General features: G+C 69.1%; 107 protein-coding genes and 2 pseudogenes (2 of these 109 only partly in view). 44 read left to right on the top strand and 65 right to left on the bottom strand.

The window, feature by feature from the left end; translation table 11 throughout:
* The 7 genes from DES41_RS32920 to DES41_RS32890 all read left to right on the top strand — a co-directional run.
* Positions 1-219, top strand: the 3' portion of a protein-coding gene (locus DES41_RS32920; protein WP_114471847.1) for a VOC family protein. It extends 411 nt beyond the left edge of the window; only the last 219 of its 630 coding nucleotides appear in the window; its start codon lies off the left edge, out of view; the stop codon is at positions 217-219.
* Between the two features lie 92 nt (positions 220-311).
* The gene (locus DES41_RS32915) at positions 312-812 is read left to right on the top strand and encodes a helix-turn-helix domain-containing protein (protein WP_114471846.1); all 501 of its coding nucleotides are present in this window, start codon (positions 312-314) and stop codon (positions 810-812) included.
* Complete coding sequence (locus DES41_RS32910; RefSeq protein WP_114471845.1) at positions 805-1,509, top strand: nucleotidyl transferase AbiEii/AbiGii toxin family protein; 705 nt, start codon at positions 805-807, stop codon at positions 1,507-1,509. Before DES41_RS32915 ends, DES41_RS32910 begins: the two co-directional genes overlap by 8 nt.
* Positions 1,510-1,540: 31 nt before the next feature.
* Positions 1,541-1,798, top strand: a complete 258-nt coding sequence (locus tag DES41_RS32905; protein WP_114471844.1) for a DUF3297 family protein — start codon at positions 1,541-1,543, stop codon at positions 1,796-1,798.
* Between the two features lie 177 nt (positions 1,799-1,975).
* On the top strand, positions 1,976-2,290 hold the full coding sequence (locus DES41_RS32900; protein WP_170168360.1) for a DUF4148 domain-containing protein: 315 nt from the start codon (positions 1,976-1,978) through the stop codon (positions 2,288-2,290).
* A 308-nt stretch (positions 2,291-2,598) separates the two neighbouring features.
* Positions 2,599-2,913, top strand: a complete 315-nt coding sequence (locus DES41_RS32895) for a DUF4148 domain-containing protein (RefSeq protein WP_114471842.1) — start codon at positions 2,599-2,601, stop codon at positions 2,911-2,913.
* Positions 2,914-3,094: 181 nt separating this feature from the next.
* A complete protein-coding gene (locus tag DES41_RS32890) occupies positions 3,095-3,529 on the top strand; it encodes a DUF4148 domain-containing protein (RefSeq protein WP_170168359.1) in 435 nt (144 codons plus the stop codon).
* A gap of 70 nt (positions 3,530-3,599) precedes the next feature.
* On the opposite strand, the gene DES41_RS32885 is transcribed toward DES41_RS32890, so the two are convergent.
* Both DES41_RS32885 and gshA read right to left on the bottom strand, forming a co-directional pair.
* Positions 3,600-5,468, bottom strand: coding sequence for a potassium transporter Kup (locus tag DES41_RS32885; RefSeq protein WP_114471840.1), 1,869 nt, complete (start codon positions 5,466-5,468; stop codon positions 3,600-3,602).
* Positions 5,469-5,596: 128 nt separating this feature from the next.
* A complete protein-coding gene (gene gshA / locus DES41_RS32880; protein ID WP_114471839.1) occupies positions 5,597-6,889 on the bottom strand; it encodes a glutamate--cysteine ligase in 1,293 nt (430 codons plus the stop codon).
* Between the two features lie 116 nt (positions 6,890-7,005).
* Here gshA and DES41_RS32875 point away from each other — a divergent pair, with 116 nt between their 5' ends.
* The 3 genes from DES41_RS32875 (at position 7,006) to DES41_RS32870 (ending at position 9,193) form a co-directional block, all read left to right on the top strand.
* On the top strand, positions 7,006-7,593 hold the full coding sequence (locus tag DES41_RS32875) for a TetR/AcrR family transcriptional regulator (RefSeq protein WP_245965973.1): 588 nt from the start codon (positions 7,006-7,008) through the stop codon (positions 7,591-7,593).
* 77 nt (positions 7,594-7,670) lie between these two features.
* Positions 7,671-7,817, top strand: coding sequence for a hypothetical protein (locus tag DES41_RS38590; protein ID WP_170168358.1), 147 nt, complete (start codon positions 7,671-7,673; stop codon positions 7,815-7,817).
* Between the two features lie 2 nt (positions 7,818-7,819).
* A complete protein-coding gene (locus DES41_RS32870; RefSeq protein ID WP_114471837.1) occupies positions 7,820-9,193 on the top strand; it encodes an MATE family efflux transporter in 1,374 nt (457 codons plus the stop codon).
* A gap of 3 nt (positions 9,194-9,196) precedes the next feature.
* On the opposite strand, the gene DES41_RS32865 is transcribed toward DES41_RS32870, so the two are convergent.
* The 6 genes and pseudogenes from DES41_RS32865 to rocD all read right to left on the bottom strand — a co-directional run.
* Positions 9,197-10,663: a TrkH family potassium uptake protein gene (locus tag DES41_RS32865; RefSeq protein WP_114471836.1), complete on the bottom strand. Its 1,467-nt coding sequence runs from the start codon at positions 10,661-10,663 to the stop codon at positions 9,197-9,199.
* Positions 10,664-10,672: 9 nt separating this feature from the next.
* Positions 10,673-12,157 (bottom strand): Trk system potassium transporter TrkA, encoded by a 1,485-nt coding sequence (gene trkA / locus DES41_RS32860; RefSeq protein WP_114471835.1) that lies wholly within the window; start codon positions 12,155-12,157, stop codon positions 10,673-10,675.
* Positions 12,158-12,179: 22 nt separating this feature from the next.
* Positions 12,180-13,460 carry a glutamate-5-semialdehyde dehydrogenase gene (locus DES41_RS32855; protein ID WP_114471834.1) on the bottom strand — a complete coding sequence of 427 codons (1,281 nt, stop codon included), beginning with the start codon at positions 13,458-13,460 and terminating at the stop codon, positions 12,180-12,182.
* A gap of 49 nt (positions 13,461-13,509) precedes the next feature.
* Complete coding sequence (gene holA, locus DES41_RS32850) at positions 13,510-14,571, bottom strand: DNA polymerase III subunit delta (RefSeq protein WP_114471833.1); 1,062 nt, start codon at positions 14,569-14,571, stop codon at positions 13,510-13,512.
* A gap of 9 nt (positions 14,572-14,580) precedes the next feature.
* Positions 14,581-15,351: a dimethylarginine dimethylaminohydrolase family protein gene (locus DES41_RS39950; RefSeq protein WP_425466414.1), complete on the bottom strand. Its 771-nt coding sequence runs from the start codon at positions 15,349-15,351 to the stop codon at positions 14,581-14,583.
* A 123-nt stretch (positions 15,352-15,474) separates the two neighbouring features.
* Positions 15,475-16,707: pseudogene (gene rocD, locus DES41_RS39945) on the bottom strand (ornithine--oxo-acid transaminase); the annotation flags it as partial.
* A 226-nt stretch (positions 16,708-16,933) separates the two neighbouring features.
* Here rocD and DES41_RS38930 point away from each other — a divergent pair.
* Positions 16,934-17,329 carry a YXWGXW repeat-containing protein gene (locus DES41_RS38930; RefSeq protein ID WP_114471831.1) on the top strand — a complete coding sequence of 132 codons (396 nt, stop codon included), beginning with the start codon at positions 16,934-16,936 and terminating at the stop codon, positions 17,327-17,329.
* A gap of 3 nt (positions 17,330-17,332) precedes the next feature.
* Here the strand turns inward: DES41_RS38930 and DES41_RS32835 are convergent, their stop codons facing one another.
* The 7 genes from DES41_RS32835 to DES41_RS32805 form a co-directional block, all read right to left on the bottom strand.
* Positions 17,333-17,797 carry an Lrp/AsnC family transcriptional regulator gene (locus tag DES41_RS32835; RefSeq protein ID WP_114471830.1) on the bottom strand — a complete coding sequence of 155 codons (465 nt, stop codon included), beginning with the start codon at positions 17,795-17,797 and terminating at the stop codon, positions 17,333-17,335.
* Between the two features lie 15 nt (positions 17,798-17,812).
* The gene (locus DES41_RS32830) at positions 17,813-18,325 is read right to left on the bottom strand and encodes an LPS-assembly lipoprotein LptE (protein WP_114471829.1); all 513 of its coding nucleotides are present in this window, start codon (positions 18,323-18,325) and stop codon (positions 17,813-17,815) included.
* Entirely contained in the window at positions 18,325-21,033 is a 2,709-nt protein-coding gene (gene leuS / locus DES41_RS32825) for a leucine--tRNA ligase (protein ID WP_114471828.1), read from the bottom strand. Before leuS ends, DES41_RS32830 begins: the two co-directional genes overlap by 1 nt.
* A gap of 90 nt (positions 21,034-21,123) precedes the next feature.
* Positions 21,124-21,546: an ExbD/TolR family protein gene (locus tag DES41_RS32820; RefSeq protein WP_056655598.1), complete on the bottom strand. Its 423-nt coding sequence runs from the start codon at positions 21,544-21,546 to the stop codon at positions 21,124-21,126.
* A 4-nt stretch (positions 21,547-21,550) separates the two neighbouring features.
* Positions 21,551-22,192, bottom strand: coding sequence for a MotA/TolQ/ExbB proton channel family protein (locus tag DES41_RS32815; protein WP_245965972.1), 642 nt, complete (start codon positions 22,190-22,192; stop codon positions 21,551-21,553).
* A 14-nt stretch (positions 22,193-22,206) separates the two neighbouring features.
* A complete protein-coding gene (gene dapB / locus DES41_RS32810; protein ID WP_114471827.1) occupies positions 22,207-23,040 on the bottom strand; it encodes a 4-hydroxy-tetrahydrodipicolinate reductase in 834 nt (277 codons plus the stop codon).
* 46 nt (positions 23,041-23,086) lie between these two features.
* Positions 23,087-23,635 carry an outer membrane protein assembly factor BamE gene (locus DES41_RS32805; RefSeq protein ID WP_114471826.1) on the bottom strand — a complete coding sequence of 183 codons (549 nt, stop codon included), beginning with the start codon at positions 23,633-23,635 and terminating at the stop codon, positions 23,087-23,089.
* Between the two features lie 108 nt (positions 23,636-23,743).
* Here DES41_RS32805 and fur point away from each other — a divergent pair, with 108 nt between their 5' ends.
* A complete protein-coding gene (gene fur, locus DES41_RS32800) occupies positions 23,744-24,172 on the top strand; it encodes a ferric iron uptake transcriptional regulator (protein ID WP_114471825.1) in 429 nt (142 codons plus the stop codon).
* Positions 24,173-24,182: 10 nt separating this feature from the next.
* Here the strand turns inward: fur and hprK are convergent, their stop codons facing one another.
* From hprK to hpf, 3 genes are all read right to left on the bottom strand, one after another.
* Positions 24,183-25,130: an HPr(Ser) kinase/phosphatase gene (gene hprK, locus DES41_RS32795; RefSeq protein ID WP_114471824.1), complete on the bottom strand. Its 948-nt coding sequence runs from the start codon at positions 25,128-25,130 to the stop codon at positions 24,183-24,185.
* A 28-nt stretch (positions 25,131-25,158) separates the two neighbouring features.
* Positions 25,159-25,626 (bottom strand): PTS sugar transporter subunit IIA, encoded by a 468-nt coding sequence (locus tag DES41_RS32790; protein ID WP_114471823.1) that lies wholly within the window; start codon positions 25,624-25,626, stop codon positions 25,159-25,161.
* Positions 25,627-25,744: 118 nt separating this feature from the next.
* Positions 25,745-26,074 (bottom strand): ribosome hibernation-promoting factor, HPF/YfiA family, encoded by a 330-nt coding sequence (gene hpf / locus DES41_RS32785; RefSeq protein WP_056655574.1) that lies wholly within the window; start codon positions 26,072-26,074, stop codon positions 25,745-25,747.
* Positions 26,075-26,316: 242 nt separating this feature from the next.
* On the opposite strand from hpf, the gene corA reads away from it, so the two are divergent.
* Entirely contained in the window at positions 26,317-27,303 is a 987-nt protein-coding gene (gene corA, locus DES41_RS32780; RefSeq protein ID WP_114471822.1) for a magnesium/cobalt transporter CorA, read from the top strand.
* On the opposite strand, the gene DES41_RS32775 is transcribed toward corA, so the two are convergent.
* The 4 genes from DES41_RS32775 to DES41_RS32760 are packed head-to-tail and all read right to left on the bottom strand — an operon-like array spanning position 27,296 to position 32,744.
* Positions 27,296-27,994, bottom strand: a complete 699-nt coding sequence (locus tag DES41_RS32775) for a 5'-methylthioadenosine/adenosylhomocysteine nucleosidase (protein WP_114471821.1) — start codon at positions 27,992-27,994, stop codon at positions 27,296-27,298. The genes corA and DES41_RS32775 overlap by 8 nt on opposite strands.
* Entirely contained in the window at positions 27,991-29,670 is a 1,680-nt protein-coding gene (locus DES41_RS32770) for a long-chain-fatty-acid--CoA ligase (RefSeq protein ID WP_114471820.1), read from the bottom strand. The genes DES41_RS32775 and DES41_RS32770 overlap by 4 nt, the downstream gene beginning before the upstream one ends.
* A 21-nt stretch (positions 29,671-29,691) precedes the next feature.
* A complete protein-coding gene (pntB, locus tag DES41_RS32765; protein ID WP_114471819.1) occupies positions 29,692-31,107 on the bottom strand; it encodes a Re/Si-specific NAD(P)(+) transhydrogenase subunit beta in 1,416 nt (471 codons plus the stop codon).
* A 26-nt stretch (positions 31,108-31,133) separates the two neighbouring features.
* Positions 31,134-32,744, bottom strand: a complete 1,611-nt coding sequence (locus DES41_RS32760) for a Re/Si-specific NAD(P)(+) transhydrogenase subunit alpha (RefSeq protein ID WP_114471818.1) — start codon at positions 32,742-32,744, stop codon at positions 31,134-31,136.
* A 504-nt stretch (positions 32,745-33,248) separates the two neighbouring features.
* Between DES41_RS32760 and DES41_RS32755 the strand changes: the two genes are divergently transcribed.
* Together DES41_RS32755 and mnmA are read left to right on the top strand one after the other, a co-directional pair.
* Positions 33,249-33,728 (top strand): NUDIX hydrolase, encoded by a 480-nt coding sequence (locus DES41_RS32755; protein WP_114471880.1) that lies wholly within the window; start codon positions 33,249-33,251, stop codon positions 33,726-33,728.
* A gap of 67 nt (positions 33,729-33,795) precedes the next feature.
* The gene (gene mnmA, locus DES41_RS32750) at positions 33,796-34,902 is read left to right on the top strand and encodes a tRNA 2-thiouridine(34) synthase MnmA (RefSeq protein ID WP_114471817.1); all 1,107 of its coding nucleotides are present in this window, start codon (positions 33,796-33,798) and stop codon (positions 34,900-34,902) included.
* A gap of 265 nt (positions 34,903-35,167) precedes the next feature.
* Here the strand turns inward: mnmA and ssb are convergent, their stop codons facing one another.
* Positions 35,168-35,668: a single-stranded DNA-binding protein gene (gene ssb, locus DES41_RS32745; protein ID WP_114471816.1), complete on the bottom strand. Its 501-nt coding sequence runs from the start codon at positions 35,666-35,668 to the stop codon at positions 35,168-35,170.
* A gap of 125 nt (positions 35,669-35,793) precedes the next feature.
* On the opposite strand from ssb, the gene uvrA reads away from it, so the two are divergent.
* On the top strand, positions 35,794-38,760 hold the full coding sequence (gene uvrA, locus DES41_RS32740) for an excinuclease ABC subunit UvrA (RefSeq protein ID WP_170168357.1): 2,967 nt from the start codon (positions 35,794-35,796) through the stop codon (positions 38,758-38,760).
* A 1-nt stretch (position 38,761) separates the two neighbouring features.
* Here the strand turns inward: uvrA and DES41_RS32735 are convergent, their stop codons facing one another.
* The 10 genes from DES41_RS32735 to sucC form a co-directional block, all read right to left on the bottom strand.
* Positions 38,762-39,097: a YqjK family protein gene (locus tag DES41_RS32735; RefSeq protein ID WP_114471814.1), complete on the bottom strand. Its 336-nt coding sequence runs from the start codon at positions 39,095-39,097 to the stop codon at positions 38,762-38,764.
* Positions 39,072-39,434: a phage holin family protein gene (locus DES41_RS32730; RefSeq protein WP_245965976.1), complete on the bottom strand. Its 363-nt coding sequence runs from the start codon at positions 39,432-39,434 to the stop codon at positions 39,072-39,074. The genes DES41_RS32735 and DES41_RS32730 overlap by 26 nt, the downstream gene beginning before the upstream one ends.
* Before the next feature lie 90 nt (positions 39,435-39,524).
* Entirely contained in the window at positions 39,525-39,845 is a 321-nt protein-coding gene (locus DES41_RS32725) for an ElaB/YgaM/YqjD family protein (RefSeq protein WP_056655507.1), read from the bottom strand.
* A gap of 140 nt (positions 39,846-39,985) precedes the next feature.
* The gene (locus tag DES41_RS38120) at positions 39,986-40,168 is read right to left on the bottom strand and encodes a hypothetical protein (protein WP_147283021.1); all 183 of its coding nucleotides are present in this window, start codon (positions 40,166-40,168) and stop codon (positions 39,986-39,988) included.
* A 25-nt stretch (positions 40,169-40,193) separates the two neighbouring features.
* Complete coding sequence (locus DES41_RS32720; protein ID WP_114471812.1) at positions 40,194-40,988, bottom strand: 3',5'-cyclic-nucleotide phosphodiesterase; 795 nt, start codon at positions 40,986-40,988, stop codon at positions 40,194-40,196.
* 163 nt (positions 40,989-41,151) lie between these two features.
* Positions 41,152-41,826 carry an FHA domain-containing protein gene (locus DES41_RS32715; protein WP_114471811.1) on the bottom strand — a complete coding sequence of 225 codons (675 nt, stop codon included), beginning with the start codon at positions 41,824-41,826 and terminating at the stop codon, positions 41,152-41,154.
* Between the two features lie 41 nt (positions 41,827-41,867).
* Positions 41,868-42,656 carry a Stp1/IreP family PP2C-type Ser/Thr phosphatase gene (locus tag DES41_RS32710; RefSeq protein WP_114471810.1) on the bottom strand — a complete coding sequence of 263 codons (789 nt, stop codon included), beginning with the start codon at positions 42,654-42,656 and terminating at the stop codon, positions 41,868-41,870.
* A 308-nt stretch (positions 42,657-42,964) separates the two neighbouring features.
* A complete protein-coding gene (locus DES41_RS32705; RefSeq protein ID WP_425466412.1) occupies positions 42,965-43,651 on the bottom strand; it encodes a TerC family protein in 687 nt (228 codons plus the stop codon).
* 136 nt (positions 43,652-43,787) lie between these two features.
* Positions 43,788-44,681, bottom strand: a complete 894-nt coding sequence (sucD, locus tag DES41_RS32700; RefSeq protein ID WP_114471809.1) for a succinate--CoA ligase subunit alpha — start codon at positions 44,679-44,681, stop codon at positions 43,788-43,790.
* A 9-nt stretch (positions 44,682-44,690) separates the two neighbouring features.
* Positions 44,691-45,854 (bottom strand): ADP-forming succinate--CoA ligase subunit beta, encoded by a 1,164-nt coding sequence (gene sucC / locus DES41_RS32695; protein WP_114471808.1) that lies wholly within the window; start codon positions 45,852-45,854, stop codon positions 44,691-44,693.
* 167 nt (positions 45,855-46,021) lie between these two features.
* Here sucC and argC point away from each other — a divergent pair, with 167 nt between their 5' ends.
* Complete coding sequence (gene argC, locus DES41_RS32690; protein WP_114471878.1) at positions 46,022-46,945, top strand: N-acetyl-gamma-glutamyl-phosphate reductase; 924 nt, start codon at positions 46,022-46,024, stop codon at positions 46,943-46,945.
* 6 nt (positions 46,946-46,951) lie between these two features.
* On the opposite strand, the gene DES41_RS32685 is transcribed toward argC, so the two are convergent.
* The 3 genes from DES41_RS32685 to recA are packed head-to-tail and all read right to left on the bottom strand — an operon-like array spanning position 46,952 to position 49,671.
* Entirely contained in the window at positions 46,952-48,160 is a 1,209-nt protein-coding gene (locus tag DES41_RS32685; RefSeq protein WP_114471807.1) for an MFS transporter, read from the bottom strand.
* The gene (gene recX / locus DES41_RS32680; protein ID WP_114471806.1) at positions 48,161-48,619 is read right to left on the bottom strand and encodes a recombination regulator RecX; all 459 of its coding nucleotides are present in this window, start codon (positions 48,617-48,619) and stop codon (positions 48,161-48,163) included.
* Entirely contained in the window at positions 48,616-49,671 is a 1,056-nt protein-coding gene (gene recA / locus DES41_RS32675; protein ID WP_114471805.1) for a recombinase RecA, read from the bottom strand. Before recA ends, recX begins: the two co-directional genes overlap by 4 nt.
* A gap of 141 nt (positions 49,672-49,812) precedes the next feature.
* Here recA and DES41_RS32670 point away from each other — a divergent pair, with 141 nt between their 5' ends.
* The 3 genes from DES41_RS32670 to DES41_RS32660 are packed head-to-tail and all read left to right on the top strand — an operon-like array spanning position 49,813 to position 52,435.
* Positions 49,813-50,289, top strand: coding sequence for a MarR family winged helix-turn-helix transcriptional regulator (locus DES41_RS32670; protein WP_114471804.1), 477 nt, complete (start codon positions 49,813-49,815; stop codon positions 50,287-50,289).
* Positions 50,290-50,318: 29 nt separating this feature from the next.
* Complete coding sequence (locus tag DES41_RS32665; RefSeq protein ID WP_114471803.1) at positions 50,319-50,993, top strand: response regulator; 675 nt, start codon at positions 50,319-50,321, stop codon at positions 50,991-50,993.
* Positions 50,990-52,435 carry a sensor histidine kinase gene (locus DES41_RS32660; protein WP_114471802.1) on the top strand — a complete coding sequence of 482 codons (1,446 nt, stop codon included), beginning with the start codon at positions 50,990-50,992 and terminating at the stop codon, positions 52,433-52,435. The genes DES41_RS32665 and DES41_RS32660 overlap by 4 nt, the downstream gene beginning before the upstream one ends.
* A 13-nt stretch (positions 52,436-52,448) precedes the next feature.
* Here the strand turns inward: DES41_RS32660 and DES41_RS32655 are convergent, their stop codons facing one another.
* The 3 genes and pseudogenes from DES41_RS32655 to DES41_RS32645 form a co-directional block, all read right to left on the bottom strand.
* Positions 52,449-53,147 (bottom strand): SPOR domain-containing protein, encoded by a 699-nt coding sequence (locus DES41_RS32655; RefSeq protein WP_342769698.1) that lies wholly within the window; start codon positions 53,145-53,147, stop codon positions 52,449-52,451.
* Positions 53,148-53,149: 2 nt separating this feature from the next.
* Complete coding sequence (locus DES41_RS32650) at positions 53,150-53,911, bottom strand: biotin--[acetyl-CoA-carboxylase] ligase (RefSeq protein WP_114471801.1); 762 nt, start codon at positions 53,909-53,911, stop codon at positions 53,150-53,152.
* Positions 53,912-53,925: 14 nt separating this feature from the next.
* Positions 53,926-54,396: pseudogene (locus DES41_RS32645) on the bottom strand (SET domain-containing protein); the annotation flags it as partial.
* Positions 54,397-54,594: 198 nt separating this feature from the next.
* Here DES41_RS32645 and DES41_RS32640 point away from each other — a divergent pair.
* Positions 54,595-57,555 (top strand): DNA topoisomerase III, encoded by a 2,961-nt coding sequence (locus DES41_RS32640; protein ID WP_114471799.1) that lies wholly within the window; start codon positions 54,595-54,597, stop codon positions 57,553-57,555.
* A 66-nt stretch (positions 57,556-57,621) separates the two neighbouring features.
* Positions 57,622-58,602, top strand: coding sequence for a Bug family tripartite tricarboxylate transporter substrate binding protein (locus DES41_RS32635; protein WP_114471798.1), 981 nt, complete (start codon positions 57,622-57,624; stop codon positions 58,600-58,602).
* 6 nt (positions 58,603-58,608) lie between these two features.
* Here the strand turns inward: DES41_RS32635 and DES41_RS32630 are convergent, their stop codons facing one another.
* The 4 genes from DES41_RS32630 to DES41_RS32615 are packed head-to-tail and all read right to left on the bottom strand — an operon-like array spanning position 58,609 to position 64,057.
* Entirely contained in the window at positions 58,609-61,713 is a 3,105-nt protein-coding gene (locus DES41_RS32630) for a hybrid sensor histidine kinase/response regulator (protein WP_114471797.1), read from the bottom strand.
* Complete coding sequence (locus tag DES41_RS32625) at positions 61,701-62,777, bottom strand: ATP-binding protein (protein WP_114471796.1); 1,077 nt, start codon at positions 62,775-62,777, stop codon at positions 61,701-61,703. Before DES41_RS32625 ends, DES41_RS32630 begins: the two co-directional genes overlap by 13 nt.
* Before the next feature lies 1 nt (position 62,778).
* Positions 62,779-63,144: an STAS domain-containing protein gene (locus tag DES41_RS32620; protein WP_114471795.1), complete on the bottom strand. Its 366-nt coding sequence runs from the start codon at positions 63,142-63,144 to the stop codon at positions 62,779-62,781.
* Between the two features lie 10 nt (positions 63,145-63,154).
* Positions 63,155-64,057: a protoglobin domain-containing protein gene (locus DES41_RS32615; RefSeq protein WP_211333131.1), complete on the bottom strand. Its 903-nt coding sequence runs from the start codon at positions 64,055-64,057 to the stop codon at positions 63,155-63,157.
* A gap of 136 nt (positions 64,058-64,193) precedes the next feature.
* Here DES41_RS32615 and DES41_RS32610 point away from each other — a divergent pair, with 136 nt between their 5' ends.
* Together DES41_RS32610 and DES41_RS32605 are read left to right on the top strand one after the other, a co-directional pair.
* Positions 64,194-65,114 carry a LysR family transcriptional regulator gene (locus DES41_RS32610; protein WP_114471793.1) on the top strand — a complete coding sequence of 307 codons (921 nt, stop codon included), beginning with the start codon at positions 64,194-64,196 and terminating at the stop codon, positions 65,112-65,114.
* Between the two features lie 179 nt (positions 65,115-65,293).
* Positions 65,294-65,746: a DUF2214 family protein gene (locus DES41_RS32605; RefSeq protein WP_114471876.1), complete on the top strand. Its 453-nt coding sequence runs from the start codon at positions 65,294-65,296 to the stop codon at positions 65,744-65,746.
* A gap of 47 nt (positions 65,747-65,793) precedes the next feature.
* Here DES41_RS32605 and DES41_RS32600 read toward each other — a convergent pair whose 3' ends face one another.
* Together DES41_RS32600 and DES41_RS32595 are read right to left on the bottom strand one after the other, a co-directional pair.
* Positions 65,794-66,216, bottom strand: coding sequence for a PsiF family protein (locus tag DES41_RS32600; protein WP_114471792.1), 423 nt, complete (start codon positions 66,214-66,216; stop codon positions 65,794-65,796).
* A 96-nt stretch (positions 66,217-66,312) separates the two neighbouring features.
* Positions 66,313-67,227 carry a LysR family transcriptional regulator gene (locus DES41_RS32595; RefSeq protein WP_170168355.1) on the bottom strand — a complete coding sequence of 305 codons (915 nt, stop codon included), beginning with the start codon at positions 67,225-67,227 and terminating at the stop codon, positions 66,313-66,315.
* Positions 67,228-67,337: 110 nt separating this feature from the next.
* Between DES41_RS32595 and DES41_RS32590 the strand changes: the two genes are divergently transcribed.
* The 16 genes from DES41_RS32590 (at position 67,338) to DES41_RS39435 (ending at position 83,950) form a co-directional block, all read left to right on the top strand.
* Positions 67,338-68,294: a Bug family tripartite tricarboxylate transporter substrate binding protein gene (locus tag DES41_RS32590; RefSeq protein ID WP_114471790.1), complete on the top strand. Its 957-nt coding sequence runs from the start codon at positions 67,338-67,340 to the stop codon at positions 68,292-68,294.
* 9 nt (positions 68,295-68,303) lie between these two features.
* Complete coding sequence (locus DES41_RS32585) at positions 68,304-69,338, top strand: zinc-dependent alcohol dehydrogenase (RefSeq protein WP_114471789.1); 1,035 nt, start codon at positions 68,304-68,306, stop codon at positions 69,336-69,338.
* Positions 69,331-69,900, top strand: coding sequence for a DUF4286 family protein (locus DES41_RS32580; RefSeq protein ID WP_114471788.1), 570 nt, complete (start codon positions 69,331-69,333; stop codon positions 69,898-69,900). Before DES41_RS32585 ends, DES41_RS32580 begins: the two co-directional genes overlap by 8 nt.
* A 50-nt stretch (positions 69,901-69,950) precedes the next feature.
* The gene (gene argS, locus DES41_RS32575; RefSeq protein ID WP_114471787.1) at positions 69,951-71,624 is read left to right on the top strand and encodes an arginine--tRNA ligase; all 1,674 of its coding nucleotides are present in this window, start codon (positions 69,951-69,953) and stop codon (positions 71,622-71,624) included.
* A gap of 7 nt (positions 71,625-71,631) precedes the next feature.
* Positions 71,632-72,348, top strand: a complete 717-nt coding sequence (locus tag DES41_RS32570) for an SPOR domain-containing protein (RefSeq protein WP_114471786.1) — start codon at positions 71,632-71,634, stop codon at positions 72,346-72,348.
* 65 nt (positions 72,349-72,413) lie between these two features.
* Positions 72,414-73,061: a thiol:disulfide interchange protein DsbA/DsbL gene (locus DES41_RS32565; RefSeq protein ID WP_114471785.1), complete on the top strand. Its 648-nt coding sequence runs from the start codon at positions 72,414-72,416 to the stop codon at positions 73,059-73,061.
* 103 nt (positions 73,062-73,164) lie between these two features.
* Positions 73,165-73,782: a lipopolysaccharide transport periplasmic protein LptA gene (gene lptA, locus DES41_RS32560; protein WP_114471784.1), complete on the top strand. Its 618-nt coding sequence runs from the start codon at positions 73,165-73,167 to the stop codon at positions 73,780-73,782.
* Position 73,783: 1 nt separating this feature from the next.
* A complete protein-coding gene (lptB, locus tag DES41_RS32555; protein ID WP_114471783.1) occupies positions 73,784-74,560 on the top strand; it encodes an LPS export ABC transporter ATP-binding protein in 777 nt (258 codons plus the stop codon).
* A gap of 19 nt (positions 74,561-74,579) precedes the next feature.
* Complete coding sequence (locus tag DES41_RS32550; protein ID WP_114471782.1) at positions 74,580-76,163, top strand: RNA polymerase factor sigma-54; 1,584 nt, start codon at positions 74,580-74,582, stop codon at positions 76,161-76,163.
* A 2-nt stretch (positions 76,164-76,165) separates the two neighbouring features.
* On the top strand, positions 76,166-77,416 hold the full coding sequence (locus tag DES41_RS32545) for a THUMP domain-containing class I SAM-dependent RNA methyltransferase (protein ID WP_114471781.1): 1,251 nt from the start codon (positions 76,166-76,168) through the stop codon (positions 77,414-77,416).
* A gap of 13 nt (positions 77,417-77,429) precedes the next feature.
* Complete coding sequence (locus tag DES41_RS32540; protein WP_245965971.1) at positions 77,430-77,900, top strand: putative toxin-antitoxin system toxin component, PIN family; 471 nt, start codon at positions 77,430-77,432, stop codon at positions 77,898-77,900.
* Between the two features lie 105 nt (positions 77,901-78,005).
* The gene (locus DES41_RS32535; RefSeq protein WP_114471779.1) at positions 78,006-78,869 is read left to right on the top strand and encodes a YecA/YgfB family protein; all 864 of its coding nucleotides are present in this window, start codon (positions 78,006-78,008) and stop codon (positions 78,867-78,869) included.
* A gap of 70 nt (positions 78,870-78,939) precedes the next feature.
* Positions 78,940-80,346 carry a class I SAM-dependent methyltransferase gene (locus DES41_RS32530; protein WP_114471778.1) on the top strand — a complete coding sequence of 469 codons (1,407 nt, stop codon included), beginning with the start codon at positions 78,940-78,942 and terminating at the stop codon, positions 80,344-80,346.
* Positions 80,347-80,352: 6 nt separating this feature from the next.
* Positions 80,353-81,795, top strand: coding sequence for a sensor histidine kinase (locus DES41_RS32525; RefSeq protein ID WP_114471777.1), 1,443 nt, complete (start codon positions 80,353-80,355; stop codon positions 81,793-81,795).
* A gap of 14 nt (positions 81,796-81,809) precedes the next feature.
* A complete protein-coding gene (locus DES41_RS32520; RefSeq protein ID WP_245965970.1) occupies positions 81,810-82,976 on the top strand; it encodes a hybrid sensor histidine kinase/response regulator in 1,167 nt (388 codons plus the stop codon).
* Complete coding sequence (locus DES41_RS39435) at positions 82,973-83,950, top strand: response regulator (RefSeq protein WP_114471776.1); 978 nt, start codon at positions 82,973-82,975, stop codon at positions 83,948-83,950. Before DES41_RS32520 ends, DES41_RS39435 begins: the two co-directional genes overlap by 4 nt.
* A 1-nt stretch (position 83,951) precedes the next feature.
* Here DES41_RS39435 and DES41_RS32510 read toward each other — a convergent pair whose 3' ends face one another.
* Both DES41_RS32510 and DES41_RS32505 read right to left on the bottom strand, forming a co-directional pair.
* Positions 83,952-84,530, bottom strand: coding sequence for a flavin reductase family protein (locus tag DES41_RS32510; protein ID WP_114471775.1), 579 nt, complete (start codon positions 84,528-84,530; stop codon positions 83,952-83,954).
* A complete protein-coding gene (locus DES41_RS32505) occupies positions 84,518-85,306 on the bottom strand; it encodes a transporter substrate-binding domain-containing protein (protein ID WP_114471774.1) in 789 nt (262 codons plus the stop codon). Before DES41_RS32505 ends, DES41_RS32510 begins: the two co-directional genes overlap by 13 nt.
* 94 nt (positions 85,307-85,400) lie before the next feature.
* Here DES41_RS32505 and DES41_RS32500 point away from each other — a divergent pair, with 94 nt between their 5' ends.
* Positions 85,401-85,775, top strand: a complete 375-nt coding sequence (locus DES41_RS32500; protein WP_114471773.1) for a lysozyme inhibitor LprI family protein — start codon at positions 85,401-85,403, stop codon at positions 85,773-85,775.
* Here DES41_RS32500 and DES41_RS32495 read toward each other — a convergent pair.
* The gene (locus tag DES41_RS32495; protein WP_114471772.1) at positions 85,772-86,596 is read right to left on the bottom strand and encodes an isocitrate lyase/PEP mutase family protein; all 825 of its coding nucleotides are present in this window, start codon (positions 86,594-86,596) and stop codon (positions 85,772-85,774) included. The genes DES41_RS32500 and DES41_RS32495 overlap by 4 nt on opposite strands.
* Before the next feature lie 118 nt (positions 86,597-86,714).
* Here DES41_RS32495 and DES41_RS32490 point away from each other — a divergent pair, with 118 nt between their 5' ends.
* The gene (locus DES41_RS32490; RefSeq protein ID WP_114471771.1) at positions 86,715-87,269 is read left to right on the top strand and encodes a histidine phosphatase family protein; all 555 of its coding nucleotides are present in this window, start codon (positions 86,715-86,717) and stop codon (positions 87,267-87,269) included.
* 12 nt (positions 87,270-87,281) lie between these two features.
* On the opposite strand, the gene DES41_RS32485 is transcribed toward DES41_RS32490, so the two are convergent.
* Together DES41_RS32485 and DES41_RS32480 are read right to left on the bottom strand one after the other, a co-directional pair.
* Positions 87,282-88,091 (bottom strand): crotonase/enoyl-CoA hydratase family protein, encoded by an 810-nt coding sequence (locus tag DES41_RS32485; RefSeq protein WP_114471770.1) that lies wholly within the window; start codon positions 88,089-88,091, stop codon positions 87,282-87,284.
* A gap of 40 nt (positions 88,092-88,131) precedes the next feature.
* The gene (locus DES41_RS32480; protein ID WP_114471769.1) at positions 88,132-88,986 is read right to left on the bottom strand and encodes a 3-hydroxybutyryl-CoA dehydrogenase; all 855 of its coding nucleotides are present in this window, start codon (positions 88,984-88,986) and stop codon (positions 88,132-88,134) included.
* A gap of 94 nt (positions 88,987-89,080) precedes the next feature.
* Between DES41_RS32480 and DES41_RS32475 the strand changes: the two genes are divergently transcribed.
* Complete coding sequence (locus DES41_RS32475) at positions 89,081-90,094, top strand: GMC oxidoreductase (RefSeq protein ID WP_114471768.1); 1,014 nt, start codon at positions 89,081-89,083, stop codon at positions 90,092-90,094.
* Positions 90,095-90,100: 6 nt separating this feature from the next.
* Here DES41_RS32475 and cueR read toward each other — a convergent pair whose 3' ends face one another.
* Positions 90,101-90,499 carry a Cu(I)-responsive transcriptional regulator gene (gene cueR / locus DES41_RS32470; RefSeq protein ID WP_114471874.1) on the bottom strand — a complete coding sequence of 133 codons (399 nt, stop codon included), beginning with the start codon at positions 90,497-90,499 and terminating at the stop codon, positions 90,101-90,103.
* Positions 90,499-92,940: a heavy metal translocating P-type ATPase gene (locus DES41_RS32465; protein WP_114471767.1), complete on the bottom strand. Its 2,442-nt coding sequence runs from the start codon at positions 92,938-92,940 to the stop codon at positions 90,499-90,501. The genes cueR and DES41_RS32465 overlap by 1 nt, the downstream gene beginning before the upstream one ends.
* Positions 92,941-93,087: 147 nt before the next feature.
* On the opposite strand from DES41_RS32465, the gene DES41_RS32460 reads away from it, so the two are divergent.
* The gene (locus DES41_RS32460) at positions 93,088-93,294 is read left to right on the top strand and encodes a heavy-metal-associated domain-containing protein (protein ID WP_114471766.1); all 207 of its coding nucleotides are present in this window, start codon (positions 93,088-93,090) and stop codon (positions 93,292-93,294) included.
* 6 nt (positions 93,295-93,300) lie between these two features.
* On the opposite strand, the gene DES41_RS32455 is transcribed toward DES41_RS32460, so the two are convergent.
* The 13 genes from DES41_RS32455 to DES41_RS32395 all read right to left on the bottom strand — a co-directional run.
* Positions 93,301-95,637, bottom strand: coding sequence for a serine protease (locus DES41_RS32455; RefSeq protein ID WP_114471765.1), 2,337 nt, complete (start codon positions 95,635-95,637; stop codon positions 93,301-93,303).
* Positions 95,637-97,460: a serine protease gene (locus DES41_RS32450; protein ID WP_114471764.1), complete on the bottom strand. Its 1,824-nt coding sequence runs from the start codon at positions 97,458-97,460 to the stop codon at positions 95,637-95,639. Before DES41_RS32450 ends, DES41_RS32455 begins: the two co-directional genes overlap by 1 nt.
* Positions 97,461-97,633: 173 nt before the next feature.
* The gene (locus DES41_RS32445; protein ID WP_114471763.1) at positions 97,634-98,434 is read right to left on the bottom strand and encodes an ABC transporter permease; all 801 of its coding nucleotides are present in this window, start codon (positions 98,432-98,434) and stop codon (positions 97,634-97,636) included.
* Positions 98,435-98,537: 103 nt separating this feature from the next.
* The gene (locus DES41_RS32440) at positions 98,538-99,485 is read right to left on the bottom strand and encodes an ATP-binding cassette domain-containing protein (protein WP_114471762.1); all 948 of its coding nucleotides are present in this window, start codon (positions 99,483-99,485) and stop codon (positions 98,538-98,540) included.
* An 80-nt stretch (positions 99,486-99,565) separates the two neighbouring features.
* Positions 99,566-100,198 (bottom strand): malectin domain-containing carbohydrate-binding protein, encoded by a 633-nt coding sequence (locus DES41_RS32435; protein ID WP_147283020.1) that lies wholly within the window; start codon positions 100,196-100,198, stop codon positions 99,566-99,568.
* On the bottom strand, positions 100,195-102,330 hold the full coding sequence (locus tag DES41_RS32430) for a glycoside hydrolase family 2 protein (RefSeq protein ID WP_114471760.1): 2,136 nt from the start codon (positions 102,328-102,330) through the stop codon (positions 100,195-100,197). The genes DES41_RS32435 and DES41_RS32430 overlap by 4 nt, the downstream gene beginning before the upstream one ends.
* 122 nt (positions 102,331-102,452) lie before the next feature.
* A complete protein-coding gene (locus DES41_RS32425; RefSeq protein WP_114471759.1) occupies positions 102,453-104,717 on the bottom strand; it encodes a glycoside hydrolase family 3 protein in 2,265 nt (754 codons plus the stop codon).
* Between the two features lie 47 nt (positions 104,718-104,764).
* On the bottom strand, positions 104,765-105,787 hold the full coding sequence (locus DES41_RS32420) for a LacI family DNA-binding transcriptional regulator (RefSeq protein WP_114471758.1): 1,023 nt from the start codon (positions 105,785-105,787) through the stop codon (positions 104,765-104,767).
* Between the two features lie 181 nt (positions 105,788-105,968).
* Complete coding sequence (locus DES41_RS32415; RefSeq protein WP_114471757.1) at positions 105,969-106,979, bottom strand: LacI family DNA-binding transcriptional regulator; 1,011 nt, start codon at positions 106,977-106,979, stop codon at positions 105,969-105,971.
* Positions 106,980-106,990: 11 nt separating this feature from the next.
* The gene (locus tag DES41_RS32410) at positions 106,991-107,776 is read right to left on the bottom strand and encodes a DUF72 domain-containing protein (protein WP_114471756.1); all 786 of its coding nucleotides are present in this window, start codon (positions 107,774-107,776) and stop codon (positions 106,991-106,993) included.
* A gap of 37 nt (positions 107,777-107,813) precedes the next feature.
* The gene (locus DES41_RS32405; protein WP_114471755.1) at positions 107,814-109,229 is read right to left on the bottom strand and encodes an 8-oxoguanine deaminase; all 1,416 of its coding nucleotides are present in this window, start codon (positions 109,227-109,229) and stop codon (positions 107,814-107,816) included.
* Positions 109,226-110,611 carry a nucleobase:cation symporter-2 family protein gene (locus DES41_RS32400; protein ID WP_245965969.1) on the bottom strand — a complete coding sequence of 462 codons (1,386 nt, stop codon included), beginning with the start codon at positions 110,609-110,611 and terminating at the stop codon, positions 109,226-109,228. The genes DES41_RS32405 and DES41_RS32400 overlap by 4 nt, the downstream gene beginning before the upstream one ends.
* Positions 110,612-110,724: 113 nt before the next feature.
* Positions 110,725-110,816: the 3' end of a LysR family transcriptional regulator gene (locus tag DES41_RS32395; RefSeq protein WP_114471753.1), read on the bottom strand. It continues 808 nt past the right edge of the window; only the last 92 of its 900 coding nucleotides appear in the window; the start codon falls outside the window, past its right edge; it ends in the stop codon at positions 110,725-110,727.

The raw sequence follows: 110,816 nt of genomic DNA, 5'->3' as shown, positions 1-110,816 counted from the left end.
CAGTGGGACACGGCAGCGCATCCTGCGGCTGCGCTGGACGACCTGGGCTGCACGCTGGCCGCGCTCGAATTGCAGCACCCGGAACCGGCGCGCGTGCAGGCGCTGCTCGACCGGCTCGGACTGGCGGAGCCCGCGATCACGCTGACGGTGCGCCAGGCACCAACGCCCGGCTTGTTGGCATGGGTGCGCACCCCTGCCGGGCTGCGCACGCTGGGCTGAGACCAAAAAAGCTCGGCCCGCGCAGTCTGAGCTGCGCCTAATATGTTTCTCATGATTGACAAAACCGCAGTTTTGTCAAAAATGAGGAGCACATGCCCAGCTCATCCCCGCCCACATCGGCTTTGTCGAACGAGGCGCTTGCCGCGATCGGTGCATCTGTGCGCGCGCGCCGCAAGGCCTTGGGCATCAGCGCCGTCGCCGCGGCCGAGGCGGCTGGCATCTCGCGGCCCACGCTGCACCGCATCGAGAAGGGCGGTTCCTCCGTCACCATGGGCGCCACCGTGCAAGTGCTCGTGGTGTTGGGGCTCACCGTCACGCTGCGGCCGCAGGAAGACGCTGCGGCCCAGCCTGCCACGGTGTCACGGCGCGGCTGGCTGCCCGCCCGCATCCGCATCACCGACTACCCCTGGCTGAAGCAACTGGCCTGGCAGTTGCACGGCCCGCAGGAGCTGACGCCACGCGAAGCCCTGGGCATCTACGAGCGCAATGCGCGGCACCTCGACACGGCGGCCTTGGCGCAGGACGAGCGGGACCTGGTCGAGGCCCTGCAACAGGCCTTCGGCGACGCGCCAGGCGGCGCCAGCCATGTTTGAGCGCCCGCACCACCGCCGCATCGCCAAACTGCTGGCGTCGCTCGACGGCGCGATGCTGCGCGAACGCCATTGCCTATTCGGCGGCGGCACGGCCATTGCACTGTGCTGCGGCGAGTACCGCGAGTCGGTGGACATCGACTTCCTGGTGTCCGACCTGGACGCCTACCGGCAACTGCGGCAGGCCCTCACCGGTGTGCAGGGGCTGGCGGCCATCGTGCGGCCCGAGGCCGCGCCCCTGGCGCAGGTTGGTGAGCTGCGTGCCGACCAGTACGGCCTTCGCACGCGCGTGCTCGTCGACGACCACGCGATCAAGTTCGAGATCGTCTACGAGGCGCGCATTGGGCTCGAAGCGCCGGGCGTGGCCGACGCGGTGTGCGGCATCGCCACACTGACAAGGCTCGACATGGCGACGAGCAAGCTGCTGGCCAACTCCGACCGGTGGATGGACGACGGCGTGTTCAGCCGCGACCTGATCGACCTGGCGATGCTCCAGCCCCGGTTGCTGCAACTGCGCCAGGCTATCGCCAAGGCCGAGGGCGCCTATGGGGTGTCCATCCGCCGCGACCTGCAGCGCGCCATCGAGCGCATGCGCGAACGCACCGGCTGGCTGGAACGCTGCATGCGCATGATGGCCATGGCTGGCACGCAGGCCCAGGTGTGGCAGAAGGTGCGGGCGCTGCGGCGCGTACTGGTCTAAGGCACGCGCAACTCGCGGTCTAATTGCGCCCATGAACCAAGACGCAAGCACCCGTCCCCCGCTGCCCGACCACCTGTCCGTCGACCCGCGCAGCCCGCACCATGTCGCGGCCGTGTTCCAGCACGACATCGGCATCCGCTTCAACGGCACCGAACGCCACGATGTCGAGGAATACTGCCTTTCCGAAGGCTGGATCAAGGTGGCCGCCGGCAAGACGGTAGACCGCAAAGGCAAGCCCCTGCTGATCAAGCTCAAGGGCGCCGTCGAAGCGTTCTACCGCGACGCCTGAAACCGGTTACTGTTTCGTTTCGAGAAACGATCCATTGCCCGGAGGGCGGTTTTTCTTATCTGGCAGAACTTCTACAGTTCATCCCATCGATGAGCCACACGCAAACGGTTCATCGAAGCGGTCACCCGGAAGTCCTGGTGACCGGATCGAACCAACCGATTTGCAAGGATGAACACCATGAACACGAAGTTTTTTGCCTCCGCCCTGATCGCCGCCGCTGCTTTCGCAGCCGCCCCCGCCTTCGCTGGCGACAACATCAGCGGTGAAGTCGGCTACGTGCCGCAAGTGAGCAGCGCCAAGAGCAGCCTGACCCGCGAAGCCGTGCGTGCCGAGTACCTGCAAGCCGAGCGCAACGGCACGCTGCCGGAAGTGGGCGAGGGCGCTGACACCGGCGCCGTGGCTTCTGCCAAGAGCACGCTGAGCCGCGACGCCGTGCGCGCCGAAGCTGTGTACGCCGTGCGCCATGGCCAACTGGTCGGCGGCGAAGTCTGAGCCTGCCCCCCCGCCCATCGCCTCACGATGGAACAAGGCCCGCGCCGCAAGGCGCGGGCCTTTTGCTTTTGTAGAACTGGCTGCGGCTTGGTGCGCTCGGTGCGATGCGATCAGGGAAAGTCCTAGGGGCGTTCACTGTTGTCGTTTCAGAAACGATGCATTGCCCACTGCACGGTTTTTCTTTGGCTCCAGGGCTTCGACAATTGAGCCATCGATGAGACGCCGACACGACTCGTCGAGACGGGGCAGGACAAAGGGTCCGGCTCCGCAGAACGGGAAATTGTCCTCATCACCCAAAGGAATTCACCATGAACACGAAGTTTTTTGCCTCCGCCCTGATCGCCGCCGCCGCTTTCGCCGCTGCCCCCAGCTTTGCTGGCGACAACATCAGCGGTGAAGTCGGTTACGTGCCGCAAGTGAGCTCGGTCAAGAGCGGCCTGACCCGCGAAGCCGTGCGTGCCGAGTACCTGCAAGCCGAGCGCAACGGCACGCTGCCGGAAGTGGGCGAAGGCGCCGATGTCGGTGCCGTGGCCACTGCCAAGAGCAACCTGACCCGCGATGCCGTGCGCGCCGAAGCCGTGTACGCCGTGCGCCATGGCCTGCTGGGTGGCGGCGAAGTCTGAGCATCCCGGAACGCCTGCCGACCAAGGCCCGCGCCGCAAGGCGCGGGCCTTTTGCATTGGTAGAAGTTCCTGAAGAACTGTTGCTGCAACGGAAACGATGCTTTGCCTTGAAGAGGCTTTCTCTATCGTTTCGAAGTTTTTAAACTTCATTTCATCGTCAATGTCAATGAAGGAAAGCACCATGAACACCAAGATCCTCGCCTCCGCCCTGCTCGCTGCAGCCGGCCTGGTCGCAGCGCCCGCATTCGCTGGCGGCGGTGTCAACGCCAGTGGTGAAGTCGGCTACGTTCCGCCCGTGGCAGCCGCTTCGTCCGGCAGCCTGAGCCGTGAAGCCGTGCGCAATGAACTCGTGCAGGCCCAACGCACCCACCAGCTCGCTGCCACCGGTGAAGTCGGCGACACGGGCTATGTCGCCTCTGCCAAGCCCAGCACTGTGACCCGTGAGCAAGTCCAGGGCGAGTACCTGGCTGCAGCCCAGAACCACCAGCTGGCCCCGGCCGGTGAAGGCGCCGACATCGGCTACCGCCCGTCCAAGAGCCTGCTGTCCCGCGAGGCCGTGCACGCCGAAGCCGTGCGTGCCCTGCGCGCCGGCGACCTGCCTGGCGGCGAAGTCTGATCCTCGCGCTTCGCGCAGGAAGAAAGCAGAAGGCCCGCGCCGCAAGGCGCGGGCCTTTTGCTTTGCACGGTCAGATCTCGACCTTGGAGCCGAGTTCGACGACGGCGTTGCTGGGCAGCTTGAGGAAATCGGCCGCGGCGCTCGCGTTCAGGTGCATCTGCGCGAACAGCTTCTCGCGCCAGGGCGCCATCCCGGTGCCGAGGGTAGGCACCACCATGTCGCGTGAGAGGAAGTAGCTCGTCGTCATGGTTTCCATCTCGCAGCCGCGCCCCCGCATCTGCTCCAGTGCGCGTGGCAGGTCGGGGTCGTTCTTGAAGCCGTAGTGCAGCACCACCTGCCAGCAATCGTGGCCCAGGGCCTCGATCTGCAGGCGCTTGTCCATGCCGATCCACGGCCGTTCGTGGCTGCGCACGGTCACGAACAGATTGGTCTCGTGCAGCACCTTGTTGTGCTTGAGGTTGTGCAGCAGCGCATTGGGCACGCTGCCGGGCTCGGCCGTCAGGAACACGGCCGTGCCTTCCACGCGCGCGGGTGGGCTCACGAACACCGATTCGAGGAAGCTCTTGAGGTCGATGGCGTTGGCGCGCAGGGCCTCGTTGAGCAGGCGCCGGCCTTCGTGCCAGGTCATCATGATCATGAACATCGCCGCGCCGATGAGCAGCGGAAACCAGCCGCCGTCGAACAGCTTCATGAGGTTGGAGGCCCAGAACGCAAAGTCCACGATGAAGAAGAAGCCGGTGGCCAGCACGCACAGCCACAGCGGGTACTTCCAGCCGTAGCGCACGACGAAGAAGGTCAGCACGGTGGTGATCAGCATGTCGGTGCACACGGCGATGCCGTAGGCCGCCGCCAGGTTGCTCGACGACTTGAACATCACCACGGCCAGGACGATGGCCAGGAACAGGCCCCAGTTGATGAAGGGGATGTAGATCTGTCCCGCCGACTTGACGCTGGTGTGCTGGATCTGCAGCCGCGGCAGGTAGCCCAGCTGGATCACCTGCTTGGTGACCGAGAACGCGCCCGTGATCAGCGCCTGCGAGGCAATCACCGCGGCCACCGCGGCCATGCCGACCAGCGGCAGAAGCGCCCACTCGGGCGCCATCATGAAGAACGGGTTCTTGACCGCCTCGGGCTCGCGTAAGAGCAGCGCTCCCTGGCCGAAGTAGTTGAGCGTCAACGCCGGCATCACCACGCTGAACCAGGCCAGACGGATCGGCCGCTTGCCGAAGTGGCCGAGGTCGGCGTAGAGCGCCTCGGCGCCGGTGACCGCCAGCACCACGGCGCCCAGGATGATGAAGCTCGTGCCCGGGTTGTTCCAGATGAAGCGCAGTGCGTGGTGCGGGCTCAGCGCGTGGAGGATCTCGGGGTGGTGCCAGATGTGCGAGACGCCGAGCAGCGCGATGGCGATGAACCAGATCAGCGTCAGCGGGCCGAAGAACTTGCCGATGCCGGCCGTACCCCGCTTCTGCACGACGAACAGGGCGAAGAGGATCACCAGCGTGATCGGGATCACGGCCTTGCGGAAGGCCGGCGACACGACCTCCAGGCCTTCCACGGCCGACAGCACCGAGATCGCCGGGGTGATCACGCCGTCTCCGTAGAACAAACAGGTGCCGAAGATGCCGACCAGGAGCAGCACCTGGCGCAGTTTGGGCTTGTCCTTCACCGACTGCGAGGCCAGCGCCAGCATGGCCACCAGGCCGCCTTCGCCGGCGTTGTCGGCGCGCAGCACCAGCACCACGTACTTGAGCGAGACGATGACGGTCAGCGTCCAGAACAGGATGGACAGCACGCCGTAGACGTTGTCCACCGTGAATGGCACGTGGCCGGAGCCGAAGATCTCTTTGACCGCGTACAGGACGCTGGTGCCGATGTCGCCGTAGACGACACCGATGGCGCCCAGGGTGAGCGCCGCGAGCGGGGTTTTTGCGTGTTGCAAAGGAAAGCCGCTCGGCCATGGGGCCAGCGGCTGGTGTTTCGCGGGACGACTATTGTGCGCTTCGCCCTGCAGCCGGCAAGCCGCCACGCTGCTTATGTTGCACCGCAGCAACTGCGTGGTTCAACGCGTCAGTAGACCTCGGCTTCGGGATCCGTGGCTTCCAGTTCGTAGGCGGCCGCAACCATGGCCAGCCGGCCGATCACGCCGTACATGTAGAAGCGGTTCGGGGCGCTCGCGCCCGGCTTCATGCCATGCTGGGGTAAGTGCGTACTCTCGGCAAAGGCCAATGGCACAAAGCGCGAGCCGGGTGCATTGAGGTTCTCGTCCGGGCCGCGGTCGGCATGCACGCGGTAAAAGCCGCCGACCACGTAGCGGTCCATCATGTAGACCACCGGCTCGGCCATGGCGTCGTGCATGCGCTCGGCGGTCAGCACGCCCTCCTGGATGATCACGTCGTGCACGGGCTGGCCATCCTTGACCACGGCCATCTTGTTGCGCGACTTGCGGTTCAGGCCCTGCAGCTCGGCGGCGTCGTGCACGGTCATGATGCCCATGCCGTAGGTGCCGTTGTCGGCCTTCACGACCACGAAGGGCTTCTCGTTGATGCCGTATTCCTTGTACTTGCGGCGCACCTTGGTCAGCAGCGCATCCACGTTGGTCTGCAGGCAGTCCATGCCCGCGCCCTCGGCGAAGTCGACCTCGCCGCACTTGGCGAACATCGGGTTGATGAGCCAGGGGTCGATGCCCAGCAGCTTGCCGAAGCGCTTGGACACCTCTTCGTAGCTCTGGAAATGCCGGCTCTTGCGCCGCACCGACCAGCCCGCGTGCAGCGGCGGCAGCAGGTACTGCTCGTGCAGGTCTTCCAGGATCCCCGGCGCGCCAGCCGACAGGTCGTTGTTGAGCAGGATGGTGCAGGGGTCGAAGTTTTTCAGCCCCAGGCGGCGCTTGCTGCGCACCACGGGTTCCAGCGTGAGCTCCTCGCCATTGGGCAGCTGGATGGTCTTGGTTTCCTTGATTTCCGGATCGATCGAGCCCACGCGCACGTTCAGGCCGGCCATGTGGAAGATGCGCTGCAGCTGCGCCACGTTCGCCAGGTAGAAGGTGTTGCGGCTGTGGTTCTCCGGGATCAGCAGCAGGTTCTTGGCTTCGGGGCAGATCTTCTCGATGGCCGCCATGGCCGATTGCACGGCCAGCGGCAGCATGGGCTGCGTGAGGTTGTTCCAGCCGCCCGGGAACAGGTTGGTGTCCACCGGCGCGAGCTTGAAGCCGGCGTTGCGGATGTCCACGGAACAGTAGAACGGCGGCGTGTGTTCCATCCACTCCAGCCGGAACCAGCGTTCGATGGCCGGCGTGGAATCGAGGATGCGCTGCTCGAGCTCGTTGATCGGCCCGGTCAGTGCGGTGATGAGGTGGGGAACCATGGAAGGGGCCTTGGGTTGGCAATATTCGAGTGAATTCTAGGGATATGGGGTGACCGTCCCGGGATGCAAGCGCCGCAAATATGATGACCATCATATTTCGTGCTATGTTCGCGGCCATGGACACCGCCCCGGGCCGCAAGCAGCTGACGCACGACCGCATCGTCGAGACGGCCGCCGGTGTGCTGCGCGAGTCCGGCTTCTGGGGTGTGGGTGTGGCCGATGTGATGAAGCGCGCTGGCCTCACGCATGGCGGCTTCTACGCCCATTTCGCCTCGCGCGACGCGCTGTTGTGCGAGGCCATCGCGCATGCCGGGCACGACAGCGCAGCGCGCCTGGCCAAGAGCACGGCGCAGCGCCAGGCGCGCGGCGCCAGCCCCCTGCGTGCCCTGGTCGAGGCTTACCTGTCCGACAGCCACCTGGGCGCGTTCACCCAAGGCTGCCCGGTGGCGGCCCTGGCCTCCGAGATGCCGCGCCAGTCGGCCGAGGTCGCCCAGGCCGCCGCAGAGCGCGTGCGCCGCCTGGTGGCCGCGGTGCAGCGCGCCATGCCCGAGGGGGCCGCCGAGCAGGCCGTTGTGGTCGCGGCCCAATTGGTGGGCGCATTGCAGCTGGCCCGCGCGTTGGGCGACAACGCCGAAGGCCGCGCGCTGCTCGCCGCCACACGCCGCAGCGTGCTGGCGCAGTTCGACGCCGTACCCGCCCGCTGAGCCCGCCCAGCACCGATCGCTTTCACGCCACCCGGAAATATGACGAACGTCATATTGGCCAAGCCAAGGATTCCTCCATGCAGATCGAGAACGCCACCCTGCTCGCCACCTGTGCCGGCCGCGCCGCCGGCGCCAAAGAAATGCTGGCCCACGCTCTCGTGCGCCAGGTGAAGCAGGCGCTTTCGGCCGAGCCCGGCGTCTGCCTCGGCCAGGTCAAGCGCTGAGCATGGCAGCCGTCCTGCCCGCGTCCGCCCAGGCGCCCGACCGAACGCAGCAACTGCTGCATGCACCGCTGCTGCCCACGCTGCTGCGCCTGGCCATGCCGAACGTGATCGGCCTGTTCGCCATGACCATCCAGATCGGCTATGACGGCTTCATCCTCGGCCGTCTCGGGCACGAGGCGCTGGCAGGCGTGGCGCTGGTGCTGCCGCTGTCGATGCTGATGGTGCAGATGTCGGCCGGTGGCATCGGTGGAGCCACCACGGCCGCCGTGGCGCGCGCGCTGGGCGCAGGCCGCACGGCGGATGCCGGGCAGCTGGCGCGGCACGCGCTGCTGGTGGGCTTGGCGATGGCGGCGTTGTTCATGCTGGCGCTGCTGGGCTTCGGCCGCACGGTGTACACGGCGATGGGCGGACGCGGCGGCGCGCTGGACGCGGCGTTGGCGTATTCGAACGCCATGTTCGGCGGCGCGCTGACGATCTGGGCGGTCAACGTGCTGGGTGGCATCGTGCGTGGTGCCGGCAACATGGTGTTGCCGTCCGTGGCCATGCTGGGCGCCACGCTGGCGCACCTGCTGCTGTGCCCGGCGCTGGTGTTCGGCTTGGGTCCGATTCCGGGCTTCGGCGTGGCCGGCGCGGCGCTCAGCACGCTGACCGTCAACGGCGTGTCGGCGCTGGTGCTGGCATGGGCCCTGCTGCGGCCGGGCGGCACGGTGCCGTTGCGGGCCAGGGGCTGGCGCATCGAGCGTTCCGCCTTTGCCGGCATCTTGCGCGTCGGGCTGCCGGCCTCGCTGAGCCCGGTCGTCAGCAACGGCTCGATCGCCGTGGCCACGGCGGTGGTGGGCAGCTACGGCACGGTGGCGCTGGCCGGCTACGGCGTGGCGGCGCGGCTCGAATACATCCTGGTGCCCATTGCCTTCGGCTTCGGCACGGCGTTGACGACGCTGGTGGCCACCAACATGGGCGCGGGCCAGACCGGCCGGGCCCTGCGCGCGGCCTGGCTGGGCGGCGGCTTGGTGGCGGCGATCACCGGCGCCATCGGTCTGGCCGTGGCGGTGGCGCCAGGCCTGTGGATGGACGCCTTCTCGGCCGATCCGCAGGTGCGCGCCCAGGGCGCCGTGTACCTGCGCATCGTCGGTGCGAGCTATGGGCTGTTCGGCCTGGGCCTGGCGTTGTTCTTCGCCTCGCAGGGCGCCGGCCGCATGCTGTGGCCGCTGGTGGGCAGCCTGGCGCGGCTGGCGGTGGTGGCGCTGGGCGGCTGGATCTGCGTGGTCTGGCTGCAAGCGCCGGCCAGTGCGTTCTATGGGGTGGTGGCGGCCAGCCTGGCGCTGTACGCGGCCGTCATCGCAGGGGCGATCCGCTTTGGCGGCTGGGCGCGCTGAGCTTCAGTTCTTCCAGAACGATGGCGTCAGCAGCGCCATGAAGCTCAGCATCTCGAGACGCCCCATCAGCATGGCCAGCGTGCACACCCAGACCTGGAAGTCGTTCAGCACCGCGAACGAGGACGCCGGGCCGACCGCGCCCAGGCCCGGCCCCATGCAGTTGACGCTGGCGATGATGGCGCTGAAGGCGGTCACCGGATCGAGGTCGGTCAGCATCAGCACCATCGACAGCACCACCACCGTGGCGCCATAGACCAGCATGAAGGCCAGCACGGCGAAGATCACGGGCGTGTCGACGACCGCGCGGCCCAGCCGCACCGGCTGCACCGCGCGCGGGTGGGCCAACCGGCGGATCTCACGGCGCGCCTGCTGCAACAGGATCAGCATGCGCACCATCTTGATGCCGCCGCCGGTGGAGCCGGCGCTGGTGGCGATGCCCGACAGCAGCAGCATGAACACCGGCAGGAACACCGGCCAGAGCAGGTAGTCCTGCGTTGAAAAGCCGGTCGTCGTGGCGACCGACACCACATGGAACATGCCGTGGCGCAGCGCGTCCAGCGGCGCATACAGGCCCTTGCTCCACAGCAGCAGCCCGGCGAGCAAGCCGCCGCCCACCAGCACCGACAGCGTGGCGCGCAGCTCGGGATCGGAGAGCGCCACGCTCAGCCGCCCCTTGCGCACGGCCGTGAAGTACAGCGCAAAGTTGCAGCTGGCGAACAGCATGAAGACCACCGCCGTCATCTCCAGCAGCGGCGAATTGAAGTAGCCGAAGCTGGCATCGTGCGAGGACAGGCCGCCCAGGCTAACCGTCGTGAACATGTGCATCACCGCCTCGATGGGCGGCATGCCGCCGGCCCAGTAGGCCAGCGCGCAGGCAGTCGACAGGGTGGCGTAGACGCCCCAGAGCCCCTTGGCGGTCTGCGCCATGCGCGGCGTGAGCTTGTTGTCCTTGATCGGTCCTGCCGCCTCGGCCTTGAACAGCTGGCTGCCGCCCACACCGAGCAGCGGCAGCACCGCCACGGCCAGGATCAGGATGCCCATGCCGCCGACCCACTGCAGGAAGCAGCGCCAGAAGTTCACCGACACCGGCAGGGTGTCGAGCTTGTTCAGCACCGTGCCGCCCGTCGTGGTCAGGCCCGAAACAGCCTCGAAGTACGAGTGCGTGAAGCTCAGCGGCCGGCCGATCTCCATGAACGCCAGCTCCAACGGCAGCGCCGCGAACACGGGCAACAGCAACCAGGCCAGCGAGACGAGCATGACGCCGTGGCGCGGCTGCAGTTCTCGCCGGTGGCGCTGCATGCCGCGCCACAGCAGCACCCCGGCCGCCATGGTGACCAGGAAGGAGGCGATGTAGGCGTCGGCCACGCCGTCCTGCCAGTGCCAGGACACGGCCAGCGGCAGCGCCATGGTCCAGGCCATGAACGTGAGCATCACGCCCAGCACGCGCAGGACCGGAAAGATGTCGCGCATGGCCCGGGACTAGAAAAAAGCCGCGCTGACGCGGAAAGCCTTCTCCACATCGCGGATCAGGCGCTTGTGGGGCACGAACACCACGACATGGTCGTTGCTCTCGATCACCGTGTCGGCGCTCGGGATGATGACCTGCGGCGCCACGGCCGGCGCGGGCGCATCGGTATCCGCCGCGGGCAGCGCCAGCGGATCGGGCAGGCCGCGCACGATCAGGCCGAAATGCGCCTGCTCGGGCAGCTTCAAATCGCGCACGGCCCGGCCGACGATGCGCGAGGTCTTGCGGTCGCCGCGGGCGACGATCTCCAGCCCCTCTGCCACGCCGCGGCGCAAGCTGTGCACGGCCTGCACGTCGCCCTGGCGCACGTGCGCCAGCAGCTCGCCGATCATGGCCTGCGCGGGCGACAGCGCGATGTCGATCTGCGTGCCGTGCATGAGCTCGGCGTAGCTGCGCCGGTTGATCAGCGCCAGCACACGCCTGGCGCCCAGCTGCTTGGCCAGCAGGCTGGACATGATGTTGTTCTCGTCGTCGTTGGTCAGCGCGAGGAACAGGTCGATGGTCTCGATGCCTTCGTCTTCCAGCAGGTTTTCGTCGGTGGCGTCGCCGTGCAGGACCAGCACCTCGTGCGGCAGCTTGCTGGCCAGCTCGATGCAGCGCTCGGCGCCGTGGTCGATCACCTTGACGTGGAAACCCGCGCCGGCCGCGGCCAGCTCCTGCGCCAGGCGCTCGCCCACGCGGCCACCGCCCGCGATCATGATGCGCTGCACGCTGCGCTGGGGCCGGCCCTGGCCGCGGTGTTCGTCGCGGTGCAGTGCGCGCAGCACGCGCGGGATGTCGTCGCGCGCGGCCAGCACGAAGACCTCGTCGCCGGGCTCCACGCGGGTGCCCCCGCTGCAGGCGATGAAGCGGTCGGGCTCGTCTTCGAAGCGGCGGTAGATCGCGACGATGCGCATGGGCACGTCCGGAACGCAGTCGCGCAGCTCGGCGATGTTGTGCGCCACCAGCGGCGCACCGGCCACCGCGCGCACGGAGACCAGGCAGGCCAGGCCGCCAGCGAACTCGCGCACCTGCAACGCTTCGGGGTATTCGATCAGCTTGAAGATGTAGCGCGTCAGCGATTCTTCGGGGCAGATCACGCGGTCGACGGCGAAGCCTTCCTTGTCGACCAGGTCGCTGCCGTGGCGGAAGGCCTGTGAGCGCACGCGTGCGATGCGCGTGGGGATGTTGAAGCGCCGGTGTGCGATCTTGCAGCAGACCAGGTTGGTCTCGTCGAGTGCGGCGCAGGCGATCAGCATGTCGGCGTCGCGCGCGCCGGCTTCTTCCAGCACGTCCGGATCGACGCCGCTGCCGACGAGGCCGCGCAGGTCGTAGCGCTCTTCCAATGCGCGCAGGCGGCGGGCGTCGGTGTCGATGACGGTGATGTCGTTCTTCTCGGACACCAGGCTGTCCACGACGCTCTCGCCGACACGGCCGGCGCCCAGGATGATGATTCTCATGGCCTGCGGGCCGGTGCGGGGATCAGTGCCGCGTCTCGCCGTTGCCCAGCACCACGTACTTGAGCGAGGTCAGGCCAAGCAGGCCGACCGGGCCGCGCGCGTGGAACTTGTCGGTGCTGATGCCGATCTCCGCGCCCAGGCCGTACTCGAAGCCGTCGGCGAAGCGCGTGCTGGTGTTGACCATCACGCTGGCCGAATCGACCTCGCGCAGGAAGCGCTGCGCATGCACGTGGTCGCGCGTGAGGATGGCGTCGGTGTGGTGGCTGCCGTAGCGGTTGATGTGGGCAATAGCCTCGTCCAGGCCTCCAACCACCTTCACGGCGATGACGGGCGCCAGGTACTCCTCGGACCAATCCTGCTCGGTGGCGGGCACGAGCTGTGCGCCGGCGACCCCGGCCAGGATGGCGGCGGCTTCGGCATCGCAGCGCATTTCCACGCCCTTGGCGGCATAGACGGCGCCGATCTTGGGCAGGAACTCAGCGGCCACGCCGCGCGACACGAGCAAGCCTTCTGCCGCGTTGCAGGGGCTGTACTTCTGCGTCTTGGCGTTGTCCGCCACGGTCACGGCCATGGCGATGTCGCAGGGGTCGTCCACGTAGACGTGGCAGTTGCCGTCCAGGTGCTTGATGACGGGGACCTTGGCCTCGCGGCTGATGCGCTCGATCAGGCCCTTGCCGCCGCGCGGGATCACCACGTCCACATGCTCGGGCATGGCAATCAGGTGGCCCACGGCCTCGCGGTCGGTGGTCTGCACGAGCTGCACGGCATCGGCCGGCAGGCCGGCTTCTTCGAGCGCCTGCTGCACCAGCCGGGCCAGCGCCTTGTTCGATTCGATGGCCTCGGAGCCGCCGCGCAGGATGCAGGCGTTGCCGCTCTTGATCGACAGGCTGGCGGCCTCGATGGTCACGTTGGGCCGGCTCTCGAAGATCATCGCGAACACGCCGAGCGGCACGCGCATCTGGCCCACGCGGATGCCGCTGGGCTGTTGCTGCATGCCGCTGATCTCGCCGATCAGGTCGGGCATGGCGGCCAGCTGCTCGCAGCCCAGCGCCACCGTGTCCAGCACCTTGGGCGTGAGCTTCAAGCGGTCCACCATCGGCGCCGAGAGGCCGGCGGCCTCGGCGCGCGCAATGTCCTTGGCGTTGTCGGCCTGCAGCGGCCCGGTCTGCTCGCGCAGCAGCCGCGCAAGCGCGCGCAGTGCCTGGTTCTTGGTGGCGGCGCTGGCGCGCGCCATGGCGGCAGAAGCCTGGCGGGCCTGCACGCCCAGCGTCTGGGCGTATTCGGCGATGTTCAACGCGTTCATGGCGGCGATTGTCGCGCAGATGCCCAGGATGGGCCGGCGGGCGGGGCTCTCAGCGCGCCGGCGCCTGCGCGCACACGCGTGCGAGCGCCAGCGCCAGGCGCTGCAGCGCCTGCCAGCCGTCGGTCGGCCAGTCCGGCACCTTGAGGCCCTTGACGATGCCGTCCACCGCGTGAGCGCCGTGCAGCAGCCGCGCCAGTGCGGCCGGCGACAGGCGTGGCAGCACGCGCTCGAACAGCCGCTCCTTGATGCCCCAGACGCGTTGCTCGCGCAGCGCCATGGGCAGCGGGCGACCGGCGGCCATGGCGTCCTTCACGCGCTTGAGCGCGCGGATGTCCTCGGCCAGCGTGTAGTGCACGAGCACGGCGGCCTCGCCCTCGGCCTGCAGGCCGTCCAGCATGCGCTGCACGCGCAGCACCTGGCCGCCCAGCACGGCCTCGGACAGCTTGAAAACGTCGTAGCGGGCCACGTTGAGCACCGCGCTCTCGACCTGCTCGAAGCTGAGCTCGCCGGGCGGATGCAGCAGGGCCAGCTTGCTGATCTCCTGGTGCGCGGCCAGCAGGTTGCCCTCGACGCGGTCGGCGAAGAACTGCAGCGTGCGCTGGCCTTCCTCGCCGCCCGTCACCTGCTGGCCCTGGGCCTTCAGGCGCTGCGCGATCCAGGCCGGCAGCGTGGCGCGCTCGATCGGGTCGATCTGCACCGTGACGCCATTGGCGTCCAGCGCCGTGAACCAGGCGCCGGTCTTGGTGGTGCGGTCGAGCCGCGGCAGGCTGACCAGCACCAGCGTGCTGTCGTTGCCCTGCGATTGTTCGGCCAGCTGCTGCAGGGCGGCGCTGCCGTCCTTGCCCGGCTTGCCCGAGGGGATGCGGATGTCCAGCAGCTGCTTGTCGGCGAACAGGCTCATGGCGCCGCCCGCGGCCAGCACGCCGGCCCAGTCGAAGTGCGCGCCCTGCACCATGAAAACGCTGCGCTCGGTGTGGCCCTGGGCACGCGCGGCCGCGCGGATGGTGTCGGCCGCCTCCTGCTGCAGGAGCGGCTCGTCGCCATGCAGGGTGTAGAGGGAGCGCAGGCCGCGCTGCAGTTGTTGCGTGAGTTGGGCCGGGGCCAGTTGCATGCCGGCAGTTTACGTGCCGAGTTCCAGCGTCAGGCAGCGCGCGGAACCGCCGGAGCGGCGGAACGCATCCAGCGGCACCACCTGGGCGCGGTAGCCGCGCTCTTGCAGCAACTGGCGCAGCGTGGCACTGCAATGGCCCATGACGAGGTCGCGGCCGATGCAGACGGCGTTGGCGGCCAGCTGCAGTGCGTCCTCCTCGGGCATCTCGACCAGTTGCGTGCCGGCGATGTCCTGCAGCTGTTGCCAGCCCTGCGGCGAGAAGGCCCGCTTGACGGCGAGCAGCTCGCCACCGGAGAGCAGGCTGAGGCAGGTGTCCAGGTGGTAGAAGCGCGGGTCGACCAGTTCCAGGGCCAGCACCGGCCGGCGCGCCACTTCCTGCAGCGTTTCGCTGGCGCGGCGGTCCGAACGCGGCCCGTAGCCCATCCAGCAGATGCCGCGCGTGTTGTCGACCACCGCGTCGCCGTTGCCTTCGAAACAGACGCCTTCGGGCAGCACGTGCAGGCGGTCGACCAGGCGGCGTGCGCGCAGCTGTTCGAACAGCGCGCGGCCGTGGGCTTCTTCGCCCTGGCGTTCGGGGTGGCGAAAACGCGCCAGCAGCACCTGGCGATCGATCACCACGGCCGCGTTGGCGGTGAACACCATGTCGGGCAGGCCGGCCGCCGGCGACATGGTTTCGACCGCGGCGCCCAGGCCTTCGTAAGTGGCGCGCAGGGCGTCCCACCCCGCGCGCGCGTGGCGGCGCAGCGTGGCGTCGTCGGGCCGCCAGAGGTCTGGCTGCATCCAGGGGTTGATGGCGTAGGACACCTCGAAGTGCTCGGGCGCGCTCATGAGCAGGCGTGGGCGCTGCGGTGCCGCAGCAGCCGCAGCGGCAGGCTGCGGCGCCGCGGCGCTGCGCGGCGCGCCGGCGCCCGGCAGGGCGGCCAGCACCTCGGCGAAGCGGTCCACGCCTTCGTCGATGAGCGCGCGCGTGATGGTCAGCGGCGGGGCGAAGCGGATCACGGTCTCGTGCGTTTCTTTGGACAGCACGCCGGCCTGCGCCATGCGCTCCACCACCTCGCGCGCGCTGGCGTGGGCCGGGTCCAGCTCCACGCCGACCCACAGCCCGCGGCCCCGCACGCCGCGCACCAGCGCGGGCCACTGCGTCTGCACACCACGTAGGCGCGCCAGCAGGTGCGTGCCCAGCGCGGCCGAGCGCGCGACCAGTTGCTCGTCCTCCATCACGCGCAGCGCTTCATGCGCCACGGCCGCGGCCAGCGCATTGCCACCGAAGGTGGAGCCATGGCTGCCAGGCGAGAACACCTGCATCAGCCGACGGTCGGCCAGGAAGGCGCTGACCGGCAGCAGGCCGCCGCCCAGCGCCTTGCCCAGGATCAGCGCGTCCGGGCGGATGCCTTCGTGCTCGAACGCGAACCGGCGGCCCGTGCGGCCCAGCCCGGACTGCACTTCGTCGGCGATCAAGAGGATGCGGTTGGCATCGCACCAGGCGCGCAGCGCCGCGAAGAAGCCGGGCGGCGGCAGCACGATGCCGGCCTCGCCCTGGACGGGCTCGACCAGCACGGCGCAGGTGCTGGCCGTGGTGGCGGCGCGCACGCTGACCATGTCGCCGAAGTCGAACCAGCGGAAGCCCGGCGTGAACGGGCCGAAGCCGGCGCGGTAGGAGGGCTCGCTGGACGCGCTGATGACGGTGGTGGTGCGGCCGTGGAAGTTTTGCCGCGCCACCAGGATTTCGGCCGTGCCGTCGGGCAGGCCGCGCACCTGGTGGCCCCAGCGGCGCGCGGCCTTGATGGCGGTTTCCACGGCCTCGGCACCGGTGTTCATGGGCAGCGCCTGCTCGAAGCCCGCCAGCGCGCAAAGCTTCTGGAGGAAGGGCCCCAGCGTGTCGCCGTGGTAGGCGCGCGAGGTCACGGCCACGCGGCCCAGTTGGCGCTGCGCGGCGGCCACGATGCGCGGATGCAGGTGGCCGTGGCTGACGGCGGAGTACGCGCCCATCATGTCCAGGTAGCGTTTGCCGTCGACGTCCCAGACATGGCAATCGAGCGCGCGCTCGATGACCACGGGAATGGGTTGGTAGTTCGGCGCGCAGTGCTGGCGCTCGGCCTCGATCAGCAGTTCGGAGCGGATGGGATGGCGGTCCATGGCGGTTCTCCTTGTTGTCACCGCAACTGTAGGAACAGCCGGCTGCCTGCGGCGCCAACGCAGACCGCGCGCGCTGCTGCATGCGGCACAGTTGAGCCGCCACGGCTTCCGAATCGGAAGCGGTGGCCCCCAGTGCTGCTACAGCTGCAACACGACGGAGCGGCAATGTCACGCGGCGGTGCAGGGCGCTGAAGACGATGGCGCGTCATCACCACCGGAGCCATCCATGCAGGCCGCTGTTTCCTACCTCTCCCGCCGTCGGTTGGCGCTGGCCGCGCTCGTGGCGGGCTGTGCGCTGCTGAGCGCCTGCACCACCGTCGTCCGCGAGCCAGCGCAGCAGCACCATGTGGTGGTGCGCGAAGTGCCGGCGCCGCTGGTGGAAGTCATCCCCGGCCCGCCGGGCCCTGGCCTGCATTGGGTGCCGGGCCATTGGGCGTGGCGCGAGGGCGACTGGCGCTGGTTCGGCGGGCGCTATGTCGCGTCGGCCGTGCCGCCGATGCCTGCGCCGTATGTAGAAATGGTGCCTGCACCGCCGTCGGCCATGCACGTCTGGGTGCGTGGCCACTGGTACTGGAGCGAGCGCGGCTGGGCCTGGGCGCGCGGCACCTGGGTGCGGCGCTGAGCCTCAAGCCAGCGGAAAGCCGCCGAACTCCTTGACCGTCTGCAGTTCGGTGTTGGTCACGATCTTCTCGATCCCCAGCGCGGCGTCTTCCAGCCAGCCATTGGTCAGGCGCTGGTACTGCGCCAGGTCGGTGCACGCCAAACGCACGAGGTAGTCGTAGCGGCCGCTGAGCAGGTAGCAGGCGACCACTTGGGGCGTGGCCAGCATGCGGGCCTCGAACCGGCGTGAGGCGGCCTGGCGCTGGTCTTTGAGCGCGATCTCCGCGAAGAAGGCGATGGCCGGGCCGACAGCCTGGCGGTTGAGCACGGCGCGGTAGCCGGCGATCAGGCCGTGCTGCTCGAGCTTGCGCACGCGGTTGAGCGTGGCACGGGCCGACAGGTGCACCTGTTCGGACAGCGACTGCACGCTGGCGCGGCCGTCGCGCTGCAGCAGGTCCAGCAGGCGCAGGTCGGTGCGGTCGAGCTCCATCGGCCGCCCGCGGCGTCAGATCGCCTTGACGGCGGCCAGGCGCCGCAGGAGCTGCTGCACGATGTCGGACTGCATGCTCCGGTAGAGCAGGGCCTCTTCCGCGTCCTTGGCCAGGATCACGGATTCGTTGAAGCTCAGTTCGCGCTGCTGCAGGATCTCGGTGTCGGGGATCAGCTCCGCGCCCTGCACATTGCGCAGCCGGAAACGGAAGCGCAGGCGCAGCTGCAGCTCGCGCACTTCGCCCGAGGAGGTGCGGCCCACGACCACGCGTTCGCGCTGGTCCATGGTGGGTTCCAGGCGCACGTCGGCCTTCTGGCCGGCCACCGGGTCCGTGATGACCTCGACGCGCCCGGTGCCCGCCAGGTTGCGGCGCAGCTCCAGGCCCATGGGCGAGGACGGCGGCATGGCCACATAGATGGTCTTGAACGCGAACTCGGGCGCTTGGCGCAGCTGAAAGCCACAGCCAGCCAGCGACAGCGCGGCGGCGCTGCCCAGCGCATGGGCGAGGAATCGGCGACGGCTGGCCATCACAGCACCACGTTGACGAGGCGGCCAGGCACCACGATCACCTTCTTGGGTGTCGCGCCTTCGGCGAATTTGGCGTACATCTCGTGCGCCAGCGCGGCGGCCTCGATGGTGGCCTTGTCGGCCCCGGCCGGCACGCGGACCGCGCCGCGCAGCTTGCCGTTGATCTGCAGCATGAGTTCGACCTCGTCTTGCTCCAGTGCGCTGGCGTCGACCTGCGGCCAGGGCGCGTCGAGCAGTTCGCCGAAGCGCTGGTCGTAGCCCAGTTCCGCCCACAGCGCATGCGTGACGTGCGGCGTGGCCGGGTACAGGCAGCGCAACAGGATGCCGAAGCCTTCTGCCAGCGCGATGGGCGCGCCCGCTGCCTCGACGGCCTTGAAGTTCTCCAGCGCGTTGAGCAGCTTCATGGCACCGGACACCACGGTGTTGTACTGCATGCGCTGGTAGTCGTAGTCGACCTGCTTGAGCACGCTGTGCACCTCCAGCCGAAGGGCCTTGGCCTCCTTGCCGAAGGCCACGTCCTGGAGGCTGGTGGCGCCGTGCGCTGCGTCGAGTGCGTTGGAGAAGTCGCTGGCGGCCAGCTTGACGCCGAAGTTCCAGACGCGGCGCAGGAAGCGGTAGCTGCCCTCGACGGCCGCGTCGTTCCACTCCAGCGTGGCCTCGGGCGGCGCGGTGAACATGGTGTAGAGGCGGGCGGTGTCGGCGCCGTACTTTTCGATCAGCTCCTGCGGATCGACGCCGTTGTTCTTGGACTTGGACATGGTGCCCACGCCCTCGTAGTCGATGGCCGTGCCCACGGGCAGCGCACCGACCGCATTCTTGAGCTTGGCGCCGACGATCTTGCCGCCCTCGTCCAGCACATGGTCCACGTCGTGCGGCCAGAAGTACTCCTTGCCACCCTTGTCCGTGCGCCGGCTGTAGATGTGGTTGAGCACCATGCCCTGCGTCAGCAGCTTGGTGAAGGGCTCGTCGATCTTCACGAGGCCCAGGTCGCGCATGACCTTGGTCCAGAAGCGCGCATACAGCAGGTGCAGGATGGCGTGCTCGATGCCGCCGATGTACTGGTCCATGCCGCTGCCGCCGGCGGGCAGGTTCTGGTCGCGCATCCAGTAGGCCGTGCCGTCGCCGACCATGGCTTGGTCCAGCGTCGGATCGCAGTAGCGCATGAAGTACCAGGACGAGTCCACGAAGGTGTCCATGGTGTCGGTCTCCCGGCGCGCGGGTTGGCCGCAGACCGGGCAGGTCACGCCGGCATGGAAGCCGGCGTGCTTGTGCAGCGGGTTGCCCGAGCCGTCCGGCACGCAATCCTGCGGCAGCACCACGGGCAGGTCCTGCTCGGGCACCGGCACGGCGCCGTGCTCGGCGCAGTGGATGATGGGAATCGGCGTGCCCCAGTAGCGCTGGCGGCTCACGCCCCAGTCGCGCAGGCGCCAGGTGGTCTTCTTCTCGCCCAGGCCCTTCTCGGCCAACGCGCGTGCCACAGCGTCTACCGCGTCGCGGTATTCCAGGCCGCTGAAGATGTCGGAGTTGATGGTCACGCCGCGCTGCTTGTCGCCGTACCAGTCGTGCCACTGGTGGTAGTCGTAGTGCTCGCCGTCCACGTGCACGACCTGGGTGATGGCGAGGCCGTACTTGAGCGCGAACGCGAAGTCGCGCTCGTCGTGCGCTGGCACGCCCATCACGGCGCCGTCGCCATAGCCCATCAGCACATAGTTGCCGACCCACAGCGGCACGTCCTTGCCGCTGATCGGGTGCACGACGGACAGGCCAGTGGCCATGCCTTCCTTCTCGCGCAGCGCCAGTTCGGCTTCGGTGGTGCCGCCCTGCTTGCAGCGCTCGATGAAGTCGGCGAGCGCCGGGTTCGTGGCGGCGGCGTGCGCGGCCAGCGGGTGCTCCGGCGCCACCGCGCAGAAGGTCACGCCCATGATGGTGTCGGCACGCGTGGTGAACACGTACATGCGGCCGCCGCCGATCAACTGGCCGTCGGCACCGTGGATGTCGTGCGTGAACGCGAAGCGCACGCCTTCGCTCTTGCCGATCCAGTTCTCCTGCATGAGCTTGACGCGCTCGGGCCAGCCGGGCAGCTTGTTCTGCACGTGGTCCAGCAGCTCTTCGGCGTAGTCGGTGATCTTCAGGTAGTAGCCCGGGATCTCGCGCTTCTCGACCACGGCGCCCGTGCGCCAGCCCTTGCCGTCGATGACCTGCTCGTTGGCCAGCACGGTCTGGTCCACCGGATCCCAGTTGACGACCTGGGTCTTGCGGTAGGCGATGCCCTTCTCGAGCATCTTGAGGAACAGCCACTGGTTCCACTTGTAGTAGCTGGGATCGCAGGTGGCGACCTCGCGCGACCAGTCGATGGCCAGCCCCATCGCCTGCATCTGCTTCTTCATGTAGGCGATGTTGTCGTAAGTCCACTGCGCGGGCGGCACGCCGTTCTTGAGCGCGGCGTTCTCGGCCGGCAGGCCGAAGGCGTCCCACCCCATGGGCATCAGCACGTTGTGGCCGCTCATGCGCAGCTGGCGCGTGAGCATGTCGTTGATCGTGTAGTTGCGCACGTGGCCCATGTGCAGCTTGCCGCTGGGGTAGGGCAGCATGGAGCAGGCGTAGAACTTGGGCTTGCCTGCCTCCTCGCCCACGCGGTAGGCGTCGCGCGCGCGCCAGTGGGCCTGGGCGGCGGGTTCGACTTCGAGATGGTTGTACTTGTCTTGCATGGAAAGCAGCGTTGGGCGTGTCGCGCGACGCGATCACACGAGAAAGGGCAGGAAACAGGCGGCGCGGAGCCGGGCGCCGGGATTTTAGGTTCAGCGCGCGGGCTTGCGTTCGGCCACGAAGCCGATGCGCGACAGGCCGGCTGCCTGCGCCATGTCCATGAGCTCGACCACCTTGCCGTACGGCACCTGGGCATCGGCGCGCAGCTGGACCTCGGTGTCGGGGTCCTGCGTGGCGCGGCGCTCCAGCGTCTGGCGCAACTGCTCGGGCGTGACGGGGCGCTCGTCCAGGTGGATCTGGCCATCCGGCGTCAGTGCCAGGTTGATGGACTCGGCCGGCAGCCCCGGCTCGGCGGATTCGCTGTGCGGCAGGTCCATGCGCAGGCTGCCGGCCATCAGCGGGGCGGTGATGATGAAGATCACCAGCAGCACCAGCATCACGTCCACCAGCGGCGTGACGTTGATGTCGGCCATGGGCTTGGCGCCTTCCTTGCGTTCCAGGCGGCCGAAGGGCATGGGCTCAGGCGTCCGGGGCCATAAGGTCGCGCAGGTCGAAGGCGAAGCCTTCGAGCTCGGCCTCGATGCGCGCGATGCTGCGGCCGAACCAGTTGTAGGCCAGCACGGCCGGAATGGCCACGGCCAGGCCGGCAGCGGTCATCACCAGGGCTTCGCCGACCGGGCCGGCCACCTGTGAGATGGTGATCTGGCCGGCCGATGAAATGCTGGTGAGCGCGTGGTAGATGCCCCAGACCGTGCCGAGGAGACCGACGAAAGGCGCGGTGGAACCCACGGTGGCCAGCAGCACCTGGCCGAATTGCAGGCGCTGTGTGCTTTGGTGGAGTGCTCCGCGCAGCAGCCGCGTGAGTTGCTGGCCGCGCGGGCCGCTGCCGGCCAGCGTGCCGGCCGCTGGCGCCTGGGTGGCGGCCAGCAATGGCCGCAACAGGCCGCCGCGGTCGAAGGCCGCCACGCGCTCGGCCGCACCGTCCAGGGCCGGCGCCTGCCAGAAGGCGGCCGTGCCGCGCAGCACGTCGCGGCCGGCGCGGCGCAGCACCCACAGCTTGTAGAGGATCACGACCCAACTGGCGACCGACATGGACAGCAGCAGCCAGGCGACCAACCTGTGGATGGCGTCGCCAGCGGTCAGTAGATCGAACGCGTTCACGGCAGGGCCGCGGTTCAGTCGTTCAGGCCCAGCACGTCGAACATGCTGTACAGGCCGTTCTTGCGACCGGCCAGGAAGCGCACGGCGCGCAGGCTGCCGATCGCGTAGTTCATGCGGCTGGTGGCCTTGTGGGTGATCTCGATGCGCTCGCCGGTACCAGCGAACAGCACGGTGTGGTCGCCGACCACGTCGCCGCCGCGCAGCGACTGGAAGCCGATCGTGGACGGATCGCGCTCGCCAGTCACGCCTTCGCGGGCGTAGACGGCGCATTCCTTGAGGTCCCGGCCCATGGCCTCGGCCACCACCTCGCCCATCTTCAGCGCAGTGCCCGAGGGCGCGTCGATCTTGTGGCGGTGGTGGGTCTCGACAATCTCGATGTCATAGCCCACGGGCATGGCCTTGGCCGCCAGCTGCAGGAGCTTGAGTGTGACGTTGACGCCCACGCTCATGTTGGGCGCCATGACGATGGCGATGTCGCGCGCGGCGTCCTGTATCTCGGCCTTCTGGGCGTCGGTGAAGCCCGTGGTGCCGATCACCAGGGCCGTGCCTTGGGCGCGGCAGGCCCGCAGATGGGCCAGCGTACCTTCGGGCCGCGTGAAGTCGATCAGCACCTGCGCGCCCAGCAGGCCCTGCGCCAGATCGGCCGTGATCGCCACGCCGGCAGGTTGGCCGAGGAAGGCCGCGGCGTCCTGGCCCAGGCCCGGGCTGGCGGCGACGTCGAGCGCACCGCTCAGGCGGCAGTCGCCCGAGGCCAGCACGGCCTCGATCAGGGTGCGGCCCATGCGGCCGCAAGCGCCCGCGATGGCCACTGAGTGCGTGGTCGGGACAGAAGTCGAAGGTTGCGTCATGGCAATGGCTGGGCAGGGATGCGGATGCCGCCGCAGGCCGGCGCGGTCAGCGCGCCGGGGCTTCCAGCGGCGGGTAGGACGAGGGCAGGGGGGCAGCCGGCTGCGGTGTGGCCTGGGGGGCTGGCTCGCGCGGTGCGAATGGCTTGAGTTTGTCTTCGCTGGCTTCGAGCACCGGAACGGCCTTGGCCTTGCGCTCGGCACCGAGCAGCGCCACGAACTCGGTTTCGCTGGGCATCGGGTCGCCCTCGCTGCGCTCGAGCAGGTCGTCCTTGAAGTACACCGTGAGCTGGCGCGCCTGCGGCTCGGTGCCCTGGCGTTTCATCGTGAACACGTAGTCCCAGCGGTCGGCATGGAACACGCTTTGCAGCAGCGGCGTGCCCAGGACATCACGCACCTGGGCGCGCGACATGCCGGGCTTGAGCGCCTCGACCTGCTCCTTGGAGACGAAGTTGCCCTGCACGATCTCGATCTTGTAGGGCACGATGGCATTGGCCGCGCGGCGGGTGGCGTCTGTCACCGTGCCGCACCCCGCGAGCGCGGCGCAGCAGAGCATCAGCAGGCCGAAGGGCGGGGGCATCGAACGGGGAGCGGGCATGGAGACTCGGCGGCGCTATGATCGAGCGATTGTAGCGGCGGCCCTTTTTGCCCCTGCAGCCCGTCCGGGCGCGGCGGGGGCGCTGCCATCAAGACATCCAGAGCGCGCATGGCCAATATCGACGAACTCAAGAGCACCGGTCTGAAGGCCACCCTGCCCCGGCTGAAGATCATGGAGATCTTCCAGAAGGGCGAGTTGCGCCACATGACGGCCGAAGACGTGTTCCGCGTACTGTTGATGGAGCGCTCGGACATCGGCCTGGCCACGGTCTACCGGGTGCTGACGCAATTCGAGCAGGCCGGCATCCTGTCGCGCAGCCATTTCGAGTCCGGCAAGGCGGTCTACGAGCTCAACGAAGGGCGTCACCACGACCACTTCGTCTGCACGTCCTGCGGCAAGGTCGAGGAGTTCTTCGACGCCGAGATCGAGAAGCGCCAGGCCATCGTGGCCAAGGCCAAGGGCTGGACCGTGCAAGACCACGCCATGTCGCTGTACGGCCTGTGCGCCGAGTGCGGCGGCAAGCAAGCCAAGGCCTGAAGCGCGCGCTTCAGTCGCCTTCCATGGCGCGGCGGTGCCGCTCCACGAATTCCTGGTAAGTGTCGATGCCGCGCAGCTGCAGGATGGTGTTGCGCACCGCGGCCTCCACGAGCACGGCGATGTTGCGTCCAGCCACCACCTGGATGATGACCTTGCGCACGGCCACGCCCAGCACATCCTGGGTGAGCGGCTCATAGGGCAGGCGCTCGTGCTCGCGCTCCATGGTTTCGCGGCGGACCAGGTGCACGATGAGCTTGAGCCGCATCTTGCGGCGCACGGCGGTCTCTCCAAAGATGCCGCGGATGTCCAGTAGGCCGATGCCGCGCACTTCGAGCAGGTTCTGCAGCAGCTCCGGGCAGCGGCCTTCGATCGTGGTCTGGTTGATGCGGTACAAGTCGACCGCGTCGTCGGCCACCAGGCCATTGCCGCGCGAAATCAGTTCCAGGCCGAGCTCGCTCTTGCCCAGGCCCGACTCGCCCGTGATCATGACGCCAAGGCCCAGGATGTCCATGAACACCCCGTGCATGGTGGTGCGGTCGGCGAAGTGCTTGGACAGGTAGGCGCGCAGCACGTCGATGACGAACGCGGATGATTCCTCGGTCGCGAACATCGGGATCTGTGCGCGCTCGCACATGGACAGCAGCGCCTGCGGCGCAGTCTGCCCGTCGGCCAGCACCAGCACCGGCGGCTCCAGCGTGACGATGCGGGCGATGCGCCGTGCGCAGTCCTCGGGCGTGGCGTTGACCAGGTAGGCGATCTCGCGCTCGCCCAGGATCTGCACGCGGTAGGGGTGGATGTAGTTCAGGTAGCCGACGAGGTCCGCGCCCGAGCGCGCAGCGCGCACGGCGACTTCATCGAAACGGCGTTCGGATGCGCCAAGTCCTGCAACCCATTCCCAGCGCAACAGCGCCCGGAACTCCTCGAAGAGGACATCGGCACTGACGACGTTGGGCTTCATGGCCGCGCAGCGTCGCCAGGGCGGGCGGTCACGCCGGCTGGGACGATTGCCAGCCGTCGATCAGCGCATGCAGCGCTGCGGCATCCACCGTGCTCTTCAAGCTTTCGCGCAACGGCGCGTCGCTCAGCAACTCGGCGATTTCCGACAGGATTTCCAGGTGTTTCTGGGTGGCTGCTTCGGGCACCAACAGGAAAATCAGCAACTTGACGGGCTGCTCGTCCGGTGCGTCGAAGCCAATGGGCTGGGCCAGTTGCAGAACCGCCGCCATGGGCGACTTCAGGCCCTTGATGCGGCCGTGCGGGATGGCCACGCCATGGCCCAGGCCGGTCGAACCCAGGCGCTCGCGCGCGAACAGGCTGTCGGTCACCAACGCACGCGACAGCGCGTGCAGGTTCTCGAACAGCAGGCCGGCTTCTTCGAACGCGCGCTTCTTGCTGGTGGCATCGACGCTGACGAGGACCTGCGCTGCAGGCAGGATGGACGCTAGGCGGTTCATACGAAGGGCGGATTATGCACGCCGTTACATTGCGGTGCAGCAACAAAAAGGCCGCCCATTTCGGCGGCCTCGGTTTCTGTCGGTTGCCGGCGACACGCTGGGCGCGCCGCCGAAGACTTCACATCAGGCGCTTGGGGGCCTCGTGGTGGTGTTGCTGGATACGGTCCTTGTGTCGCACAACTTGGCGGTCCAGCTTGTCCACCAGTTCGTCCACGGCCGCATAGAGATCAGCGTGTGCACTCTCCGCAAACATGTCATTGCCCTTCACGTGGATGTTGCACTCGGCGCGTTGCCGATTCTGCTTCTCCTTCTGCTTTTCCACGGTCAACAGGACCTTGACATCGACCACCTGATCGAAATGCCGCGTGATGCGATCGAGCTTGTTGATGACATAGCTGCGCAGTGCGGGAGTCACTTCGAGGTGGTGACCGCTGATCGTCAAATTCATGGAGCCTCCTTCTTGCAGTTCACGGTTGACGGGCGATTCACTATGCGCGCGAACCCCCTGAAATGCAAGGCTGGTTGGACAAGGTTACAGGGAGTTGGCGGTGCCATAATTTCGGGCTTCCCGTACGGAGCCCACCGCGTGGAATCCTGGCGACGGCACTGCGCTCCAGTGCCCGGCGCGAGGTCGCAAAGCACCCCCCATCCGCCTTGGTGCGGGCCCGAGAACACCACAGGGGATTCCCCATGCTGAACATCTTCACCCTGGCCAACGGGCGGCTGGTCCAGGAAGAAATCGATTCGCTCGAAGAACTGTCGCAGTTCCAGCCGATCTGGGTCGACCTGGAGTCGCCCACGCTGGAGGAAAAGCGCTGGGTCAAGCAGTATTACGGCCTGTCCATCCCCGAGGACGTGACGGACGAGGACATCGAGGAATCGGCCCGTTTCTACGAGGAAGACAACGGCGACCTGCATGTGCGCAGCGACTTCCTGATCGCGGACCCGGATGATCCGCGCCACGTGCGTGTGGCCTTCATCCTGAACCAGCACAACGCCGAACTCAAGAGCCGCGGCGTGCTGTTCTCGATCCACGACGAGGACGTGCCGGTGTTCCGGCTGCTGCGCATGCGTGCGCGGCGCGCACCCGGCCTGATCGAAGACGCCAAGGAAGTGCTGCTCAAGCTGTTCGACGCCGACGCAGAGTATTCGGCCGACACGCTGGAAGGCGTGTATGACGAGCTGGAAAAGGCCGGCACGTTGGTCCTCAACGGCAACGTCAGCGACGAGACGGCAGGCGAGGTGCTGGGCCTGATCGCGCGCCAGGAAGACTTGAATGGCCGCATCCGCCGCAATGCCATGGACACGCGCCGCGCGGTCAGCTTCATGATGCGAAGCCGCATGCTCAATGCCGAGCAGTTCGAGGAGGCGCGCCAGATCCTGCGCGACATCGAGTCGCTGGACAGCCACACCGCCTTCCTCTTCGACAAGATCAACTTCCTGATGGATGCGACGGTCGGTTTCATCAACATCAACCAGAACAAGATCATCAAGATCTTCTCGGTGGCCAGCGTGGCCTTGCTGCCGCCGACTTTGATTGCCAGCATCTACGGCATGAACTTCAAGTTCATGCCGGAGCTGGACTGGGCCATGGGCTACCCGTATGCGCTGGGCCTGATGGCGGCCAGCGCACTCGTGCCGATGCTGTACTTCCGCCGGCGCGGCTGGCTCAAGTAGCGGCGAGCAGGGCCTGCACGATGGCCGCCGAGGCCGGGCTGGCCACCGTGCGCACGAACTGCAGAAAGTCGCGGTGCGCGGCCTCGTCGGCGCGGTCCGAGATGGTCCGCACGGCCGCAAACGGCAGATCGAAATCGTGGCACACCTGCGCGAAGGCTGCGCCTTCCATCTCCACGGCCAGCACGTCGGGCAGCGCTGCGCGCAGGGCGCGCACCTCGGCCGAGCTGCTGACGAAGCGGTCGCCGCTGACGATCAATCCCTCGTGCACTTGGGCGTGCGGCAGCGCCTGGCGCGCGGCCTGCACCAGCGCGTCACGCAGCGCAGGGTCGGCCTCGAAACGGCTCATGCCGTAGAGCGGCACCTCGTGCCGCGGGAACAGCGGCGACGCATCCATGTCGTGCTGCAAAAAGGCGTTGGCGACGACCGCGTCGCCCACGCTCACCCCGGAACCGATGCCGCCGGCCACGCCTGTGAAGACGACGCGGTCGACGCGAAAGCGTTCGGCCAGCAGCGTGGCCGTGGTGGCAGCAGCCACTTTGCCGATGCGCGCCAGCACGGCCACCACTTCCTGCCCGTGCAGGTGGCCGACCCAGAAGTCGCGGCCTGCCACGCGCTGGCACTGTTCGTCGGGCAGCAGGGCCAGCACGGCAGCGAGTTCCTCGCGCATGGCGCTGACGATGGCGGTCTTCATGCAGCTTGGTCGCGCAGCTGGCGGCGCAGGATCTTGCCCACCGGCGTCTTGGGCAGTTCGGTGCGGAACTCGATCACGCGCGGCTGCTTGTAGCCGGTCAGGTTTGCGCGGCAATAGGCGCGCACGGCCTCTTCGCTGAGTTCGGGGTTCTTGCGCACCAGCACGAGCTTGACGGCCTCGCCGGTCTTGTCGTCGGGCATGCCCACGCAGGCCACCTCCAGCACGCCGTCGAGCTGGGCCACCACATCCTCGATCTCGTTCGGATAGACATTGAAGCCGCTGACCAGAATCATGTCCTTCTTGCGGTCGATGATGCGGAAGAAGCCGTGCTCGTCCATGGTGCCGATGTCGCCGGTCTTGAAGTAGCCGTCGGCGGTCATGACCTTGGCGGTCTCGTCGGGCCGCTGCCAGTAGCCGGCCATCACCTGCGGGCCCTTGATGGCGATCTCGCCGGGCTGGCCCGGGACGACCTCGTGGCCGTCGTCGTCGAGCAGCTTGAAGAAGGTGCTCGGCAATGGCAGGCCGATGGTGCCGGTGAACTCCTTGTTGGTCGGCGAATTGCAGCTGGCCGATGGCGAGGTCTCGGACAGGCCGTAGCCTTCGCAGATCGGGCAGCCGGTCTTCTCCAGCCACAATTTGGCGACAGCACTCTGCACGGCCATGCCGCCACCGATGGACACCTTGAGGTGGCTCCAGTCGACGGTGTTGAAGTCCGGGTGATTGGCCAGCCCATTGAACAGCGTGTTGACGGCCGGGAAGCTGTGGATCTGGTGCTTGGAGAGTTCCTTGAGCACGGCCGGCAGATCGCGCGGGTTGGGGATCAGCACCAGCTTGCCGCCGGTGCGCATCGTCAGGATCATCCCCACGGTGAACGCGAAGATGTGGTACAGCGGCAGCGCGCAGACGGAGACCGGTTGCACGCCCTGCGGTACCCGATCCATGGCCAGCTGGTTCCATGCTTCGGACTGCAGCGCGTTCGCGATCACGTTGCGGTGCGTCAGCATGGCGCCCTTGCTCACGCCGGTGGTGCCGCCGGTGTACTGCAGCGCGGCCAGGTCCTCCGGGCCGATCTGCGGCTTGGTGAACTGCGCGCGTGCGCCACGGGCAACGGCGTCGTTGAAGCGCACTGCGCCGGGCAGCGAGAACGGCGGCACCAGCTTCTTGACTTTGCGCACCACGTAGTTCACCAGCGCGCCTTTGAGCATGCCCAACTGGTCGCCCATGGCGCAGAGCACCACATGGCGGACCGGCGTGGCCTGGATGCAATGCACGAGCGTCGCGGCGAAGTTCTCGATGATGACGATGGCCTTGGCGCCCGAGTCCTTGAGTTGGTGCTCCAACTCGCGCGGCGTGTACAGCGGATTGATGTTCACCAGCACATAGCCAGCGCGCAGGATGGCTGCCACGGCCACCGGGTACTGCGGCACGTTGGGCATCATCACGGCGATGCGGTCACCGCGTGCCAGTCCCAGGCTCTGGAGATAGGCTGCGAAGCGCCCGCTGAGCTGGTCGGTCTCGGCGTAGCTGACATCGCGGCCCATGAAGCTGTAGGCTGTGCGGTCGGCGAACTTCGAGAAGCTTTCTTCCATGAGGGCGACCAGCGAGGGGTATTCGCCAGGGTCGATGTCGCTGGGCACGCCCGGCGGATAGCTCTGCAGCCAGATGCGCTCGCTCATGCAATCTCCTTCGTTCTGCGTTCAGGCCTTCAATGCGGCCAGCACCTCGTCCAGCATCTTCTTCGCGTCGCCGAACAACATGCGGTTGTTTTCCTTGTAGAACAAGGGGTTATCGACGCCGGCATAGCCCGAGGCCATGGAACGCTTCATCACAACGGAATGCCTGGCCTTCCACACCTCCAGCACCGGCATGCCGGCGATGGGGCTGGTGGGGTCGTCCTGCGCGGCCGGGTTCACGATGTCGTTGGCGCCGATGACCATGGCGACGTCCGTGTCCGGGAAGTCCTCGTTGATCTCGTCCATCTCCATCACGATGTCGTAGGGCACCTTGGCTTCGGCCAGCAGCACGTTCATGTGGCCGGGCATGCGGCCGGCCACGGGGTGGATCGCGAAGCGCACGTTCACGCCCTTGGCGCGCAGGGTGCGGGTGATCTCGTTCACCGTGTGCTGGGCCTGCGCGACGGCCATGCCGTAGCCGGGCACGATGACCACGCTCTTGGCATCGCGCAGCAGTTCAGCGGTGTCGGCCGCCGTGATGGGCGTCACTTCGCCCTGCGGCTCGGCGGCGGCCGCATCGCCGCTCTTCTTGGCCGGAGCGCCGGAGCCGAAGCCGCCCGCGATCACGCTGATGAAGTTGCGGTTCATGGCCTGGCACATGATGTAGGACAGGATGGCACCCGAGGAGCCCACCAGTGCGCCGGTCACGATCAGTAGGTCGTTGCTGAGCATGAAGCCGGTGGCCGCAGCGGCCCAGCCCGAGTAGCTGTTGAGCATCGACACCACCACAGGCATGTCGGCACCGCCGATGGCCATCACCATGTGCACGCCGAACAGCAGCGCGATCACGGTCATCACGAGCAGCGACAGCATGCCGACGCCCACGGTGTCGGCGTGGATGAACTGGCGGCCGAACCACACCACGATCAGCAGTGCAGCCAGGTTGAGCCAATGGCGCCCTGGCAGCAGCAGCGGCTTGCCGCCGATCTTGCCGTTGAGCTTGCCGAACGCGACCAGCGAGCCCGAGAAGGTCACGGCGCCGATCAGGATGCCGACGTAGATCTCCACCTCGTGGATGACCTTCTCGGCGCCCTGGTACTGAATGGAGGTGTCGACGTAGCTGGCGAATCCCACCAGGCAGGCCGCCAGGCCCACCAGGCTGTGCATGAGCGCAACCAGCTCGGGCATCTGCGTCATCTTGACGACCTTGGCCGCGTACAGGCCGATGCCACCGCCGATGACGAGGGCGACCACGATCCAGGCGATGCCGCCGCTGCTCACGCGCGGCCCGAAGACCGCGGCCAGCACGGCCAGCGCCATGCCGACCATGCCGAACAGGTTGCCGCGGCGCGAGGTCTCGGGGTTGGACAGCCCCCCCAGGCTCAGGATGAACAGGATGGCGGCGCCCAGGTAGGCCACCGTTGCAAGACTTTGGGACATGGTGTCGTTCTCTCTTCTTGTTCTTCTTATTTCTGGAACATGGCCAGCATGCGACGCGTGACCGCGAAACCGCCGAACATGTTCACCGCCGTGAGCACCAGGGCCGCGAAGGCCAGCCAGCGGATCAGGTCGTCGGGGCGGCCACCGGCCGTCGCATCGGGCGGCGCGATCTGCACCAGCGCCCCGATGGCGATGATGCTGGAGATGGCGTTGGTCACGCTCATGAGCGGCGTGTGCAGCGCCGGCGTCACGTTCCACACCACCATGTAGCCGATGAAACAGGCCAGCACGAAGACGGTGAAGTGGCCCAGGAAGGCGGCGGGGGCGAAGCTGCCGATGAACCAGAACGCCAGTGCCGCCACCGTGAAAACGATGGCCAGCGTCTTGGCCGGCAGCGGCCCGCTGCTGCCATGGCCGTGGCCGCCCTTCTTGGCGGCGGGCGCCACGGCCGGCTTGGCAGCTGCGGGCGGCTTGGCCACCTGGGCCAGCGGCGGCGCGGGCCAGGTGATGGTGCCGTCCTTGACCACGGTCAGGCCGCGGATCGCGTCGTCCTCCATGTTGACCACGGCCACGCCGTCCTTGGCCTTGCACAGCTCCTCGGTCAGGCGCAGCAGGTTGGTCGCATACAGCGTGGAGGACTGCTTGGCCAGGCGCGAGGCCAGGTCGGTGTAGCCCACGATGGTCACGCCATGGCGCACCACGGCTTCGCCGGGCACGGTGAGCTCGCAGTTGCCGCCCTGTTCGGACGCCATGTCCACGATCACGCTGCCGGGCTTCATGCTCTGCACCATCTCGGCCGTGATCAGCTTGGGCGCAGGCTTGCCGGGGATCAGCGCGGTGGTGATGATGATGTCCACGTCCTTGGCCTGCTTCGCGTACATGTCACGCTGCGCGGCCTGGAAGCCCTCGCTCATGACCTTGGCGTAGCCGCCGCCGCCCGAGCCCTCTTCCTCGTAGTCCACCTTGACGAACTCGCCGCCCAGCGAGGTGACCTGGTCGGCCACCTCGGCGCGCGTGTCGTTGGCGCGTACGATGGCGCCCAGGCTGGCCGCCGTGCCGATGGCCGACAGGCCGGCCACACCCGCACCGGCGATGAAGACCTTGGCCGGCGGCACCTTGCCGGCCGCCGTGATCTGCCCGGCGAAATAACGGCCGAAGGCGTTGGCGGCCTCGATCACCGCGCGGTAGCCGGACACGCCGGCCATCGAGGTCAGCGCATCCATCTTCTGCGCGCGAGAAAGCGTGCGTGGCAGGCAATCGATGGCCAGCACGCTTGCGCGCCGGGCGGCGAGCTGCTGCATCAGGTCGGGGTTCTGCGCGGGCCAGATGAAGTCGATGAGGGTGCCGCCTTCGCGCATCAGCCCCACTTCCTCCGGCGTGGGTGGGCGCACCTTGAACACGATGTCCGCCGTGCGCCAGAGTGCGGCCGCGTCGGCCACGATCTCGGCGCCGGCGGCCCGGTAGGCGTCGTCGCTGCAATTGGCCGCCTCGCCTGCGCCGGATTGCACCGACACCGTGAAGCCGAGCTTGATGAGTTTTTCGACGACTTCGGGCACGGTGGCCACACGTTTCTCGCCCGGGAAAATCTCGCGTGGGACGCCGATGCGCTGCGGCGGCTGGGTGGAAGCGGTTTGCATGAAAGACCTCCTGAAATTGTTCTGGTGGTGCGGCCGAGGCGCAGGCCGCAGCCGCTGGGCACGCTCGGTTGGCGTTGGCGCCGCGATGGCTAGGCAGGCTGGTTGCGCGGCGTCCTTGCCGCCCAGGTGGGACTCAGCTGGGATGCCCTGCTGCGCTTGGGGCGGCGGGGGCGGTACGGAGCGCCATGTCCGGGGTGTGTTGCGCCACACGCCGCAGCGCGGCCTGCTGGATGGCTGCTGTGCGTGTTTTCTTGCCGGCCGGTATGTCGGCGGGCACTCCGATCTGCATGGGGTGCTCCTTCCCTCGCGTTGTCGTTGTCTCTGGTGCGGGCGGAGCTTACCCGACTTCCCCGCGCGGACAGCCGCTGAAAAGAGCGTGACACAGGCCGCCTCCTTGCCGGGGCAAACGTACGCGAGGTACGGTGCGAGGACGGCTGCCATCGGGCCGGAGGAAGGCCAGCCGGCGAAAAGATCGGGGCCGGATGTCTTCTTATGATGTGCACCATGCAAACGCGTTGGAAACCCAGTGTCACGGTCGCCGCCGTCATCGAGCGGCAAGGGCGCTTCCTGCTGGTCGAGGAAGAAACGCCCGAAGGCCTGCGCCTGAACAATCCGGCCGGCCACCTGGACCCGGGCGAATCGCCGTTGCAGGGGTGCGCACGCGAGGTGCTGGAGGAAACCGCACATCCCTTCTTGCCGCACGCGCTCGTGGGCGTCTACCTGTCGCGTTTCGTGCGCGAAAGCACGGGCGAGGACGTGACCTATCTGCGTTTTGCCTACTGCGGCGACGTGGGCCTGCCCGAGCCCGGCCGCCCGCTGGACCAGGGCATCGTCCGCACGCTGTGGCTCACCGCGGACGAGGTGCGCGCCAGCGCCGACCGCCACCGCAGCCCGCTGTTGCTGCGCTGCATGGAAGACTACTTGGCCGGTTGCCGGTATCCGCTCGACTTGGTCTACACCGACTCTTCGGTCCTGGCGCGCTGACCGGGTTCTGCCCGGGTCTTGGGCGCCCCGGCGCACGCGGGCGGGCGCCGCTTTCTAGAATCGCGGCATGGGCAAGCAGCGTGTCGTCGTCGGTCTGAGCGGTGGGGTGGATTCCTCGGTCACTGCCTGGCTGCTCAAGCAGCAGGGTTATGAGGTGGTGGGCATCTTCATGAAGAACTGGGAGGACGACGATGACTCCGAGTACTGCTCGTCCAACGCAGACTTCGTCGATGCCGCGGCCGTGGCCGACGTGGTCGGCATCGAGATCGAGCATGTGAACTTCGCGGCCGAGTACAAGGACCGCGTGTTCGCCGAGTTCCTGCGCGAATACCAGGCCGGCCGCACGCCCAATCCCGATGTGCTGTGCAACGCCGAGATCAAGTTCAAGGCCTTCCTCGACCATGCGATGCGCCTGGGCGCCGAGAAGATCGCGACCGGCCACTATGCACGCGTGCGCGAATGCGACGGGCGCTTCGAGCTTCTCAAGGGGCTGGACCCTTCCAAGGATCAGAGCTACTTCCTGCACCGCCTGACGCAGGCGCAGCTGTCCAGGACGCTGTTCCCCGTCGGCGAGTTACAAAAAACGGAGGTGCGCCGGCTGGCCGCCGAGATCGGCCTGCCGAACGCGAAGAAGAAGGACTCCACGGGCATCTGCTTCATCGGCGAGCGGCCGTTCCGCGATTTCCTGAACCGATACATCGCCAAGGAGCCCGGCCCGATCAAGGATGAGCGCGGCCGCGTTCTCGGGCAGCACCAGGGGCTGTCGTTCTACACGCTGGGCCAGCGCCAGGGGCTGGGCATCGGTGGCTTGAAAGAGAAAGGCGCGCCGCGCGGTGGTGGCGAGCACGCGCCCTGGTTCGTTGCGCGCAAGGACATGGAGCGCAACACGCTGTGGGTGGTGCAGGGGCACGGCCATCCCTGGCTGCAGTCGCAGGCGCTGGTGGCCGACGATGCCAGCTGGACGGCTGGCCATCCGCCAGCGCCGGGGGCCTATGCCAGCAAGACGCGCTACCGCCAGGCGGACGCGCCTTGCGCGCTGGCGGCGGGCGCCAATGGCGCGTTCGCGCTGGAATTCGGCGCCCCGCAGTGGGCCGTCACGCCAGGGCAGTCGGCCGTGTTGTACGACGGCGAGGTCTGCCTGGGCGGTGGTGTGATCGCCAGCGCGCAGGGCTGAACCGGCCGTTCTGGCCGTTGTGCATATTCACGCGTGATGCTGCGCTGGTGCGCCACCGGGCGTGGGTAAGCTCCGCGCCACTGGACAAGCTGTCCCCTGCCCACCGGGTCGTGTGGGCTGAAGGAGATCAGGTCTCTCCCGCTTGCCCGGAGCGAAACCCGGGCGCCAATCCTGCTGCTGGAGTGTTGTTCCAGCCCCATGAACGAAAACGCCCTGGGCAGCAATTGCCCAGGGCGCGGTGTCGGCTGTTCAGCAGGGGTTGTTCTCAGAACGGAATGTCGTCGTCCATGTCGTCGAAGCCACTCGAGGCCTTGGGCGCAGGAGCGGGCGCGGCGCGCGGCGCCGGTGCGCGGGCAGGCGGCGCGGCCGGGCGGCGCGGGGCTTCGTAGCCACCCTCGTCGTCGCCGGAGGACGACGGGCCACCCATGCCTTGCCGGGCGCCCAGCATTTGCATCTGGTCGGCGCGGATTTCGGTGGTGTAGCGCTCGTTGCCGTCCTTGTCGGTCCACTTGCGCGTGCGCAGCGAACCTTCCACATAGACCTGCGAGCCCTTGCGCAGGTACTGGTTGGCGATCTCGGCCAGGCGGTCGTTGAAGACCACGTTGTGCCACTCGGTGATCTCGCGCATCTCGCCGCTCTGCTTGTCCTTCCAACGGTCGGTGGTGGCGATCCGCACGTTGCAGACCTGGCCACCGCTCGGGAAGGTGCGCGTTTCGGGGTCACGGCCCAGGTTGCCGACGATGATGACTTTGTTGACGGATGCCATGGTGATGCCTGTGCTGCCGATGCGGGGAAAATGGCATCGATTGTGCCGCATCCGGATTTGGGAAGGCAGGGTCTGCGCCCGAAAGCGCCGCCGCTTATCATGGCGGGTTTTCCCGGACGCGCATCTTGAACGACCCCAAGGACGGCTCTTACCTCGCGACCGCGCTGCAACTGCAGCGCATCAGCGTCCGCGGTGCGCGCACGCACAACCTCAAGAACATCGATCTGGACATTCCGCGCAACCGGCTCGTGGTGATCACGGGGTTGTCGGGTTCGGGCAAATCCTCCTTGGCGTTCGACACGCTGTACGCCGAGGGGCAGCGCCGCTATGTGGAAAGCCTGTCGACCTATGCGCGGCAGTTCCTGCAGCTGATGGACAAGCCGGATGTGGACTTGATCGAGGGGCTGTCTCCCGCGATCTCCATCGAGCAGAAGGCGACCAGCCACAACCCGCGCTCCACCGTAGGCACGGTGACCGAGATCCACGACTACCTGCGCCTGCTGTTCGCGCGCGCCGGCACGCCCTATTGCCCGGACCACCACTTGCCCTTGTCGGCCCAGACCGTGGCGCAGATGGTCGACACGGTGCTGGCGCTGCCCGAGGGCACCCGGCTGATGGTGCTTGCGCCGATCGCGCGCGAGCGCAAGGGCGAGTTCACGGATGTCTTTGCCGAGCTGCAGGCGCAGGGCTATGTGCGCTTTCGCATCGACGGACAGGCCTACGACTTCGACAACCTGCCCAAGCTCAAGAAGACCGAGAAGCACGACATCGACGTCGTGATCGACCGCATCAAGGTACGTGCCGATCAGGAAGGCGCAGGCGGTGGCCTGCGCCAGCGCCTGGCGGAAAGTTTCGAAGCAGCGCTGCGGCTGGCCGATGGCCGTGCCATCGCGTTGGAGATGGACGCCGCGCCGCACGCCGACGGCACGCCGGGGCAGCCGCGTGAGCACCTGTTCAACGCCAAGTTTTCCTGTCCTGTCTGCGGCTATTCGATCAGCGAACTGGAGCCGCGGCTGTTCTCGTTCAATTCGCCGGTCGGCGCCTGCCCCAGCTGCGACGGACTGGGCGCGCAGGAGTTTTTCGACCCTGCGCGCGTGGTCGGCTTTCCGACGCTGAGCTTGGCCAGCGGCGCCATCAAGGGTTGGGACCGGCGCAACGGCTATTACTTCGCGTTGGTCGAGAGCCTGGCCAAGCACTACCGCTTCAATGCCGAGACGCCGTGGGACGAGCTGCCCGCGTTGGTGCGCCAGGTGGTGCTGCACGGCTCGGGCGAGGAAGAGATCAAGTTCAGCTACGTCATGGAGTCGGGCAACTTCCAGGGCAGGAAACTGACCAAGAAGCACGCTTTCGAAGGCGTGATCCCCAACATGCAGCGGCGTTACCGCGAGACCGATTCCGCCGTGGTGCGCGAAGACCTGGCCCGCTACCGCAGCGTGCAACCCTGCCCCGAATGCCATGGCTCGCGGCTGCGCCGTGAGGCGCGCCATGTGAAGGTTGGCGAGGGTGCGCAGGCGCGGGCGATCTACGAGATCAGCAGCGCCACGCTGCGCGAAAGCCAGGCCTACTTCGACGGCCTGCAACTGCACGGGTCCAAGGCGGACATCGCGGCCAAGGTCGTGCGCGAGATCGGCCTGCGCCTGAAGTTTCTCAACGATGTCGGCCTGAATTACCTGAGCCTGGACCGCAGCGCCGAGACGCTGTCGGGCGGGGAGTCGCAGCGCATTCGGCTGGCCTCGCAGATCGGCTCGGGCCTGACCGGCGTGATGTATGTGCTGGACGAGCCCAGCATCGGCCTGCACCAGCGCGACAACGACCGCCTGATCGGGACGCTGCAGCACCTGCGCGACCTGGGCAACAGCGTGCTGGTGGTCGAGCACGACGAAGACATGATGGCTGCCGCAGACCACGTCATCGACATGGGGCCCGGTGCTGGTGTGCATGGCGGCCGTGTCGTGGCCCAGGGCGACATCGCGGCCATCAAGGCCAATGGCGCCTCGCTCACGGGCCGCTACCTGTCGGGTGCCTTGCGCATCGACGTGCCTGCGCGGCGCACGCCCTGGCTGCCGGCCACGGGCGATGTCGCCAACGGTGCGCTGCAGACCATCGGCGTACGAGGCGCGCGCGGCCACAACCTCAAGGGCGTGGACGTGGACTTCCCGGTCGGCCTGTTCACCTGTGTGACCGGCGTGTCAGGCTCGGGCAAGTCCACGCTGGTCAACGACACCTTGTACGCGGCGGCGGCGCGCCAAATCTACCGGGCGCACGAGGAGCCGGCGGCGCACGACGAGATCGCCGGGCTGGAGCAGTTCGACAAGGTCATCAACGTCGACCAGTCGCCGATTGGCCGCACGCCCCGCAGCAACCCGGCCACCTACACCGGCCTGTTCACGCCGATCCGCGAGTTGATGGCCGAAGTGCCGACGGCGCGCGAGCGTGGTTATGGTCCTGGGCGCTTCTCTTTCAATGTGGCCGGGGGGCGCTGCGAGGCCTGCCAGGGCGACGGCGTCGTGAAGGTGGAGATGCACTTCTTGCCGGACGTCTACGTGCCTTGCGACGTTTGCCATGGGCAGCGCTACAACCGTGAGACGCTGGAAGTCGTCTACAAGGGCAAGAACATTGCGGAGATCCTGGATCTGACGGTCGAGGCCGCATACGACTTCTTGCAGGCGGTGCCAGCGCTCGCACGCAAGCTCAAGACGCTGCTCGATGTGGGGCTTTCTTACATCAAATTGGGCCAGGCAGCCACCACCCTGTCGGGCGGCGAAGCGCAGCGGGTCAAGCTGGCGCTGGAGCTGTCCAAGCGCGACACCGGCCGCACTCTTTACATCCTGGATGAACCCACCACGGGCCTGCACTTCGCGGACATTGATCTCTTGTTGCGCGTTCTGCACCAACTGCGCGACGCGGGGAACACCATCGTTGTGATCGAGCACAACCTGGATGTGATCAAAACGGCGGATTGGCTCGTCGACATGGGGCCCGAAGGCGGCGCTGGTGGAGGGCAGGTGCTGGCCGTTGGCACACCCGAGCAGATTGCCGCGCACGAGGCGAGCCACACGGGCCGCTACCTGCGCCGCTACCTGGCAACTTGATTCAACCTGAAGGACGGTTCAGCTGACGCTGGAGCGCCTGGGCAAAGTTCCGAGCGGTGCGCCAGGTGCGCCAGACCAGAAGGCCCCGCTTCATCCAGCGTCCGAGGGACCGGGGCCGTCGCAGTACCAGCACGGCGCCTATGGCGCCCATCGCCCAGGGATGTCCCCGTACGAACGTGCGCGCAGACTGTACGGTCTGTGCAACGCGTTCGCTGAACTGCAGCAGATGCGCCACCGGCGCAAACTGCGCTGGTAGCTGGCTGCGCTGCACGCCGATGCGTTCCAGCAAGCGGCCGCGCTCGCGCTCCAGCTCAGCGAGGTTCTTGCGGCGGCGCATGCTGGGCCGTCTCCTTCAACTGCCGCAGGTCCTCTTGCAACTCCGCCAAGCTGGCGGCGAAAGGATGGTCCTGCATGGCACGCCGGCTGCGGACCAGATGCTGCAGCCAGAACGCGGCAGCAGCGAACAGGACCAGCAGCACGCTCAACACGGCGATACGCTGCTCCCACCACAGCGCCAGAACGAGCCCGACCGCCATCAGCAGTGCCATGCACGCGCAGAACATGGCGAGCAGCACCTGCGCCAGCATCTGCAGCGCGCGGTGCTTCTCGATCCGGATCTCGTTGCCGATCAGCTGCAGCCGTGTCTGGGCCAGATCCAGGAGAGTCGACAGCATGCGGCGCACGGCGCCGATCGGGCCGGCACCCGCTGCCGCGCCGCGCGGTGCGCTAGCCATGCCCAATCCCGAGGATGGGGTGCAGGCCGGTCAACGCCGGCCGAGGGCCAGGCCCAGCAGCACGCCGGCCGCAGCGGCGACGCCAATCGCGGTCCAGGGCGACTCGTGCACGTATTCGTCGGTCGCGCGCGCCGCCGCCTTGGTTTTGGCCAGCAGGGCTTCTTCGGCATCGACCAGGCGCAGCTTGGCATCGTGCAGGCGAACCTGGATGCGCGCGCGCAGGTTGTTGACCTTCTCTCCTGCCTGGTCTGCCGTGGCGCTCAGCATTTCCTCGGCATCAGAGATCACGGACTTGATGTCGCTGACCAGTTGTTCTTGGGATTCGACGCTGGATGCACTCGCTTTGGACATGGGATCTCCCCGCTGTGATGATGGAAAACGGAATGTATGCAGATTAGCAGATACCGGCGGCCCTCTAGCCTTCCGGCCGTGCCGCAAGGGTTTTTGCTGACGCCAAGACTACATCGAGACGAACACACCTTCACAGGGCATCAGAGAGCGTTTTGATGAAGGACAAGGAGTACTTCTGAAACGTCGACCTGCGCAACTTGCTCCGACAGCGGTGGCAGGACAGTGCGTCGCTTGCGACGGCGGTGTTGCTGTTCGCTGCGCTGACCTTGCCGGTCGTGATTCCGACGCTGATCTGTGCTGCTGCCGTCGATCGACTTTTCCATGGCGCCTCGGCCATGAGACCTGACGTTAGATCTCGAATTCTTGGCCAGCTTCCAGCCAGCGGATGTCGTGCGCGCCAGGCGGGCTGTCATGCGTGGCATTGCGGTCAAACTGGTCGATCTCTGCCATGATCAACACGGTCTCCGACGGCTTGGTGTGCGTGATGTAGATCGGCACGTTGCGGGCGTGGTCCATGTGCGCCAATTCTTCCGCCAGTGCGACGGGCGACAGGTGCAAGCTGCGCCGAGCGAGTTCTTGCTCGCGGTTGCTGAACGCGGTTTCGATCACCAGCATCGCCACATCCAACTGTTCCAGACGCTCCCAGAACGCCGGGTTGCGTTCCGTGTCGCCGGTGAACACCCAGTGCGGGCCTCCCGCCGAGACGGCATAGCCGCAGGCCGGCACCGTGTGCACGGCAGGCAGGGGCTCGATGGTCTTTCCGCAGACCTGGACAGGCGTACCGATCTCGATCTCGTGGAAACGCACGAAAGGAGCGGCTTCCGAGGGGATCCGGCTGAAGTCTGGCCAGATGACGTTGTTGAAAATGTGCACCTTGAGTGCTGCAATGGTGCCTGCAAGTGCGTGCACGCTGATGGGCTTTGTCCGTTGCGATGCGATGGCATCGACCATGAGCGGAAGCGCGGCGATGTGGTCCAGGTGCGAATGGGTCAGGAACACATGGTCGATCAGGCGCATCTCATCCAGGCTCAGATCCCCAACGCCGGTGCCGGCATCGACCAGTACGTCGGCATCGAGCAAAAAGGACGTCGTGCGACAGTCCTTTGCAATGGCGCCGGAACAGCCGAGCACGCGCAGTTTCATCCGGTTCCTTCGGTGAAATGAGGAGGTGGGCGCCTGACACTCCTGCCCAGGGCGCGATGTCGAAGGCTACAGGCAGTGGTGACCCGCTGTCGAGAAAATTTGCTGATTCCGTTGCCAACAAGGTCCCCACGTGCACGATTTGCCGAGGCGTGGCGCCGTCCGATCACGCACCATGGAGGAACTCCATCTGCGTGCCCGCCAACTGGAGCACGTCGCCGTGCTTGAGATCCACTGGCGTCGAGCCGACGGTGGTGCCGTTCACGATCGGGGCATGCGCTCCTTCCACATGCACGACCACATAGCCGTGGGGACGGCGCGTGATGGCGGCGACGGCCACACCCGGCTTGCCGATGGTGGTCACAACCTTGACCAGCGCAACTTCGCGTCCGGCTGCCGAACCCGAGGTGACGCGGATCGATGCGGGGCCGGTCGTAGCCTCGAGGTCTGCACCCAGAACGGTATCGAATGCCCGACGCTGCGGCGTCGGGGCATCGGTGCGCGCCGCAACCGGGCTCGGCGCTGCCGGCATGCGCGCTTCGCTGCCATCCTGTGCATCGTGCAAGAACTTGATCTTGTACTTGCCGATCTCGACCATGTCGTTGTGGCGCAGCACCTGCTTGCGGATGGGCCGGCTGTTGACGTAGGTGCCGTTCGTGCTGTTGAGGTCTTCCAGCTGCACTTCGTTGCCGGCCATCAGCACGGCCGCATGCTCCCCGCTGACCGCCAGATGGTCGATCACGACGTCGTTGTACGGGCGCCTGCCGAGCGTCGTGCGGTCCTTGGTGAGCTGGACTTCCTTGATGACTACACCGTCGATCGAGACGATCAACTTTGGCATGGCCGGCTCCTGGGTCTGATCATGTGGATGTCGATGGATATTCAAGTGCGCAACAACCTGGAAACCAGGCCGGGCCGGGTAGCCGGAGCAGACATCGCCTGTGCGAGCAGGACGGTGATGTTATCCCGGCCGCCATTGGCGTTCGCAAGGTCGATGAGCCGGCGTGCCTTGTGCTCGAGCGAGCTGGCCGCGCGCAGGATGTCCCCGATCTCGCTGTCGTTCGCCATGTCCGACAGCCCGTCCGAACACAGCAGGTAGATGTCGCCAGCTTCTACCGCGAATTCGTTCAGATCCAACTCGACCCCGGACTCGATGCCGAGAGCGCGCGTGACGAGATTGCGCTGAGACGACACGGCGGCTTGCGCGGGGGTGATCAACCCGGCATCGAGTTGCTCTTGCAGCAGGGAATGGTCGCGCGTGATCTGCTGCAGCTGCCCTTCGCGCAGCCGGTACGCACGCGAATCGCCGATGTGGCCAAGCACCAAGCGCTGCTCATGGAACGTGGCCACGACCAGCGTGGTGCCCATTCCAGCGCAGTCCGGGTCTGCGCGCGCCGTGCTCAGGATGGCCTGGTTCGCATGGTGCACGGAACGCTCCATGGCCTTGCGGACCTCGCGCACGGAAGCGCTGGACCCGGCTGCGGCGAACCAGGCAGCGAACTCGGCGAGGATGACGTTGACGGCCATGCTGCTGGCCACCTCCCCGGCGTTGTAGCCGCCCATGCCGTCGGCCAACACGCTGCAGCGGCAGACAGGGTCAAAAGCCGCGGAGTCTTCGTTGTTGTGGCGCAGCCGGCCGGGATGGGTCAACGCCTGGAACTGGTAGTTCATGGCGCACCGGGCCGATCGCCGTCCTGGCCGCTGGATGGGCCTGGACCACGTGCATGAAGTTTGGTGTGCTGTGCCTGCACTCGTGCCCTTTGCCTGGCTTGCGTCTGCATGAAAACACCACGCATGCAGGCGAAGGGCGCTCAGCGGCTGGGGTCAGCTGCAGCGCACCGAACGAGGCCGGGGCGTGGACCCACATTCTGTTACATGACAGGGCGATTTGCCGGTGCCCAACAAAAATATCGCCAGAACGGGACCAAAAGGGGGGCCGTCTGCGCTGTTCCTGCAACAGCGCAGTGGGCGACACCCGCTCAAGCGTTGCTGCGGCGCTGCAGCCAGTTGCCCAGGGCCACGACAAGCACCGCTCCCGCCAGACCGGCGGCCTTGACCGTCGTTTCGCTCACAGCGCCCAGGTACTGGCCCACAGCCGGGTCGGTCAACAGCATCTCGCCGGCCAGGAAGCCGAGCAGGGCCGCGCCGATCGTGATGATGATGGGAAAACGCTCCATGACCTTGGTCAGCAGCGAAGCGCCGAAGACGATCAGCGGAATGCTGACCAACAGGCCGAGCACCAGCAGCGGCATGTTCCCCTGTGCGGCGGCCGCGACGGCCAGCACGTTGTCCAGGCTCATGACCAGGTCCGCCACGAGGATGGTGCGGATCGCGTTGAACATACCGGAGACTTCGGTGCCACCGCCGTCGCCATCGCCTTCGCCCATCAGCAGGTCGACGCCGATGTAGGCCAGCAAACCGGCACCAGCGATCTTCAGGAAGGGCAGGGTCAGCAAACGGATCGCCACGATCGTCAGCACGATCCGCATCACGATGGCTGCGGCGCTGCCGAAGAAGATGGCCTTGCCGCGCTGCTCCGGCTTGAGCGTCCGTGCGGCCATGGCGATGACGACGGCGTTGTCGCCCGACAGCACGACATTGGCCAGCAGGATGGAGCCGAATGCACTCCAGAACGTGGCGGAAGACAGGTCGAGACCCATGAACATGTGTAATTTCTCCGGCTGTTATGAATGCGAAAGCGCCCGTGCAGGGCGCTTTCTTGTATGCCGGGGCAGTTTACCCAGCAATCCGGAGGACCGCAGTTCGTGGAACTGCGTAGCCTGACGAGAACCTGACCGGTTCTTACAGCTTGGACTTGAGCAACTTGCCCAGTTCGGAGAAGTTGCGCGTGATCGTGAAGCCGCACTCTTCCATGATGGCCAGCTTGGCGTCGGCCGTGTCGGCGCCGCCAGAGATCAGCGCACCGGCGTGGCCCATGCGCTTGCCAGGAGGCGCGGTCACGCCGGCGATGAAGCCGACCACCGGCTTCTTCATGTTGTCCTTGCACCAGCGGGCTGCGTCGGCCTCGTCCGGGCCGCCGATCTCGCCGATCATGATCACGGCGTCCGTCTCCGGATCGTCATTGAAGGCCTGCATCACGTCGATGTGCTTCAGGCCGTTGATCGGGTCGCCGCCGATGCCGACGGCGCTGGACTGGCCCAGGCCGATCTCGGTCAGCATGGCCACGGCTTCATAGGTCAGCGTGCCGGAGCGCGAGACCACGCCCACGCGTCCCTTGCGGTGGATGTGGCCGGGCATGATGCCGATCTTGATCTCGTCGGGCGTGATCAGGCCGGGGCAATTCGGGCCCAACAGCAGCGTCTTCTTGCCGCCGGCAGCTTCCTTGGCCTTCATCTTGTTGCGCACTTCCAGCATGTCCCGGACCGGGATGCCTTCGGTGATGCAAATCGCCATGTCCAGGTCGGCTTCGACGGCTTCCCAGATCGCGGCAGCCGCGCCCGGGGGCGGCACGTAGATCACCGACACGGTGGCGCCGGTCTGGCTGGCGGCTTCCTTGACGGAGGCATAGATCGGGATGTTGAAGATCGACTCGCCGGCCTTCTTCGGGTTCACACCGGCGACGAAGGCGTTCTTGCCGTTCGCGTATTCCTGGCACTTCTCCGTGTGGAACTGGCCGGTCTTGCCGGTGATGCCCTGGGTGATGACCTTGGTGTCTTTGTTGATGTAGATCGACATGACGCTTCCTTACTTCTTGACCGAGGCCACGACCTTCTGGGCCGCGTCCGCCATGGTGTCTGCGGCGATGATGGGCAGGCCGGATTCGGCCAGCATCTTCTTGCCCAGCTCTTCGTTCGTGCCCTTCATGCGCACGACCAGCGGCACGGACAGGTTCACGGCCTTGCAGGCTGCGATCACGCCGGTGGCGATGGTGTCGCACTTCATGATGCCGCCGAAGATGTTGACCAGGATGGCCTGGACGTTCTTGTTCTTCAGCATGATCTTGAAGGCTTCGGTCACCTTCTCGGGCGTGGCGCCACCGCCGACGTCCAGGAAGTTGGCCGGCTCGCCGCCGAACAGCTTGATGGTGTCCATGGTCGCCATGGCCAGGCCGGCGCCGTTGACCAGGCAGCCGATGTTGCCGTCCAGGCTGATGTAGGCCAGGTCGAACTTGGAAGCTTCCACCTCGGCCGGGTCTTCCTCGTCCAGGTCGCGCAGGGCCACGATCTCGGGATGGCGGAACAGCGCGTTGCTGTCGAAGTTGAACTTGGCGTCCAGCGCCATGACCTTGCCCTTGCTGTCACGGTTCAGCGGGTTGATCTCGACCAGCGAGGCGTCCGTTTCCATGTAGCAGGCGTAGAGCTTCTTCAGGATGTCGACGGTCTGCGCGGTCGAATCGGCCGGCATGCCGATGCCGTCGGCGATTTCCTTGGCTTGCGCGTCGGTCAGGCCTTCCTTGGGGTCGGCGAACACCGTGATGATCTTCTCGGGCGTGGAGTGGGCCACTTCCTCGATGTCCATGCCGCCTTCGCTGGAGGCGATGAACGCCACCTTCTGCGTGGCGCGGTCGGTCACGGCAGAGATGTAGTATTCCTTCTGGATGTCCGCACCGTCCTCGATGTACAGGCGACGGACCTTCTGGCCTTCAGGGCCGGTCTGGTGCGTCTTGAGCTGCATGCCCAGGATTTGGCCAGCCAGTTCCTTGACCTGCTCAATGCTCTTGGCCACCTTCACGCCACCGCCCTTGCCGCGGCCGCCCGCGTGGATCTGGGCCTTGACCACCCACACCGGGCCGCCGAGTTTCTGGGCGGCCTCGACCGCCTCCTGCACCGTGTAAGCCGGAATGCCGCGGGGCACCGGTACGCCGAACTTGGCAAGGATTTCCTTGCCCTGGTACTCGTGAATCTTCATGAGGAGGTCTCTCGGAAGAGGGTTGGGGACGGAGAGGCGAAAACGGGTTCGCTGTTGTCCACCAGCGACGGATGCTTGACAACCAGACGGCGGACAGCCGGCGACTGTATCATGGTGCGCTGCACCAATTTCGTGCGGTCAACACGTACTTCTACCGAGCGAACACCATGGCCAAAGTCTTCATCGATGGCGAAGCCGGCACCACCGGCCTGCAGATCCGCGAGCGGCTGCAGGCCATGCCACAGATCGAACTCGTCAGCATTGCGCCCGAGTTGCGCAAGGACGTGGCGGCCAAGCGCGACCTGATGGCCGGCGTCGATCTCGTCGTGCTGTGCCTGCACGACGACGCAGCCATCGAGTCGGTCGCGCTGATCGACCAGTTGCAGGGCAAAAAGCCCAAGATCGTCGACGCCTCCACGGCCCACCGCGTGAACCCGTCGTGGGTGTTCGGTTTCCCCGAACTCGTGGCCGGCCAGGCTTCGAAGGTTGCGCAGGCCGACCGCGTCGCCAACCCGGGCTGCTACGCCACGGGCGCCATCGCCATCGTGCGGCCCCTGGTCGATGCGGGCCTGTTGCCGGCCGACTTCCCGATCGCGCTGCCTTCCGTCAGCGGCTACTCGGGTGGTGGCCGCACCATGATCGAGGCCTACGAGAAGAACGAGGCTCCGCTGTTCGAGACCTACGCCCTGGGCCTCAAGCACAAGCACATTCCCGAAATCATGGCCTACACGGGGCTCACGCGCCGGCCGGTCTTCATTCCCTCGGTCGGCAACTTCCGCCAGGGCATGCTGGTGCAGCTGCCGCTGCACCTGGACGACCTGCCGGGCAAGCCGCGCGCGGCCGACCTGCAGGCGGCGCTGGCCAGCCACTATGCCAAGAGCAACACGCCCGAGCAGTTCGTGCAGGTGTTGCCGCCCACCGAAAGCGGCAAGCTCGATGCGCTGGCGCTGAACGACACCAACCGGCTGGAGATCCGCGTGTTCCCGAACGAAGACGCGCGCCACGCCGTCGTCATCGCGCGGCTGGACAACCTGGGCAAGGGCGCCAGCGGCGCGGCGGTGCAGAACCTGAAGCTGATGCTGGGCTTGTGAGCCCGCTCAAGCCCTGGCATTCGGCCGTGGGCTGAAGGCGTAGGGCAGCGCGCCCAGCAGCACCAGCACACCGGCACAGCCGAAGATCGCCGACCAGGTCCATTCCAGCGTCCAGCCGGTGCGCTGGCCGGTGTCTGCGATTTGGCCGAAGGCCCAGGCCGTCAGCGCCGAGCCCAGGAACACAAAACTGTTCAGCACGCCCAGGCCGCGCCCGCGCAAGGCCGGCGGCAGCAGCTCGCGGCCGTGCGTCATGACCAGCGGATGCAGCATGCCGATGGTCACTAGCAAGGCCATGGCCGCCAGGTGCGCCAGCATGGCGCCGCCGCCCGGCCAGAGCACCAGCACCAGCGCGCCGGCCAGCGACAGCAGCGTCCAGCCCAACACGGTCGCGCGCAACCCATTGCGGCGCACCAGGCGTGGCAAGAGCAGCGCAGTGCCGAAGCAGGCGATGGTCACGGCCGACAGCGCCAGACCGCGGCCCTGCGTCTGCAGACCGAACAGGTCCGCCAGGTAGGGGCCGCCCCAGGCGTTGCGAAAGCTGGTGCCGGCCGCCATGGCCACGCACAGAGGAATCAGCGTCCACAGCGCCGGCCGCAGCAGCAGCGTGGTGCTGGAGCCCAGCATGGCCATCGGCGTCTCGCGGCGCGCGTCCGCATCGCCCTCGTCGTGCAGCGAGCGCCACACGGCCACGCAGGCCAGCAGCATGCACAGCCCGGCGAACGCCATGCCGCTACGCCAGCCCAGGTGCTGGGCGACCCAGCCCAGCGGCAAGGTGGCACACAGCGCGCCCAGCATGCCGGTGGCGTTGGCGCGGCCGACGAAGGCCACGTACTGCGCATTGGGCAGCTGCGCCCCGGCGTAGTGCATGAGGCCCATGAACACCGGTGCGCAGGCCAGGCCCAGGCCGGCCTGGGCCAGCATGGCGGTCGGCCCGTTCGGGGCGAACACGAACAGCAGCGAAGCCCCCACGCCGATGGACATCAGCCAGCGCGTGGGCCGGCCCACGCCGTAGCGGTCGAACGCGATGCCGACCGGGATCTGCGCCACCGCAAACGACATGAAGAAGCACGAGGACAGCAGGCCGAAGCCGGCGGCCGACAGGCCGAGGTCGCGTTGCAGTTCGGGTGCGATCACGGCCAGGCAGCTGCGGAAGAACTGGCTCAGGCCGAAGGCGAAGGTCAACGCCGAAAGGGCGCGGGCAGGAGAAGCGGGCATTCAGTCCGCATTGTCGGGCCGGTGCCGCAGCACACGCGTCACCACCGCGCCCGAGAAGCCCCGCGCCAGCAGGAAGCGGCTTTGCCTGGCGTGCTCGCGCGCGTCTGTGGCCGCTGCGAAGCGGCGTTGCCACAGCGCCAGTGCACGGTCGAACTCGCTGTCGGCCAGGCCAGCCACGGCCTCGCTGATGGCGGCGGACGCCACCCCCTTGCGTTGCAACTCCTGGCGCAGCCGCAGGGCGCCGTACTGGGCGGCGCGCTGGTGCAGTACCGACTCGACCACCCGCGCTTCGCTGATGAAGCCCTTGGCCTGCAGTTCGTCCAGCGCGCGCGCCAGTTCCTCGGCGTCTTCGGTGTGGCGCGCCAGCTTGCGCTCCAGTTCCGGGCGCGAGTGTTCGCGCTGGGAGAGATAGCGCAGCGCCCGGCCTTTCAGCGAGAGCGCTGGCCGGGCGCCGTTCACTCGCCCTTGGCTGGGGCGGCTGCGGGCGGCAGCAGCGCGATGCCCAGGTTCTCGCGCACCTTGTTCTCGATCTCGCGTGCCAGGTCGCCGTTCTCGCGCAGGAACTCGCGTGCGTTGTCGCGGCCCTGGCCGATCTTCTCGCCGTTGTAGGCGTACCAGGCGCCGGACTTGTCGACGATGCGCGCCTCCACGCCCATGTCGATGATCTCGCCCTCGCGCGAGATGCCCTCGCCGAACAGGATGTCGAACTCGGCCGTCTTGAAGGGTGGCGCCACCTTGTTCTTGACCACCTTGACCTTGGTCTCGTTGCCGATGGCCTCGTCGCCCTTCTTGATCGTGCCGGTGCGGCGGATGTCGATGCGCACCGAGGCGTAGAACTTCAGCGCGTTGCCGCCCGTGGTGGTCTCGGGGCTGCCGAACATCACGCCGATCTTCATGCGGATCTGGTTGATGAAGATGACCATGCAGTTGGTCTTCTTGATCGTGGCCGTGAGCTTGCGCAGCGCCTGGCTCATCAGCCGGGCTTGCAGGCCCGGCAGCGAATCGCCCATCTCGCCTTCGAGTTCGGCCTTGGGCGTCAGGGCGGCGACCGAGTCGACCACGATCAGGTCGACCGCGCCCGAGCGCACCAGGCTGTCGACGATTTCCAGCGCCTGCTCACCGGTATCGGGCTGGCTGATCAACAGCTCCTGCAGGTTCACGCCCAGCTTCTGCGCGTACTGGATGTCCAGCGCGTGCTCGGCGTCGACGAAGGCGCAGGTGCCGGCCTGCTTCTGCATTTCGGCGATGACCTGCAGCGTCAGCGTGGTCTTGCCCGAGGATTCCGGGCCGTAAATCTCGACCACGCGGCCGCGTGGCAGGCCGCCGACGCCCAGCGCGATGTCCAGGCCCAGCGAGCCGGTGGAGACCACCTGGATGTCCTCGATCACCTCGCCTTCCCCCAGGCGCATGATCGTGCCCTTGCCGAATTGCTTTTCGATCTGGGCCAGGGCGGCCTGCAAGGCCTTGGTGCGTTCTGCTTGTGCGGGATTGGGCTTCACTGCGGCGTCCATGAAAAATCTCCTTGAGATCAATGACTTGCAAACTGCACCTGGACTGTGACTACATACTGTCTGGATGCTTGACCAGTAGTGTAGTGCAGCTCTTGATTCTAGAAATCATGTTTTTTAGTCAGTTTGCCTTACGATTGGCAGATGCAGAACATCGACGTTCACGATGCCTGGCGCACTGCCCATCTGGGGCGTTTGCTGGGCGATGCGCTGCGCCGCTTCGATGCGCGTGTGCTGGCCCTGATGGCGCACGACGTGCAGGTGCCGCTCGCCCTGTCCAACCTCGCGGCGCGGGCCCAGGTCAGCGCCGCCCATGTGCACATCACGCGGCATCTGGACGTGGCCGGCACGCGGCCCGGCGTGCTGGCCGAGCGTGCCGGCATGAGCAAGCAGGCCATGGGCGACCTCATCGCGCAGTGCGAGGCCTGGGGCCTGGTCACGCGGGCCACGGACCCGCACGATGCGCGCGCGCGCGTCGTGCGCTTCACGCCGGACGGCCTGGCCTGGCAGCAGGCCTTCCGTGGCGCACTGGCCCAGGCCGAGGCCGAATTCCGCGAGGCGGTGGGCGCCGAAGTGGCCACCGTCGTGAGCCTGGGGCTGGAAGCCTACGCAGGCTCCTAGAATTTCTGTCTGTCCAACCGGAGAACCGCATGCGCATTCTGATTGCCGAGGATGACCAGGTGCTGGCCGACGGCCTGCTGCGCGCACTGCGCAGCTCCGGCGCGGCCGTGGACCACGTGGCCAGCGGCACCGAGGCCGATGCAGCGCTGCGCACCAGCAGCCAGTTCGACCTGCTGATCCTGGACCTCGGCCTGCCGCGCCTGCACGGCCTGGAGGTGCTGCGCGCGCTGCGCGGCCGCGGCTCGGCCTTGCCGGTGCTCATCCTGACCGCGGCCGATAGCGTGGAAGAACGCGTCAAGGGGCTGGACTACGGCGCCGACGACTACATGGCCAAGCCCTTCTCGCTGCAGGAGCTCGAAGCCCGCGTGCGCGCGCTCACGCGGCGCGGCACCGGCGCCACCAGCAGCGCGATCCGCCATGGCCCGCTGGAATACGACCAGGCCGGCCGCGTGGCCACCATCGACGGCCGCATGGTCGAGCTGTCGGCGCGCGAGCTGGGCCTGCTGGAGGTGCTGCTGCAGCGCGCCGGCCGCCTGGTCAGCAAGGACCAGCTGGTCGAGCGCCTGTGCGAGTGGGGCGAGGAGGTCTCCACCAACGCCATCGAGGTCTACATCCACCGCCTGCGCAAGAAGATCGAGAAGGGCCCGATCCGCATCGCCACCGTGCGTGGCCTCGGCTACTGCCTCGAAAAAATCAGCGCGTGAAGATCTTCCAGCGCGAGCAGCGTTCGCTGTTCGGCGAGATCCTGGACTGGATGCTGACGCCGCTGCTGCTGCTGTGGCCGGTCAGCCTGGTGCTGACCTGGCTGGTGGCCCAGGGCATCGCCGGCAACCCGTTCGACCGCGCGCTGGAGCACAACGTGCGCGCGCTGGCCCAGCAGGTGGCGCTGCCCAAGAGCGGGCGGCTGCAGTTCAGCCTGCCGCCGCCGGCGCACGAACTCCTGCGCGCCGACGAATCCGACCAGGTCTTCTACCAGGTGCTGGGGCCGCGCGGCGAACTGCTGGCCGGCGAGCGCGATCTGGCGCAGCCGCAGGACGCCGAACGCGCGCAGCCCGGCGAGGTGCGGCTGCGCGACGACGAGCTGCGCGGCCTGGGCCTGCGCGTGGCCTACACCTGGGTGGCGCTGGACAGCAGCGGCCAGGCGGCGCTCGTGCAGGTGGCCGAGACGCGCGAGAAGCGCTCGGTGCTGGCCGCCGAGATCATCAAGGGCGTGATGCTGCCGCAGTTCGTGATCCTGCCGCTCGCGGTGCTGCTGGTCTGGCTGGCGCTGGTGCGTGGCATCAAGCCGCTGTCCGAGCTCGAGGAGCGCATCCGCGCGCGCAAGCCCGACGACCTTTCGCCGCTGGACGACCGCACCGTGCCACTGGAGGTGGCGCCGCTGGTCTCCTCGGTCAACGACCTGCTGACCCGGCTCAAGGACTCCATCGCCACGCAGAAGCGCTTCCTGGCCGACGCCGCGCACCAGCTCAAGACGCCGCTGGCAGGCCTGCGCATGCAGGCCGACCTGGCGCAGCGCGAGGGCGCCAACGCCGACGAACTCAAGCAGTCGCTGCTGCAGATCCGCCGCTCCAGCATCCGCGCCACGCACACCGTCAACCAGCTGCTGGCGCTGGCGCGCGCCGAGAACGCCGGCGCCCCCATCACGCGCCAGCCGTGCGATCTCGCGCGGCTGGTCATGGACGTGGTGCAGGAGGCGCTGCCGCGCGCCATGGACAAATCACTGGACCTGGGCTACGACGGCGCCCTGCCCGGCGCTGCCGGCGTGCAGCTGGAAGGCAATGCCACCCTGCTCAAGGAGCTGGTGCGCAACCTGGTCGACAACGCGATCGCCTACACGCCCTCGCGCCCGGACCGGCCCGGCGTGGTGACGGCCCATGTGCTGGCGGCCGATGGCCATGCCCCCCTGCGCCTGCAGGTGGAAGATTCCGGCCCCGGCATTCCGGCGGCCGAACGCGAGCTCGTGTTCCAGCCCTTTTACCGTGCGCTGGGCACAGACGCCGACGGCTCCGGCCTGGGCCTGTCCATCGTGCGCGAGATCGCGGGCCAGCATGGCGCGGCCGTGGCCTTGCGCGATGCGCACCCGGGCCAGCAGCCGCCGGGCACCTGCGTGGAAGTGCGCTTCGGCCCGGAGCCCGTGCCCAACTGAAGGCTGCTGGTGCTCAGCAGGGCGCCAGCGGGCGGCCGGCCAGCAGCCCCTGCACCTGTTCGCGCAGCGCCGCGTCGGCCGCCGGCAGGCGCAGCCGCACCGAACTCGGCTCGCGGTGCTCGGGCACCACCCGGGCGGTGCGCACGCCACGCCGGGTCAGCTGGGCCAGGTGCTCGCTGGCCGATTCCTGTGTCGAGAACACGCCCAGCGAGAGCCCGGGTGCGAGCGCGGCCTGCGTGATCGGTGCCGTGTCCACGCGCAGGGCGCGCAACTCGGCGCGCTTCTTCTCCAGTGCATCGGCGTCGGTGTAGCGGCCCATGTAGACGATCCAGCGGTCGGGCGGCGCAATCGGTTCCAGCGCCCAGGCCGCTGTTGGCACGCCACCGGCAGCCAACGCGCGGCGCAAGCCCTCGGCCTGGGTGTTGTCCAGGGGGCCGGCCTGCAGGCAGGTGGCGGCAGGGATGGCAGGGGTGGACGCTTCGGCCTGCGAAGCCGGTGCCGCGGGGGGCACGGGTGCCACGGGCGCGGACGGCGCCGGTTCCGGTGCCACCGGTGTCACGCGCAGCGCCTCGGGCCGGATCTGCTGCGCCAGGCGTTGCGGCTCGCGCGCCGACTCCGGTGCCAGGCCCAGCGGCGCCAGCAGGCCCTGCGACCACGCGAAGTAGGCGCAGTTGGCGAACAGCAGGGCCAGTGCCGTCGTCCGCAGCAGCATGCTCAGCTTTTCACCGGTCGCACGCTGACTTCGGAGCTGCTGATGCGCTGCAGCCCGGTGGCGGTTTGCACGCGCAGTGCGCCATCGGGGTCCACGCCGTCACCCATGCCCTCGGTGCCGTCGGACAGGCGCAGCGGCCGGCCCTTGAGCAGGTCGCGTGCCTCGAAGGCGGCGCGGAACGGCGCGAAGCCCTCGGCCTCGAACCGCTGGATGGCCTGCACCAGCGGCAGCGCGATGGCGCGCAAGGCCTGGCCGGCGTCCCAGCCGGGCTGCAGTTCGGCCAGCGCCGCGGGCGGTGTCGACAAGCCCTCAGCGGGGCGCGCCGCGATGTTGATGCCGATGCCGACGATGGCATGGCGCTCGCTGCCGGCGGCCACGGTCTCGATCAGGATGCCGGCCAGCTTGCGGTCCTCGAACCAGACATCGTTGGGCCACTTGAGCTGCAGCGCCGGATGCAGTGCGCCGACCACGGCCACGCCCACGGCCAGCGACAGGCCCGACCAGTCCCGGGGCGCCAGCGGCAGCGCCAGCGACATGGCCAGCGAACCGCCCACCTCGCCCTGCCAGGGCCGCCCCATGCGGCCACGGCCGGCGGTCTGGCGCTCGGCCACGAGCAGCGTCGGCTCGGGCCGGCCGGCGCGGATGCGGCGCATCAGTTCGCTGCTGGACGAGTCGATCTCGGGCAGCACCTCGACCGTGAAGCCCGGCAGCACCGGCGCCACGGCTTCCCAGATGTCTTCGGCAGGCCAGCGCAGCATGTTCATGTGCGGCGGCGCGGCTTGGGCGACAGCAGCGTGCCGCGGCAGCTCTTCGCGCCGCACCAGCAGGGGTACTCGGCCTTGAGCTTCTTGGTGTAGGGCTCGTCGATGATGAGCCCGTAGTCGTAGTTCAGTTCCTCGCCGGCGTGGATGTCGCGCAGCGCCTTGATGAAGATGCGGCCGTCCACTTCGTCGGCGATGCAGTTGGGCTCGCAGGCGTGGTTGATCCAGCGCGAGGAGTTGCCGCCGTAGGTGGCGTCGATGACGTGGTCCTCGTCGACATGGAAATAGAAGGTGTGGTTCGGGTCGCTCGGGTCGTGCGGGTGGCGGTCCTGCGCCTCCTGCCAGCTGATGATCTCGCCCACGTACTCGATGATGGTCTCGCCTTCGGCGATGTCCTGCATGGCATAGACGCCCCTGCCATGGACGCCCGAGCGACGGGCCTGGATGCGGCGCGAGGGCGTAGCGGGGCGCTGGGTTTTTGAAGCCACGGCGAAACTCTGTTAATTTAAAAAAAGGCATGCGCGCATGTGCGCGAGGCCGGATTGTAGGAGCCGCATTTGCAGCCCTGGCGCCGTGGAGCGCCGGGGCCGTGGCCCGCTGAATTACATTCGGCACAAATTTTGGAAGGCGCCCCGGCTGGCATCTCCGCGGGCCGGCGCCCTCGAAGGACATCGCAGAGTTTCTATATGAGCAAGACCTTGGTGATCGCCGAAAAGCCGTCGGTGGCGCAGGACATCGTGCGCGCACTCACGCCGGTGGCCGGCAAGTTCGACAAGCACGAAGACCACTTCGAAAGCGAGAGCTTCGTCGTGACCAGCGCCGTCGGACACCTGGTCGAGATCCAGGCGCCCGAGCAGTACGACGTCAAGCGCGGCAAGTGGAGCTTCGCGCATCTGCCCGTGATCCCGCCGCACTTCGACCTGAAGCCGGTGGACAAGACCAAGTCGCGCCTGAACGCGGTGGTCAAGCAGGCCAAGCGCAAGGATGTCACCGCACTCGTGAACGCCTGTGACGCGGGGCGCGAGGGCGAGCTGATCTTCCGCCTGATCGAGCAGTACGCCGGTGGCGCCAAGCCCCTGGGCAAACCGGTCAAGCGGCTGTGGCTGCAGTCGATGACGCCGCAGGCCATCCGCGACGGCTTCGAGCGCCTGCGCAGCGAAGCGCAGATGCAGGGCCTGGCCGATGCCGCGCGTTCGCGCTCCGAGGCCGACTGGCTGGTCGGCATCAACGGCACGCGGGCCATGACGGCCTTCAATTCGCGCGACGGCGGCTTCTTCCTGACCACCGTGGGCCGCGTGCAGACGCCCACGCTGTCGGTGGTGGTCGAGCGCGAGGAGCAGATCCGCAAGTTCGTGAGCCGCGACTACTGGGAGGTCCACGGCCTGTTCGATGCCCAGGCCGGCCAGTACGCGGGCAAGTACTTCGACCCGGCGTTCAAGAAAGCCGCGGCGCCCCTGTTGCCCAACGGCGAGCCCGATCCCGAGCAGCGGGCCGACCGCGTCTGGAACGCCCGCGACGCCCAGGCCATCGCCGATGCGGCGCGCGGCCAGCCGGCCACGGTGACGGAAGAGAGCAAGCCCACCACCCAGGCCAGCGGCCTGCTGTTCGACCTGACCTCGCTGCAGCGCGAGGCCAACAGCCGCTTCGGCTTCTCGGCCAAGACCACGCTGTCTCTGGCGCAGAGCCTGTACGAGCGCCACAAGGCCCTGACCTACCCGCGGACCGACTCGCGCGCGCTGCCCGAGGACTACCTGCCCGTGGTCAAGGACACCATGAAGATGCTGGCCAACAGCGGCATGAAGCACCTGGCCCCGTTCGCCAAGCAGGCCATCGACGGCGGCTACGTCAAGCCGACCAAGCGCGTGTTCGACAACGCCAAGGTGTCGGATCACTTCGCCATCATCCCCACGCTGCAAGCGCCCAGCGGCCTGTCGGACGCCGAGCAGAAGCTCTACGACTTCGTCGTCCGGCGCTTCCTCTCGGTGTTCTTCCCGAGCGCGGAATTCCAGGTCACCACGCGCATCAGCACGGTCGAGACGCAGGGCAGGAAGTACGCCTTCCGCTCCGACGGCAAGGTGCTGGTCAAGCCGGGCTGGATGGCCATCTATGGCAAGGAAGCCGAAGGCGAGGACGACGAGAAGGAAGGCGGCAAGCGCCTGGTGCCCGTGCAGAGCGGCGAAACCGTGCACGTGGCCTCGGCCGACGCCAAGGGCCTGCGCACGCGCCCGCCGGCCCGCTACAGCGAAGCCACGCTGCTGGGCGCCATGGAAGGTGCGGGCAAGCTCATCGACGACGAGGAACTGCGCGAGGCCATGCAGGAGAAGGGCCTGGGCACGCCAGCCACGCGCGCGGCCATCATCGAAGGCCTGCTGAACGAGAAGTACATGCTGCGCGAAGGCCGCGAGCTGATCCCCACAGCCAAGGCTTTCCAGCTCATGACGCTGTTGCGCGGCCTGGGCGTGGAGGAACTCTCCAAGGCCGAACTCACGGGCGAGTGGGAGTACAAGCTGGCCCAGATGGAGAAGGGCGCGCTGAGCCGCGACGCCTTCATGCGCGAGATCGCGCAGATGACCGAGCACATCGTCAAGAAGGCCAAGGAGTACGACCGCGACACCGTGCCGGGCGACTACGCCACGCTCTCCGCGCCCTGCCCGAACTGCGGCGGGGTGGTGAAGGAGAACTACCGCCGCTACGCCTGCACCGGCCCCAAGGGCAGCGGCGACGGCGCCTGCGGCTTCTCGTTCACCAAGTCGCCCGCGGGCCGCACGTTCGAGATCGCCGAGGCGGAGCAGCTGGTGGCCACCAAGCAGGTCGGCCCGCTGGAGGGCTTCCGTTCCAAGGCCGGCTGGCCCTTCGTGGCCGAGATCCGCCTGGCCTTCAGCGAGGACGACAAGAACTGGAAGCTGGAGTTCGACTTCGGCGACGACGCCAAGGACCCGGCCGAGACCGGCGAGATCGTCGACTTCAGCGGCCAGACCAGCCTGGGGCCCTGCCCCAAGTGCGGCGCGGGCGTCTTCGAGTTCGGCAGCAACTACATCTGCGCCCACTCGGTACCCACGGCCGAGCAGCCCCAACCCACCTGCGATTTCAAGACCGGCAAGATCATCCTGCAGCAGCCGGTGGACGAAGCCCAGGTGAAGAAGCTGCTGGCCGAGGGCAAGACCGACCTGCTCGACAAGTTCGTCAGCATGCGCACGCGGCGCAGCTTCAAGGCCTTCCTGGCCTGGAACAAGGACGAAGGCAAGGTGACCTTCGAGTTCGAGCCGCGCGACTCCAAGTTCCCGCCCCGCAAGGGCGCGGCGTTTGCCGCGAAGAAGGCAGCGCCGGCCAAGAAGGCGGCTGCGGCGAAGAAAGCCCCGGCCACCAAGACCGCCGCGGCCAAGACCGCCGCCAAAGCGCCGCGCAAGGCCGCGACGGGCACCGGCCTCAAGCCCAGCGCCGCGCTGGCTGCCGTCATCGGCGACACGCCCGTGCTGCGCACCGAGGCCACCAAGAAGCTCTGGGACTACATCAAGGCCAAGGGCCTGCAGGATCCGCAGGACAAGCGCAGCATCAAGGCCGATGCGGCGCTGCAGGCGGTGTTCGGCAAGCCCAGCGCCACCATGTTCGAGCTGGCCGGCATCCTCGGCAAGCACCTGGCCGCCTGAGCCTTGCCCCACAAGCGCAGGAGCGGCAACGCTCCTGCGCTTTTTTCATTCGGAGACACCCACCCCATGCGCATCCCCTTCCTTCGCCGCAGCCTCCTGGCCGGCCTGGCCCTGTCCGTGCTCGCGCCGCTGGCCCATGCGGCCTGGCCCGAGAAGCCCATCCGCCTGGTCGTGCCCTTCCCCCCGGGCCAGGCCTCGGACATCTTCGCGCGTGCGCTGGCCGAGCAGCTGGGCAAGCGCCTGGGCCAGCCCATCGTGGTCGACAACAAGGCCGGCGCAGGCAGCAACATCGGCACCGAGATGGTGGCGCGCGCCGCGCCCGACGGCTACACGCTGCTGATCGCCGGCAGTGCCATGGCGGTGAACCAGACGCTCTACAAGAAGCTCGGCTACGACCCGGCCAAGGACCTGGTCGGCATCTCGCTGATCGCCAAGGTGCCGCTGGTCTTCCTGGCCACGCCGGCATCCGGCATCAAGACCCTGGCGCAGATGGTGCAGCAGGCCAAGGCCGCGCCAGGCCGGCTCAACTACGCCAGCGCCGGCATCGGCGGCTCGCAGCATCTGTCGGGCGAGATGCTCAAGGCCCAGGCCGGCGTGTTCATCACCCACATCCCGTACCGCGGCAGCGGCCCGGCCCAGGCCGACTTCCTGGGCAACCAGGTGCCGCTGATGGTCGATTCGGTGACGGCCGCGCTGGCCAACATCCAGGCCGGCCGCGCCGTGCCGCTGGCCGTGACCTCGGCCACGCGCTCCAGCCAGTTGCCCGACGTGCCGGCCGTGCGCGAGACCGGCGTTGCGGGGCTCAAGGACTTCGAGGCCGTGGGCTGGCTCGGCCTGATGGCGCCCCACGGCACGCCGGCCGAGACGGTGGCGCGGCTCAACGAGGAGGTCGTCGACATCCTGCGCAGCGAGTCCATGGTCAAGTTCATGCGCGACCGCGGCTCCGAGGCGGCGCCGACGACGGGCCCGGAGTTCGACCGCTTCATCGCCAGCGAGATCACCAAGTGGGGCGCGGCCGTGAAGGCCTCGGGCGCGACGGCCGACTGATCCGGTTCAGGCGGCCAGCGCGCCGTCCAGCAGCTCCAGCGCCTGGCCGAAATCGAAGTCGGCCGCGGCCTGGGCCAGGGTGTCGAAGTCGGCACCCAGCACCTGCTGCAGCAGGCCGCGGTGCTGCTCCAGCAGGTCCAGCGCGGCGGCATCGTCGCTGGCCAGCAGCGCGCGCAGTTCGCTGCCGATGCGCTTGAACTGCTGCACGTCGGCGGGGGCCTGGGCCGCCGCCCTGCCTGGCGCCACGGCGGGGCGCAGGACCGGCGCCAGCGCCTGCAGCAAGGCCCGCAGCGGTGCCTCCACGGCTGCCACCAGGGCGGCCAGCTCGGTGCGCGGGTGCTGGGCGCGGATGGCGTGTTCGAGCTCGGCGGCCGCCGCCTGCAGCGCCTCGGCGCCGATGTTGCCCGCCACGCCCTTGAGCGTGTGCGCGAGCCGCTGCGCCAGCGCCATGTCGCCGGCGTCCAGCGCGCTGCGGATCTGTGCCGGCACCTCCTGCTGCCCTTGCTCGAACTTGCGCAGCAGGCTCAGGTACAGATCGCTCTTGCCCAGCGTGCGGCGCAGGCCGGCCGCCGTGTTCAGGCCTTCGATCTGCAGCGGCGCGGCCGGCACGGGCGCGGGCGCCGGTTCTGCGCGCGGCGCTGCGGCGGCCCGGGCGGCGCGCGCGGCGTCCGGCGCGATCCAGCGCAGCAGTGCGCGCTCCAGGTCGCTGGGCTCGATGGGCTTGCTCACGAAATCCACCATGCCGGCGGCCGCGCAGCGGTCGCGGTCGACCTGCATGGCGTTGGCCGTCATGGCCACGATGGGCGGCGGTGTGAAGTTCGCCAGCGCGCGGACCGCCAGCGTGGCCGTGATGCCGTCCATCACCGGCATCTGCATGTCCATGAGCACCAGGTCGTAGCGCTGGCGTTGCACCATCTCGAGCGCGATGGCGCCGTTGTCGGCCACATCGACGCGCATGCCCATGTCCTCGAGCAGGCCCAGCGCCACCTCCTGGTTCAGGTCGTTGTCCTCCACCAGCAGCACATGGGCGCCGCGCAGGCTGTCGAGCTCCTGCGTGGCAGGATGCGCCGCCGGCGTCTTGGCGCCGGCCGGCAGCGGCTCGCTGCCGTCGGCCAGCACGCGCAGGGTGCAGTCCAACAGGCCCGAGGCGTTGACCGGCTTCATGAGCACGTCGGCGATGCCGCAGGAGGCGGCGCGGGCCAGCAGTTCCTCGCGGCCGTAGGCCGTGACCATGACCTGGTGCAGCGTGCCCGGCAGCTGCAGCGCACGGATGCGCTGCGCCGTCTCGAAGCCGTCCATCTCGGGCATCTGCCAGTCCAGGTAGACCAGCTCGTAGGGCCGGCCGCCGTCCACGCCCTGGCGCAGCATGGCCAGGGCTGCGGCGCCACTGGCCGCGTCGTCGACCTCGAACATCATGGCCTCCAGCAGCGTGCGCAGCACGGTGCGGGCGCTGTCGTTGTCGTCGACCACCAGCACGCGCAGGCCGCGCAGCTTGGCCGACAGCGCCAACGCGCGCGGCTTGCTGTGGGCCAGGCCCAGCCGCGCCGTGAACCAGAAGGTGCTGCCCTGGCCGGGCGTGCTGGTCACGCCGACCTCGCCGCCCATCAGCACGGCCAGCTTCTTGCAGATCGCCAGGCCCAGGCCGGTGCCGCCGTACTTGCGCGTGGTCGAGGTGTCCGCCTGCTGGAACGACTGGAACAGGCGTTGTTGCTGTTCCTGCGCCAGGCCGATGCCGGTGTCGCGCACGGCGAAGTGCAGCAGCACCTGGCCGGCCAGGCGCTGGCGCACGCGCACCACCACGTCGATGCCGCCCGTCTCGGTGAACTTGATCGCGTTGCTGGCGTAGTTGACCAGCACCTGCCCCAGCCGCAGCGGATCGCCGACCAGCGAGGTCGGCACGTCGCGGCCCACGTCGAACACCAGCTCCAGTCCCTTGGCGGCGGCCTTGTCGGCCACCAGCGTGGCCACGTTGTCCAGCAGGTGGTCGAGTTCGAAGTCGACCGACTCGACGACCATCTTGTCGGCGTCGACCTTGGAGAAGTCCAGGATGTCGTTGATGATGGCCAGCAGGTGCTGGCCGGACTGCTGGATCTTGCTCACGTACTCGCGCTGGCGCGGCGCCAGGTCGGCCTTGAGCACCAGGTGCGACATGCCCAGGATGGCGTTCATGGGCGTGCGGATCTCGTGGCTCATGTTGGCCAGGAAATCCGACTTCATCTGCGCCGCACTCTCGGCCGCCTGCTTGGCCGTCTGCATGGCGGCCTCGGCCTGCTTGCGCTCGCTGCTGTCGCGCGCGAACAGCGTGCCGTGCCAGACCTCGTCGATCGGGAACACCGTCATGCCGGCCTCCACCGGGATGCGGCTGCCGTCCTCGCGCAGCGCCGTGAGGTCCCAGAAGCGCCCGGCCGTCAGGCGCCGGGCGTCTGCGTCCAGCCCCCGCGCGAGGATGTCGGGCAGCGTGGGCTCGCCTTCCAGCTGCACCAGGGCCTGCAGGCGTTGGCCCACGGCGCGGGCCGCGCTGTGGCCGAAGGTCTGCTCGGCCACGGCGTTCCATTCCTTCACCACGCCCTCGTGGTCGATCAGCACCACGGCCAGCGGTGCGCCGTCGATCACGGTTCGCGAGCGCAGCTCGCTGACCGACAGCGCGCGCGTGCGGCGTTCGATCTCGCGTTCCAGGCTGGCGCGGTGGGCCTGCAGGTCGTCGATCAGCTGGTTGCGGCTGCGCCGGGCCACGATCGCGCGCAGCGCGCTCCAGTCGGGCTGGCCCATGCCGGGCAGGTGCGCCTCGAAGCGCCACCCCGCAGGCGTGCGCACGGTGCCCAGCAGGCCACCCGTGTGCGGCGCTTCGTCCATCAGCCGGGTTTGCAGCCACAGCGTGTCCGCCGCCAGGCCGATGTCGACCTGCTCCACGTGCAGCGCGGCCAGGCGGCGCAGCAGGCTGGACAGCCCCGGCAGCAGCAGGTCCACCGTGATGGCGGGCACGCGCAGGGCCTGCAGCACCTGGCGCAGCTTGGCGCGCACGGCGTTCACCTCTGCGGGTCCGAGCTGCAGGCTGCCCAATGGGCCCGCATTGGGGCTGGCGGCCTGGCCGTCAGGCTTCATGGTGGGCATCGCAGCACCATGCAGGTGGCATCGTCGTGGTCCTTGCCGTGCTCGCGCAGCACCTGCTGCGCGACGTGCTGCACGCCGTGGTGGCGCAGCGGCAGCAGCTGTTCCACGGTGAGCCGCTCGTTGATGCCGTCCGTGGTCAACAGCAGCGTGTCCTGCGGCGTGATCTGCACGCGCGTGGGGCGCAGGCGCGGCATGTTGTTGCCGCCGACGATGCCCGGTTGCGCATCGATGCACAGCCCGGGCACGCGCAGGCAGAACAGCCGCGTGTTGCCGACGCCGGTGACCACGGCCTGGCGGCTTTGCGCGTCCACGAAGACCAGCGTCAGCGCCAGGCCGATGCTGCCGCGCACCTCGGCGTGCAGGCCCTCGGCGAGGCCGACCACGTCGGCATGGGCGTTGGCGGCCAGCCAGCGCTCGCAGTGGCGCGCCAGCCGGTGCGCCTCTGCGCCATGGCCCAGCACGTCCAGGATGCCGAACACGGTGCCGTGCGGCACGGCCTGCAGCACGCAGCCGTCACCGCTGACGATCTCGCCATAGCAGGGCCGCCGGGCCTGCCCGTACTGCCAACCCGCGGGCGTGCCGGGCTGCCGTATGGCCGCCGGGCTGTCGGGCAGGGCGGGACCGGTGCGCTCGGCCGTGGACGGCGGGGCGTCCTGCAGCCAGCGCCGTGCGCGCACGCGGGTGCCGGCGGCGGCTTCGGAACGGATGTCGAACTGGTCGGACATGCGCCGCACGCCGGGCAGGCCCAGCCCCAGCGTGCCGCGGCTGCTGTAGCTTTCGGTCAGCGCCAGCGCCAGGTCGGCGATGCCGGGGCCGCGGTCTTCGGCCAGCACCTCCACATAGGCGCGCGGGCTGGTCTGCAGGCTCACCGTCATGCTGCCGCGACCCGCGTACTTGACGATGTTCATGCCCAGTTCGGAGACCACCGTGGCCGCCTCGGTGGCCAGCAATGTCCGCGCGCCGGCCTGCTGTACCAGTGCATAGACCAGCATGGCGGCGTTGTAGACGTCGGCCTCCCTGTCGATGTGGATGCGCTGGCGCTGTACGCCCTCGTCCGCATGCATCTCAGTCCCCGGTCGGCAGGGCCAGGCCCTGGGCCACGTCGCAGGCGCCGGGCACGGCGGAGAGGTCGGCGTCCAGCGCGGCCAGCGCGGCCACGGTGCCGGGGCGCATGCCCACCAGCACGGTGCCGGCGCCCAGCAGCTTGAGCATGCTGGCGGTGGTCACGATGTGCGCGTACTCGTGCTCGTCCAGCGTGACCAGGCCCGACAGGTCCAGCAGCACGCGCGTTGCCCGGCTCTGCACCACGCGGCGCGCCAGGTCTTCGCGCAGCCAGTCCAGCAGTTGCGGGTGCGGGTCGATCTGCAGCGAGGCGAACACGACCTTGCCGATCATCGAGACCGGGACGCGCGTCTCCTCGACCGGATCCATGGCCTGGCGCTCAGTTGCGCGAAAGCTCGGTGACGGTGCGGCCGATGACGCGGAACGCGCGCTCCAGCGCATCGTGCAGCGTGGCCGAGGTGGAGATCTCGCTCACGTCGAAGCCCAGGTTCACCATGGTCTGGGCGATCTCGGGCGAGATCCCCGAGACCAGCGAGGTGCAGCCCATGAGGCCGGTGGACTTGGTGATCTTGATCAGGTGGTTGGCCACGCCCGAATCGACCACCGCCACGCCCGAGATGTCCATGATGAAGACCTTGGCGCGGGTCTGGCTGATGCGCTTGAGCACGGTCAGCATCAGGTCCTGCGCGCGGCGCGAATCGATGATGCCCACCACCGGCAGCATCAGGATGTCTTCCCAGATCTGCGTGACCGGCGTGGACATTTCCAGCAGCGCCTGGCTCTGCTTGGCGATGCGCTCGTTGATCAGGCGCGAGTAGGTGTCCGCCACGATCGTGATGTCGAAGTGCATCAGCTTGGTGAACGCCTGCAGCGCCACCAGGTAGTCCTCGTTGCTGAGCTGGCCCTCGTACAGCGTCTTGGTGAGCAGCACGAACGAGTAGTTCATGGCCGCGAAATAGCTCGGCAGCGACAGGCCGATGCGCGCATGCGTGGCGCCCACGTGGCGGCGCTCGGCCACGTAGCGGTCGTCCACCTCGGCGGCGAAGGTGCGGCGCCAGTACTGCAGTTGCTCGGCGCGTGCGTGGGCGGTGATCTCCGGGCTGGTGAAGACGATCTGGTACTCGGGCAGGTCGGCGATCCAGCGGTAGAACATCTCGCCGTATTCGTTGAGCCGGGGCACGATGTGGGCGCCCAGCTTGCGCACCGCAGCGAGGTCTTCCGGCGCCAGATCGTGCATCTGCAGCAGCCCGTCCACCGTCATGTCGCGAATGTCTGTCTGCACCGGCAACCTCCGCAGGAAATCGATCGTTGTTGCAGATTAACACATAATTACTGGAGGAAATATGTGCGTTTTGCAGTGCAAATGATGCGTCTGGCGCACGGATTTGGACGCGCGGGGCGCCTTCGATAATCGCGCGATGGACAGACTGAAACAGCTGGAGTCGTTCGTGTCCGTGGCCACGCGCGGCAGCCTCACGGCCGCGGCCAGGGCCGAAGGTGTGGCGCCGGCCGTCATGGGCCGCCGCCTCGATGCGCTGGAAGAGCGGCTGGGCGTGCGCCTGTTGATGCGCACCACGCGGCGCATCACGCTGACCTACGAGGGCACGGCCTTCCTGGAAGACTGCCAGCGCCTGCTGGTCGAACTGGCCAATGCCGAGGCCAGCGTGGGGGCCGGCGGTGTCAAGGCCAGCGGCCACCTGCGCGTGACGGCGCCGGCCGGCTTCGGCCGCCGGCATGTGGCGCCGCTGGTGCCGCGCTTCCACGAACTGCACCCCGAGGTGACGATCTCGCTGAACCTGAGCGACCGCCTGGTCGACCTGACCGGCGAGAGCTTCGACTGCGCCGTGCGCGTGGGCGACCTGCCCGACTCCTCGCTGGTCAGCCTGCGGCTGGCCGACAACCGGCGCCGCTGCGTGGCCACCAAGGAGTTCCTGCGCCGTCACGGCACGCCGCGCCACCCCTCGGACCTGCCACGCTTCGCCTGCCTGACGCTGTCCAGCGACGCCTCGCAGACACGCGGCTGGGCCTTCGCGATGCCGGGCGCCAGCGGCGCGCACGAGGTCGTGCACCTCAAGCCCGGCGGGCCGCTTGATTGCTCGGACGGCCAGGTGCTGCACGACTGGTGCCTGGCCGGCTACGGCATCGCCTGGCGCAGCACCTGGGAGGTGGAGGCCGAGATCGCCGCTGGCCTGCTGGTGCCGGTGCTCGACGAGTTCGCCGCGCCGCCCAATGGCATCTACGCCGTGTTCCCGCAGCGCAAGCATCTGCCGCTGCGGGTGCGGCTGTGGCTGGACTTTTTGAAGGCGCAGTACGCGCGGCCGGGCTTCTGGGGTTTGTGACAGGACCGGCCACCGTGCCGGCCCAGCAGGTGCTGCGCGTGGCGCGCGGGCGCATCGTCTTCACCCGTCGTGCTGGCAAGGAACAGCCCGTGTTCTTCGGACGCGGCACCTTCCGGCGCATGGCCTGCCGCGCGGCGGCAAAATGTCGTCGCCGTCGTACAACAAATCGGGTCGTGTCGATGATTCTCGAAACCGTTCTCGCCTATGTGCACTGGGTCGCCATCTTCACGATGGTGGTGTTTCTGGCCAGCGAGGCCGCGCTGTGCCGCGTGGAATGGATGAACGCCCGCGTGGTCGAGCGGCTCGCGCGCGTGGACATGGTGTACGGCATCGCCTCGGTGGCCGTGTTGCTGACGGGCCTGGCGCGCACGGTCTGGGGCGTCAAGGGCATGGGCTGGTACTGGTCCAATCCGCTGCTGCACGGCAAGGTCACGCTGTTCGTGGTGATCGGGCTGATGTCGATCAAGCCCACGCTGACCTACCTGCGCTGGCGCCGGCAACTGCGCGCCACGGGTGCCTTGCCGGCCGACGAGGAGGTGCGGCGCACGCGCAAGACGGTGATGGTGCAGGCGCACCTGATCCCGCTGGTGGCGCTGCTGGCGGTGTTCTTCGCGCGCGGATTCGGCAAGTGAACGTGACAACGGCCCCGTGAGGGGCCGTCGTGGCAAGGCGGAGGGGATCAGGCCTTGTTGCAGTCCGACAGGTACTTGTTGCGTTCATCGCCCTTGAGGCCCTTGGCCGCGGCTTCCTTGCTGCAGGCACCGAGCTTGGAACCCGGCTTGTCGGCCACGGCCGCCACACCCTTGTTGCAATCGGACAGGTACTTGTTGCGTTCGTCGCCCTTGAGCCCCTTGGCGGCTGCTTCCTTGCTGCAAGCGCCCAGCTTGGAGCCGCTCTTGGCTTCGGCGGCCGGCGCGGCCGCCATACCCTTGTTGCAGTCCGACAGGTACTTGTTGCGCTCATCGCCCTTGAGCCCCTTGGCGGCAGCCTCCTTGCTGCACGCCCCCAGCTTGGAGCCGGGCTTGGCGTCATCGGCGGCATGGGCGCTGCCCAGCGACAGGGCGAACGCCGCGGCCAGGATCAGGGAGGCGGTTTTCAACATGGAATGTCCTTCGAATGCGTTGAAGAGAGGCGGGTCCGGCAACGGCTGCCGGCCCCACTCTAACGCCGCAGGCCGCCCGCGGATGACCCGTTTCTCTCAGAGTTCTGTGACGATGCGTTGCGCCATCTGCGCAAAGATCGCCTGCACTGCCTGGTCCAGCCACTGCAGCACGGCGCGGGCATCGCCCTTGCGCCGCAGCAGCGCCAGCACCTGGTCCTGTGCCGGGCTGCGGATGCGCCGCAGCGCGATGCCGGTGCGCCCCAGCAGCAGGGCCGATTGCGGCACCAACGCATGGCCCAGGCCGGCGGCGACGAGATCGAGCACGCCGTGCACGGTGCTGGCTTCGTAGCGGATGCGCGGGCTGAAGCCGGCCCGCGCGCACAGATGGATGGACTGGTCGAAATACGCCGGGCCGCGGTGCCGTGTGAAGGCGACGAAGTCCTGCTCGGACAGCAGGCGCAGGTCGATCGCATCGCGCGGCCCAGGCGGCGCAGGCAGCGCGGTGGCCGGTGAGGCCAGGCAGAACGGATCGTCCATCTGCGCCGGCGCGACCACCCGGGGATGCCGCGCCGGGCTGCGCGCGATGCCGGCGTCCAGGTGGCCGGCGACCAGGGCCTCGGCCTGTTCGCTGCTGATCATCTCGCGCAGCTCGATGCGCAGCGTCGGGTGGGCCGCGCGCAGCTGGCGCACCAGCCCGGGCAGCACGGTGCTGCTGGCAGAGGGCACGTAGCCCAGCGCCAGCACGCCGCTGCTGCCGTCGCCCTGCAGCCGCTCCTTGAGGTGGCCGGCGCGGTCGAGCAGCGCGCGGGCTTCGGGCACCAGTGCCTCGCCCGCGGCCGTCAGCCGCACGCCCTTGGGGTGGCGCGCGAACAGCGGCGTTCCCATCTCGTTCTCGAGTTGGCGGATCTGCACCGACAGCGGCGGCTGCGCGATGAACAGCTTCTCGGCCGCCCGGCTCAGGCTGCCGGTCTCGGCCACGGCGATGAAGTAGCGCAGGTGCCGCAGTTCCATGGTTTCACCCATACCTTGTGAGTATGGGAACCATACCCGAACGGTGTTTGGAATATTGCACAGGCCTGCCGAGAATCCGGCCCGCAACCCCCTGCTTCGGAGACAAGCCCATGAAGAGACTGTTCGCCCCCGTGTTCGGCGGCCTGGCCCTGGCCGCCACGGCGCAGGACTGGCCCGCCAAGCCCGTCAAGCTGGTCGTGCCGGCGCCGGCCGGCAGTTCGCTGGACTTCATCGCGCGCACGCTCGGCGACAAGCTGCGCGAGCGCTGGAAGCAGCCCGTGGTGGTGGACAACAAGGCCGGTGCGGGCGGCATGCTGGGCATGGCGCTGGTCGCCAAGGCGCCAGCCGATGGCTACACGCTGGGCATCGGCTTCAACGGGCCGATCGCATTCGGCCCGTACATGTACAAGAAGATGAGCTACGACCCGGCGCGCGACCTGCTGCCCATCGTGCTGACGTCCTCGCAGCCCAATGTGCTGGCCGTGCCGGCGGGCAACCCCGCCAAGACCCTGCCCGAATACGTGGCCTGGGCCAAACAGCAGAACGGCAAGGTCAGCTACGCCTCGGTCGGCGCCGGCAGCTCCTCGCACCTGACGATGGAGCTGTTCCGCAGCACGGCCGGCTTCGAGGCCACGCACGTTCCGTTCGCGGGCTCGCCGCCGGCCGGCCTGTCGCTGGCCTCGGGCGAGACGCATGGCTTGTTCACGGTGGCGCCGGCCCTGCTGCCGCTGATGCAGAGCGGCCGCATCCGCCTGCTGGCCGCCACCAGCCTGAAGCGCATGGAGGGCATGGCCGATGTGCCGACCGTGGCCGAGCAGGGCTACCCCGGCTTCGAGGCGCTGGCCTGGAACGGCCTGTTCACGGCGGCCGGCACGCCGCCCGAACTCGTTACCCGCATCAACGCCGACGTCAACGCCGTGATGCAGGACGCCGGCGTGCGCGAGGCCTTCGCCAAGCAGGGCCTCGTCATCGGCGGCGGCACCGCCGACAGCTTCAGGAGCTTCATCGCGGCCGAGGGCGGGAAGTGGGGCGCGATCATCCAGAAGGTCGGCATCACCGTCGATTGAAAGCCTGACATGCGAGCCTTTCAAAAAACCCGCGCCGCGGCGGGACTCGAACTGGTCGACGTGCCGGTGCCCGTCGTAGATGCGGAATCCGACGAGGTGCTGGTGCGCGTGCGCGCCACCGGCATCTGCGGCAGCGACCTGCATGTGGACGACTGGACGCCGAGCTACGCCTTCATCGCGCCCAGCATCCCCGTCACCATCGGCCATGAGTTCGTGGGCGTGGCGCAGAACGGCCCGTTGGCCGGTCGCCGCGTGGTGGTGCGGCCCTCGGTCACCTGCGGCCGCTGCGCCGCCTGCACCGACGGCCGGCACGATGCCTGCGAGCGCCGCCGCGGCATCGGCATGACGCGCGACGGCGCTTTTGCGCCCTGGGTGCGCGTGCCGCAGCGCAACTGCGTGCCCGTGCCGGACAGCTTGAGCGACGACATGGCCGCACTGACCGAGCCGCTGACGATCTCCATGCAGGCGCTGCGCATCGCGGGCGACGTGGCGGGGCTGCGCGTGCTGGTCATGGGCCCGGGCACCATCGGCCAGGGCATCGCGGCGCTGGCGCGGCGCGCCGGTGCCAGCCAGGTGGTGGTCAGCGGCCACGACGACGCGGCCCGCTTCGACGCGCTGCGCGCCATGGGTTTCAAGGCGCTGGTGGATGTGAAGGCGCAATCGCTGGCCGACGGCACGCGGCCGTACACCGGCGGTGCGCCCTTCGACCTCGTCTTCGAGGCCACCGGTGTGCCCGAGACCATCGCCGAGGCGCTGGCCCTGCTGCGCCGCAACGGCACGGTGGTGGTCACCGGCATCCACGCCCGGCCGCTGGCGCTGGACCTCACGCCGCTGGTGCGCAACCAGCAGCAACTGCGCGGCTCGTTCCGCCCGCCCGAATCCGATTGGCCGCTGGCGCTCGCGCTGATGGGCGAAATGGATGCGGTGCTGCGCCCCATGGTCAGCCATGTGCTGCCGCTGGCCCGGGCGCACGAGGGCTTTGCGCTCGCCCATGGCAAGCTGGCCAGCAAGGTGCTGCTGTGCCCGGAGCCCGGCGATGCCTGAGGCCACCGCGCTGCTCGCGCTGTGGAACGGCGTGGACCCCGCGCACGCGTCCGAATACGACCGCTGGCATGCCGAGGAGCATGTGCCCGAGCGCCTCACGGTGCCCGGCATGCAATGGGCGCGGCGCTACGCGGCCCTGTGGCCACAGCCGGGCCCGCGCTACCTCACGCTGTACGGCTTGCGGGACGCCCGGGTGCTCGAGGAAGAGGCCTACCAGCGCCTGCTGCGCGAGCCCACGCCCTGGAGCGCGCGCATGCGTCCACACCTGTGCGACATCTCGCGCTGGGTCTGCACGCTGGCCGCGCCGCACGCCGGCCCCGAGGGCGCCTGGCTGCAGCTGCACACCTTCGACGCCGCCGAAGCCGCCCGCCAGCAGGCCGACCGCCCCGACGACCTACTGGCCGAGCGCCTGCAGGGCGCCGCCCCGCTGCCCTGGCTGCAGCACAGCCAGGCGCTGGCGGTGGATGGCCGCTGGCTGGTGGCCCGCGGGCAGCGGCAGCAGCCGGCCGGCCACCGGCCGGGCACCATGGTCTACGCCGCGCTGCCGGTGGGCGCAGCCTGAGCCCGGCCGTGTAACCGGGCGGCGCGATGGCGCCACCTAGAATCCCGCGGATGTTTTCCGTCAAACAAGAATTGCTGGTCGCGCTGGGCGCCGCGCTGGAAGAGGTTTCGCCCGGCGCCGGGGCGCGCGCCGCCTTCGAGACCCCCAAGGTCGCCGCCCGCGGCGACCTGGCCTGCACCGCGGCCATGCAGCTGGCCAAGCCGCTCAAGCTCAACCCGCGCCAGCTCGGTGAGCAGCTGCGCACGGCACTGCTGGCGCAGCCGGCCGTGGCGCAATGGGTCGCGGCCATCGACATCGCCGGCCCCGGCTTCCTGAACCTGAAGCTCAAGCCCGAGGCCAAGCAGCAGGTGGTGCGCGAGGTGCTGGCCCAGGGCGAGCGGTTCGGCACGCAGCCGGCCAACGGCCGCAAGGTGCTGGTCGAATTCGTCTCGGCCAACCCGACCGGCCCGCTGCACGTGGGCCATGGCCGCCAGGCGGCCCTGGGCGACGCGATCTGCAACCTCTACCAGTCGCAGGGCTGGGACGTGTGGCGCGAGTTCTATTACAACGACGCCGGCGTGCAGATCGCCACGCTGACCAACTCCACGCAGTTGCGCGCCAAGGGCGTCAAGCCGGGCGATGCCGGCTGGCCCGAAGCCGCCTACAACGGCGACTACATCGGCGACATCGCCACCGACTTCCTGGCGAAGAAGACCGTCAAGGCGGACGACCGCGAAGTCACGGCCAGCGGCGATGTGGACGACCTGGATTCGGTGCGCGAATTCGCCGTGGCCTACCTGCGCCGCGAGCAGGACCTGGACCTGAAGGCCTTCCAGGTGCGCTTCGACAACTTCTACCTCGAGTCCAGCCTGTACACCTCGGGCCGCGTCGACGACGCGGTGGCCCGCATGCAGGCCTCGGGCAAGACCTACGAGAAGGACGGCGCGCTGTGGCTCAGGTCGACCGACTACGGCGACGACAAGGACCGCGTGATGCGCAAGTCCGAAGGCGGCTACACCTACTTCGTGCCCGATGTGGCCTACCACATCGCCAAGTGGGAGCGCGGTTTCACCAAGGTCGTCAACATCCAGGGCACCGACCACCACGGCACCATCGCGCGCGTGCGCGCCGGGCTGCAGGCGGTGGGCGTGGGCATTCCCGAGGGCTACCCTGACTACGTGCTGCACACCATGGTGCGCGTCATGCGCGGCGGCCAGGAGGTCAAGATCTCCAAGCGGGCCGGCAGCTACGTGACGCTGCGCGACCTGATCGAGTGGACCAGCAAGGACGCCGTGCGCTTCTTCCTGCTCTCCCGCAAGCCCGACACCGAGTACGTGTTCGACGTCGACCTGGCCATCGCCCAGAGCAACGACAACCCGGTCTACTACGTGCAGTACGCCCATGCGCGCATCTGCTCCGTGCTGGCCGCCTGGGGCGGCGACCGCGCCAGCCTGGCCGGCACCGACCTGTCGGCGCTGCAGAGCCCGCAGGCCGATGCGCTGATGCAGCTGCTGGCCAGGTACCCCGACATGCTGACCAGCGCGGCCGCCGAGTTCGCGCCGCACGACGTGAGCTTCTACCTGCGCGAGCTGGCCTCCAGCTACCACAGCTACTACGACGCAGAGCGCATCCTGGTCGACGAGCCGGCCGTGCGCACCGCGCGCGTGGCGCTGGTCGCGGCCACCGCCCAGGTGCTGCGCAACGGCCTGGCGCAACTGGGCGTGAGCGCGCCCGAGAAGATGTGAAACCCCGATGACGCAAGCACAGCAACGCAAACGGCCGGCGGCCAAGTCCGGCGCCAAGGCGGGACGGGGACAAACCGGCGGCACCATCATCGGCTTCATCGCGGGCGTGGTCGTGGGGCTGGTGGCAGCGCTGGCCATGGCGGTCTACGTCACCAAGGTGCCCGTGCCCTTCATGAGCGGCAAGACCCCGTCTGGCCGGCCGGTCGACGACGACGCCGAGACCCGGAAGAACCAGAACTGGGACCCGAACGCGCCGCTGCACGGCCGCAACCCGGGACGCCCGGCGGCGCCCTCGTCCGTGCCGGCAGCCGCACCGGTGACGCCGCCCGCGGTGGCCACGGCAGCCCCGGCCACCGCGCCGCGGGTGGACAGCGCCCCGGCCACGGCACGCCCCGCCGCCCCGTCGGCCGACCCGCTCGGCGACCTGGCGCGCTCCCGCGCGGGCGCCACGCCCGCACCCGCCGCGGCGCCGGCGGCCACCGCCGACCCGTTCGACTACTTCGTGCAGGCCGGCGCCTTCCGCACCGCCGACGACGCCGAAGCCCAGCGCGCCCGCCTGGCCATGATGGGCCTGGAAGCCCGCGTGACCGAGCGCGAGCAGGCCGGCCGCACCGTCTACCGCGTGCGCATGGGCCCCTACCGCTCGCGCGAGGATGCCGAGCGCACCAAGGCGCGCCTGGACGGCACGGGCGCCGATTCGGCCCTGGTGCGCGTGCAGCGCTGAAGCCCGGTCCGGGCTGAAACTTTTTGCGACCGATGCCGGTCACACCGCCCCTAGGAGTGAAACCAATGAAACGTCGTGAGTTCTCGAAAGCCGGCCTGGCCGTGTCCGCGCTGGGCCTGTCCCAGGCACCTGCCGCCTGGGCCCAAGCCAAGGCCGGTACCGATTACCTGGTGCTGGACAAGCCGGCCGGTACCGAAGCGCCACCCGGCAAGATCGAGGTGGTCGAGTTCTTCTGGTACGCCTGCCCGCACTGCAACGCCTTCGAGCCGGCGCTGGAGTCCTGGGTCAAGCAGCTGCCCAAGGACGTGGCCTTCCGCCGCGCGCCCGTGGCCTTCCGCAACGACTTCGTGCCGCTGCAAAAGCTCTACTACGCGCTGGAAGCGCTGGGCAAGGTCGACGAGCTGCACCGCAAGGCCTTCTACGCCATCCACGTGGACAAGCAGCGCCTGAACACCGACGACACGGTGATCGCCTGGGCCGCCACCCAGGGCCTGGACAAGGCCAAGTTCACCGAGATCTACAACTCGTTCAACGTGGCCACCAAGGTGCGCAAGGCCACGCAGCTGCAGGACGCCTACAAGCTGGCCGGCGTGCCGGCCATCGGCATCAATGGCCGCTACTACACCGACGGGACGCTGGCGCAGAACATGAACCGCGCCCTGACCGTCACGGACCAGCTGATCGTCGAGCAGCGCGGCAAGGCCAAGTCGTAGACTGCATCCATATTGCACTGCACAATGGCCCGCTGATGCGGGCCATGTCGTTTTTGCATTCGCTCACGCCCGCTACAATGGCCGAGCAAGATTCGTGCCTTTCATGAAACCCACCACCGCCTCCTTCTTCGTCAGCCTGGCCCTTGTCCTGTCTTCCGGACTGGCGCTGGCCGAACGTGCCGACCGCGACAAGCCCATGAACATCGAGGCCGATGCCATGCGCTATGACGACCTCAAGCAGGTCAACGTGTTCACGGGCCGCGTGGTCGTGACCAAGGGCACGATCCTGACGCGCGGTGCGCGCGTGGAGGTGCGCAAGGACGCCCAGGGCTACCAGTTCGCCACCATCACTGCGGCGCCGGGCGAGCTGGCCTACTACCGCGAGAAACGCGAAGGCGTGGACGAGTACGTCGAGGGCCAGGGCGAAGTGATCGACTACGACGGCAAGGCCGACAAGGTCATCTTCACCCGCCGCGCCGTGATGCGCCGCTTCGTCGGCAGCACCATGAACGACGAGGTGACGGGCAACGTCATCGTCTACAACAACGTGACCGAGGTCTTCACGGTCGATGCGGCCAAGCCCGGCAGCACCAACCCCGACGCCCGCGTGCGCGCCATGCTGTCGCCGGCGCCTGCGGCCAGCGCGGCCAAGCCGCCCGCAGCAGCACAGCCGAGCGCACCGCTCAAGCCCAGCACCCGGCTCGGCACGGAGAAGAACTGAGGTGGGGGCCGCGGACAGTGCCTTCGGCGAAGCGGGCGGCAGCCGCCTGGTGGCGCGCCAGCTGGAGAAGTCGTACGGCAGCCGCAAGGTGGTGCACGACGTCTCGCTGACCGTCAACAAGGGTGAGGTCGTGGGCCTGCTGGGCCCCAATGGCGCGGGCAAGACCACCTCGTTCTACATGATCGTGGGCCTGGTGCGGGCCGATGGCGGCCACATCTCCATCGACGGCCAGTCGGTCGAGCACATGCCGATCCACCGGCGTTCGAGCCTGGGCCTGTCCTACCTGCCGCAGGAAGCCTCCATCTTCCGCAAGCTCACGGTCGAGGAGAACGTGCGCGCCGTGCTGGAATTGCAGCGCACGCCCGAGGGCAAGACGCTGGGCCGCAAGGTGATCGAGGAACGCCTGAGCGGCCTGCTGCAGGACTTGCGCGTGGACCACCTGCGCGATTCTTCGGCGCTGGCGCTGTCCGGCGGCGAGCGTCGCCGCGTGGAGATCGCACGTGCGCTGGCCACGCAGCCGCGCTTCATCCTGCTGGACGAGCCCTTCGCGGGCATCGACCCGATCGCCGTGATCGAGATCCAGCGCATCGTGAGCTTCCTCAAGGGCCGTGGCATCGGCGTGCTGATCACCGACCACAACGTGCGCGAGACGCTGGGGATTTGCGACCACGCCTACATCATCAGCGAGGGCCGCGTGCTGGCCAAGGGCACGCCCGCGGAGATCGTCGACAACGCAGAAGTGCGCCGGGTGTACCTCGGCGAGCACTTCCGCATGTGAGGAAGGTCCCCGCTCCCCGATGAAGCAAGGCCTCTCGCTCCGCGTCTCCCAGCACCTGGCACTGACCCCCCAGCTGCAGCAGTCGATCCGGCTGCTGCAGCTGTCCACGCTCGAGCTGTCGCAGGAGGTGGAGCAGATGCTCGACGAGAACCCGTTCCTGGAGCAGTCCATGGACGAGGCGCCGGGCGAGGACTTCGGCCTGGCGCAGGCCGACACGCCGGTGCGCGAGGAGGACCGCGACACCGAGGCGGCACTGTCCAGCGGCCTGGACTACGCCACCGAAGCACCGGCCGAGAACCGCAACGAATCCGAATCGCCGCTGACCGGCCAGGCCGACGAACACGACTGGGGCGGCGACGGCACGCACGACGTGGCGCCCGACGACGGCGAGTGGGGCGGCGACGCGCTGCCGCGCAACGGCGCCACGCAGGGCGAGGACGGCGAGGCCGATGCCACCGAACTGGCGCGCAGCCAGGAGTCGCTCACCAGCTTCCTGCACCGCCAGGCGCTGTCGCTGCGCCTGTCTGAGGAAGACACCGCCGCGCTGCGCTTCCTGATCGAATCGCTCAACGAGGACGGCTACCTCGAAGACAGCCTGGAAGAGCTGGCCGCCGGTTTCGCGGGCGACGACCCCGAGGCGCAAGAGGAGCTCGTGCACCGCTTCACCGTGGCCCTGCGCCTGCTGCAGAGCCTGGAGCCGCCCGGCGTGGGCGCCCGCAACCTGGGCGAATGCCTGGCGCTGCAGATCCGCGCCCTGTCGGAGGACGCGGTGCCCGCACCGCTGCGGCGCACCGCGCTGCGCATGTGCCGCCAGTCCATGGACCTGCTGGCGCGGCGCGATTTGCGCCGCCTGGCCAACCTGTGCGGCGACAACGAGGCGGGCATCAAGGCCGCGCTGACGCTGATCACGCGGCTCGAGCCCAAGCCCGGCCGCAAGTTCGTCGACGTGGAACGCAACGTCATCGTGCCCGATGTCATCGTCGTCAAGAGCGGCCGCGGCGCCAACGTGCGCTTCCGTGCCCAGCTCAACGCCGACGTGATGCCGCGCCTGCGCGTGCACGACATCTACGCCAATGCACTCAAGCAGCACCGTGGCGGCGGCCGCGAGGCCTCCGACACCGCGGCGCTGCAGCAGCGCCTGCAGGAGGCGCGCTGGTTCATCAAGAACATCCAGCAGCGCTTCGACACCATCCTGCGGGTGTCCAACGCCATCGTCGAGCGGCAGAAGAACTTCTTCACCCACGGCGCGCTGGCGATGCGCCCGCTGGTGCTGCGCGAGATCGCCGATGAGCTGGGGCTGCACGAGTCCACCATCAGCCGCGTGACCACGGCCAAGTACATGTCCACGCCGTTCGGCACGTTCGAGCTCAAGTACTTCTTCGGCTCCTCGCTGGGCACGGAGACCGGTGGCAACGCCTCGAGCACCGCCGTGCGTGCGCTGATCAAGCAGTTCGTCACGGCCGAGGACACGAAGAAGCCGCTGTCGGACAGCCAGCTTTCTGACATGCTCAAGGAGCAGGGCATCGAGTGCGCGCGCCGCACCGTCGCCAAGTACCGCGAAGCCCTGCGCATCGCACCAACAAACCTGCGCAAAGCGCTGTAGCCATGCAAAACCTGCGCTTGTTCCTGCCCTGTGCGGCGGGTGTCGAAGCCATGCTGGCCGACGAGGCCGCGCGCATCGCCGGCGCTCCGGTCCAGGCCCGCCGTGCCGGCGTTCGGCTGACCGCCTCCTGGCGCGACGCCATGCGGCTGAACCTGCACAGCCGGCTGTGCCAGCGCGTGCTGATCGAGTTGGCCCATGGCGACTACCGCCAGGAGCAGGACCTCTATGCGATCGCCTCCAACGTCGCCTGGGAAGCCTGGTTCACGCCGCGCCACAGCTTCAAGATCGAACTCACCGCCCAGCACAGCCCGCTGCAGAGCCTGAACTTCGCGGCGCTGCGCATCAAGGACGCCATCGCCGACCGCTTCCGAGACAAGACCGGCAGCCGGCCCGACGTGGACACGCGCTTTCCGCAGGTGCGCATCTACGCCCACCTCACCACCGACCGGCTGCAGCTGTACATCGACAGCTCCGGCGAGCCGCTGTTCAAGCGCGGCTGGCGCGAGGACAAGGGCGACGCGCCGCTCAAGGAGACCCTGGCCGCCGCCATGCTCGCGGCCAGCGGCTGGGACGCCCAGACCCCGCTGTACGACCCCTGCTGCGGCAGCGGCACCATCGCCATCGAGGCCGCGCAGATCGCCTGCGGCATCGCCCCGGGCCTGAACCGGCGCTTCGGCTTCGAGCGGCTGGCGCCGTTCCAGGCGCATGTCTGGGCCGCGCTGCGCGAGGAAGCCCAGGCCGCCCAGCATGCCCCGACGGCCACCGTGTTCGGCAGCGACGTGGCCCACCGCATGGTCGATTTCGCGCAGCGCAACGCCGAGCGCGCCGGCGTCGCCGCGGCCGTGCAGCTGCGCGGCGGCGACGCACTGCAGCGCATGCCGCCGGCCGAGGCCGGCACCATGTTGCTGAACCCGCCCTATGGCGAGCGCATCGCCGTGGCCGGCGTCGCTGGCAACCGGCTCGGACAGCCGCAGCGTGGCGGCCGCGAAACCGCGCAGACCGACGACGGCGGCGATTTCTTCCCGCAGCTGGCCACCCACTGGAAGCGCAACTACGCCGGCTGGACGGCCTGGGTGCTCACGCCCGACGCCAAACTGCCCAGCCGCATGCGCCTGAAGGAATCGCGCCGCGTGCCGATGTGGAACGGCCCCATCGAATGCCGGCTGTTCCGCTTCGAGCTGGTCGCCGGCTCGGCGCGCGGCACGCCCGCCGCACCCGTCCCGCCGCCCGCCGAGGGCCATGAGGCCAGCTGAAGCCGGCCGCGCCGTGGTGCTGGACACCAACGTCGCGCTGGACCTGCTGCTGTTCCAGGACCCCCGCACCCGCGCGCTGCAGGAGGCGCTGGCGCAGGGCCGGCTGCACTGGCTGGTGCTGCCCGGCATGCGCGAGGAGTTCGCACGCGTGCTCGACTATCCCCACCTGCTGGCCTGGCGCCAGGCCCATGGCCGCTCCGCCGAAACCGCACTCGCGGCCTTCGATGCGGCGAGCCGCACCGTAGAGGCAGCGCCCTCTGTGGCCGTACGTTGCAGCGATCCGGACGACCAGCCCTTCATCGATCTCGCCGTCGCCCACCGTGCCCTGTTGCTGAGCAAGGACCGGGCAGTGCTCGCCACGCGCGCCCGGCTCGCCAGCCTGGGCGTCGACGTTCTGCAACAGTTGCTTACCAAGCGTCATGCAGGTGCAGCCTCGCACGGTGCCGAGGACGGCGCGAAGCTGGCACACTTCCCCGATATGTAAGCATGCGCAACGCGCATTCGCCACTGCCAGGGCCATGAGCCCCGCCGATTTTGATTTCGCCCACTGCCAGGCCGCCGTTGCCGGGGCGGTGCGGCCTGGACCAAGATGACCCTACCCGCCTCCGCCCCCGCCGTTCCTCATCCTGCAACCGCACTCCAGCCCGAGGACTTCGACCTGCTCGACGACTGGCTCGACACCCTGCGTGAGCAGGGCGTCGAGGCTCCGCAGTGGGAGCTGTGCGAGGGCTTCATGGCCGCGCTGGTGTGCTGCCGCAGCCCCGTGGCGCCGGCCGCCTACTGGCCGGTGCTGTTCGAATCGGACAAGCCGCTGGAGGAGCTGTTTCCCGATGCTGCCCTGCGCCGGCAGTTCGAGTCCCTGTGGGCGCGGCGCTGGCAGGAGATCGCCATTGCGCTGGACGCCGATGTCGAGCGCCTGGACGACGAACGCGCGTACTGCCCGCAGGTGCTGGACGTGCGCAGCGCCATGGCGCAGCTGGAGCCCAAGGCGCGTGCCGAGGCCCTGGCCCTGCCGGACGCCGACGAAACTGCGCTGGCCGAGGCACTGACGCAGCTGCCGTCCTTCGCCCAGCTGTGGGCGCTGGGCTTCATGCTCGTGGTGGAAAGCTGGCCGGACGACTGGCTGGCGCCCAGCCGCGAGAAAGACATTGCCCGCACCATCGACGATGCCCTGGGCAACGTGGCCGCGCTGTGCGAGGACGACGAAGGCCCGCTGGAGGTGTCGGCCTATGTCGGCGACGATGGCGAGGACGGCCCGCCCAGCATGTCGGCCGACCGCCTGGAGTCCTTCGGCGAAGCCGTCTGGGCGGTCTACGACCTGCGCGCCGCCGGCCTGGCGTTGGGCCCCCGCGTGAGCCAGGTGCGCCACGACCAGCCCCAGCCAGGCCGCAACGATGCCTGCCCCTGCGGCAGCGGCAAGAAGTTCAAGAAGTGCCATGGCGCTGCCGACTGAGCGCCCGCGCCAGCTGCCAGCGCACTGAAGCGCCCGCCATTCCGTTTCTTCGCCTGCCGAGGTCTGCACCGTGCTGTCTCCCCGTGCCATCGATGCCGTCATCACCTTCCGCAACAGCCAGGGGGAGGTCGTCCGCGGGGTGCTGACCAACCACCAGCGGCGTTCGCTGGTGATGGAGATCTACAACCCCTATTCCATCGTCCAGGTCAGCGAGGTGCTCAGCGAGCTGACCGTGCGCGCGGGCGAGCGACCGGTCTACCGCGGCAAGGCCGTGGTGGTGAGCCTGCTCAACACCGGGCTGATGGCGGTGGTCTCGGTCACGCTGATCGACGAGTGGGACGAGCTGGCCGTGCTGGGCCACGACCCGGCCTCGTTCTCGCAGCAGGCCCGGGCCTTCGTCGACGAGTGGAACCAGCGCTTCCACATCGGCGAGTCCTACCAGGTTGCCGTGAGCGAGTTGCGCGCCTACCTGTCCGACGTGTCGCGCTGGGTCGACCAGGCCGACATGTCCGCCACGCTGCCCAAGGACGCCGAGGGCAAGCTGCGCAAGGACGTGTTCTTCGAGATCGCCGAGCCGCTGATGCTGCGCACCCGCGACTACTTCGACCGGCTCGAAGAGGTGGCAAGCGCGGTGCCTGCGCCATTGCAGACCAGCCACCGCAGCTTCGCCCAGACCGCCATCCACCCGCTGATCCTGCGTGCGCCCTTCGTCTACCGCACGTTTGCCAAGCCCCTGGGTTATGCCGGCGACTACCAGATGGTCAACCAGATGCTGCAAGACCCGCGCGACGGCGCCAGCACCTACTTCCAGATCATCAACACCTTCTTCTTGAACGCACCGGTTGCCACGGCGCACCGCAACCGCATCGACATCCTGGTGGACAGCTTGTCGTCGCTGACCGAACGGCCGGGCAACGAAGGGCCGGTGCGCATTCTGAACGTGGGCTGCGGACCAGCGGTCGAGATCCAGCGCCTCATTGCGCAGCATCCATCGCCCGAGCGCTTCATCTTCACGCTCATGGATTTCAGCGAGGAAACGCTGGCCTATACGCGTTCCATGATCGACCAGGCGTGCGCCCGACGTGGCGTGCGCGTCGAGGTGGAGTTCGTCCATGAATCGGTCCACAACCTGCTCAAACGCAGTTCCGGCGCACGCCAGTTGCCAGAGACACCGTTCGATTTCGTCTACTGCGCAGGCCTTTTCGACTACCTCTCAGACAAGGTGTGCAACCGCCTGCTCGAATACTTCGTCGCTCGCACGCGTCCCCAAGGCGAAGTGCTGGTGACCAACGTGCACGAGCGCAATCCCGACCGCAATGTGATGGAGCATGTGCTGGAATGGCACTTGATCTACCGCGACGAGGCCGGCATGCGGGCGGTGGCGCCCGAGCGTTCAAGCGTCGAGCAACTGTGGACCGACCCCACCGGTGTGAACGTCTTCATGCGCCTGGCCGCGTTGCCTGCCTCTGCCCATTGAGCTGCGATGGACGCCGCGCCACAGCTGACGACCGCGCTGAAGGTCGACTACGAGACAGAACTGTCCGAGTTCCGCCTGGCCTACAGCCGCGCCGGCTGCATCGTGGCGTGCGTGTTGGTGCCCGGTGGCGTGGGCCTGGACATGGCGTTCTATCCGGGATCCGTGCTGCCCCTGGGCGTGGCGCGCGGCGTGACCACCATCGTGCTCGGCTTGCTGCTGGCGTTGCTGTACTCGCGCTTCGCCGACAAGTATGTGCGCGCCATCACGGTGGCATGGCTGCTGTTGCCGCAGATCATGATCGTCTGGATGATCTACCGGACCGACGGGGCCTTGTCGCCCTACGTCTTCGGGCTGAGCCTGGCCCTGTACGCATCCGGCATTGTCATGCCGATCGGTTTGATGCAGTCGGTCGGCCTGGGCGCATTCACCTGCGTCGCCTATTTCCTGGCGGGCTTGCTGCATCTGCATGCTCCTGTGCCAGGGGGGGCGCTTATAGGCAACACCATCTTCTTGCTGTTTTCGGCGACGGCCTCGTCGGTGTGCACGGTCTTCAACGAACGCGCCAGGCTCAAGCTGTTCGCGCTGAAGCGCGAGGTGGCGGAGAAGAACGCCACGCTGCAAAGCACCAACCATGCCCTGGCCCAGATCAAGGGCATGATGATGCAACAGGAGAAGATGGCCGCCCTGGGCACGCTGTCGGCCGGGCTGCTGCACGAGGTCAACAACCCCGTCAACTACAGCATGATGGCGCTCAACATGGCGCTGATGGACCCGGCCGTGGCCGCCAGCGCCGAGCTCAAGGAAAGTCTGACCGACGCCAAGGACGGCATGCTGCGCGTGCAGAGCATCGTGAGCGACCTCAAGACCTTCGCCTACCAGAAGCCCGGCGGCGACAGCGAACGCATCTTCCTGTTCGAGAAAGCGCTGCGCTCGGCGCTACGGCTCACCGGCTTCGAATTGAAGGGCGTGGACATCGAGACCGATCTGCCGCTGGACACCCATGTGCGTGGTGACGAGCCTGCCGTCATCGGCGTGCTCGTGAACCTGCTCGGCAATGCGGCGCTGGCACTGCACAAGGCCGCACAACGCCGTGCGGGCCTGGAGCCGCAGATCGTGGTCCGGGCCGAGCGCCAGGGAGCGCGGCTGTTCGTGCACGTGCGCGACAACGGCACCGGCATCGCGAGGGAGAACCTGGAGCGCGTGTTCGAGCCCTTCTTCACCACGCGCGAGGTGGGGCAGGGCCTGGGCCTGGGCCTGGCCGTCTGCTATGCCATCGTGCAGCGCCACGGTGGGCACCTCACGGTGGCCAGCGAAGAGGGCGCGTGGACCGAGTTCCGCTTCGACCTGGCCCTGGCCACCGCCGATGCTGCGGCTGACCCGGGCGCTCCATCCACCGCCATCCCGCCACCCGCGGCCCTGGGCGCGCCGGCCGGCGCAGTCCCGGCCTGAGGCACAGCCCCGCCATGCACGCCGCGCCCATGGAACCGGAAGCCGACACCGTCCTCGTGGTCGACGACGAGGCGCTCGCGCGCAAGTGGTTCAGCCGCACCTACGCCAACGAGTTCCGCATCGAGACCGTGGCCAGCGTCGACGAGGCACTGCAGCTGCTGGGCCGCAGCGGCCACCGCATCGCCGTGGTCGTCACCGACTACCGCATGCCGCAGCGCACCGGCCTGGAGCTGCTGCAGGAGCTGCAGCGCCAGCACCGGCACCTGGTGCCGCTGCTGTGCACGGCCTATGCCGACACCGATTTGGCGATCGCCGCCGTCAACGAAGGCCGCGTGTTCCGCATCCTGCAGAAGCCGCTGGAGGAAGCGGCTGCACGCCAGGCGCTGCGCGATGCGCTGGCCTGGCACCGCCACCGCACGCGCGAAAGCGCGCTGCACGAGAGCCGCGTCCTGGCCATGCGCGAGACGCTGGGTTTCCTCGCGCACGAGCTCAACACCCCGCTGGGCACCGTGCGCGGCTACATGGCGGCGCTGCGCGACCGCTACGCGGCCCAGGCGTCGGGCGAAGGCCGGGCGGTCTTCAACGAGCACCGCGCGGGCGAGGTGATCGCCGCGATCGATTCGGCCGAGCGGCGCGCGCTGTACTGCCAGTCGCTGGTGGCCAGCTTCGTGCAGTCCGCGCGCGACGCCTTGCCTGGCGCTGTGGAACCGCCCCTGTACGCTGGCGCGCTGACCCGCGCGCTGCTGGCCGAGTACCCCTTCGAGGGCGAGGAGCGCGACTGCGTGGCGCTGGAGCCGCGGCAGGATTTCCGCCTGCCCGGCCGCCGCGACCTGCTGTACCTGGTGCTGTGCACGCTCACCAAGAACGCGCTGCTCGCCTTGCGCGGCGTCGCCAGGCCGCAGCTGCGCATCGAGTTCGGCCGGACGCCGCAGGCGGAGCCGTCGCGCAGCGCCTGGATCCGCTTCATCGACAACGGCTGCGGCATCGCACCCGACATCCTCGCGCGGCTGACACTGGAGCCGCTGACCACGCGCGCCGCCAGTGGTGGCAATGGCATGGGCCTGGTGTTCTGCCGGCGCGTCGTCCAGGCCGCCGGCGGCGGCATCGCCATCCACTCCGAACCCGGACAGGGCTGCACCGTCACCCTGACCTTCCCGAGCACCGAGGACGCCAGAACATGAGCAAGCAACCCCAGAAAATCCTGTACGTGGACGACGAAGTCATGGCGCTGAAGTACTTCGAGCGCCTCGTCTCTCCCCTGGCCCCGGTCCTCACGGCCTCCTCGGTCGAGGCCGGCAAGGCCATGCTGGCCGAGCATGCCGACGAGATCGCCGTGCTGGTGTCCGACCAGCGCATGCCCGGCGCCTACGGCAACGAGCTGCTGCGCCACGCGCACGACAACCACCCCAACATCGTGCGCATGCTGACCACGGCCTACTCCGAACTCGGCGAGGCCATCGAGGCCATCAACTCCGGCCACATCTACCGCTACATCACCAAGCCCTGGGACCTGGAGAGCCTGCGCGCCGACCTCAAGAACGCGCTGGAACTGGCCGCGCTGCGCAGCGAACGCGACATGCTGCTGCGCGAAAAGCTGATGGTCCAACAGCAGCAGTTGCTGGCCGAGCGCGTGACCCAGCTGGTGGTGGCCTGCGCCGGCTTCGTGCGGCCCGACCATGCGCCGCGCGTCGAGGCCTTCCTGCAGTCCGCAAGCGTGCTGGGTTGCCGCTCGCCCGCGATCGACTGGCACAGCACCGACCACGCCGACCTGATGCAGGCCGAGACAGCGCGCAGCATCGCCATCGGCACCGAACTGGCCGCCTGGGGCCGCTGGTTCGCCGACCAGGGCAGCGCGCGCCCGCCGCTGGCGGTGCTCGACGAAGCGCTGGCCGGCGCCTCGGAGATCCACGAAGGCAAGCTGATCGTGCGCGACCGTGCGGCGCTGGTCTGGCCGCTGGAGGCGACCACGGCGGCGCCCGTCACCGCCGCCGGCACGGCCTGGCTGGCCTGGCTGCTGTGGACCGAGGGCAGCGCCACGCTGCAGCCCCACGGCGAAGGCCGCTGGCTGGTGGTGCCGGGTGCGTTGCCGCCGCCCGAGAGACTGCGGCGCGACTGGATGGCCGCGGCCATCGAGCGCATCGGGCAGGCCCGCTGACTCAGGCTGGCGCGCGCGCCTGCACCGTGCCCGCGGCGCGCGCGAAGAGGCCGGCACCCAGGTGGTGCAAGGTCTGCAGGTCGGCGTTGTCGTCGCGAAACGACCAATGCCCGTCCGCGAACACACGCGGATCGGCGGCCGCAGCCATCACCTCACCGAAGCAGGTGTCGTAGGCCGTCTCGGTGTGGCGTTCGGGGATCAGCCGGCATTCCAGCCAGCCGACGCAGCCCTCTTCGAGCACCGGCATGCCCAGCACCGGGCCGCTGGCCGCCACGATGCCGTGGCGTGCGAACTTGTCGGCCTCGCGCCCGCTGGTGCTGCCCACGGCATACGCCAGGTCCGCCAGCAGGGCGCCCGGAATGCACAGCGCGAACGCACCGCTGGCCATGACCAGTTCGCGCGTGAAGGTGCTCTTGTCGATCACCACCGCGATGCGCGGCGGCGTGAACTCCACGGGCATGGACCAGGCCGCCGCCATCACGTTGCGGCGCCCGCCATGCGCGCTGGTCACGAGCACCGTGGGCCCGTGGTTGATCAACCGGCTCGCGTGGTGCAGGGCGACCGGCTTCATTTGAGCCATTTCGCGGCGGCCTCGCGCACCGCACCGCGGCTGTCCACGAGCTCCCAGGCGAAGCGCAGCACGCGCAGGTAGTCGGCGTCGTCGGTCGGCGCCATGAAGCCCAGGGTGTTGACGGGCGTCAGCGGTGCGTCGATGAAGGCCGCGTACAGCCGCGGATCGGTGCGTGCGTAGTGCAGCGCCTCGTAGGTCTCGGTGATCATCACGTCGCCCTTGCCTTCGGCGATCAGGGCGGGGATCTCGGCGTTCTTGTCGTGCGTGCTGACCTGGGCGGCCGTGAGGTTCTGCAGCACATAGGCCTCGTTGGTGCCGCCCGGGTTCTTGATCACGCGCACGCCGGCCTGGTTCAGGCTCTCGCGCGTGCGGAACCTGTCCTTGTCGGCCGCGCGCACCAGCGCCACCTTGCCGAAGGGCGCATAGCCCGGCAGCATGTCGACCTGGCGCAGCCGCGTCACGTTGCGCGTGATGCCGCCCACGGCCACGTCGAACCTGTCGGCCTGGATGTCCTTCATGAGGTTGGGCCAGCTGGTCGGCACGTACTCGACCTTGGCACCCAGCTCCTTGGCCATGGCCTCGATGAGGTCGATGTCGTGGCCGCTGTAGCCGGTGTCGGTCTTGATCGCGAACGGCCGGTAGTCGCCCGGCGTGCCCACGCGCAGCGTCTTGCTCTCCACGATCTTGTCCAGCCGCGGGCCGGCCTGGGCCGTGGCCAGAAAGGCGGAAGCGGCCAGCACGGCGGCCCCGAAGAGGGCCTGCATCAGGGGCTTGCGTTGCATCATGTCTGTTCCTGGTGGATCGAGCGGCGCATCGTACCGGCTCCGGGCCCGGCGCGATGCGAGACTCGGGCCCTGCTTTCCTCCACCCACCACGCCCATGAAGACACTGCTTCTTGCCACCTCCTTCGTGCTCGCCGCGCTGCCGGCGCTTGCCCAGCAGAATTGCGACAAGCCGCGCGACGACTTCGACGGGCTGTACTGCCTGAACAAGGTCTACATCGAGACCGATGCCGAACTCAACCAGGCCTACAAGGACCTCGCGCCGCGCCTGCAGGCGGACGGGCGCGCAAAGCTCAAGGAAACCCAGCTGGCCTGGATCGAGGAGCGCAATGCCGCCTGCTCCAGGCGCATCGATTCCGGCTTCTATGTGAACCTGTCCTGCGCCACGCGGACCACGCGCAAGCGCCTGGAGTTCCTGCAGGAGCGCGCGCGCGAATGCCGCAGCGCTGGCTGCCAGCCGAGCAAGTTCTAACGGGCGCTGAACAGCCCGTTCAGCTCCGCGCCCGTGGCCGCGCCCGCGAAGCCGTCGAAGCGGCCGTGCTGGGCCAGGTCCTTGGCGGCGCGCATGAAGCCACCCCAGGCTGCGCGCGCCAGGCCGCCGCCCACGCTGACGCGGCGCACACCCAGCGCTGCGATCTCGGCCATGGTCATCTCGAAGGTGCCGCCCACGAGCAGGTTGACCGGCTTGGGCGCGACGGCGGCCACCACGGCCGCGATCTGCTCGCGCGTGCGGATGCCGGGCGCGTACAGGCAGTCGGCGCCAGCGGCGGCATAGGCGCGCAGCCGGGCCAGCGTGTCGTCCAGGTCGGGCCGGCCGACGATGAAGTTCTCGGCACGGCCGACCAGCAGTGTGTCGCCGCCGGCCGCATCGATGGTGGCGCGCGCCGCAGCCAGGCGCGCCACGGCCACGTCCAGCGGGTACTGCGGATCGGCCGCGCTGCCCGTGCCGTCCTCGATCGACAGGCCGGCCACGCCGGTCGCGACGGCCAGGCGCACGCTCTCGGCCACGTCCTCGGGCGTGTCGCCGTAGCCGTCCTCGAAGTCGGCGTTCACGGGCAGTTCGGTGGCGGCCACGATCTCGCGCAGGTGGGCCAGCACGGCATCGCGCGGCATCGCGCCGTCGGCTTCTGCGTGCGACCAGGCGTGCCCTGAACTGGTGGACGCCAGGGCCTGGAATCCCAGGCTTTCGAGATAGCGTGCGCTGCCGCGGTCCCAGGGGTTGGGAAGCACGAAGCAGCCCGCACGGTGCAGGGCATGGAAGGCGGCGCGTTTCTCGGCGGTGCTGCGGGGCATGTGGCGGTCTCCTGGGATGTGGGCCGGCGCCGCCAGGGGCTTTGCGGGTCGGCGCGTGTGGCGCGGCTATGGTCGCAGAACCTGGGCCGCCACGGTCCGGCTTTTGGGAAGGGCTGCCATGCGACGACGACATCTCACCGCGGCCGGTGCCGCACTTGCCATTGCGGCCCTGCCGGCGCTGGCGCAGCCCTGGCCCGCGCTGGGCCCGGACGCCGCCGTGCTGTTCCGCCATGCCGACGCACCGGGCACAGGCGATCCGCCGCAGTTCCGCCTCGGCGACTGCGGCACGCAGCGCAATCTCGGCGAGCGCGGCCGTGCGCAGGCGCAGGAACTCGGCGCGCGCTTTCGTGCCCGCGGCGTTACCGTGGGCCAGGTGCTGAGCAGCCAGTGGTGCCGCACCCTGGACACGGCCGAACTGGCTTTCCCGGGCCGTGTGCAGCCGGCGCCGGTCTTCAACTCCTTCTTCAACGAGGACGCGGCCCAGTCCGCGCGCCAGACCGCGGCTGCGCGCGCCGTGCTGGCAGCCTGGCGCGGGCCCGGCGTGCTGGTGGTGGTCACGCACCAGGTCAACATCACGGCACTGACAGGGGTCTTCCCGGCGTCGGGCGAGGGCATCGTGGTGCGCGCCGCGCCTGGGGGCGCGCTGGAGGTCGTGGGGCGGCTGCCGCCCTGAAGGTGGCGGTGGCTACCTGCCGCTGAACCGCGCCGTGCGCCGCTCCACGAAGGCGCGCACACCTTCCGCCGCATCCTCGCTGTTGGCCAGGCCCTTCTGCACCGTGATGAACTCGCCGACCGCCGCGGCCACGCCTTCCTCCACGGTCTTGCGCACCGACAGCCGCGTGGCCACCACCGCCAGCGGTGCCTGCGCCGCGATGGCGTCGGCAATGCGCAAGGCCTCGGTCAGTTGCTGGCCGGCCGGCACCACCTTCTGCACGAAGTTCAGCCGCAGCGCCTCGGCCGCGTCGAACACGTCGGCCGTCAGCAGGTGCAGCAGCGCGTTGCCGCTGCCGGCGCGCTCGGCCATGCGCAGCGTGGCGCCGCCCGTGGCCATGATGCCGCGCTGCACCTCCAGCTGCGAGAAGCGGCAGTCGTCCGCCGCCACCACGATGTCGGCCGCCAGCATCAGTTCGATGCCCAGCGTGTAGGTGATGCCCTGCACCGCCACCACCATGGGCTTGGTGCGTCGGCGGTACTGCGGCATGCCCAGGTCCACCGGATCGACCAGGCCGTCGGGGATGGCCTTCTCGCCGCGCTGCATCAGCGGCGCGAAGCTGGGCAGGTCGAGCCCCGCGGTGAAGTGCGCGCCCAGCGCATGCAGCACGCCCACGCGCAGGGCCGGGTCGTCGTCCAGCCGCGTGTAGGCCTCGGCCAGCTGGTGCTGCATGGCGGGCGTGAAGCCGTTGCGCTTGGCCGGCCGGTCGATGCCGATCAGCAGGATGTGGCCACGCTGCTCGGTCACGATGCGGCCTTCGGCCGGGGTGCTTGTCTCCGTCATGGGGGTCCTCCTTGGTCCCCCATTCTGGGGCGCGACGGGCTCAGTACGTGTACACCCCGCGACCCGTCTTGCGGCCCAGGCGGCCGGCGGCCACCATCTCCTTGAGCAGCGGGCAGGGGCGGTACTTGCTGTCGCCGTACTCCTCCAGGTAGACGTTCATGACGGCCAGGCACACGTCCAGGCCGATCATGTCGGCCAGCGCCAGCGGGCCGATGGGCTGGTTGCAGCCCAGCTTCATGCCGGCGTCGATGTCCTCGGCCGTGGCCAGGCCCTCGGCCAGCACGAAGAAGGCCTCGTTGATCATCGGCACCAGGATGCGGTTGACGACGAAGCCCGGTGCGTTCTTCACCGTGATGGGCGACTTGCCCAGCGCCAGCGCGAGCGCGTGCACGGCAGCGTGGGTCTCGTCGCTGGTCTGCAGGCCGCGGATGATCTCCACCAGCGCCATCATCGGCACGGGGTTGAAGAAGTGCATGCCGATGAACTTCTCGGGCCGGCCGGTGGCGGCCGCCATCTTGGTGATGCTGATCGACGAGGTGTTCGACGCGATCAGCGTCTCGGGCGGCAGCACGGCTTCGGCCTGCTTCAAGATCTTGAGCTTGAGCTCGTAGTTTTCGGTCGCGGCCTCGATCACCAGTTGCGCGGCCGCCAGGTCGGCGTAGTCGGTGCTGGTCTTGATGCGCGCGAGCGCGGCATCCTTGTCGGCCGCAGTGATCTTGTCCTTCTTGATCAGCCGGTCCAGGCTGCCGGCCACGGTGGCCAGGCCCTTGGCGACGGCCGCGTCCGAGATGTCGACCATGACGACGTCGACGCCGCTGGTGGCGCAGGCCTGGGCGATGCCGTTGCCCATGGTGCCGGCGCCGATGATGCCGACGGTGCGGATGGGGGTGCTCATTGGGGAACTCCTGGGATGGGGATGGAAGGTGGCAGGCTGCGGTATCGTGGCCGCGTGGAAGGCAGGCCGGGCCTGCTGTGTCGCAGCATCATAAATGTTCGATTTCGTGGTTGTGGGGGGTGGCGCCACCGGCTACGGCCTGGCATTGCGGCTGGCCGCGGACGCGGACGCGGCCGCGCAGGTCGCGCTCATCGAGGCCGGCCCGCTCTGGTCGCGGCGCCGGCCGCGCCCGGCCTGGCGCTGGCCCACGGTGGCGCAGCCGGGCCTCAATGGCCGCGCCGTCGCGCTGGTGGCCGGCAAGGGCCTGGGCGGTGCGGCCGCCTGGGGCGGCGCCGCCGAGCCGCCGCCCGCACCCGGCACGCTCACGGTCTTGACCGACGCGCTGGCCGTGCGTGTGCTGCTGCAGGGCCGGCGCGCCACGGGTGTGGAGTTCCACCGTGCCGGCCTCGTGCAGCAGCTGCAGGCCAGCCGCGCCATCGTGCTGTGCGCCGGCGCGCTGCCATCGCCGCTGCTGCTGATGCGCTCCGGCATCGGGCCGCACGCCGAGCTGGTGGCCGGCAACGTGGCCACGCGGCACGACCTGCCTGGCGTGGGGCAGGGCTTGCAGGTGCCCGTGCATGTGGCGGTGCCACTGCGGCGCGCGGCGCTGGCCTTGCACCGCCCGGCCGCGTCCGTGCACCTCGCGCTGGAACAGCCCGCCAGCCGTGGCCGGCTGCGCCTGGAGGGCAAGGACCCCTACCAGCCGCCCCGGCTCGACCCGGACCTGCTCAGCGAGCGCGACGACCTCGAGGCCCTCCTGCATCAGGCGCGCCTGGCGCTGGAGGGGCTCGGTGCGCAAGGCTTGCGCGCAGCACGCCCGTGGGCGGGCCCGCTGTCCGACCTGGCGCTGGAGCGGCTGCTGCGCGAACGCGCCGAGCCGGGGCCCGGCGTGGCCGGCGGCTGCCGCCAGGGCGACGGCCCGCTGGCCGTGGTCGACGCGCAGCTGGCCGTGCAGGGCATCGCGGGTTTGTACGTCGCCGACGCTTCGGTGCTCACGCAGCTGCCGGCCGACGGCCAGGCCGTGGCCGCGCTCGTCGGGCCATTGGCGCAGCGGCTGCTGTCCGGCTGAGCGGCGTCAGGCCTTTCGACCGGCGGCCAGCGAATCGATGATGGGACAGTCCGGCCGGTCGTCGCCATGGCAGCACTGCACGAGGTGCTGCAGCGTGGACTTCATGGCCTGCAACTCCGCGAGCTTGGCATCGAGTTCCGCCAAGTGGGCCTGGGCCAGCGCCTTGACGTGGCGGCTCGGGCGCTTGCGGTCCCACCACAGGCCCAGCAGTTCGCGGATCTGTTCGAGCGAGAAGCCCAGGTCGCGCGACTGGCGGATGAAGCGCAGCGTGCCGATCTCCTTGTCGCCATAGAGCCGGTAGCCGCTCTCGCTGCGCGCGGCTTCGGGGAACAGGCCCACGCTTTCGTAGTGGCGGATCATCTTGGCCGACACACCCGTGGCCTTCGCGGCCTCGCCAATGTTCATCATGGCGCACTCCGGTGGACCAGGGCGGCCGCAGGCGGCGTGTCCTGGCGTTGTTCGACGCTGCGCCAGCGGCGCAGCAGCAGCGCATTGCCGACCACGCTGACGCTGGACAGCGCCATCGCGCCGCCGGCGATCACCGGGTTCAGCAGCCCCAGCGCCGCCAGCGGAATGCCCAGCGCGTTGTAGCCGAAGGCCCACCAGAGGTTCTGGCGGATCTTGGCGCTGGTGCGGCGCGACAGGTCCAGCGCATCGGCCACCAGGCGCAGGTCGCCACGCATGAGCGTGATGTCGGCCGTCTCGGTCGCCACGTCGGCGCCGCCGGCCATGGCGAAGCCGCAGGAGGCCGCCGCCAGCGCGGGCCCGTCGTTGAGCCCGTCGCCGACGAAGGCCACGACCTGGCCGGCGTCGCGCTCGCGCTGCACCACCTCGGCCTTCTGCTCGGGCAGCATCTCGGCCTGCACGCGCGTGATGCCCAGTGCCTGGCCCACGGCCTCGGCCGCGCCGCGGTTGTCGCCGGTCAGCATCAGCGTCTGGATGCCCAGTGCGCGCAGCCGTGCGATGGCCGCTGCCGCCGAGGGCTTGATGGTGTCGCCGAAGGCCAGCAGGCCCAGCACGCGGTCGGTGTCGAGCAGCCAGGAGACGGTGCGGCCGGCCTGCTCCAACTGCTCTGCCTCGGCGGCCAGCGCGCCTGCATCGAGCCCGCGTTCGCGCAGCAGCCGCGTGCTGCCCAGCGCCAGCAGCCGGCCCTCTACCGTGCCCTGCACGCCGCGGCCGGGCAGGGCGCGCGCGTCCTGCACGGCCGGCACGTCCAGGCCCTGGGCGCGTTCGCGCACTGCCAGTGCCAGCGGGTGGCTGCTGCTGGCCTGCAAGGCCGCAGCCTGGCGCAGCACGGCCTCGAGCGCCAGGCCGGCGGCGGGCCGCACGGCAGCCAACGCGGGCTTGCCCTCGGTCAGCGTGCCGGTCTTGTCGAAGGCCACGAGCGTGACGGCGTGCGCCGTCTCCAGCGCCTGCGCGTCCTTGATCAGGATGCCATGGCGCGCCGCCACGCCCGTGCCGGCCATGATGGCCGTGGGCGTGGCCAGGCCCAGCGCACAAGGGCAGGCGATCACGAGCACGGCCACGGCGTTGACGAGGGCCTGTTCCCAGTCGCCGCTGACCAGCACCCAGCCGACCAGGGTGGCCAGCGCGATGACCAGCACCACGGGCACGAACACGGCGCTCACGCGGTCCACGAGGCGCTGGATCGGCGCCTTGGCAGCCTGGGCCGACTCGACCATGCGGATGATGCGCGACAGCTGGGTCTCCGCGCCCACGGCCAGCGTGCGCACTTCCAGCGCGCCTTCGGCGTTGATGGCGCCGCCTGTCACGCGCTCGCCCGGGCCCTTGGCCACGGGCAGGCTCTCGCCGGTCAGCAGCGATTCGTCCACATGGGTCTGGCCCAGCACGATCTCGCCGTCGACGGCGATGCGGTCGCCTGGCCGCACCAGCACCAGGTCGCCCACCACCAGCTGCTCGACGGCGATGTCCTGCTCCACGCCGTCCCGGCGCACACGCGCCTGGGTCGGCCGCAAGGCGTTGAGCGCGCGGATCGCGTCCAGCGTCTGGCGCTTGGCGCGCTGCTCCAGCCACTTGCCCAGCAGCACCAGCGTGATGACGGCGGCCGACGCTTCGAAGTACAGGTGCGGCGCGCTCCCATGCCCGGCATGGCCGGCGGACTGCCAGAGCAGGTACAGCGACAGGCCGAAGGCCGCCGAGGTGCCCAGGGCGACCAGCAGGTCCATGTTGCCGCTGCGGGCACGCAGGGCGGCCCAGCCGGCCCGGTAGAAGCGCGCGCCGAGCCAGAACTGCACCGGCGTGGCCAGCAGCAGCTGCACCCAGCCCGGCGGCATCCAGTGCCAGCCGAAGGGCTGGCCGAGCATGGGTGCCAGCATGGGCAGCGTGAGCGCCGCCGCCACGGCCACGGGCCACCAGGGCGCACCGGCCGGCTCGGCTGCGGCACGCGCATCGCCCAGCGCACGGGCCGGATAACCGGCCGCAGCGGTGGCCGCGAGCAGGGCCTGCGGCGCCACGGTGGACAGGGCCTGCACCGTGGCCTGCTCGCTGGCCAGGTTGACGGACGCCTCGATCACGCCGGGCACGCGGCGCAGCGCCTTCTCCACGCGGCCCACGCAGGAGGCGCAGGTCATGCCCTCGATCTGCAGGCGGTGTTCGGCAGTGGCCACGCCGTAGCCGGCCTGGCCCACGGCCTCCACGAGGGCCATGAGCGGCTGCGCATCGGCGCCAGCGTGTACCGTGGCCTGCTCGGTCGCGAGGTTGACCTCGGCCTGCGCCACGCCCGGCACGGCGCGCAGCGCCTTCTCGACACGGCCCACGCAGGAAGCGCAGCTCATGCCCTCGATCTGCAGGCGCAGCGTGGAATCAGTGGTGGTGATGGAAGCCATGGCAGCATTGTCCGGCTTGCCATGATGGGAAGGTCAAGCAACCCCAGCGGCGATTCCATCTCGGCATCAGGGGCATGCCGGTCACGGCCTTGACCTTGCCATGGTGGAAAGGATGACACTCGGTCCCATCATTTTCAAGGAGCATCCATGCTGACATTCGACGTACAGGACATGAGCTGCGGCCACTGCGTGGCCAGCATCACCAAGGCCGTGCAGGCCACCGACCCGCAGGCCAGGGTGGAGGTCGACCTCGCGCGGCACCGTGTGCAGGTGCAGCCGGCGCAGGCCGATGCGGCGGCCGTGCAGCAGGCCATTGCCGCGGCGGGCTTCACGCCGCAGCCCGTCACCGGCTGAGCAGGTTCACTGAGGCCATTGCTGCGCGGCAGCCATGCCCGCGCCGATGGCCTGCAGGCGGACCTTGCCTGCGATCTCGGGCGCGGCCGCGTGCAGCCTGCGGTGCCAGGTGCCGGCCTCGGCCGCGTTGTTCTCCGCGAGGTAGCTGAGGGCCATCAGCGCCAGCACCGGCGGCAGCGCCGGTTGCCGCACGACCACGGCTTGCGCATGCTCGCGCGCCTTGGCCGGCAGGCGCGCCTGCAGGTAGCTCTGGGCCAGGTAGAAGCGCCCGTCCATGGCCTCGGGAGCCAGCACCACGGCCTTCTCGAGTGCCTCGATCGCGCGGCCGAGGTTGCGCGCACGCATTTGCGCGTGGCCCAGGTTGATCCAGCCGTTGGACAGCGTCGGGTCCAGGCGCACGGCCGTCTCCAGCGCGGCGATGGCCTCGGTCAGCCGGTCGAGCCGCATCAGCGCGTAGCCCTTGGAACTCCAGACCACCGAGGCGCTGGGGTTGTCGGCCAGCGCGCGTTCCAGGTAGGCCAGGGCGCCGGCCACGTCGTTCTGCGCGCCCAGCGTGCGGCCCATCACCAGGTTGAAGCGCAGGCGACCCGGCTGGCCGGCATCGGCCTGCTTCAGCTTGGCCAGTGCATCCTGCGCCTGGCCGATGTTGACCAGCGATTCGGCCCAGTTCACGAGGTCGTCGTCGTTCGGCGCCTGCAGTGCCGCCAGCCGGGCGTAGGCCGCGGCAGCGTCGGCGAAGCGGCGCATGTCCAGCAGCAGCACGGCCAGCAGGCGCTGCGCCACCGGTTCGTCCGGCTTCAGGCGCAGGGCGGCCTGGGCGTCGGCCATGGCGGGTTCGAACCGGCGTTGCACGCGCAAGACCTCGCCGCGGTTGGCCAGCACGAGCGCGTCGTTCCCCTCCCTGGCCAGCGAGCGCGTGAACGCCTGCTCGGCCTCGGCCCAGCGCAGCGTGCCCTGCATGACGCCGCCGATGCCGTTCCACAAGCCGGCATGCTCGCCGTCCAGGGCCAGGCCCTTGCGGAAGGCTTCCTCGGCCTGCACGTAGCGCTGCTGGCGCAACGCGATCCAGCCGAGTGCCTCCAGGGCCTCGGTCTGTCGGGCGATGTCCAGCGTGGCCGAAGGTGCAGCGCCGGCCACCGGCGGCGCGCCGCCCAGGCGCACGGCCGCGGCAAAGGCCTGCTGGGCCGCGTCGGCCTGGCCCAGCGCTGCTTCCTGGCGGCCGAGCTCGGTCCACAGGCGTGGGCTGAATGGCCGCTTGCGCACGGCCGTGCGCATCTCCTCGCGCGCCGCCTCGGGCTGGCCTTGGCTCTTGCGCAGGAACGAGCGAACGATGTGCGGATCGGCCTCGCCCGGCTGGCGCAGCGCCGCTTGCTGCAAGGCCCGTTCGCCCTCGGCGCTGCGGCCGGTGGCGATCAGCGCCTGCGCCAGTTCCGACCAGGCACTGGCGAGGTCTCCGTCCAGCGCCAGGGCGCGCCGCGCCAGGGCCTCGGCCTGTGCGTGGTCCTGCTGCTGGCCGGCCGCCCGCGCCAGGTAGACCAGCGCCGGCGCCGACCGGGGCTGCGCCTGCAGCCAGGCCTGTGCATGGGCTTGCAGGCCGGCCCAGTCCTGGCGGTCGTAGAGCCCGACCGCCACCGCGGCCCAGCGTGGCTCGGCCGGCGGTAAGGCCTGGGCCGGCGCACGCGGTTCGGCCTGCGCCAGCAGGGCCGCCACGGCTTCGGCCGGCAGCACGAGGTTCAGGCTCTGGCCGGTGCCCAGGATGGCCGTGGTCAGGCCCAGCAGCCGCGCCTGGCGGTCGAACAGCCCGCCGCCGCTGGAGCCCGGCGACACCGGTGCGGTGGCCGCCAGGCGCGCGTGGGGTTGGCCCGCCTGCCGGCTGGACAGCAGGCCGCTGCTGACGGCCAGCCCGAAGCCCAGCGGGTTGCCGACCGCGTAGACCGGCTCACCGACCGCCAGCTCCTGGCTGGGCCGCAGCACCACCGGCGGCGCCGACAGCCCCGGCGCGGCCAGCAGGCACAGGTCCAGGCCGGCGAGCTGGTGCGTCCACTGCGCAGCCTGCTTGCCGGCGGTGCCGGTCAGCTCCAGTGTGGCCGCGCTGCGCACCACGTGGCAGTTGGTCGCGACCAGGCCGGGCGCGACGACCACGCCGCTGCCCTGGCCGTCGGCCTGCCCATGCGCGTCGAGCGCCTGCACCGTCACCACCGAGGGACTGACGCGGGCGAACACCTGCTGCGCATCGCGGGCGGCGCCGCCATCGTCCTGTGCCTGTGCCTGCGCCAGCGGCACCGCGAGCAAGGCCAGCGCCAGCGCGCGGCCAGGCGCCCAGGGCATCTGCGGGCGCGGCATCAGCGGTTCTCCCCGTAGGGCAGCACCAGGGTGCGGTAGACCAGCTCGGCGCGTGCTGGCTCGAGTTCGCGCAGGCGGCGCAGGGCCTCGGCGGCCAGCCTGTGCTGGCCCAGGTTCTGCTGCACGTGCACCAGCGACGCCCACAGCGCGGCATCGCTGGCGTCGATCTGCAGCGCGCGTTCGAGGGCAGGCAGGGCCTCGGCATCGCGGTCCAGCGTGACCAGCGTGCGGGCCAGCAGGCCCCAGTGCGCGGCGCTGGTGGCCTGCTCGGCGACGAGCTGCTGCGCGATGGCCAGCGCCTGCGGGGCCAGGCCGCCGGCGCGCAGTGTGTCGCCCAGCAGCACGCGCCAGCGCGTGCTGGCCGGCTCGCTGCGCACGGCCTCGCGCAGCGCGGAGATGGCCTCGGGGTAGCGCTCCAGCGCCGTGAGGGCGGCGCCCAGCTCGGCCTGGATCCAGGCGCTGTCCTGCTGCGCGTCGCGGGCCAGGCTCGTGCGCAGCGCCTGCACGGCGGCCTCGGGGCGGCCCATGCGCGAGGCCACGAGGCCGCGCAGGTACCAGCTGCTGGCGCTGTCGACATGGGCTGGCGGCAGGTTCTGCAGCTCGGCGTGGGCCCGTGCAACGTCCTGCGCCCGCAGCAGCGCACCGATCAGCTGCTGGCGCGGCCAGGCCTCCTCCGGGTACAGGCCCGACAGGCGGGCGAAGATCGCCACGGCCGTGCCGTGGTCGTTGCGTGCCTGCGCCAGCGCCGCCAGGCCGTTGTAGGCCGCCACCAGCCACGGGTTGGCCGCGAGCGCGCGGCGGTAGGACGACTCCGCAGCATCGAGCGCGCCATCGGCGTGCAGCGCGCGCGCCAGCAGCCAGTGGGCGCGCGCCTCTCCCGCATGTTCCGCCACGAGCTGGCGTGCCAGCGCGGTGGCCTCGGCGAGTTGCTGCTGTTGCAGCAGCGCCTGGACCAGGTCCAGCCCGGCCTCGGCGTCATGCGGCTGCACACGCCGCAGCGCACGCCAGGCGTTCAATTCTTCGGCGGGCTGCTGCTGTGCGCGCGCGGCCTCGGCCGCGAAGCGCAAGGCGTCGGCCTGCCCGGGCTGCACCGCGAGCCACTGCGCCGCGTGCGTCGCCAGGGCGGGCCATTGCGCCGCGCCTGCCAGCGCATGGCCTGCGTCCAGCCGCGCCAACTGGGCGGCATCGGCCGCCGCGCGCGCTGCGAGTTCGGCGAGCCAGGCGGCGGGCGCGCCGAAATTGACGTTCTGGCCATCGCGCCGGCGGTAGTCCAGGATGGCGATGAGCCGCCCCTGCTCGTCCAGCAGCGCGCCGCCTTCCGAACCCGGCGAGATCGGCGCGGTGAACTGGATCAGGGGGCCGCCGGTGTCCTGGCGTACGCCGGCGACCACGCCTTCGGAAATGCCCACGCCCAGGCCCAGCGCATTGGAGATGGCGAAGACGCGCTGGCCGGCCTCCGGCAGGTCCGGCTGCAGCGGCAGTGGCGGCCCCGCGTGCGGTGCCAGCAGTTCGCACAGGTTGCGTTCACGGTCGCGTGCGCCCAGTTGTGCCGGCACCGCATCCGTGCCGGCGCGCAACTGCAGCGCGGCGCCGCTGTGCAGGTTCTCGCAGGCCGTGACGAAGCGGCCTTCGCCGATGCGGGTGGCGCTGCGTTCGACGATGCGCTGGCCGTCGGCGTCGAGGATGTCCAGCGCGACGACGGAGGCGGCTGAGCGTGCGTGGACCTGTTGTGCGGTGAGGGCGCAGGCCTGCTGCGCCAGGCCCAGCAGCAGCAGGCCTGCGAGGCCATGCCATGCGGCGTGTTGGTGATCTTGGTGTCGCATGCATGCATGCTATGGAAGCGGCACGCCCGCCAGGCCGTGTTTTTCGTGCATCTTGTGGATGCGCGCGCCTGCGTGGCGCGGTGCCGTGTGCCGGTCAGGGCCGGGCGGCGGCCACCGCGCTGGCACCAGCCTCGCGCTGCGCGCGATGAGGTCCTGCGCAGCCGGCCCCGCTCTCAGGCCTTGAAGCGCCTGCGCGTGAGCGCCAATGCCACCCAGAACGCCACCACCGCATAGACCACGACCACCAGGCCATGGCGCAGCGCATGTGCAGGCCAGCGGTCCATGAACAGCGGCCGCACGAGTTCCACGGCGTTGGTCAGCGGCAGCCAGTCGGAGACGATGCGCACCGCCTCGGGCAGCTGCTCGCGCGGGAAGAACACGCCCGACAGGAACATCATGGGCGTGAGCACCAGCGTGAAGTAGTAGGTGAAGAAGTCGTAGCCCTTGGCCAGCGCGTTGAAGATCAGCGCGATGGCGCTGAACATGATGCCGGCGACGAGCAGCACGGGCAGGGCCACGAGCAGCTTGGGGCTGTGGCTGATGCCCAGCGCCAGCATCACGCACAGGATCGCCGTGACGGTGAAGATCGACTTGAAGGCGGCCCAGAGCAGCTCGGCCAGCACCAGGTTGTCCAGGTTCACGGGCGCGTTCATGATGCCCTCCCAGGTCTTTTGCACATGCATGCGCGAGAACGCCGAGTACAGCGCCTCGAACGAGGCCGCGTTCATCGCGCTCATGCAGATCGAGCCGGACGCCAGGAACAGGATGTAGGGCACCTTCTCGCCGCCGATGTCGATCTGCCCGACCAGCGCGCCCATGCCGTAGCCGAAGGCCACCAGCCACATCAGCGGCTCGGCGATGTTGCCCACCAGGCTCGGGATGGCCAGCTTGCGCCAGACCAGCAGGTTGCGCAGGAACACGGGCCACCAGCGGCCGGAGATCTGTGGCCTGCGCCAGATGCTTTGGGTGCTCATGCGTCGCCTCCGTACAGTTGTTCTTGTGTGATGGTCATGTGGTCAGCGACCTTGACGCGTTCGCTGGGTCGATCCCCGCAAGCGGGGCCCCTCGCCTGCGCGCTCACGCGTCGTCGCGGATCTGCCGCCCCGTGAGTTTGAGGAACAGGTCCTCCAGATTGGCCGGCCGGTGCAAGGTGCGCAACTGGCCATGGCCGCCCAGCGCATCGAGCAGCGGCCTGGCCTCGCGCGTGTAGAAGAACACGGTCTCGCCGCTCACCTCCACGCGGCGCGCCAGCGCGCGCAGCGGCGCATGCTCCTCGGCCTTTGCCAGCGCCAGTGCACCGTTGCCGTAGACCTCCACCACGTCGGGTTCCAGGTGCTCGGCGATCAGCGCGCGCGGCGCGCCTTCGGCGATCTTCTTGCCGTGGTCCAGCACCAGCAGGCGCGAGCACAGGCGTTCGGCTTCGTCCATGAAGTGCGTGGTCAGCAGGATGGACTTGCCCTGCTGCAGCAGCATCTGCAGGCGTTCCCACATCAGGTGGCGCGCCTGTGGGTCGAGGCCGGTGGTGGGTTCGTCCAGCAGCAAGAGACGCGGGTCGTTGACGAGCGCACGCGCCAGGCTGAGCCGGCGCCGCATGCCGCCCGACAGCTCGACGGGCTTGGCGTGCGCCTTGCTGGTCAGCGCGGCGAACTCCAGCAGTTGGGGCACGCGCGCGGCGATGTGCTCACGGCGCATGCCGAAGTAGCGGCCATAGACGATCAGGTTCTCGCTGCAGTCGAAGTCCGGGTCCAGCGTGTCGAACTGCGCGACCACGCCGAGCTCGGCCTTGATGGCCAGCGCATCGGCCGGCATGGCCAGCGGCCGGCCGGCGCCGTGGTAGCGGATGCTGCCGGCATCGGGCGCGGTCTGGCCCAGGCACATGCGGATGGTGGTGGTCTTGCCGGCGCCGTTGGGGCCGATCACGCCCAGGCATTCGCCTGGCGCGATGGCGAACGACAGGTCGTCGACCACGGTGTTGTCTCCATAGCGCTTGGTCAGCGCCTGGGCCTCGAACAGGGGGGAGGTCATCCGGCCATTGTCGGCGAGCGGCCATGCGCCGCACCACCGGAGGGCGCACGCCGGGGCGGGCCCGGCGCGCGCCTGCCTGGCTACTGCCGTTCCACCGCGATGTTGGAGACGATGGCCCGGCCCTGCACGCCGGCGAAGTTCAGCGTCAGCTTTCCGTCGGCCACCGTGGTGGTGAAGCTGCGCGCCGTCGCGCTGCGGATGGCGCCCGTGGCCTGGTAGATGTCCATGTTGGCAATCGCCACGCCACCCTCGGCGTTGACGTTGAACACCCGCGCGCCCGCAGCGGTGACGGTGGGCTCCAGGAAGCCGAGGGTCACCTTGTAGGTTCCGTTCGCCACCGGGATCTCGTAGCTGAAGTCGGTTCCTTCGCGCCACATGTCCCAGACGCGGCCCTTCTCGGGAATGGTCGTGGTGCCCAGGCCGGCGATCGCGATGGCGGCCGAGAGGCCCACGTTGCTGCGGCCCGACAGCGGCGGCAGGTCGCCGTTCAGGAAGTAGTTGTCCGAGCCGTAGACGTTGCTGCCCAGCAGCGGGTCGTTCGACACCAGGCCGCTGGTCAGCTGGCCGGCCGCGATGTAGACGTTGGTCGCGTTCTTCTCCGGCAGGTTCCAGTTGACGAAGTCCGTCACCGTCTCGCTGCCGTGCGTGCCGACCGCCGTGATGGTGTTGACGCCGGCACCGAGCGCGACCTCGCCGAAGTTGCAGACCTTCACGGGCACTCCGCGGCCGCCTTGCGCGCGACCTCGACGCCGTTGACACGCAGCGCGACCGAGGCGGCGTTGCTGTAGACCTTGACCTGGGCGGTCTTGTAGACGCGATCGGTGTGGCGGCGCTCGGCGATGTAGGTGACCGGCGCCTGCGACCAGTTGGCCTTGTAGAAGAAAAAGACGTCCTTCTTCACGTCACGGCCGAAGGTCACGATGCCCTTGGTGTTGGTCTGGCCGATGTCGCCTTCGTGCCGGTTGCCCGAGCCGAAGTCGAACATGTTCCAGATCCAGGTGCCCATCAGATAGGGGCGCTGCACCATCTGCGCGTACGCCTTCTCGTGCACGTAGTTGGCATAGCCCTCGGGCTGGTAGCAGATGCGTGTGGCGCCGCTGGTGTCGCTGGAGCACACGCGTCCGCCGCGCACGTTGTCGGTGTGGTGGCTGAGGCCGCTGCCGGCGCCGTATTCGGTCACCCCGATCGGCTGCGCGGGGCTGGCGGCGTGGATCTGGTCGAGGTTGTCGCCGAGCTGCGTTTCCGACTGGCCGTAGTACCACTGGAAGTAGCGGTTGACGCTGAAGCTGTCGGTCACTCCCGTGAGCGTGATGGCGTCCGGGCGGACCACATCGCCGCTGCGGTTGATCTGGTTGGCCAGCGTGGTGATGCGGCCCGGGTCTTCGGCCTTGGCCGTGTCGTGCAGGCTCTTGAACATGGCCCGCACGTTGTTCTGCGCGTCGTCGCCGCCCTGCACCTCGTTGCCGACCGACCAGATGCCCACGGACGCGTTGTTGTACTTCTGCCGGATGAGTTCACGCAGTTGCTCGCGCGCGTTCTCGGCGAAGCCGGTGGTCTCCGGGTCCACCGTGCGGCCGCCGACGGCGGAGGAATTCACGTACGGCAGTTCGGCCATCACCACCAAGCCGAGCTTGTCGGCCTGGGCCACCGCGTAGTCCGAATGCGGGTAGTGGGCCATGCGCAGCGTGTTGGCGCCCACCTCCTTGATGAGCTCGAACGAGCGGTCGATGTCCTCGTGCGACGTTGCCCAGGCCTTGCCCAGCATGTCCTGGTGCATGTTCACGCCGTGCAACGGCACGCTGCGGCCGTTCAGGAAGAAGCCGCTGTTCGGGTCGAAGCGCATCTCGCGCACGCCGAAGTCGCGCACCACCTTGTCGATGGAGGTGCCGGCCCCGTCCCTCAGCTCGATGACCAGCTTGTGCAGGTAGGGGTCCGCCAGGCCTTGCCACAGGCGCACATCGGCGAGGTCGAGATCCTGGCTCACCGTGATGTTCTCGCCAGGCCGCAGCGCCACGGCGCTGGAGACCGACCGCTTGACCGTCTTGCCTTCCGCATCGAGCAGCGAGGCCGTCACCGTGTAGCTGCCCGCCGCCGCGAGGGCGTTCTCCAGCTTTGTCGCCACGTTCACCACGGCGCTGGTGCCGGAGACGGACGCGGTCCGCGCGTAGATCCCTGGCCCGCCGAGGTCGCCCAGCGCAATGTGGGCCTTGTTCGGCGTGGAGACCAGCGAGACGCCACGGTACAGGCCGCCGGACATGTTGAAGTCGCCGCTCAGCGGGGCGATGGCATTGGCTTCGCCGTCGCGCGTGGCGCGCCGGTTGTCGGTCTTGACGACGAGCACGTTGCGTCCGGGCTTCAGCAGTTTGGTGACATCGAAGCGGAAGGCCGTGAACGCGCCGCGGTGCTGGCCCAGCTTGACGCCGTTGAGCCAGACGTCGGCAGTGATGCTGGCCGCATCGAACTGCAGCCACCGGGTGCCGCTGGTCTGCGGACCGGCATCGAAGTCCAACTGGTACCAGCCCACGCTGCGCAGGTACTCCGGTGTGGACGGCGTGGATTGGGCCGTGGTGGCCGCATCGCCGGCGTTCCACGTGTGCGGCAGGTTGACGGACGACCAGTTGGACGTGTTGGCGCCCAGGGCCTGGTCGTCGGTCAGGCTGTCGTCGAGCACGAAGCGCCAGTTCCTGGTCAGGTCGGTCACGGTGCGGACCTGGTCAACGGTGGCGATTGGTGCGGTCGGTGCGGCCGGGTCGTCTCCGCCGCCGCCGCAGCCGACGGCGAGTGCGGCGGTGAGCGATGCAACGAGGATGGCTTTGGCGATGGGGTGCAGCGCGTGCTGGTGCATGGGGAGTCTCCTCTCGTTGTCTTGGAAGCTGGGAAAAGTGGGCGGGGCTGCGGCATGCGCAGGCCTCGCGCGGGGCGCGCCCGCGCACTGCCGCCGGCACGCCCCAGGTAACGCGCGGTGTGTCAGTACGTCAGACCGAACCCGTACGGGAACAGCGTGTCCGCCGCCGGGTAGCCCGGCACGTCGGGCTGGTTGTTCACGATGGCCTGGGAGTTGTTCGCCAGCGCGAGCGGCAGCTTCCCCTGCGGCTTGACGGCGGCCCCCGTGGCCAGCACCTTGCCGCCCAGCACGTCCAGCAGCGCGGTGTTGCTGATGCCGAAGCCGGCCACGATGGCGCCGGCGTTCTTCAGGCCGCTGGCGTCGTCCAGCACGTAGGGCTGGCGGAAGTAGATGGCCAGCACCGTTTTCTTCGCGCCCACCTCGTTCATGACCGCCTGGATCTGGTCCAGCGGTGGCGAGATCTGCCACGACTCGGCGGCCGCCATTTCCGTGAACGACATCTTGCCGTTCTCCCATGGGAACGAGCCGCCAAAGGTCAGGCCGTTGTCCAGGCAGGCCTTGGCGGCGTCCTCGGCCGAGTAGGCAGCCTTGTTCACGCAGCGGTCATCGAAGCCCCAGCTGCGGCCCGTGGCGGGATTGATGCGGCCGCCGGTGGCCGGGTTGTCGCTCCGGTAGGTGCTGGTGGCGCGCGTGTTGGTGCCGGGCACCAGCTTGTTGTTGTTCACCTCGACGCGGATCACCGCGTAATCGTGGCCGGCGGCACTCGGGCGCACGCCGCCCACCAGGGCCTCGCCATCGGTCACGGCGTAGCCGTACTTGTCGGTGTCGGTCTTGGCCAAGCCCATGGTGTAGACCTTGGCACCCGCCTTCAGCGGCAGCGTCTTGCCGCCATCGGCCTGGGCCTGGTTCTGCAGCAGCACGACCGATTTGCGCTGGATGTCCATGCCGGTGGCGCGGTGCCCGTCCTTGCCGATGATGGCGTTGGCCAGCGCCGGATCGACATACGGGTTCTCGAACAGGCCGAGCTGGAACTGCTCTTTCAGCAGGCGCCTGGCGGCCTCCGTCACGCGCGCCTCGCTCACGAGGCCGGCGGCCACCAGGTCGGTGATGGTCTTGTTCTCGCTGAAGCCCGAGAGCGTCTCGGTGCCGCCGTTGATGGCCGCGGCCACGCGCTCTGGCACCGTCTTCATCTCCAGGCCCCAGGCGCGGTCGTTGATGATGCCGGTGTCCGAGTTCACATAGCCCTTGAAGCCCAGCTTGCCGCGCAGCAGGTCGGTGACGATCTGCTTGGAGAACGCCATGCCGGTCTGCTCGTAGGTCACGCCCTCGTAGGTCACGTTGATCGGCACGCCGTAGTAGGGCATGACCGCGGAAACGCCGGCCTCCATGGCGGCCAGGAAGGGCTTCAGGTGGTAGCCGAAGTTGCCGCCGGGGTAGACCTGGTTCTTGCCGTGCGCGTAGTGCGGATCCAGGCCCATCTCCTGCGGGCCACCGCCCGGGAAATGCTTGAGCGTGAGCGCGACGGCCGAGCTGGGCGAGACCGAGGTGCCGTCCTTGATCTTCGTGCCCTGCAGCGTCTGCACCAGCGTGCGCATGATGTCGGCGTTCAGGTCGGCGTTCTCGGTGAAGGTCTCGTGCACGCGGTACCAGCGCGGTTCGGTCGACAGGTCGGCCATGTAGCCGTACATGCCGCGCAGGCCGATGGACTTCCATTCGTCGCCCATGACGGTGGCGAAGTCCTTGACCAGCGACATGTCGCCCGCGCCGAGCGACGCGGCAGCGAGGCCGGCTTCCTTGGGAAATTCCGTGAACGCACCCGAGGCCTCGTTGATGCCGACGCGCGGGTCCTTCTCGTAGTGGTTGCGGGCGTTGGACTTGAACACCGCCGGGATGCCCAGGCGCGTGCCTTCGCTCATCTCCTGCACCGCATTGAGCGAGGTGGCCGCCTGCTCGGGTGTGACCTGCGAGCCGGTGGCCGGAATCGTCACGACGCTGCGGAAGACGAAGCGGCTCATCTTCTGCGTCTGCACCATGTCGGCCGCAGCGGCCGGCAGTGCGCCGCCGGCGCCTGCGTTCAAGGTGTTGATCAACATGAGGCCGGCCTTTTCCTGCAGCGTCATCTGCGCGACCAGGTCGTCGATGCGGCGCTCGACCGGCAGACGCCAGTCCTCGTAGGGATCCAGCTTGCCATTGGCGTTGGAGTCCTTGAACTGCTTGCCGTCGGCGGTGATCACCGCCTTGGCGCGCGCGCCGATGACCGGCTGCGCGATCTCTTCGTCGCCGTCGCCGCCGCCGCAGCCGGCCAGCACGATCAGCCCGGCCGTGCCGCACAAGGCCAGTTTGGTGGCCAGCGGGATGGCGCGCAGGCGTTGGATGGCATGTTTCATCAGGGTCTCCTTTGTTGAAAAGTCAGGTGGCGGCGCGCGGCGGTGGTTCAGCCCGAGCGCCGCGGAACGATGGAAAAGCCCACGTCGAGCGCGGCCAGCTCGGGGGCGGGCGCGCCGGCGATGCGGCCGATCACGCGCAGCGCCGCCTCGCGGCCGATGCGCGCACCGTCCACGCGCACGGTGGTGAGCGCCGGCTCCGCGTCAGCGGCGAGCGGCTGGTCGCCGAAGCCGACCACGCCGATGCGGCCGGGCACGGCGATGCGCTGGTGCGCCGCCTCGGTCAGCACGCCCAGTGCCAGCATGTCGGAGCTGCAGAAGATGCCGTCCACACCCGCGGGGTGCCCCAGCAGTTGGCGCAGTGCCTGCCGACCGTGGCCCAGCGTCGTCGGCGCATCGACTTCGACCAGCACGGGCGCAGGCAGGCCGAGGTGCTCGGCCGTGGCCGTGAACGCCTGCGCACGGCGGGCGGCGCGCCCGTCCGCGCCGCTGACGACGGCCAGCCGGCGCCGCCCCTGGTCGGCCAGGAAGCGGCAGACCGCCGCGCCCACGTCCGCATGCGAGAAGCCGACCAGCATGTCGATGGGCGTGGGCGTCAGGTCCCAGGTCTCGACCACGGGCATGCCACAGCCGGCGAGCCGTTCGCGGGTCTGGCGGCTGTGGTCCACGCCCACCAGCACGATGCCGTCGGGCCGGCGGCCGATGACGGCCTGCAGCAGCGCGTCTTCGCCAGCCGCGCCGTAGCCGCTCTGGCCCAGCATCAGGTGGTAGCCGGCCGCGCCCAGCGTGGCCGTGAGCGCCTGCACCGTCTCGCTGAACACCGGGCTGCCCAGCGCGGGGACGATGGCGGCCACCAGCCGGCTGCGGCGCGAGCGCAGGCCGCAGGCCAGCAGGTTGGGCACGTAGTGCGTGGCCTCGACGGCGGCCTGCACGCGCTGGCGCGTGGCGGGTGGCACCCGCTGCGGCTGGTTCAGCGCGCGCGACACCGTCATGGCCGACACGCCGGCCAGCCGGGCCACATCCAGCACGGTGGTGGCGCGCTGGCGGTCGGGCGTGGGAAGGGGCTGGGTCATCGGGCGTGTTGGGAAAGGGTTGTCAACCGGTTAACTTTTCAAACTAAAAAATGCGATTGGGGGCAGCTGCGGGCGCAAATGCTGATTGGCGCACTTACCTCATGCAGATGGTTAACCGGTTAACTTCAACGGCAATGGTGATCGATAACATTTGCAGGGTCAAGCGGACCGGCCCCGGGGATTACCCGGGGGTCTGGCGCGTGGTGGACTCGCGCACCATGAGCCGGCAGGTCAGCACGTCTTCGTGGCGCGTCTGGGCGCCTGCGATGACCTCCGCCAGGCGTTGCATCGCCATCTCTCCGACGGCTTCGCTCATCATGTCCACGCTGGTCAGCGAGGGGCTGCCGAGCCGGCCGTAGGTGATGTTGTCGAAACCGGCCACGGCCACCTGCTCGGGCACGCGCACGCCCAGCGCCCGGGCCTCTGCGAGCAGGCCCAGGGCGAGAAGGTCGTTGAAGGTGACGATCGCGTCCGGCATGTCGCCCGACAGCAGCACCACCGAGGCCAGGCGCTCACCCTCCTCGGGGACCGGTGCGGCGGCCTCGTAATCCTGGAACCGGGCTTCTTCGCCCTCGAAGGCATCCTGCACGCCGCGCCAGCGTTCGGCGCTCCAGCGCGCGGTCGGGAAGCCGATGTAGCTGATCTTGCGCAAGCCGCGGTCCCGCAGGTGCCGGCCCAGCATGCGGCCGGCCAGGTAGTTGTCGCAGCACACGCTGTGGTAGGCCGGGTCGGGCGGCGGGCCGCCGTAGAACACCACGGGTGTGCCCGTGTCGAACAGCGCCTGCAGCACGGGCTGCGGCAGCCGCGCGCTGACGATCAGGCCATCGACGCGGCGCGCCAGCGCGCGCAGCACCGCCAGCTCGGGCGCCTTGCTTTCGGCGGCGTCCGCGACGATGAGGTTCAGCCCGGCCACGCCCGCACTGCGCGCGGCACCCTTGACCATGCTCGTGAAGTGCGGGTTGCGGATGTCCAGGATGACGATGCCGATGTTGCCGCTCTGGCCCGTGGTGATGCCACGCGCCATCGGGTTCAGCGACCAGCCCAGCTCCTGCACCGCCCGTGTGACACGCGCCTCCACATCGGCCGAGAAGCGCTGGCTGCCGTTGACGAACTTGGAGACGGTGGCGGTCGAGACGGCGGCGGCCTTGGCGACGTCGCGGATGGTGGCGGAGCGCTTGCGTGCAGGCGGCATGCGGGAAGGGTTCAGAGCCGGGCGATCAGCGCCTGCGCCGCCGCGGGCGCGCGCTCCTTGGCGCCGTTGATGAAGAACACGAAGACGTCGCGGGGCCCGCCGTCGGCGGGTGCCGGCTCCACCAGCGGCGCGCCGGCCGGCGTCGCGCCGCGCGCCCAGTCGCGTGCCACGTCGGCCCAGCGGTCGAGCGGCTCCGCCTCGTAGCCGGTCGTGCACGCGGCCTGGCTCTGCATGAGCCGCGCGTAGACGAAATCGCCCGTCACGTCGGCGAAGCTCGGGAACTTGTCGGAATCGGCGAACACGGTCGCGCAGCCGTAGCGCCGGGCCAGCGCGAGATAGGCGGGCACCATGAAGCTGGGGTGCCGCACGTCCAGCACATGGCGCAGCGCGAGGCCGTCCACCGCCTTGGGCAGCAGCGCGAGGAAGGCTTCGAAGTCCTGCGCGTCGAACTGCTTGGTCGGTGCGAACTGCCAGACGATGGGGCCGAGCTTGCGGCCGAGTTCGGAGAGCCCGCTCCCGACGAAGCGCGCGATGGATTCGCCGGCATCGGCCAGCACGCGGCGGTTGGTCGCGAAGCGGTTGGCCTTGAGCGAGAAGACGAAGTCCTCGGGTGTCTCGTCGCGCCAGCGCGCGAAGCTCTTGGGCGATTGCGTGCTGTAGTAGGTGCCGTTGACCTCGATGGCCGTGACGGCGCGGCTCGCGAAATGCAGCTCCTGGCTGTGCGGCAGCCCGGCCGGGAAAAAGTTGTTGCGCCAGGGCTCGAAGGTCCAGCCGCCGATGCCGACACGGATGCTCATGGGGGTCTCCTGCTGCGAAGGGCCGCAGCATAGCCGCCTACGCGGTGTGCGGATGCCGCGCGGCTTCGACCAGTTGCTGCGCGAGCACGCGGTGCCGCGCCAGCAGCGGGGCCGTGTCGCAGTCCACCAGGTGCCCGTCGCGCACGCGCACGCGGCCGTTGACGACCGACAGCGCGGCATGGGCCGGCTGGCAGAACACCAGTGCGGCCACCGGGTCGTGGCCGGCGCCGGCATGGCCCACGCCGCGCAGGTCGAAGGCCACGAGATCGGCCGACATGCCCGGCGCCAGCGCGCCGATGTCGTCGCGGCCCAGCACCTGGGCGCCGCCGCGCGTGGCGATCTCCAGCGCCTCGCGCGCGGTCATGGCCGCAGGGCCGAAGCCCACGCGCGCGAGCAGCAGCGCCTGGCGCGCCTCGCCCAGCATGTGGGCACCGTCGTTGCTGGCGCTGCCGTCCACGCCCAGGCCCACCGGCACGCCGGCGCGGCGCATCGCCCCCACGGGCGCGATGCCCGAGGCCAGCCGCATGTTGCTGCAGGGGCAGTGCGCCACGCCGGTGCCCGTGCGGCCGAAGAGCCGGATGCCGGCCTCGTCCAGCTTGACGCAGTGCGCATGCCAGACATCGCGGCCGACCCAGCCCAGGTCCTCGGCGTACTCGGCCGGCGTCATGCCGAACTTCTCGCGCGAGTAGGCGATGTCGTTGTCGTTCTCGGCCAGGTGCGTGTGCAGCGAGACGCCGGTGGCGCGCGCCAGCTCGGCCGAGGCCCGCATGAGGTCGCGCGAGACCGAGAACGGCGAGCAGGGCGCCAGCACGATGCGCAGCATGGCGTGGCGCGCCGGGTCGTGCCAGCGCTCGATCAGGCGCTGGCTGTCGGCCAGGATCGCGTCCTCGCGCTCGACCACCTCGTCCGGCGGCAAGCCGCCCGCGCTGCGGCCCACGCTCATGCTGCCGCGCGCGGCGTGGAAGCGCATGCCCATGGCGGCCGCGCCCTCTATCGCGTCCTCGAGCCGGCTGCCGTTGGGGTACAGGTACAGGTGGTCGCTGGTCGTGGTGCAGCCCGACAGCAGCAGCTCGGCCATCGCCGTTCTGGCCGACACGTGGACCATCTCGGGCGTGAGCCGCGCCCACAGCGGGTACAGGCTGCCCAGCCAGCCGAACAGCTCGGCGTCCTGCGCCTCGGGCACCGCCCGCGTGAGGCTCTGGTACATGTGGTGGTGGGTGTTGACCAGCCCCGGCATCAGCACATGGCCATGCAGGTCGACGGCCTCGGCGCGGCCCGCGGCCAGCGCCTCGGCATAGGGCGCGGGCAGCGCGTCGCTGGTGCCGACCCAGGCGATGGCCGGGCCCTGCACCACGACGGCGCCGTCGCGGATCTCGCGGCGCTGGTCGTCCATGGTCACCAGTACATCGGCATGGCGCAGGATCAACAGGGGAGTGGCAGGGTTCATGGTCATTCCGCAGAGTGGGCGGTGGCTGCCGCCTGCGCGAGCGAGCGCTCCAGCGTCAGCACACCGTGGTAGAACAGGTTCAGCAGCACAGCAACCACCGTGCCCAGCACGATACCGCTGTGCGTGATGGCGTGGGTCCAGGCCGGCAGGTGCTGGAAGAAGGTGGGCGACAGCGTGGGGATCAGCCCCATGCCGATGGAGATGGCGATCACGTACAGCGCATGCCGGTTGGCGCCGTAGTCCACGCTGCCCAGGATGCGCACGCCGGTGGCCGCGACCATGCCGAACATCACGATGCCGGCGCCGCCCAGCACGAAGGGCGGCACGCTGGCCACCAGGTGCGCCACCTTGGGCAGCAGCGCCAGCAAGACCAGCACCACGCCGCCTGCCGCCGCCACATAGCGCGAGCGCACGCCGGTCACGGTGACCAGGCCCACGTTCTGGCTGAAACTGGTGTACGGGAAGGTGTTGAACACGCCGCCGATCACCGTGCCCAGGCCGTCGGCACGCAGGCCGCGCGTGAGCAGATCGGGCGTCACGCGCCGGCCGGTGATGGCGCCCAGCGCCAGGAACATGCCGGTGGACTCCACCAGCGTGATCACCATCACGATGCACATGGCCAGGACGGCCGAGAGCTCCAGCCGCGGCAGGCCGAAATGGAAAGGCGTGGTCAGCGCCAGCCAGGGGGCATCGCCCAGGCCCTCGAAGCCCATGCGCCCGGTGGCCAGCGCGACGGCCGCGCCCGCGGCCACCCCTAGCAGCACCGCGAGGTTGGCGACCAGCCCGCGGCCGAAGCGGCTGATGCCGATGACCACCGCCAGCACCAGCGCGGCGATGGCCAGCTTGGCCGGGTCGCCGTAGTCGGGGTTGGCGATGGCATGGGCCACGCCGTCCACCATCTCGGTGCGGTGCGGTTGGCCGCCCGCGGCCCAGTGGATGGCGACGCCCATCAGCGAGACGCCGATCAGCGTGATCACCGTGCCGGTGACCAGCGGCGGGAACACGCCCAGCAGCCGCCCCATGAGCGGCGCGACCAGGATGCCGAACAACCCGGCGACGATGGTGGCGCCGTAGATGGCCGGCAGGCCCAGCGCGGGGTCGGTGCCGATGGCGATCATCGGGCCCACGGCCGCGAAGGTCACGCCCATCATCACCGGCATGCGGATGCCGAAGCGCCACAGGCCCAGGGCCTGGACCAGGGTGGCGATGCCGGCGGCCAGCAGGTCGGCATTGATCAGGAAGGCGATGTCGGCCTTGGACAGTCCGAGCGCGCCGCCGACGATGAGCGGCACGGCCACCGTGCCGGCGTACATCACGAGCACATGCTGCACGCCGAGCGCGGCACAGCGGGGCAGGGGGATCTTCTGGTCGACGGCATCGGCGGACATGGGGCACCTCATTCGGACACAGTGGCGGGGTGCGCGCAGTCTAGGAACGGCGGGCGCGCCGCGCGAGCGCAGATTTCTGCGCGCTGCGTGCAGAAAAACTGCACGGCCTGCCGTCAGGTCTGCAGCTGTTCCAGCCCTTCGACCAGGTACCGGGCCAGCAGGGCAGTGGTCGGGTTGGCGTCCGCACCGGCGCGGCAAACCAGGC

Origin of the sequence: Pseudorhodoferax soli (assembly GCF_003337555.1) — a bacterium.
Taxonomy (GTDB): Bacteria; Pseudomonadota; Gammaproteobacteria; order Burkholderiales; family Burkholderiaceae_C; genus Pseudorhodoferax; species Pseudorhodoferax soli.
This window is presented reverse-complemented; position numbering and strand designations above follow the sequence as displayed.

Excerpts from the sequence above, each read along its gene's own strand:
- DES41_RS32915 (WP_114471846.1), top strand. The coding sequence starts at position 312 with ATGCCCAGCTCATCCCCGCCCACATCGGCTTTGTCGAACGAGGCGCTT.
- DES41_RS32510 (WP_114471775.1), bottom strand. The coding sequence starts at position 84,530 with ATGGCTCAAATGAAGCCGGTCGCCCTGCACCACGCGAGCCGGTTGATC.
- leuS (WP_114471828.1), bottom strand. The coding sequence starts at position 21,033 with ATGCAAGACAAGTACAACCATCTCGAAGTCGAACCCGCCGCCCAGGCC.
- holA (WP_114471833.1), bottom strand. The coding sequence starts at position 14,571 with ATGCAACTGGCCCCGGCCCAACTCACGCAACAACTGCAGCGCGGCCTG.
- DES41_RS39950 (WP_425466414.1), bottom strand. The coding sequence starts at position 15,351 with ATGCAGCCAGACCTCTGGCGGCCCGACGACGCCACGCTGCGCCGCCAC.
- DES41_RS32635 (WP_114471798.1), top strand. The coding sequence starts at position 57,622 with ATGCGCATCCCCTTCCTTCGCCGCAGCCTCCTGGCCGGCCTGGCCCTG.
- ssb (WP_114471816.1), bottom strand. The coding sequence starts at position 35,668 with ATGGCATCCGTCAACAAAGTCATCATCGTCGGCAACCTGGGCCGTGAC.
- DES41_RS32670 (WP_114471804.1), top strand. The coding sequence starts at position 49,813 with ATGCAGAACATCGACGTTCACGATGCCTGGCGCACTGCCCATCTGGGG.
- DES41_RS32870 (WP_114471837.1), top strand. The coding sequence starts at position 7,820 with ATGGCAGCCGTCCTGCCCGCGTCCGCCCAGGCGCCCGACCGAACGCAG.
- DES41_RS32820 (WP_056655598.1), bottom strand. The coding sequence starts at position 21,546 with ATGCCCTTCGGCCGCCTGGAACGCAAGGAAGGCGCCAAGCCCATGGCC.
- DES41_RS32760 (WP_114471818.1), bottom strand. The coding sequence starts at position 32,744 with ATGCAAACCGCTTCCACCCAGCCGCCGCAGCGCATCGGCGTCCCACGC.
- DES41_RS32665 (WP_114471803.1), top strand. The coding sequence starts at position 50,319 with ATGCGCATTCTGATTGCCGAGGATGACCAGGTGCTGGCCGACGGCCTG.
- DES41_RS32505 (WP_114471774.1), bottom strand. The coding sequence starts at position 85,306 with ATGATGCAACGCAAGCCCCTGATGCAGGCCCTCTTCGGGGCCGCCGTG.
- DES41_RS32485 (WP_114471770.1), bottom strand. The coding sequence starts at position 88,091 with ATGACGGAGACAAGCACCCCGGCCGAAGGCCGCATCGTGACCGAGCAG.
- DES41_RS32520 (WP_245965970.1), top strand. The coding sequence starts at position 81,810 with ATGCACGCCGCGCCCATGGAACCGGAAGCCGACACCGTCCTCGTGGTC.
- sucD (WP_114471809.1), bottom strand. The coding sequence starts at position 44,681 with ATGTCGATCTACATCAACAAAGACACCAAGGTCATCACCCAGGGCATC.
- DES41_RS32730 (WP_245965976.1), bottom strand. The coding sequence starts at position 39,434 with ATGCTGTCGACTCTCCTGGATCTGGCCCAGACACGGCTGCAGCTGATC.
- DES41_RS32425 (WP_114471759.1), bottom strand. The coding sequence starts at position 104,717 with ATGAAACATGCCATCCAACGCCTGCGCGCCATCCCGCTGGCCACCAAA.
- trkA (WP_114471835.1), bottom strand. The coding sequence starts at position 12,157 with ATGAGAATCATCATCCTGGGCGCCGGCCGTGTCGGCGAGAGCGTCGTG.
- sucC (WP_114471808.1), bottom strand. The coding sequence starts at position 45,854 with ATGAAGATTCACGAGTACCAGGGCAAGGAAATCCTTGCCAAGTTCGGC.
- dapB (WP_114471827.1), bottom strand. The coding sequence starts at position 23,040 with ATGACGCAACCTTCGACTTCTGTCCCGACCACGCACTCAGTGGCCATC.
- DES41_RS32910 (WP_114471845.1), top strand. The coding sequence starts at position 805 with ATGTTTGAGCGCCCGCACCACCGCCGCATCGCCAAACTGCTGGCGTCG.
- DES41_RS32570 (WP_114471786.1), top strand. The coding sequence starts at position 71,632 with ATGACGCAAGCACAGCAACGCAAACGGCCGGCGGCCAAGTCCGGCGCC.
- DES41_RS32770 (WP_114471820.1), bottom strand. The coding sequence starts at position 29,670 with ATGAGCGAGCGCATCTGGCTGCAGAGCTATCCGCCGGGCGTGCCCAGC.
- corA (WP_114471822.1), top strand. The coding sequence starts at position 26,317 with ATGCTGAACATCTTCACCCTGGCCAACGGGCGGCTGGTCCAGGAAGAA.
- DES41_RS32890 (WP_170168359.1), top strand. The coding sequence starts at position 3,095 with ATGAACACCAAGATCCTCGCCTCCGCCCTGCTCGCTGCAGCCGGCCTG.
- DES41_RS32705 (WP_425466412.1), bottom strand. The coding sequence starts at position 43,651 with ATGTTCATGGGTCTCGACCTGTCTTCCGCCACGTTCTGGAGTGCATTC.
- DES41_RS32805 (WP_114471826.1), bottom strand. The coding sequence starts at position 23,635 with ATGCCCGCTCCCCGTTCGATGCCCCCGCCCTTCGGCCTGCTGATGCTC.
- DES41_RS32735 (WP_114471814.1), bottom strand. The coding sequence starts at position 39,097 with ATGCGCCGCCGCAAGAACCTCGCTGAGCTGGAGCGCGAGCGCGGCCGC.
- DES41_RS32875 (WP_245965973.1), top strand. The coding sequence starts at position 7,006 with ATGGACACCGCCCCGGGCCGCAAGCAGCTGACGCACGACCGCATCGTC.
- DES41_RS32405 (WP_114471755.1), bottom strand. The coding sequence starts at position 109,229 with ATGACCATGAACCCTGCCACTCCCCTGTTGATCCTGCGCCATGCCGAT.
- DES41_RS32500 (WP_114471773.1), top strand. The coding sequence starts at position 85,401 with ATGAAGACACTGCTTCTTGCCACCTCCTTCGTGCTCGCCGCGCTGCCG.
- DES41_RS32420 (WP_114471758.1), bottom strand. The coding sequence starts at position 105,787 with ATGACCCAGCCCCTTCCCACGCCCGACCGCCAGCGCGCCACCACCGTG.
- DES41_RS32565 (WP_114471785.1), top strand. The coding sequence starts at position 72,414 with ATGAAACGTCGTGAGTTCTCGAAAGCCGGCCTGGCCGTGTCCGCGCTG.
- DES41_RS32440 (WP_114471762.1), bottom strand. The coding sequence starts at position 99,485 with ATGACCTCCCCCCTGTTCGAGGCCCAGGCGCTGACCAAGCGCTATGGA.
- DES41_RS32725 (WP_056655507.1), bottom strand. The coding sequence starts at position 39,845 with ATGTCCAAAGCGAGTGCATCCAGCGTCGAATCCCAAGAACAACTGGTC.
- DES41_RS32905 (WP_114471844.1), top strand. The coding sequence starts at position 1,541 with ATGAACCAAGACGCAAGCACCCGTCCCCCGCTGCCCGACCACCTGTCC.
- DES41_RS32585 (WP_114471789.1), top strand. The coding sequence starts at position 68,304 with ATGCGAGCCTTTCAAAAAACCCGCGCCGCGGCGGGACTCGAACTGGTC.
- gshA (WP_114471839.1), bottom strand. The coding sequence starts at position 6,889 with ATGGTTCCCCACCTCATCACCGCACTGACCGGGCCGATCAACGAGCTC.
- DES41_RS32620 (WP_114471795.1), bottom strand. The coding sequence starts at position 63,144 with ATGGATCCGGTCGAGGAGACGCGCGTCCCGGTCTCGATGATCGGCAAG.
- DES41_RS32490 (WP_114471771.1), top strand. The coding sequence starts at position 86,715 with ATGCGACGACGACATCTCACCGCGGCCGGTGCCGCACTTGCCATTGCG.
- DES41_RS32610 (WP_114471793.1), top strand. The coding sequence starts at position 64,194 with ATGGACAGACTGAAACAGCTGGAGTCGTTCGTGTCCGTGGCCACGCGC.
- DES41_RS32625 (WP_114471796.1), bottom strand. The coding sequence starts at position 62,777 with ATGCATGCGGACGAGGGCGTACAGCGCCAGCGCATCCACATCGACAGG.
- DES41_RS32865 (WP_114471836.1), bottom strand. The coding sequence starts at position 10,663 with ATGCGCGACATCTTTCCGGTCCTGCGCGTGCTGGGCGTGATGCTCACG.
- hpf (WP_056655574.1), bottom strand. The coding sequence starts at position 26,074 with ATGAATTTGACGATCAGCGGTCACCACCTCGAAGTGACTCCCGCACTG.
- DES41_RS32475 (WP_114471768.1), top strand. The coding sequence starts at position 89,081 with ATGTTCGATTTCGTGGTTGTGGGGGGTGGCGCCACCGGCTACGGCCTG.
- DES41_RS32495 (WP_114471772.1), bottom strand. The coding sequence starts at position 86,596 with ATGCCCCGCAGCACCGCCGAGAAACGCGCCGCCTTCCATGCCCTGCAC.
- DES41_RS32455 (WP_114471765.1), bottom strand. The coding sequence starts at position 95,637 with ATGCCGCGCCCGCAGATGCCCTGGGCGCCTGGCCGCGCGCTGGCGCTG.
- DES41_RS38590 (WP_170168358.1), top strand. The coding sequence starts at position 7,671 with ATGCAGATCGAGAACGCCACCCTGCTCGCCACCTGTGCCGGCCGCGCC.
- DES41_RS32655 (WP_342769698.1), bottom strand. The coding sequence starts at position 53,147 with ATGCTGCTGCGGACGACGGCACTGGCCCTGCTGTTCGCCAACTGCGCC.
- DES41_RS32715 (WP_114471811.1), bottom strand. The coding sequence starts at position 41,826 with ATGCCAAAGTTGATCGTCTCGATCGACGGTGTAGTCATCAAGGAAGTC.
- DES41_RS32900 (WP_170168360.1), top strand. The coding sequence starts at position 1,976 with ATGAACACGAAGTTTTTTGCCTCCGCCCTGATCGCCGCCGCTGCTTTC.
- DES41_RS32600 (WP_114471792.1), bottom strand. The coding sequence starts at position 66,216 with ATGTTGAAAACCGCCTCCCTGATCCTGGCCGCGGCGTTCGCCCTGTCG.
- DES41_RS32710 (WP_114471810.1), bottom strand. The coding sequence starts at position 42,656 with ATGAACTACCAGTTCCAGGCGTTGACCCATCCCGGCCGGCTGCGCCAC.
- lptA (WP_114471784.1), top strand. The coding sequence starts at position 73,165 with ATGAAACCCACCACCGCCTCCTTCTTCGTCAGCCTGGCCCTTGTCCTG.
- DES41_RS32640 (WP_114471799.1), top strand. The coding sequence starts at position 54,595 with ATGAGCAAGACCTTGGTGATCGCCGAAAAGCCGTCGGTGGCGCAGGAC.
- DES41_RS32790 (WP_114471823.1), bottom strand. The coding sequence starts at position 25,626 with ATGAACCGCCTAGCGTCCATCCTGCCTGCAGCGCAGGTCCTCGTCAGC.
- mnmA (WP_114471817.1), top strand. The coding sequence starts at position 33,796 with ATGGGCAAGCAGCGTGTCGTCGTCGGTCTGAGCGGTGGGGTGGATTCC.
- DES41_RS32650 (WP_114471801.1), bottom strand. The coding sequence starts at position 53,911 with ATGAACATGCTGCGCTGGCCTGCCGAAGACATCTGGGAAGCCGTGGCG.
- DES41_RS32685 (WP_114471807.1), bottom strand. The coding sequence starts at position 48,160 with ATGCCCGCTTCTCCTGCCCGCGCCCTTTCGGCGTTGACCTTCGCCTTC.
- DES41_RS32855 (WP_114471834.1), bottom strand. The coding sequence starts at position 13,460 with ATGAACGCGTTGAACATCGCCGAATACGCCCAGACGCTGGGCGTGCAG.
- DES41_RS32545 (WP_114471781.1), top strand. The coding sequence starts at position 76,166 with ATGCAAAACCTGCGCTTGTTCCTGCCCTGTGCGGCGGGTGTCGAAGCC.
- DES41_RS32480 (WP_114471769.1), bottom strand. The coding sequence starts at position 88,986 with ATGAGCACCCCCATCCGCACCGTCGGCATCATCGGCGCCGGCACCATG.
- DES41_RS32895 (WP_114471842.1), top strand. The coding sequence starts at position 2,599 with ATGAACACGAAGTTTTTTGCCTCCGCCCTGATCGCCGCCGCCGCTTTC.
- DES41_RS32590 (WP_114471790.1), top strand. The coding sequence starts at position 67,338 with ATGAAGAGACTGTTCGCCCCCGTGTTCGGCGGCCTGGCCCTGGCCGCC.
- DES41_RS38120 (WP_147283021.1), bottom strand. The coding sequence starts at position 40,168 with ATGGAAAAGTCGATCGACGGCAGCAGCACAGATCAGCGTCGGAATCAC.
- pntB (WP_114471819.1), bottom strand. The coding sequence starts at position 31,107 with ATGTCCCAAAGTCTTGCAACGGTGGCCTACCTGGGCGCCGCCATCCTG.
- DES41_RS32400 (WP_245965969.1), bottom strand. The coding sequence starts at position 110,611 with ATGTCCGCCGATGCCGTCGACCAGAAGATCCCCCTGCCCCGCTGTGCC.
- DES41_RS32415 (WP_114471757.1), bottom strand. The coding sequence starts at position 106,979 with ATGCCGCCTGCACGCAAGCGCTCCGCCACCATCCGCGACGTCGCCAAG.
- DES41_RS32550 (WP_114471782.1), top strand. The coding sequence starts at position 74,580 with ATGAAGCAAGGCCTCTCGCTCCGCGTCTCCCAGCACCTGGCACTGACC.
- DES41_RS32630 (WP_114471797.1), bottom strand. The coding sequence starts at position 61,713 with ATGCCCACCATGAAGCCTGACGGCCAGGCCGCCAGCCCCAATGCGGGC.
- DES41_RS32595 (WP_170168355.1), bottom strand. The coding sequence starts at position 67,227 with ATGGAACTGCGGCACCTGCGCTACTTCATCGCCGTGGCCGAGACCGGC.
- DES41_RS32450 (WP_114471764.1), bottom strand. The coding sequence starts at position 97,460 with ATGCGACACCAAGATCACCAACACGCCGCATGGCATGGCCTCGCAGGC.
- argS (WP_114471787.1), top strand. The coding sequence starts at position 69,951 with ATGTTTTCCGTCAAACAAGAATTGCTGGTCGCGCTGGGCGCCGCGCTG.
- DES41_RS32720 (WP_114471812.1), bottom strand. The coding sequence starts at position 40,988 with ATGAAACTGCGCGTGCTCGGCTGTTCCGGCGCCATTGCAAAGGACTGT.
- fur (WP_114471825.1), top strand. The coding sequence starts at position 23,744 with ATGGCCAATATCGACGAACTCAAGAGCACCGGTCTGAAGGCCACCCTG.
- argC (WP_114471878.1), top strand. The coding sequence starts at position 46,022 with ATGGCCAAAGTCTTCATCGATGGCGAAGCCGGCACCACCGGCCTGCAG.
- DES41_RS32525 (WP_114471777.1), top strand. The coding sequence starts at position 80,353 with ATGGACGCCGCGCCACAGCTGACGACCGCGCTGAAGGTCGACTACGAG.
- DES41_RS32410 (WP_114471756.1), bottom strand. The coding sequence starts at position 107,776 with ATGAGCATCCGTGTCGGCATCGGCGGCTGGACCTTCGAGCCCTGGCGC.
- DES41_RS32430 (WP_114471760.1), bottom strand. The coding sequence starts at position 102,330 with ATGCACCAGCACGCGCTGCACCCCATCGCCAAAGCCATCCTCGTTGCA.
- DES41_RS39435 (WP_114471776.1), top strand. The coding sequence starts at position 82,973 with ATGAGCAAGCAACCCCAGAAAATCCTGTACGTGGACGACGAAGTCATG.
- DES41_RS32755 (WP_114471880.1), top strand. The coding sequence starts at position 33,249 with ATGCAAACGCGTTGGAAACCCAGTGTCACGGTCGCCGCCGTCATCGAG.
- DES41_RS32830 (WP_114471829.1), bottom strand. The coding sequence starts at position 18,325 with ATGGCCAGCCGTCGCCGATTCCTCGCCCATGCGCTGGGCAGCGCCGCC.
- DES41_RS32535 (WP_114471779.1), top strand. The coding sequence starts at position 78,006 with ATGACCCTACCCGCCTCCGCCCCCGCCGTTCCTCATCCTGCAACCGCA.
- cueR (WP_114471874.1), bottom strand. The coding sequence starts at position 90,499 with ATGAACATTGGCGAGGCCGCGAAGGCCACGGGTGTGTCGGCCAAGATG.
- DES41_RS32445 (WP_114471763.1), bottom strand. The coding sequence starts at position 98,434 with ATGAGCACCCAAAGCATCTGGCGCAGGCCACAGATCTCCGGCCGCTGG.
- DES41_RS32460 (WP_114471766.1), top strand. The coding sequence starts at position 93,088 with ATGCTGACATTCGACGTACAGGACATGAGCTGCGGCCACTGCGTGGCC.
- recA (WP_114471805.1), bottom strand. The coding sequence starts at position 49,671 with ATGGACGCCGCAGTGAAGCCCAATCCCGCACAAGCAGAACGCACCAAG.
- DES41_RS32465 (WP_114471767.1), bottom strand. The coding sequence starts at position 92,940 with ATGGCTTCCATCACCACCACTGATTCCACGCTGCGCCTGCAGATCGAG.
- DES41_RS38930 (WP_114471831.1), top strand. The coding sequence starts at position 16,934 with ATGCAGGCCGCTGTTTCCTACCTCTCCCGCCGTCGGTTGGCGCTGGCC.
- hprK (WP_114471824.1), bottom strand. The coding sequence starts at position 25,130 with ATGAAGCCCAACGTCGTCAGTGCCGATGTCCTCTTCGAGGAGTTCCGG.
- DES41_RS32580 (WP_114471788.1), top strand. The coding sequence starts at position 69,331 with ATGCCTGAGGCCACCGCGCTGCTCGCGCTGTGGAACGGCGTGGACCCC.
- DES41_RS32835 (WP_114471830.1), bottom strand. The coding sequence starts at position 17,797 with ATGGAGCTCGACCGCACCGACCTGCGCCTGCTGGACCTGCTGCAGCGC.
- DES41_RS32775 (WP_114471821.1), bottom strand. The coding sequence starts at position 27,994 with ATGAAGACCGCCATCGTCAGCGCCATGCGCGAGGAACTCGCTGCCGTG.
- DES41_RS32605 (WP_114471876.1), top strand. The coding sequence starts at position 65,294 with ATGATTCTCGAAACCGTTCTCGCCTATGTGCACTGGGTCGCCATCTTC.